The organism is Desemzia sp. FAM 23990 (assembly GCF_045528485.1).
Taxonomy (GTDB): Bacteria; Bacillota; Bacilli; order Lactobacillales; family Carnobacteriaceae; genus Desemzia.
Genome location: NZ_JBGQQW010000002.1, coordinates 1 through 115,343, shown reverse-complemented (window position 1 = coordinate 115,343; position 115,343 = coordinate 1). Strand labels below are relative to the sequence as shown.

The 115,343-nt window shown below is 37.9% G+C and carries 119 protein-coding genes, 3 pseudogenes and 4 other annotated features (1 of these 126 running past the window's edge); of the genes and pseudogenes, 89 read left to right on the top strand and 33 right to left on the bottom strand.

Annotated elements, in window-relative coordinates; all coding sequences use genetic code 11:
• Positions 1-286, top strand: a pseudogene (locus tag ACEN4I_RS01370) (NmrA family NAD(P)-binding protein) (it extends 580 nt beyond the left edge of the window).
• Positions 287-366: 80 nt separating this feature from the next.
• Here the strand turns inward: ACEN4I_RS01370 and ACEN4I_RS01365 are convergent.
• The 5 genes from ACEN4I_RS01365 to ACEN4I_RS01345 all read right to left on the bottom strand — a co-directional run bounded on the left by ACEN4I_RS01365 (position 367) and on the right by ACEN4I_RS01345 (position 3,730).
• Positions 367-636 carry a type II toxin-antitoxin system RelE family toxin gene (locus ACEN4I_RS01365; protein ID WP_407102452.1) on the bottom strand — a complete coding sequence of 90 codons (270 nt, stop codon included), beginning with the start codon at positions 634-636 and terminating at the stop codon, positions 367-369.
• Entirely contained in the window at positions 636-863 is a 228-nt protein-coding gene (gene relB, locus ACEN4I_RS01360; RefSeq protein ID WP_407096062.1) for a type II toxin-antitoxin system RelB family antitoxin, read from the bottom strand. Before relB ends, ACEN4I_RS01365 begins: the two co-directional genes overlap by 1 nt.
• A 74-nt stretch (positions 864-937) precedes the next feature.
• Positions 938-1,525 carry a hypothetical protein gene (locus ACEN4I_RS01355; RefSeq protein ID WP_407096061.1) on the bottom strand — a complete coding sequence of 196 codons (588 nt, stop codon included), beginning with the start codon at positions 1,523-1,525 and terminating at the stop codon, positions 938-940.
• Between the two features lie 123 nt (positions 1,526-1,648).
• A complete protein-coding gene (locus tag ACEN4I_RS01350; protein WP_407096060.1) occupies positions 1,649-2,731 on the bottom strand; it encodes an iron-containing alcohol dehydrogenase family protein in 1,083 nt (360 codons plus the stop codon).
• Between the two features lie 24 nt (positions 2,732-2,755).
• Positions 2,756-3,730: a bile acid:sodium symporter family protein gene (locus ACEN4I_RS01345; RefSeq protein WP_407102453.1), complete on the bottom strand. Its 975-nt coding sequence runs from the start codon at positions 3,728-3,730 to the stop codon at positions 2,756-2,758.
• A gap of 851 nt (positions 3,731-4,581) precedes the next feature.
• Here ACEN4I_RS01345 and ACEN4I_RS01340 point away from each other — a divergent pair.
• The 7 genes and pseudogenes from ACEN4I_RS01340 (at position 4,582) to ACEN4I_RS01310 (ending at position 8,759) form a co-directional block, all read left to right on the top strand.
• Positions 4,582-5,007, top strand: coding sequence for a hypothetical protein (locus tag ACEN4I_RS01340; RefSeq protein ID WP_407096058.1), 426 nt, complete (start codon positions 4,582-4,584; stop codon positions 5,005-5,007).
• A gap of 100 nt (positions 5,008-5,107) precedes the next feature.
• On the top strand, positions 5,108-5,257 hold the full coding sequence (locus ACEN4I_RS01335; RefSeq protein WP_407096057.1) for a hypothetical protein: 150 nt from the start codon (positions 5,108-5,110) through the stop codon (positions 5,255-5,257).
• Positions 5,258-5,281: 24 nt separating this feature from the next.
• Complete coding sequence (locus ACEN4I_RS01330; protein WP_407127497.1) at positions 5,282-5,758, top strand: hypothetical protein; 477 nt, start codon at positions 5,282-5,284, stop codon at positions 5,756-5,758.
• Between the two features lie 75 nt (positions 5,759-5,833).
• Complete coding sequence (locus ACEN4I_RS01325) at positions 5,834-5,986, top strand: hypothetical protein (protein ID WP_407096055.1); 153 nt, start codon at positions 5,834-5,836, stop codon at positions 5,984-5,986.
• Between the two features lie 275 nt (positions 5,987-6,261).
• Positions 6,262-7,460: pseudogene (locus ACEN4I_RS01320) on the top strand (amidohydrolase).
• 431 nt (positions 7,461-7,891) lie between these two features.
• Positions 7,892-8,335: a MarR family winged helix-turn-helix transcriptional regulator gene (locus ACEN4I_RS01315; RefSeq protein WP_407096054.1), complete on the top strand. Its 444-nt coding sequence runs from the start codon at positions 7,892-7,894 to the stop codon at positions 8,333-8,335.
• Complete coding sequence (locus tag ACEN4I_RS01310; RefSeq protein WP_407096053.1) at positions 8,328-8,759, top strand: organic hydroperoxide resistance protein; 432 nt, start codon at positions 8,328-8,330, stop codon at positions 8,757-8,759. The genes ACEN4I_RS01315 and ACEN4I_RS01310 overlap by 8 nt, the downstream gene beginning before the upstream one ends.
• Before the next feature lie 79 nt (positions 8,760-8,838).
• Here ACEN4I_RS01310 and ACEN4I_RS01305 read toward each other — a convergent pair whose 3' ends face one another.
• Entirely contained in the window at positions 8,839-9,750 is a 912-nt protein-coding gene (locus ACEN4I_RS01305; protein WP_407096052.1) for an AEC family transporter, read from the bottom strand.
• 493 nt (positions 9,751-10,243) lie between these two features.
• Here ACEN4I_RS01305 and ACEN4I_RS01300 point away from each other — a divergent pair, with 493 nt between their 5' ends.
• The 6 genes from ACEN4I_RS01300 (at position 10,244) to ACEN4I_RS01275 (ending at position 20,694) form a co-directional block, all read left to right on the top strand.
• On the top strand, positions 10,244-14,536 hold the full coding sequence (locus tag ACEN4I_RS01300; protein WP_407102455.1) for an Ig-like domain-containing protein: 4,293 nt from the start codon (positions 10,244-10,246) through the stop codon (positions 14,534-14,536).
• A 125-nt stretch (positions 14,537-14,661) separates the two neighbouring features.
• Positions 14,662-15,387 carry a class A sortase gene (locus tag ACEN4I_RS01295; protein ID WP_407096049.1) on the top strand — a complete coding sequence of 242 codons (726 nt, stop codon included), beginning with the start codon at positions 14,662-14,664 and terminating at the stop codon, positions 15,385-15,387.
• A 764-nt stretch (positions 15,388-16,151) separates the two neighbouring features.
• On the top strand, positions 16,152-16,598 hold the full coding sequence (locus ACEN4I_RS01290) for a MarR family winged helix-turn-helix transcriptional regulator (protein WP_407096048.1): 447 nt from the start codon (positions 16,152-16,154) through the stop codon (positions 16,596-16,598).
• Between the two features lie 19 nt (positions 16,599-16,617).
• Positions 16,618-18,384, top strand: coding sequence for an ABC transporter ATP-binding protein (locus ACEN4I_RS01285; protein WP_407096047.1), 1,767 nt, complete (start codon positions 16,618-16,620; stop codon positions 18,382-18,384).
• Positions 18,385-18,406: 22 nt separating this feature from the next.
• A complete protein-coding gene (locus ACEN4I_RS01280; RefSeq protein WP_407096089.1) occupies positions 18,407-20,158 on the top strand; it encodes an ABC transporter ATP-binding protein in 1,752 nt (583 codons plus the stop codon).
• A gap of 269 nt (positions 20,159-20,427) precedes the next feature.
• Entirely contained in the window at positions 20,428-20,694 is a 267-nt protein-coding gene (locus ACEN4I_RS01275) for a MurR/RpiR family transcriptional regulator (RefSeq protein WP_407102457.1), read from the top strand.
• A gap of 193 nt (positions 20,695-20,887) precedes the next feature.
• Here ACEN4I_RS01275 and ACEN4I_RS01270 read toward each other — a convergent pair whose 3' ends face one another.
• Positions 20,888-22,201: an IS1380 family transposase gene (locus ACEN4I_RS01270; RefSeq protein ID WP_407102458.1), complete on the bottom strand. Its 1,314-nt coding sequence runs from the start codon at positions 22,199-22,201 to the stop codon at positions 20,888-20,890.
• Between the two features lie 612 nt (positions 22,202-22,813).
• On the opposite strand from ACEN4I_RS01270, the gene ACEN4I_RS01265 reads away from it, so the two are divergent.
• A complete protein-coding gene (locus ACEN4I_RS01265) occupies positions 22,814-24,586 on the top strand; it encodes an oleate hydratase (protein WP_379902795.1) in 1,773 nt (590 codons plus the stop codon).
• Positions 24,587-25,323: 737 nt separating this feature from the next.
• Here the strand turns inward: ACEN4I_RS01265 and ACEN4I_RS01260 are convergent.
• Together ACEN4I_RS01260 and ACEN4I_RS01255 are read right to left on the bottom strand one after the other, a co-directional pair.
• A complete protein-coding gene (locus tag ACEN4I_RS01260) occupies positions 25,324-25,488 on the bottom strand; it encodes a transposase (protein ID WP_407102460.1) in 165 nt (54 codons plus the stop codon).
• A gap of 116 nt (positions 25,489-25,604) precedes the next feature.
• Positions 25,605-26,063 (bottom strand): annotated as a pseudogene (locus ACEN4I_RS01255) (transposase).
• 586 nt (positions 26,064-26,649) lie between these two features.
• Between ACEN4I_RS01255 and ACEN4I_RS01250 the strand changes: the two are divergent.
• From ACEN4I_RS01250 to ACEN4I_RS01240, 3 genes are all read left to right on the top strand, one after another.
• Entirely contained in the window at positions 26,650-27,060 is a 411-nt protein-coding gene (locus ACEN4I_RS01250) for an SIS domain-containing protein (protein ID WP_407127495.1), read from the top strand.
• A 133-nt stretch (positions 27,061-27,193) separates the two neighbouring features.
• Positions 27,194-28,510, top strand: coding sequence for a PTS sugar transporter subunit IIC (locus ACEN4I_RS01245; RefSeq protein ID WP_407102462.1), 1,317 nt, complete (start codon positions 27,194-27,196; stop codon positions 28,508-28,510).
• A 208-nt stretch (positions 28,511-28,718) separates the two neighbouring features.
• Complete coding sequence (locus ACEN4I_RS01240; protein WP_407102463.1) at positions 28,719-29,417, top strand: VIT1/CCC1 transporter family protein; 699 nt, start codon at positions 28,719-28,721, stop codon at positions 29,415-29,417.
• A gap of 65 nt (positions 29,418-29,482) precedes the next feature.
• Here ACEN4I_RS01240 and ACEN4I_RS01235 read toward each other — a convergent pair whose 3' ends face one another.
• The 3 genes from ACEN4I_RS01235 to ACEN4I_RS01225 are packed head-to-tail and all read right to left on the bottom strand — an operon-like array spanning position 29,483 to position 31,730.
• A complete protein-coding gene (locus tag ACEN4I_RS01235; RefSeq protein WP_407102464.1) occupies positions 29,483-30,328 on the bottom strand; it encodes a transporter substrate-binding domain-containing protein in 846 nt (281 codons plus the stop codon).
• Between the two features lie 36 nt (positions 30,329-30,364).
• On the bottom strand, positions 30,365-31,087 hold the full coding sequence (locus ACEN4I_RS01230; protein ID WP_407096042.1) for an amino acid ABC transporter ATP-binding protein: 723 nt from the start codon (positions 31,085-31,087) through the stop codon (positions 30,365-30,367).
• Positions 31,080-31,730, bottom strand: coding sequence for an amino acid ABC transporter permease (locus tag ACEN4I_RS01225; RefSeq protein WP_407096041.1), 651 nt, complete (start codon positions 31,728-31,730; stop codon positions 31,080-31,082). The genes ACEN4I_RS01230 and ACEN4I_RS01225 overlap by 8 nt, the downstream gene beginning before the upstream one ends.
• Before the next feature lie 63 nt (positions 31,731-31,793).
• Positions 31,794-32,020 (bottom strand) — a binding site (T-box leader).
• Between the two features lie 396 nt (positions 32,021-32,416).
• On the opposite strand from ACEN4I_RS01225, the gene ACEN4I_RS01220 reads away from it, so the two are divergent.
• The 3 genes from ACEN4I_RS01220 (at position 32,417) to ACEN4I_RS01210 (ending at position 35,516) form a co-directional block, all read left to right on the top strand.
• Positions 32,417-33,628, top strand: coding sequence for an argininosuccinate synthase (locus ACEN4I_RS01220; RefSeq protein ID WP_407096040.1), 1,212 nt, complete (start codon positions 32,417-32,419; stop codon positions 33,626-33,628).
• A complete protein-coding gene (gene argH / locus ACEN4I_RS01215) occupies positions 33,625-34,998 on the top strand; it encodes an argininosuccinate lyase (RefSeq protein WP_407102465.1) in 1,374 nt (457 codons plus the stop codon). The genes ACEN4I_RS01220 and argH overlap by 4 nt, the downstream gene beginning before the upstream one ends.
• A gap of 77 nt (positions 34,999-35,075) precedes the next feature.
• A complete protein-coding gene (locus ACEN4I_RS01210) occupies positions 35,076-35,516 on the top strand; it encodes a VOC family protein (RefSeq protein ID WP_407102466.1) in 441 nt (146 codons plus the stop codon).
• Between the two features lie 522 nt (positions 35,517-36,038).
• Here ACEN4I_RS01210 and ACEN4I_RS01205 read toward each other — a convergent pair.
• The 5 genes from ACEN4I_RS01205 to ACEN4I_RS01185 all read right to left on the bottom strand — a co-directional run bounded on the left by ACEN4I_RS01205 (position 36,039) and on the right by ACEN4I_RS01185 (position 39,453).
• Complete coding sequence (locus ACEN4I_RS01205; RefSeq protein ID WP_407102467.1) at positions 36,039-36,254, bottom strand: glycine zipper family protein; 216 nt, start codon at positions 36,252-36,254, stop codon at positions 36,039-36,041.
• 72 nt (positions 36,255-36,326) lie between these two features.
• Entirely contained in the window at positions 36,327-37,379 is a 1,053-nt protein-coding gene (locus ACEN4I_RS01200; RefSeq protein ID WP_407102468.1) for an SDR family oxidoreductase, read from the bottom strand.
• Between the two features lie 208 nt (positions 37,380-37,587).
• Positions 37,588-37,788: a cold-shock protein gene (locus ACEN4I_RS01195; RefSeq protein WP_407102469.1), complete on the bottom strand. Its 201-nt coding sequence runs from the start codon at positions 37,786-37,788 to the stop codon at positions 37,588-37,590.
• A gap of 251 nt (positions 37,789-38,039) precedes the next feature.
• A complete protein-coding gene (locus ACEN4I_RS01190) occupies positions 38,040-38,798 on the bottom strand; it encodes an ABC transporter permease (RefSeq protein ID WP_407102470.1) in 759 nt (252 codons plus the stop codon).
• On the bottom strand, positions 38,782-39,453 hold the full coding sequence (locus ACEN4I_RS01185) for an ATP-binding cassette domain-containing protein (protein WP_407096033.1): 672 nt from the start codon (positions 39,451-39,453) through the stop codon (positions 38,782-38,784). The genes ACEN4I_RS01190 and ACEN4I_RS01185 overlap by 17 nt, the downstream gene beginning before the upstream one ends.
• A gap of 187 nt (positions 39,454-39,640) precedes the next feature.
• Between ACEN4I_RS01185 and ACEN4I_RS01180 the strand changes: the two genes are divergently transcribed.
• From ACEN4I_RS01180 to ACEN4I_RS01170, 3 genes are all read left to right on the top strand, one after another.
• Entirely contained in the window at positions 39,641-40,732 is a 1,092-nt protein-coding gene (locus ACEN4I_RS01180) for a DUF871 domain-containing protein (protein ID WP_407096032.1), read from the top strand.
• 15 nt (positions 40,733-40,747) lie between these two features.
• Entirely contained in the window at positions 40,748-42,019 is a 1,272-nt protein-coding gene (celB, locus tag ACEN4I_RS01175) for a PTS cellobiose transporter subunit IIC (protein ID WP_407096031.1), read from the top strand.
• 248 nt (positions 42,020-42,267) lie between these two features.
• The gene (locus ACEN4I_RS01170; protein WP_407096030.1) at positions 42,268-42,771 is read left to right on the top strand and encodes a helix-turn-helix domain-containing protein; all 504 of its coding nucleotides are present in this window, start codon (positions 42,268-42,270) and stop codon (positions 42,769-42,771) included.
• 128 nt (positions 42,772-42,899) lie between these two features.
• Here the strand turns inward: ACEN4I_RS01170 and ACEN4I_RS01165 are convergent, their stop codons facing one another.
• The 3 genes from ACEN4I_RS01165 to ACEN4I_RS01155 all read right to left on the bottom strand — a co-directional run bounded on the left by ACEN4I_RS01165 (position 42,900) and on the right by ACEN4I_RS01155 (position 45,305).
• Positions 42,900-43,316, bottom strand: a complete 417-nt coding sequence (locus tag ACEN4I_RS01165) for a hypothetical protein (RefSeq protein ID WP_407096029.1) — start codon at positions 43,314-43,316, stop codon at positions 42,900-42,902.
• Between the two features lie 160 nt (positions 43,317-43,476).
• Positions 43,477-44,874, bottom strand: a complete 1,398-nt coding sequence (locus ACEN4I_RS01160; protein ID WP_407096028.1) for a dihydrolipoyl dehydrogenase family protein — start codon at positions 44,872-44,874, stop codon at positions 43,477-43,479.
• The gene (locus ACEN4I_RS01155; protein ID WP_407096027.1) at positions 44,871-45,305 is read right to left on the bottom strand and encodes an RrF2 family transcriptional regulator; all 435 of its coding nucleotides are present in this window, start codon (positions 45,303-45,305) and stop codon (positions 44,871-44,873) included. The genes ACEN4I_RS01160 and ACEN4I_RS01155 overlap by 4 nt, the downstream gene beginning before the upstream one ends.
• Positions 45,306-45,555: 250 nt before the next feature.
• Here ACEN4I_RS01155 and ACEN4I_RS01150 point away from each other — a divergent pair, with 250 nt between their 5' ends.
• On the top strand, positions 45,556-46,197 hold the full coding sequence (locus ACEN4I_RS01150) for an NADPH-dependent FMN reductase (RefSeq protein WP_407096026.1): 642 nt from the start codon (positions 45,556-45,558) through the stop codon (positions 46,195-46,197).
• Between the two features lie 254 nt (positions 46,198-46,451).
• On the opposite strand, the gene ACEN4I_RS01145 is transcribed toward ACEN4I_RS01150, so the two are convergent.
• Both ACEN4I_RS01145 and ACEN4I_RS01140 read right to left on the bottom strand, forming a co-directional pair.
• On the bottom strand, positions 46,452-46,949 hold the full coding sequence (locus ACEN4I_RS01145) for a lipopolysaccharide assembly protein LapA domain-containing protein (RefSeq protein WP_407096025.1): 498 nt from the start codon (positions 46,947-46,949) through the stop codon (positions 46,452-46,454).
• A 187-nt stretch (positions 46,950-47,136) separates the two neighbouring features.
• Positions 47,137-47,751 (bottom strand): acetate uptake transporter, encoded by a 615-nt coding sequence (locus ACEN4I_RS01140; protein WP_407096024.1) that lies wholly within the window; start codon positions 47,749-47,751, stop codon positions 47,137-47,139.
• Positions 47,752-47,961: 210 nt separating this feature from the next.
• On the opposite strand from ACEN4I_RS01140, the gene ACEN4I_RS01135 reads away from it, so the two are divergent.
• Positions 47,962-48,201, top strand: a complete 240-nt coding sequence (locus ACEN4I_RS01135) for a hypothetical protein (RefSeq protein WP_407102472.1) — start codon at positions 47,962-47,964, stop codon at positions 48,199-48,201.
• Positions 48,201-48,452, top strand: coding sequence for a hypothetical protein (locus ACEN4I_RS01130; protein ID WP_407102473.1), 252 nt, complete (start codon positions 48,201-48,203; stop codon positions 48,450-48,452). Before ACEN4I_RS01135 ends, ACEN4I_RS01130 begins: the two co-directional genes overlap by 1 nt.
• Here the strand turns inward: ACEN4I_RS01130 and ACEN4I_RS01125 are convergent.
• Complete coding sequence (locus tag ACEN4I_RS01125; RefSeq protein WP_407102474.1) at positions 48,420-49,496, bottom strand: glycerate kinase; 1,077 nt, start codon at positions 49,494-49,496, stop codon at positions 48,420-48,422. The two genes, ACEN4I_RS01130 and ACEN4I_RS01125, sit on opposite strands and share 33 nt — an antisense overlap.
• A 120-nt stretch (positions 49,497-49,616) precedes the next feature.
• On the opposite strand from ACEN4I_RS01125, the gene ACEN4I_RS01120 reads away from it, so the two are divergent.
• Positions 49,617-49,862 carry a hypothetical protein gene (locus ACEN4I_RS01120; protein ID WP_407102475.1) on the top strand — a complete coding sequence of 82 codons (246 nt, stop codon included), beginning with the start codon at positions 49,617-49,619 and terminating at the stop codon, positions 49,860-49,862.
• A gap of 306 nt (positions 49,863-50,168) precedes the next feature.
• On the opposite strand, the gene ACEN4I_RS01115 is transcribed toward ACEN4I_RS01120, so the two are convergent.
• Both ACEN4I_RS01115 and ACEN4I_RS01110 read right to left on the bottom strand, forming a co-directional pair.
• Positions 50,169-51,161 carry an asparaginase gene (locus ACEN4I_RS01115; RefSeq protein ID WP_407102476.1) on the bottom strand — a complete coding sequence of 331 codons (993 nt, stop codon included), beginning with the start codon at positions 51,159-51,161 and terminating at the stop codon, positions 50,169-50,171.
• Between the two features lie 75 nt (positions 51,162-51,236).
• Entirely contained in the window at positions 51,237-51,407 is a 171-nt protein-coding gene (locus tag ACEN4I_RS01110) for a hypothetical protein (RefSeq protein ID WP_407102477.1), read from the bottom strand.
• Between the two features lie 290 nt (positions 51,408-51,697).
• Here ACEN4I_RS01110 and ACEN4I_RS01105 point away from each other — a divergent pair, with 290 nt between their 5' ends.
• Positions 51,698-53,035 (top strand): uracil-xanthine permease family protein, encoded by a 1,338-nt coding sequence (locus ACEN4I_RS01105; protein WP_407102478.1) that lies wholly within the window; start codon positions 51,698-51,700, stop codon positions 53,033-53,035.
• Positions 53,036-53,210: 175 nt separating this feature from the next.
• Here the strand turns inward: ACEN4I_RS01105 and ACEN4I_RS01100 are convergent, their stop codons facing one another.
• A complete protein-coding gene (locus ACEN4I_RS01100; protein ID WP_407102479.1) occupies positions 53,211-53,999 on the bottom strand; it encodes a general stress protein in 789 nt (262 codons plus the stop codon).
• Positions 54,000-54,245: 246 nt separating this feature from the next.
• Here ACEN4I_RS01100 and ACEN4I_RS01095 point away from each other — a divergent pair, with 246 nt between their 5' ends.
• The 4 genes from ACEN4I_RS01095 (at position 54,246) to nusG (ending at position 56,861) form a co-directional block, all read left to right on the top strand.
• Positions 54,246-55,565, top strand: a complete 1,320-nt coding sequence (locus ACEN4I_RS01095) for an HlyC/CorC family transporter (RefSeq protein WP_407096017.1) — start codon at positions 54,246-54,248, stop codon at positions 55,563-55,565.
• A gap of 214 nt (positions 55,566-55,779) precedes the next feature.
• On the top strand, positions 55,780-55,932 hold the full coding sequence (gene rpmG, locus ACEN4I_RS01090; RefSeq protein ID WP_204212123.1) for a 50S ribosomal protein L33: 153 nt from the start codon (positions 55,780-55,782) through the stop codon (positions 55,930-55,932).
• A gap of 31 nt (positions 55,933-55,963) precedes the next feature.
• The gene (gene secE / locus ACEN4I_RS01085) at positions 55,964-56,143 is read left to right on the top strand and encodes a preprotein translocase subunit SecE (protein ID WP_407096016.1); all 180 of its coding nucleotides are present in this window, start codon (positions 55,964-55,966) and stop codon (positions 56,141-56,143) included.
• 169 nt (positions 56,144-56,312) lie between these two features.
• Positions 56,313-56,861, top strand: coding sequence for a transcription termination/antitermination protein NusG (gene nusG / locus ACEN4I_RS01080; protein ID WP_407096015.1), 549 nt, complete (start codon positions 56,313-56,315; stop codon positions 56,859-56,861).
• 681 nt (positions 56,862-57,542) lie between these two features.
• On the opposite strand, the gene ACEN4I_RS01075 is transcribed toward nusG, so the two are convergent.
• On the bottom strand, positions 57,543-58,337 hold the full coding sequence (locus tag ACEN4I_RS01075) for an NRDE family protein (RefSeq protein ID WP_407096014.1): 795 nt from the start codon (positions 58,335-58,337) through the stop codon (positions 57,543-57,545).
• Positions 58,338-58,483: 146 nt separating this feature from the next.
• Between ACEN4I_RS01075 and ACEN4I_RS01070 the strand changes: the two genes are divergently transcribed.
• From ACEN4I_RS01070 to ACEN4I_RS01025, 10 genes are all read left to right on the top strand, one after another.
• A complete protein-coding gene (locus ACEN4I_RS01070) occupies positions 58,484-59,035 on the top strand; it encodes a hypothetical protein (protein WP_407096013.1) in 552 nt (183 codons plus the stop codon).
• A 598-nt stretch (positions 59,036-59,633) separates the two neighbouring features.
• Positions 59,634-60,059, top strand: coding sequence for a 50S ribosomal protein L11 (gene rplK, locus ACEN4I_RS01065; protein ID WP_407096012.1), 426 nt, complete (start codon positions 59,634-59,636; stop codon positions 60,057-60,059).
• A gap of 98 nt (positions 60,060-60,157) precedes the next feature.
• Entirely contained in the window at positions 60,158-60,847 is a 690-nt protein-coding gene (gene rplA / locus ACEN4I_RS01060) for a 50S ribosomal protein L1 (protein WP_407096011.1), read from the top strand.
• Between the two features lie 57 nt (positions 60,848-60,904).
• Positions 60,905-61,033, top strand: a sequence feature (ribosomal protein L10 leader region).
• Between the two features lie 62 nt (positions 61,034-61,095).
• Positions 61,096-61,596: a 50S ribosomal protein L10 gene (rplJ, locus tag ACEN4I_RS01055; protein WP_407102816.1), complete on the top strand. Its 501-nt coding sequence runs from the start codon at positions 61,096-61,098 to the stop codon at positions 61,594-61,596.
• A gap of 78 nt (positions 61,597-61,674) precedes the next feature.
• Complete coding sequence (gene rplL, locus ACEN4I_RS01050) at positions 61,675-62,043, top strand: 50S ribosomal protein L7/L12 (RefSeq protein ID WP_407096009.1); 369 nt, start codon at positions 61,675-61,677, stop codon at positions 62,041-62,043.
• Between the two features lie 219 nt (positions 62,044-62,262).
• Positions 62,263-62,868, top strand: coding sequence for a class I SAM-dependent methyltransferase (locus tag ACEN4I_RS01045; protein WP_407102815.1), 606 nt, complete (start codon positions 62,263-62,265; stop codon positions 62,866-62,868).
• A 98-nt stretch (positions 62,869-62,966) separates the two neighbouring features.
• Positions 62,967-63,232: a binding site (T-box leader), on the top strand.
• A gap of 60 nt (positions 63,233-63,292) precedes the next feature.
• Positions 63,293-63,551: a binding site (T-box leader), on the top strand.
• A 148-nt stretch (positions 63,552-63,699) separates the two neighbouring features.
• The gene (locus ACEN4I_RS01040; RefSeq protein WP_407102814.1) at positions 63,700-64,515 is read left to right on the top strand and encodes a MetQ/NlpA family ABC transporter substrate-binding protein; all 816 of its coding nucleotides are present in this window, start codon (positions 63,700-63,702) and stop codon (positions 64,513-64,515) included.
• Positions 64,516-65,129: 614 nt separating this feature from the next.
• Positions 65,130-68,684 (top strand): DNA-directed RNA polymerase subunit beta, encoded by a 3,555-nt coding sequence (gene rpoB, locus ACEN4I_RS01035; RefSeq protein WP_407102813.1) that lies wholly within the window; start codon positions 65,130-65,132, stop codon positions 68,682-68,684.
• A gap of 118 nt (positions 68,685-68,802) precedes the next feature.
• Positions 68,803-72,426, top strand: a complete 3,624-nt coding sequence (gene rpoC / locus ACEN4I_RS01030) for a DNA-directed RNA polymerase subunit beta' (protein WP_407102812.1) — start codon at positions 68,803-68,805, stop codon at positions 72,424-72,426.
• A gap of 215 nt (positions 72,427-72,641) precedes the next feature.
• A complete protein-coding gene (locus ACEN4I_RS01025) occupies positions 72,642-74,108 on the top strand; it encodes an NAD-dependent succinate-semialdehyde dehydrogenase (protein WP_407102811.1) in 1,467 nt (488 codons plus the stop codon).
• A 134-nt stretch (positions 74,109-74,242) separates the two neighbouring features.
• Here the strand turns inward: ACEN4I_RS01025 and ACEN4I_RS01020 are convergent, their stop codons facing one another.
• Positions 74,243-75,004 carry a prepilin peptidase gene (locus ACEN4I_RS01020; RefSeq protein WP_407127493.1) on the bottom strand — a complete coding sequence of 254 codons (762 nt, stop codon included), beginning with the start codon at positions 75,002-75,004 and terminating at the stop codon, positions 74,243-74,245.
• 301 nt (positions 75,005-75,305) lie between these two features.
• On the opposite strand from ACEN4I_RS01020, the gene rpsL reads away from it, so the two are divergent.
• The 42 genes from rpsL (at position 75,306) to rpsI (ending at position 103,018) form a co-directional block, all read left to right on the top strand.
• Entirely contained in the window at positions 75,306-75,716 is a 411-nt protein-coding gene (rpsL, locus tag ACEN4I_RS01015; protein WP_407096002.1) for a 30S ribosomal protein S12, read from the top strand.
• Positions 75,717-75,757: 41 nt separating this feature from the next.
• Positions 75,758-76,228, top strand: coding sequence for a 30S ribosomal protein S7 (rpsG, locus tag ACEN4I_RS01010; RefSeq protein WP_407096001.1), 471 nt, complete (start codon positions 75,758-75,760; stop codon positions 76,226-76,228).
• Between the two features lie 90 nt (positions 76,229-76,318).
• Positions 76,319-78,409 carry an elongation factor G gene (gene fusA / locus ACEN4I_RS01005; RefSeq protein ID WP_407096000.1) on the top strand — a complete coding sequence of 697 codons (2,091 nt, stop codon included), beginning with the start codon at positions 76,319-76,321 and terminating at the stop codon, positions 78,407-78,409.
• Between the two features lie 171 nt (positions 78,410-78,580).
• Complete coding sequence (tuf, locus tag ACEN4I_RS01000; protein WP_407095999.1) at positions 78,581-79,768, top strand: elongation factor Tu; 1,188 nt, start codon at positions 78,581-78,583, stop codon at positions 79,766-79,768.
• Between the two features lie 687 nt (positions 79,769-80,455).
• Positions 80,456-81,478, top strand: coding sequence for a branched-chain amino acid aminotransferase (locus ACEN4I_RS00995; protein ID WP_407102810.1), 1,023 nt, complete (start codon positions 80,456-80,458; stop codon positions 81,476-81,478).
• A gap of 440 nt (positions 81,479-81,918) precedes the next feature.
• Positions 81,919-82,227: a 30S ribosomal protein S10 gene (rpsJ, locus tag ACEN4I_RS00990; protein ID WP_143084253.1), complete on the top strand. Its 309-nt coding sequence runs from the start codon at positions 81,919-81,921 to the stop codon at positions 82,225-82,227.
• Positions 82,228-82,257: 30 nt separating this feature from the next.
• On the top strand, positions 82,258-82,890 hold the full coding sequence (gene rplC, locus ACEN4I_RS00985; protein WP_407095997.1) for a 50S ribosomal protein L3: 633 nt from the start codon (positions 82,258-82,260) through the stop codon (positions 82,888-82,890).
• Between the two features lie 26 nt (positions 82,891-82,916).
• The gene (rplD, locus tag ACEN4I_RS00980; RefSeq protein ID WP_407095996.1) at positions 82,917-83,540 is read left to right on the top strand and encodes a 50S ribosomal protein L4; all 624 of its coding nucleotides are present in this window, start codon (positions 82,917-82,919) and stop codon (positions 83,538-83,540) included.
• The gene (rplW, locus tag ACEN4I_RS00975; protein WP_407095995.1) at positions 83,540-83,827 is read left to right on the top strand and encodes a 50S ribosomal protein L23; all 288 of its coding nucleotides are present in this window, start codon (positions 83,540-83,542) and stop codon (positions 83,825-83,827) included. The genes rplD and rplW overlap by 1 nt, the downstream gene beginning before the upstream one ends.
• 31 nt (positions 83,828-83,858) lie before the next feature.
• On the top strand, positions 83,859-84,692 hold the full coding sequence (gene rplB, locus ACEN4I_RS00970; protein WP_407095994.1) for a 50S ribosomal protein L2: 834 nt from the start codon (positions 83,859-83,861) through the stop codon (positions 84,690-84,692).
• A gap of 52 nt (positions 84,693-84,744) precedes the next feature.
• On the top strand, positions 84,745-85,023 hold the full coding sequence (gene rpsS, locus ACEN4I_RS00965; RefSeq protein ID WP_079650878.1) for a 30S ribosomal protein S19: 279 nt from the start codon (positions 84,745-84,747) through the stop codon (positions 85,021-85,023).
• A 21-nt stretch (positions 85,024-85,044) separates the two neighbouring features.
• Positions 85,045-85,401, top strand: a complete 357-nt coding sequence (gene rplV, locus ACEN4I_RS00960) for a 50S ribosomal protein L22 (protein WP_204212098.1) — start codon at positions 85,045-85,047, stop codon at positions 85,399-85,401.
• A gap of 3 nt (positions 85,402-85,404) precedes the next feature.
• Positions 85,405-86,061 carry a 30S ribosomal protein S3 gene (gene rpsC / locus ACEN4I_RS00955; protein WP_407095993.1) on the top strand — a complete coding sequence of 219 codons (657 nt, stop codon included), beginning with the start codon at positions 85,405-85,407 and terminating at the stop codon, positions 86,059-86,061.
• 1 nt (position 86,062) lies between these two features.
• Entirely contained in the window at positions 86,063-86,497 is a 435-nt protein-coding gene (rplP, locus tag ACEN4I_RS00950; RefSeq protein WP_204212096.1) for a 50S ribosomal protein L16, read from the top strand.
• Entirely contained in the window at positions 86,487-86,681 is a 195-nt protein-coding gene (rpmC, locus tag ACEN4I_RS00945; RefSeq protein WP_092480908.1) for a 50S ribosomal protein L29, read from the top strand. Before rplP ends, rpmC begins: the two co-directional genes overlap by 11 nt.
• 32 nt (positions 86,682-86,713) lie before the next feature.
• Positions 86,714-86,980, top strand: coding sequence for a 30S ribosomal protein S17 (gene rpsQ, locus ACEN4I_RS00940; RefSeq protein WP_407102809.1), 267 nt, complete (start codon positions 86,714-86,716; stop codon positions 86,978-86,980).
• A gap of 56 nt (positions 86,981-87,036) precedes the next feature.
• Positions 87,037-87,405 (top strand): 50S ribosomal protein L14, encoded by a 369-nt coding sequence (gene rplN / locus ACEN4I_RS00935; RefSeq protein ID WP_407095991.1) that lies wholly within the window; start codon positions 87,037-87,039, stop codon positions 87,403-87,405.
• 35 nt (positions 87,406-87,440) lie between these two features.
• Positions 87,441-87,749: a 50S ribosomal protein L24 gene (gene rplX, locus ACEN4I_RS00930; RefSeq protein WP_407095990.1), complete on the top strand. Its 309-nt coding sequence runs from the start codon at positions 87,441-87,443 to the stop codon at positions 87,747-87,749.
• A gap of 27 nt (positions 87,750-87,776) precedes the next feature.
• Positions 87,777-88,316, top strand: a complete 540-nt coding sequence (gene rplE / locus ACEN4I_RS00925; RefSeq protein WP_407095989.1) for a 50S ribosomal protein L5 — start codon at positions 87,777-87,779, stop codon at positions 88,314-88,316.
• Positions 88,317-88,333: 17 nt separating this feature from the next.
• Positions 88,334-88,519: a type Z 30S ribosomal protein S14 gene (locus ACEN4I_RS00920; protein ID WP_092480913.1), complete on the top strand. Its 186-nt coding sequence runs from the start codon at positions 88,334-88,336 to the stop codon at positions 88,517-88,519.
• Positions 88,520-88,551: 32 nt separating this feature from the next.
• The gene (gene rpsH, locus ACEN4I_RS00915) at positions 88,552-88,950 is read left to right on the top strand and encodes a 30S ribosomal protein S8 (RefSeq protein WP_407095988.1); all 399 of its coding nucleotides are present in this window, start codon (positions 88,552-88,554) and stop codon (positions 88,948-88,950) included.
• 31 nt (positions 88,951-88,981) lie between these two features.
• Positions 88,982-89,518 carry a 50S ribosomal protein L6 gene (gene rplF / locus ACEN4I_RS00910; protein WP_407102808.1) on the top strand — a complete coding sequence of 179 codons (537 nt, stop codon included), beginning with the start codon at positions 88,982-88,984 and terminating at the stop codon, positions 89,516-89,518.
• 51 nt (positions 89,519-89,569) lie between these two features.
• Positions 89,570-89,926 (top strand): 50S ribosomal protein L18, encoded by a 357-nt coding sequence (rplR, locus tag ACEN4I_RS00905; RefSeq protein WP_407095986.1) that lies wholly within the window; start codon positions 89,570-89,572, stop codon positions 89,924-89,926.
• A gap of 20 nt (positions 89,927-89,946) precedes the next feature.
• Complete coding sequence (gene rpsE / locus ACEN4I_RS00900; protein ID WP_407095985.1) at positions 89,947-90,447, top strand: 30S ribosomal protein S5; 501 nt, start codon at positions 89,947-89,949, stop codon at positions 90,445-90,447.
• A 17-nt stretch (positions 90,448-90,464) separates the two neighbouring features.
• On the top strand, positions 90,465-90,644 hold the full coding sequence (gene rpmD / locus ACEN4I_RS00895; RefSeq protein WP_092480918.1) for a 50S ribosomal protein L30: 180 nt from the start codon (positions 90,465-90,467) through the stop codon (positions 90,642-90,644).
• A gap of 42 nt (positions 90,645-90,686) precedes the next feature.
• Complete coding sequence (gene rplO, locus ACEN4I_RS00890; RefSeq protein ID WP_407095984.1) at positions 90,687-91,127, top strand: 50S ribosomal protein L15; 441 nt, start codon at positions 90,687-90,689, stop codon at positions 91,125-91,127.
• On the top strand, positions 91,127-92,419 hold the full coding sequence (gene secY, locus ACEN4I_RS00885; protein ID WP_407102807.1) for a preprotein translocase subunit SecY: 1,293 nt from the start codon (positions 91,127-91,129) through the stop codon (positions 92,417-92,419). The genes rplO and secY overlap by 1 nt, the downstream gene beginning before the upstream one ends.
• Before the next feature lie 58 nt (positions 92,420-92,477).
• On the top strand, positions 92,478-93,131 hold the full coding sequence (locus ACEN4I_RS00880) for an adenylate kinase (RefSeq protein WP_407095982.1): 654 nt from the start codon (positions 92,478-92,480) through the stop codon (positions 93,129-93,131).
• A 268-nt stretch (positions 93,132-93,399) separates the two neighbouring features.
• Positions 93,400-93,618: a translation initiation factor IF-1 gene (gene infA, locus ACEN4I_RS00875; protein WP_092480922.1), complete on the top strand. Its 219-nt coding sequence runs from the start codon at positions 93,400-93,402 to the stop codon at positions 93,616-93,618.
• Positions 93,619-93,652: 34 nt separating this feature from the next.
• A complete protein-coding gene (gene rpmJ, locus ACEN4I_RS00870) occupies positions 93,653-93,766 on the top strand; it encodes a 50S ribosomal protein L36 (RefSeq protein WP_034299928.1) in 114 nt (37 codons plus the stop codon).
• A 24-nt stretch (positions 93,767-93,790) separates the two neighbouring features.
• Positions 93,791-94,156, top strand: coding sequence for a 30S ribosomal protein S13 (rpsM, locus tag ACEN4I_RS00865; protein WP_407095981.1), 366 nt, complete (start codon positions 93,791-93,793; stop codon positions 94,154-94,156).
• A 25-nt stretch (positions 94,157-94,181) separates the two neighbouring features.
• Positions 94,182-94,568, top strand: coding sequence for a 30S ribosomal protein S11 (gene rpsK, locus ACEN4I_RS00860; protein ID WP_407095980.1), 387 nt, complete (start codon positions 94,182-94,184; stop codon positions 94,566-94,568).
• A gap of 76 nt (positions 94,569-94,644) precedes the next feature.
• On the top strand, positions 94,645-95,589 hold the full coding sequence (locus ACEN4I_RS00855; RefSeq protein WP_204212082.1) for a DNA-directed RNA polymerase subunit alpha: 945 nt from the start codon (positions 94,645-94,647) through the stop codon (positions 95,587-95,589).
• A 30-nt stretch (positions 95,590-95,619) separates the two neighbouring features.
• Positions 95,620-96,000 (top strand): 50S ribosomal protein L17, encoded by a 381-nt coding sequence (gene rplQ, locus ACEN4I_RS00850; RefSeq protein WP_407095979.1) that lies wholly within the window; start codon positions 95,620-95,622, stop codon positions 95,998-96,000.
• A gap of 477 nt (positions 96,001-96,477) precedes the next feature.
• Positions 96,478-97,317: an energy-coupling factor ABC transporter ATP-binding protein gene (locus ACEN4I_RS00845; RefSeq protein WP_407095978.1), complete on the top strand. Its 840-nt coding sequence runs from the start codon at positions 96,478-96,480 to the stop codon at positions 97,315-97,317.
• Positions 97,293-98,177 (top strand): energy-coupling factor ABC transporter ATP-binding protein, encoded by an 885-nt coding sequence (locus ACEN4I_RS00840; protein ID WP_407102817.1) that lies wholly within the window; start codon positions 97,293-97,295, stop codon positions 98,175-98,177. Before ACEN4I_RS00845 ends, ACEN4I_RS00840 begins: the two co-directional genes overlap by 25 nt.
• On the top strand, positions 98,174-98,971 hold the full coding sequence (locus ACEN4I_RS00835; protein WP_407102806.1) for an energy-coupling factor transporter transmembrane component T family protein: 798 nt from the start codon (positions 98,174-98,176) through the stop codon (positions 98,969-98,971). The genes ACEN4I_RS00840 and ACEN4I_RS00835 overlap by 4 nt, the downstream gene beginning before the upstream one ends.
• A gap of 376 nt (positions 98,972-99,347) precedes the next feature.
• The gene (gene truA / locus ACEN4I_RS00830; RefSeq protein WP_407102805.1) at positions 99,348-100,154 is read left to right on the top strand and encodes a tRNA pseudouridine(38-40) synthase TruA; all 807 of its coding nucleotides are present in this window, start codon (positions 99,348-99,350) and stop codon (positions 100,152-100,154) included.
• An 83-nt stretch (positions 100,155-100,237) separates the two neighbouring features.
• The gene (locus tag ACEN4I_RS00825) at positions 100,238-100,630 is read left to right on the top strand and encodes a hypothetical protein (protein WP_407102804.1); all 393 of its coding nucleotides are present in this window, start codon (positions 100,238-100,240) and stop codon (positions 100,628-100,630) included.
• A 247-nt stretch (positions 100,631-100,877) separates the two neighbouring features.
• Complete coding sequence (locus tag ACEN4I_RS00820; protein WP_407102803.1) at positions 100,878-101,984, top strand: FUSC family protein; 1,107 nt, start codon at positions 100,878-100,880, stop codon at positions 101,982-101,984.
• Positions 101,985-102,165: 181 nt separating this feature from the next.
• The gene (rplM, locus tag ACEN4I_RS00815) at positions 102,166-102,612 is read left to right on the top strand and encodes a 50S ribosomal protein L13 (RefSeq protein WP_407095971.1); all 447 of its coding nucleotides are present in this window, start codon (positions 102,166-102,168) and stop codon (positions 102,610-102,612) included.
• A gap of 13 nt (positions 102,613-102,625) precedes the next feature.
• Positions 102,626-103,018 carry a 30S ribosomal protein S9 gene (gene rpsI / locus ACEN4I_RS00810; protein ID WP_407102802.1) on the top strand — a complete coding sequence of 131 codons (393 nt, stop codon included), beginning with the start codon at positions 102,626-102,628 and terminating at the stop codon, positions 103,016-103,018.
• 68 nt (positions 103,019-103,086) lie between these two features.
• On the opposite strand, the gene ACEN4I_RS00805 is transcribed toward rpsI, so the two are convergent.
• The 5 genes from ACEN4I_RS00805 to ACEN4I_RS00785 all read right to left on the bottom strand — a co-directional run bounded on the left by ACEN4I_RS00805 (position 103,087) and on the right by ACEN4I_RS00785 (position 107,332).
• Complete coding sequence (locus ACEN4I_RS00805; protein ID WP_407102801.1) at positions 103,087-104,127, bottom strand: tyrosine-type recombinase/integrase; 1,041 nt, start codon at positions 104,125-104,127, stop codon at positions 103,087-103,089.
• Positions 104,128-104,221: 94 nt separating this feature from the next.
• Entirely contained in the window at positions 104,222-104,419 is a 198-nt protein-coding gene (locus ACEN4I_RS00800; RefSeq protein WP_407102800.1) for a DNA-binding protein, read from the bottom strand.
• 26 nt (positions 104,420-104,445) lie between these two features.
• Positions 104,446-105,552, bottom strand: a complete 1,107-nt coding sequence (locus ACEN4I_RS00795; RefSeq protein ID WP_407102799.1) for a replication initiation factor domain-containing protein — start codon at positions 105,550-105,552, stop codon at positions 104,446-104,448.
• Between the two features lie 96 nt (positions 105,553-105,648).
• Positions 105,649-106,962 carry an FtsK/SpoIIIE domain-containing protein gene (locus ACEN4I_RS00790; protein ID WP_407127491.1) on the bottom strand — a complete coding sequence of 438 codons (1,314 nt, stop codon included), beginning with the start codon at positions 106,960-106,962 and terminating at the stop codon, positions 105,649-105,651.
• Positions 106,946-107,332: a hypothetical protein gene (locus tag ACEN4I_RS00785; RefSeq protein WP_407102797.1), complete on the bottom strand. Its 387-nt coding sequence runs from the start codon at positions 107,330-107,332 to the stop codon at positions 106,946-106,948. Before ACEN4I_RS00785 ends, ACEN4I_RS00790 begins: the two co-directional genes overlap by 17 nt.
• 434 nt (positions 107,333-107,766) lie before the next feature.
• Between ACEN4I_RS00785 and ACEN4I_RS00780 the strand changes: the two genes are divergently transcribed.
• From ACEN4I_RS00780 to ACEN4I_RS00765, 4 genes are all read left to right on the top strand, one after another.
• Entirely contained in the window at positions 107,767-108,492 is a 726-nt protein-coding gene (locus ACEN4I_RS00780; protein WP_407102795.1) for a hypothetical protein, read from the top strand.
• Between the two features lie 273 nt (positions 108,493-108,765).
• Complete coding sequence (locus tag ACEN4I_RS00775) at positions 108,766-110,457, top strand: N-6 DNA methylase (RefSeq protein ID WP_407102794.1); 1,692 nt, start codon at positions 108,766-108,768, stop codon at positions 110,455-110,457.
• Complete coding sequence (locus ACEN4I_RS00770) at positions 110,450-111,655, top strand: restriction endonuclease subunit S (protein ID WP_407102793.1); 1,206 nt, start codon at positions 110,450-110,452, stop codon at positions 111,653-111,655. Before ACEN4I_RS00775 ends, ACEN4I_RS00770 begins: the two co-directional genes overlap by 8 nt.
• A gap of 12 nt (positions 111,656-111,667) precedes the next feature.
• Complete coding sequence (locus tag ACEN4I_RS00765) at positions 111,668-114,886, top strand: type I restriction endonuclease subunit R (protein ID WP_407102792.1); 3,219 nt, start codon at positions 111,668-111,670, stop codon at positions 114,884-114,886.
• Positions 114,887-115,343: the final 457 nt, after the last annotated feature.

Below are 115,343 nucleotides of genomic sequence, written 5' to 3'. Positions count from 1 at the left end.
ACGGGCAAGTTACTTGCTGACTCAATCGCGTAACTACGATATGGTGGCATTAAGTCAGGTGTTGAGTGAGGTGACGGGAGAAAAAATCGGTTATGAGCCAGTTTCCTTGAAAGAATTTGCGGAAATGTACAATGAAGATGGCATGGGAAGAGAGTTGGCTTCGATGTACAAAGCAGGCGGAATGGGCTTGTTGGATACCGTCACGGAAGACTTCAAATTCATTACCGGTCACGACCCGCAAGCAATGGAGTGGTTTATTCAAGAAGGCATTAAGAAGGAAAACTAAAACAGCCTCGTATTGAAGAAGTGATCTTTGGTGCGAGGCTGTTTATTACATTTTCTCAAAATTTTAAAGAATGCTTTGTGCTATTTATGGTAAATATTTTTGTGATGATCTACTTGAATAGCCGACACAATCATTTTGTCATCTTGGATGTCTAAAAGTACTCTATAGTTGCCAATTCGATAACGCCAATAACCAGAGCGATTGGCGGTCAGTCCTTTACCTAGCTTTCTCGGATCATCTATTCCATCGATGTGTTGATATAGCCAACTCGTGATGAGACAAGATTGAAACTGATCCATTTTTCTGAGTTGTTTTTGGACATTTTTTGTAAAAAGCAGTTTATACGGCATCAGAGTTCTCCAAATTCATCTAAAATCTCAGACATCGAAACTGTTTCTCTACCGGATTCTATCCATCTTTTGCGGGAAATTTCGGCAATCTGCTTGTCGTATTCATCTTCTAATAGTTCCATAGAATATTTTTTCATTAAATCAGATAAGGTTATTCCATAAAACTCTGCCATGTATTCCAACCATTCTTTTTCTTCATCTTTTACACGGATAGTGATCATTGCCATCGAAAACACCTCTTTTTTTTTACTGTATTACAAAGCAATACAGGAGTAAAGAGGACGGCCTTCAATATGTTCTATTAAGACCAGTAAGTGAATTTATAGTCCACTTGTGTCATAAAAGATAGATTCTCCCAATGTTTGAATTCTACTCCCACATGGTTATATCGCCAGCTCCCAACTTGGTCACAGTCGCTAAAAGAAGCATAATCGCCACCTGAAATAGTGTCACTATTGGATAGTAAGAGCGGAACTGGGCAAATCTGCCTTGTAGGAGTAGCAGGACAACAGTCGATGGTACAATAAATATTTTGATCATAATTAACAAATACATACTGCTGAATGAAGGTCTCCCACCTAGCAGGTAATTGTTTAGCAGAATCTTTAGTCAGTACTCTAAAACTGCCATCGCATTCATCTTTATAGTTGAGTATACTATCGTTATAGCGTTGATATCTATGATTGTATTTTTCAGGGAAATCGGTCGCATAATCCCCACTATTAAATACGCAATCCCCTTTCCACTCATTTGCTAGTAAATGGAGCAATTCATACAAATAACTTTTTCCCATAAAACAGTGTTCAAACATTTTTCCTCCTGCATCATATTGAAGCGGATCGAGCATCAATTTTTTGTCTGCATTTAATATCCAATAATCTTGTCCCATATTATCACCTCAAATTTTTGTCTTTCTCTATAACTGTACGCATTTTTTATCTGTTTTATTTTTCTGCACAAAAAAAGATGTCCATGAATTTTAACTCATGAACATCAAAAGCATCATTTAGTTTTAAACAGTCACCGTCTCAGAAAGTTCTTCCACAGCTCTCATCGCATTAAACACCATTTCTTTCGTGACATCTGGAACAGCCAAGTTAAAGGTTTCAGCATCTGAAGCCGCAAATTCGGCGATTCTTTCTGCTTTCTCCAATAAATAGTCTTCCACTCCGAAGTCAGCTAAACGGTGAGGGAAGTGGTTTTCTTTATAGAAAGGCAGTAATCTCAGAGCTTCTTCTGCATCTCCGGAAGCCCATAATTGCACCAGTACTCCATAAGCTACCTTGACCCCGTGTTCGTAAGCATGAGTTTCGGGAACCAAGGACATCCCGTTATGAACTGCATGAGCCCCCGCCATGCGGCCGTATTCTCCAGCAAATCCGCCGACTGTTCCGGCAATAGCTACAACAGCTTCGGCAACACGCTTAAACGCAGCGGTCACTTCACCGTGTTCCATGCTGGCTAAAGCTTCTTGACTGTCGGCAAGCAACAGTTCTTGTGTCACTTTAGCGGTTTTCAGCCCAACTTCCACCATTGCTGGCAGATCTCCTTCGACGTGACGAGTGATGCCTTCTGCTTCGTACCATTTTGCCAATGTATCTCCAATTCCGCCCATGAAGTATTTTTGAGGCGATTCGATCAGCAAATCTAGGTCCATCAAACAAAGCGTAGCGGCTTTCTCGTAATAGTCGACCACATTAAATGAGTGATCGGGATGATAAACAGCGGATAGCGGAGTGTAAGCTGCACAAGTTCCTAAGACTGTCGGAATGGTCATGTATTCGACCTGCAGCAGTTCAGCTGTGCCTTTTGCGGTATCCAATGCTCGGCCGCCGCCGATTCCGACTACACAATCCGTTCCTTGGATTAATTTGGACAGACGTTCCATATCTTCATGGGAAGCTGTGCCATCGTAGCGATATACCGGCAAATCCAGCGAACCAGGATAGTGCTTTTGAAAAGCTGCATAAGACAACTCTCCCGTAATCACAACGGGTTTTTGAAAAGCCGTCAGCTTCCCGTCTAAATACTTTAAAGCTCCTGATTCACTCAAAAATTGACCTGGTCCTGGACGAACAACTTGACTCAAACGCATGTAGCATTCCTTCTTTCTATTTTTTTAAGATTCCGCAACGACTGTTGCAACTGGTTCTTCAGTGTGTGTTTCTGCTTGATGTTTATGGCTCATAAATGAGGCAAATAAAGTCCCAAATAAGGTATGGACAATGGTTCCTGCTGCACCAGCTAAAGCGGCAGCAGGACTAAAGTGAGCTAAACCTAAACTCCCAGCAAGACCAGTATTTTGCAACCCAACTTCAACGGCGACCGCTCTCGTAGCAGGGCGATTGAATTTGAATAATTTTGAAACAGCATAACCAATAGCGTAGCCAGATAAATTGTGCAACCAAACAATCAAGAACATAATCATCCCGGTTCCTAATAAGGTTTCTGAATTGACCGAAACGGTTCCGCCTAAGACGACTAAAACAGCGGTAGCAGATAAGGAAGGTAAGGCGGTTTCTACTTTAGCGACGTGCTGGGCGAAGAAGTAGCTGAGCACCAATCCGGCAATGATAGGGACCAGAACGACTTGGATGATGGATAAAAACATAGTCCAAAAGCTGATTTCTAAATATGCTCCGCCATAGAAAGATAAGAACAAGGGGGTAAGTAAAGGAGCTAAGAGAGTAGATACAGAAGTAGCAGCTACAGACAACGGTACATCACCTTTTGCTAAATAAGTAATCACGTTAGAAGAGGTTCCCCCAGGCACACACCCCAATAAAATCAGCCCTAATGCCATTTCAGCCGGAAGCTGGAAAAATTTAGCCAATAAATAAGCGGACAGCGGCATAAAGGTGAATTGCAAAAAAGTAACCAGCAGCATCATCCATGGTTTTTTAAAAACTGCTGCGAAATCAGCTGGTTTCATTGTTAATCCCATGGTAAACATGACGATTTGCAAAAATAATGTCGTATAAGAACTGGCCCATAAAAAAGAGTGCGGTAAGAATAACGCTAGTGCGGCCACAGCAACAACGATTAAAGCCAAATATTTATTGTAAAGATGATTGAATGTGTTAAAGAACTTCATATGAATTCCTCCTAGGGTATGTTATCTGGTGGTTTTTTTCGATAAGTTAAAATATCAATGTCACTTTCCATAGTGCTCACTCCTTTCGAGAAAATAAAAAGGCCACCCATTCAATTAAAATGAATGGGTGGCCTAAGTCCCATTCAGCTAAGTAGCATGAAGAGGACTTAAACGACTGTAAAAAAACTCTCTTACAGTGTCTAAATCCTCTTCTTAATAATAATAGCTGCTTGGCTGAACATTGGTTTCATGGACGATGTTCCTCTCATAAGTTGGTGATGAAAGAATAACATTGAAAAATGAAAGAGTCAACACTTTAATCTCATTTATTTATCATTTATGTTTCGAGCGTAAAGGAAAAGTAGATAGTATTTAGTGAGATTCTATTAAAAAAAACCACTTTATTTAGAAATATTTCAATATAGACTACTTTTTTACTTCATATAATGAATAAAAGACGAGCAGCAAATATTTATCTAACCTACCAATCTTATTTTATGCCTCACAGGTAAGGTTAAATCCATTTACCTGACTTATCGATCTTATTTTAGACCTCACAAGTCAGATAAAGTCGATTTATCTGACTTGTGAGGTTTATTTTTCTTCTTGCAAGTCAGATTTATCTTTCAATAGTTTTATTATCAGGTATTTAAAGAACACAACTAAGTTGAAAAAAGTTCTTTGCCAACGGTATAAGATAAAGTATTTGATTTTTATTCATATCAATTGACAGTACAAAGAAAAAGACTACTATTTGAGATGTAAAGCAAGTAGAAAATTGTTCAATGCACTCTGATTTAAAGCCGAACTCTGTTAACGACACGTTGGTGAAAAGTAAGGAGGTCAAAGAATTGAAAGTTGTCAAATTGTTATTGTTTTTTACCCATATAGTTGTCGGGATTTTTGCTGTATTGGGTGGTTGGACAGCTGTTTCAATTCCGGAAAGTCCATTTGGCATCTCAACAGACCTGTTGGCTAACTCGCCATTTGATAATTTCTTTGTTCCAGGAATTTTATTATTGGTGGCAATTGGTTTGGGTCAACTATTCAGCGCAACTTTCTTTTTCTTTCGTTCGCGTTACCAAGGTTACATCAGCGGATTTTTTGGCGGTGTGCTGGTTATATGGTTGGTGGTACAAGTCATCATGTTACAAATTATAGAGCCTGTGCATCTCATTACTTTCGGGTTTGCCATCGTGCAATTGATTTTGTCAGCGGTGCTTGTGACTAAAAGAAGACTTTTATCTGCAAATAAGGGAAGGAAACTGGTAGAGTAGAGAGTAGAGGTGTAATAAACCATTTAGATAAAAAATCAGATGAAAAAAGAAAGTATCGGTCAACATAGAACGTAAACAAACCGAAGATTTTACAATTGTCATGGAGAACGTACACTATTCTTCTCCGCAACAGTTTTTTGAAACCAAAATTTTATTTGCAGTGAAAGGTACTGCAGAAGTATCTTATGAAGGAAATAAAGTAAGGATAACATCAGGAGATACGGTATTCGTCAATCGGAATAAACGTTAGGTCGTGACGGGCGATGAAGACTGTATGTTGATTACACTAAGTATTACAAGTCACTTTTTTGCGTTGTATTACAAAAAATATTTTCAAAGTGCATTCCAGTTTTTTTCTGACGAGCACAATAGCTGGAGAGACAGAACGAGTCGGCAACTATACCATGTCTTATCCGAAATGATTATTGAAATTTACCGTGATGAGGAAAACAGTGATTTAGTTTTGCAAAGCAATATATATCAGATCATGCTGATCATGACTCGTTTCTTCAGAAAAGGTATCGCCGAATGGAGCGGAACGGAAGCCGGTGATGAGAGAGTCACTCGTATCATTCAAAAGATTGAAGAACGCTACCGCGATTCGTTGACATTGTCGGATGTAGCAGAGGAAAAATTTCTCTCAATTTCTTATTTATCACGTTACTTTAAGCAAATGACAGAAAACGAAGATGCGTACCAAATCATTCTATTTAATGAGCGCCGCTTTAACCCGCAATATTCTACAGATTAATTATTTGTATAGTCCCGTAATAAAGAACTGCATTTTCACTTAACCGGTTTGCACAAAGGAAATTACCAAATTCGTATGTTCCGCTTTGATAATGAAAATGGCGGATTATATAGAAATTGGAGAAAACTGAGTAGTTATTATGGCATTGATAATGAGATTATTGATTACATTCTGCATTTGTCTCGTCCGGCAATTGAAATGGTAGACGAATACATCGAGGATGAGTGATCATTTTCAGCTTAACTATCTAGAAACGCCATTCATTTTGTAGAAATGCGGAAAGTTATTGAGTAAAAAGAAGGGATGTAAAAATTATGACCTTTATTTTTTACATTCAATCGCTTATCCCTAAGACAGAGGTAAAAAACTAATTCGAAAATGATAAGAAGAAGCATAGTAATAAATTGCAAAAGTCCTATAATGGGTACTGTTGAAGCGAACAAGTCCTTCACAGCAATAAAATGTAACTAACACATAAGTAAAAAAACAGGAGGTAATGAATTATGGCAGAACAATCCGTAAAAACAGAATTGATGCAACGCTTAGATGAGAAAAAAGACCGTATGTTCGGAATTCGTCGTTATTTACATGCTCATCCAGAACTATCTTTTAAAGAAGATAAGACGGCTAAATACATTCAAGATTTTTATCAAGGTAAAGATTGCGTCATTCGTACAAATGTCGGCGGGAATGGAATCGTTGTAACCATTGATAGTGGGAAACCTGGTAAAACGATCGGTATTCGTGCGGATTTTGATGCACTTCCAATTACTGAAGAGACAAACTTACCATTTGCTTCACAAAATCCTGGTGTGATGCATGCTTGCGGTCATGATGGACATACAGCTTACATGATGATCCTTGGAGAAACATTGATCGAAATGAAAGACAAACTAGAAGGTAAAGTCGTTATTCTTCACCAACACGCAGAAGAAGTGCCGCTAGGTGGAGCTGTCAGTATGATTGCAGATGGAGCATTGGATGGAGTGGATAATGTATTTGGTATCCATGTCATGTCTGAAATGGAAACAGGCAAAATTTTCTACCGACCTGGTAACGTTCAAACTGGATGTTCTTACTTTAAAATAACCATCAATGGAGTTGGAGGACATGGCTCTTCGCCTCATAAAACAAAAGACGCTATTATGTTGCAGCAAGCCACTTTGTAGTTGCTTTGCAAACCATAGTCAGTCGTGCATTGAGTCCATTTGATGTGGGTTCGATCACTATCGGAAACTTTGATGGCAAAGGTTCATCCAATGTTATCAAAGATAAAGTAATTCTTGAAGGCGACGTTCGTTCTATATCTGATGAAGCACAAGAGACTATTGAAAGAGAGATTCGTGCGAAGTTAAATGGAATCAGCACTATGTTCGGTGTAACATATGATCTAGATTACAAAAACGACTGCCCAGTTTTGTACAATGATCCTGAAACGACAGAATTTGGTATCAAGGTGTTGAATAACACAGATATTCCTGAACTAACAGGTGTAGAAATGTGTGAACCACAGCCACCTTCAGAAGATTTTGCTTACTATGCGAAAGAACGTCCAAGTATGTTCTTCTACGTTGGAGCAACTCCTGAAAATGGAAAAGCATATCCTCACCACAATCCAAAATTTGATATTGATGAAAAATCACTCATGATCTCAGCAAAAGCAATGGGATCTATTGTAGTCGATTATTTGATAGGGAAGTAACATGTATGATGGAACAAGAGTTTAAAGGTGATAATAAATTAATCGCAGGTATTGTAAGGGGCATTTTGACTTTTTGGTTGTTCACACAAACGATGTTAAATATTTGACCAGACGTTCAAAATGATTTAGCCATTTCAGCTGGTGTATTGATTATTTCAGTTAGTATAACACCATTGTTCTCAGGTATGTTTATGGTTGGAGCAAGAAATCTTGCTGATCGTATCGGTCGTGTAAAAATGACCAATATAAAATGAGCTGAAATAACGCTAGCGAATTTTCATTTACCAACGTCAAATAATTTACAGCCGCCATAGTGCAATACATTGAGCTACTTTAAACGTCCTTTTACAAATAGATAAGAAAAAACTTGTTTTTATAAAATAAGTTGTGTACAATATAATTGTGCACAACCGAATTAGGAGGAAAAGAACATGGAAGGAAATCATTTTTTATTGGAAGAGCAGCTTTGTTTTTCAACTTATGCTTTATCAAAACAGTTTACCAAGTTTTATCGTCCGGTTTTAGATCCTTATTTTCTTACATATCCTCAATATGTAGCCTTACTTGCGCTTTGGGAAGAATCAAACCAAAGTGTGCAGGATTTAGGAAAACGCTTGGGGTTGGATAGCGGAACTTTAACACCGATGTTAAAAAGAATGGAAACCGGGGGCTATATTACTCGAAATCGTAATCCGGAAGACGAAAGAAAAGTAATGGTCGTCTTAACAGACAAAGCGTATGAGATAAAGGATGAGTTAACGAAAAAGGTTTCTGACTGTTTAGATCTTCTGCATTTGGAAGAAAAAGAGTACTTTGATTTATTGGAACGCATCAATGCTTTGACTAAAACATTAGGAGGAATAAATAATGACTGAATCAAAAGTAATGTACCAAGCAAAGGCAATCAACACAGGTGGACGTGAAGGAGAAAGTCACTTACCAGATGGATCTTTCTCAGTTAAAGTGTCTACACCGAAAAAAATGGGTGGACCAGGCCAAGGCAGCAATCCAGAACAATTATTTGCTTTAGGATACAGCGCATGTTTCCATTCCGCATTAGAAGTTAAAATGAAAGAAGCAAACGTTGAAGCTAAATCGGAAGTAGCCACAGAGGTTACGTTAAACAGCGACCCAACAGATAATGGTTTTAAATTGTCTGTTGTCATGGAAGTGGCGATTGAAGGAAAGAGTCTTGAAGAAACAAAAGAGTTAGCTGAAAAAGCTCATGCATTTTGTCCTTACTCAAAAGCCGTTCAAAATAATATTGAAGTAGAAGTAAAAGCAGTAGAATTTAAATAAAAATAAAAATAAATATGCAACAGGCACCCAGCAGTTAAACAAACTGTCGGGTGCCTGTTTTTATGTGCTGTAAGTTAATTTACAATATCAAAGCCAAAGCTCCTGTCATAAGAATCAACGAAATCAAGATACTACTGGAAGATAAAAAACCAGAAAGAGAGGGTTTATTACCGTAAACGACCATGTTGATGGTGGAAACAGTCCCGATTGGTGCTAGTGCCAATAAAACTAAAGATAACCGAACAATGTCTGGTAACGGCAACACAAAGTAAAAGACTAACGCTAGTAAAATCCCTAAAGTATAGCGGGTAAACAGCAATTGAATCACTTTTCTCAAATCTATCCGAGGAATATTAAAATCCAAATAGAGCCCAATCATAAACATCGACAAGAAAGCATTTCCGCTGGCAAAAAGATCAATAACTGAGAGGACATTTTCAGGAATGGTGAAGTTGATCAGTGCTAATAGAATCATAATGATATAAGTCGAAAAAGAAGGAGAGCGGAAAAGACGGAAAATAACTTCTTTAGGACCTCTTTTTCCGCGATGTTGCCCCAACATTTTATCTGCCAACAAGGGAGTCCCGCCAAACAGCATTAAAGCATTCCCAGAATCAAAACTGCCGATAAACGGAATAGCTTCGGGAAAGAACCCTTGTACAAAAGGGATCGTGAAATTTCCGATATTATAACCAGCCTGACTAAACATCATCAAGGCCTGATCTGCTGTTTGTCTTTTTCGCCAAATCAATCCTCCAATAGTAACCAGCCCTATATTTGTTAATAACCCTAAAGCAATCATCATTATCAAGGTGCTGGTTATTTGCACCCCGTTAAAACCTAATATAATAGTGGCTGGCAATGTTAAATTTAAAATAATTTTAGAAATTGTGTGCCCATCTTTTTCTTCTAACAATCCTTTTGTTTTAAAAAGATAAGCAACTAAAATCACACTTAAGAAACTGATTGCTTGCGTAAGTACAGCACCCACTAATATTTCAACTCCTTTTTCCAGTAATAAAAACCTTTTAGAGTCATCTTACAGGAAGAAAAAGAAAATTCCTATTAGAACTTTTTGTACAATAGTTATTAAGTACAATGTTGTCTTTTATTGGAAATCAATCGTTAGTGAAAAATAAAAAATGCACTTACTATTTGTTACTTTAACTGTTTGTTTTTTCTGGTCCAAAAAATGTATGTAAAAATATTGAAAACATTGAACTGAATGAGCTCTCTGAAAAAATTAACTATTTTTATAATATTCGTTATGTTTATTGTGATTTTTTTATTTTAAAAGACTATTTCTCCTTTATGCTTTTTCCTGTGAGCATTTTTGTTTTGGAAAAAACACTTGTGTTACTTTTTATTTAGAAAGCGGTTTTTTTTATATTCAATTTTCTTGAATGATTACCGCCTAAGTTTGCAGGTTGTTGTTTGGGGCAAAAACTGGTCGCTATAGGTGAAAAAATAGAAGGAATAAGAATATGAGAAGAAAGTCGTACGATTACAGAAAGAAAATGGACAATAATAGAAAGATACATAGACAAAAAATTAAAAGAATGGTTGCATCTTCAGCAGTAGCGTCTGCGCTAGTTTTCCAGCCATTCGTTCCTGTTATTCAAAATGGACAGTTGATAGGATTTGCAGAAGATACAGCTTCAGCTGCGACTTTGGCGGAAGTTGGGTTGTTAAGAGATGTGGCTGTTAGTGGGAGTCTAGGAAATCTAGAAGGAACTGGTCCTTATAATTTGAATTTATCGTTAACAGGAACTGGATTAGCAGATGTTGAGTTAGTTAATCCACAAACAGTAGCGGTGTTTCACGCACCAGAATTAGCAGGAGATTTAATAGAAAACAATCCAACCGCACAAGTTAACGTAGAACTATTGCCTATTAATGCTTCTTCTATTCCAGGACTAGGAAATGCTTTAGACGGGATAACTGGCAACTTAAATTCAGTTGTTGGTGATTTAGTATCTGCAGTAGATGTCATATTAAGTAATCCCCTTACTTCGCCTCTAATAGATGTTCAAGGACTAGATGAACTTGAGGGAGCTTTAGCTGCATTAAATAATTTAGATAGTACGGTTTTTAATATTCTTGAGTACAATGCCACTGCTCCTGCTGTTGTGAATACGGAGGATGGAATTGTTACTGTCGATTTTTCTGAAGGTCTAGGAAATCATTTAAATTCAGCGGTTAATGATGTTGTAGAACCCTTACTGCAAGATGTAGCAGATGCTATTGAGAATTTAGACATTGAGTTGTTGAGTGGAACAATAAGCGTTCCGTTAGCTCCAGTTCAAGCTTTGTTACAGCCAGTGTTAGATCTAGTTAATAATATAGCAGATGGTACAACAAACTTAACTAGTGGCTTAGTTTCTGCACAAGTTATAGGTAGAACTACTGTCTCAGTAGATGTTGCAGTAGAACGAGATACTGATGCTACTGGCTTAGTTTCTATTTCCGGTTCAGCGATTAACGCGGGTACTAATGTGATTGATGCTGAGTTATTAAGCGATCTAGATGGTGTAACCCAAGTTGCATTTCCAGCAGATACGACCGCACCCGAAGTGCCAATTGTAAACGAAGTAACCAGTGAAGCAACAGAAGTCACCGGGACAGCAGAACCAGGTTCGACAGTTACAGTGAATTTGCCAGGCGGTGTAACAACGATAGGCACTACAAATGAGGAAGGCGCATTTTCTGCCCCAATTCCAGAAGGCGTGGATTTAGTTGGTGGGGAAACATTGACTGTTATAGCAACAGACGAAGCGGGAAATCCGTCAGATCCAGCAACTGTTAACGTAGTAGATACAACTGCACCAGAAACACCAACTATTGACCGAGTGACCACAGATTCGACAGTAATTACAGGAACAGCAGAACCTAATTCGAATATCACAGTGACTTTACCAAACGGTCAGAAGATAGTGGGAACGACGAATGCAGACGGTGTGTACTCTGCATCCATTCCAGCAGCTATAGATTTAATGGGTAATGAAACGATAACTGTTGTAGCGGCAGATGCAGCAGGTAATGAATCTGGTCCAGCAACCACCGTAGTAGTAGACCTATTAGATGAAACACCACCAGCAGCTCCGGACGTGAATGAAGTAACCAGTGAAGATACCGAAATCACAGGAACAGCAGAACCGAATTCAACGGTTACAGTTGAATTTCCAACTGGGGAAACAGCTGAAGGAGTGACAAACGCAGGAGGAGCATTTACCGTAGCTATACCAGAAGAGGTAGATTTGGTAGGTGGCGAAGAACTTCTATTAGTAGCGACTGACGTTGCAGATAATGATTCCGACCCAACGGCAGTTACAGTCACAGATGCCACAGCACCCGCAGCACCAATAATTGATCCAGTAGGTGATGATGTGACAGAAATTACTGGAGAAACCGAACCAGGATCAGCTGTCACTGTTACCTTGCCTGATGGTGAAGAAGTTACAGAAACAACTGATGAGGATGGTAACTTTGTAGTAACACTGCCAGAAGGTACAGAACTAGAAGTAGGCGATATTCTGACAGTGATTGCGACAGATGAAGCTGGGAATGCTTCCGATGCTGCGGAAGTAACGGTAGAAGATTTATCTCTTCCAGTTATTTCAGAAATTGAAGATTTAAGTGCCTTAGAAAAACAACCTATCACAGATATTGTAGTGGAAGTTAACGAAGAGAGTGAAGTTACAACAGCTGGCTTGCCATCAGGCTTGAGTTATGATGAAGCGAGTGGGTTAATCACAGGCACATCAGTCATTGAAGAGTGGGGTACAGAAGAAGAGGAACGTCCATTTACAGTTACCGTTACAGCAATCGATCCAGCAGATAATGCAGGCACTGAGGAGTTTGTCTTAACCATTCAACGTGATACCGATGGAGACGGGATTCCTGATATAGAAGATACAGACGATGACAATGATGGTGTAAGTGACGGCGACGAAGAAGATGCAGGAACAGAACCAAAAGATGAAACAGATTTCCCGGAAGATATTGATCCAGATACCACAGCACCAATTGTTACAGCAATTGATGATATTACAGTTATAGAAGGGCTGGATATTGAAGACATTGGGGTAGAAACGGATGATGAAACTAGTGTAGTCACAGTAGATGGCTTACCAGCAGGTTTAGACTTTGATGCAGAAACGGATAGAATTTTTGGAGCTCCTGTAATTGAAGATTGGGAAGCAGATGAAGAAGAACGGACAGTCGATGTTAGTGTTGCCGCTATGGATCATTCTGGAAACGAGTCAGAAGCTGAAGAGTTTGCCATTACGATCCAACGCGACACAGATCGCGATGGGATTCCAGACAGTGAAGATGAAGATGATGATGGAGACGGATTTACTGATGAGGAAGAAATCGAAAATGGAACAGATCCAAAAGATGAAACAGACTTCCCAGATGTTATTGCACCAGATGCACCAGTTATTGAAGGTATAACTAGTGAAGATACTGAAGTAGCAGGATCGGCAGAACCAAATTCAGAAGTCATTGTTACTTTACCAAATGGAGATACAGTGACTGGTATAACAGATGAGAATGGTAATTTTGTAGTAGTATTGCCTGAAGACCTAGATTTAACGGGCGGAGAAGTATTAGAAGTAGTGGTAGTGGTAGTTGATGAAGCTGGCAACACTTCTGAGGTAACACCAATTACAGTCAGTGACATGACTGCTCCAATTATTGTAGAAGTCGAAGATCAAACAGTTGTGGAAGGTTTACCAATTGAAGACATCGAAGTCGTCGTAGAAAATCCAGGCGAAGAAGAAACACCATCTGTAGTCTCAGAATTACAGGCCTTCAGTTTGATTCAACCATTTGCAGCACCTATACAATCAGTAGGAGTTGTTGACTTGCCAGATGGAGTTTCATTTGACCCAGAAACTATGGTGATTAGTGGTACTCCGGTTGTGAGTGACTGGGCAGCTGATGAGGAAGAGCGTGACTTTGTGGCAACAGTTGTTGCTAGAGATGCAGCGGGGAATGAAGCTGCAGATACGTTTACGATCACTGTCCAACGCGATACGGATGGAGATGGAGATCCGGATGTGACGGATCCAGATGACGACAATGATGGAGCAACAGATGAAGAAGAAATCGAAGCAGGAACAGATCCAAAAGATGAGACAGATGTTCCAGAAGATGTAGATATGGTAGCTCCAGTAATTTCAATTATTGAAGATCTGACAGCTATAGAAAATCAACCTATTGAAGATATTTTGGTAGAAGTTAATGAACCAAGTGCAGTAGTCGTAGATGGTTTGCCTTCAGGAGTTTCATTTGATGAAGAAACAGGGCTTATCAGTGGGGCTCCCGCGATTGGAGATTGGGCTGCAGGAGAAGAAGAGCGTGGATTTGAAGTAACAGTCACAGCAACGGATGCAGCAGGTAATGAATCGTCTGAAACGTTCGCATTTGTGGTGCAACGCGATACAGATGAAGATGGTGATCCAGATGTAACGGATCCAGACGATGACAATGATGGAGCAATCGATGAGGAAGAAGAGCAAGCCGGAACGGATCCGAGAGATGATAATGATACTTCAGATAATACAAATGGTGGTATCAATGATCCATCTGATGGCAATAATCAAGGTGGAGACAACGGTTCTTTCAGTGGAGATGGTCAAGACCAAGCTACACTTCCACAAACAGGGGAATCTCAAAACATCTTCACTATGATCAGCGGATTTGTAATGGCCTCTCTTGGTGCAGTAATGCTAGCATTGAAAAAGAAAAAAGGGTTGAACAAAAAGAAATAAAGTCAGTAGATAGTATGATAACTTAATGCAAATACAATCAGGAGGCAAAACTCAGGAATTAAACCACCTTGTTTTGTCTCCAAATTGTTATTTTATGGCAGAAGTGAAAGTAAGTGAGCGTGAATATGAAAAAGAGGACAGAGAAGAAAAAAAATAAGAAGCAGTGGCTCAATGGAGTATGGATTATTTTACTAATTGTCGGACTATTGTTGATATTTAGCGGCCCTATTAAGAATTGGATGATCTCTAATGGTTCGCAATCATTAACGGTTGACTCGATCGATGCTAGTACTATAGAAGAAAATTATCAAAAAGATGCAGATTTTGAGTTTGATGAGGTCCAAATGCTGGATTTAGAAACAGCAGCTCTAGCCCAATTCAATAGCGACCAAATCAATGTCCTTGGCGGGATTAGTATACCTAGTGTAGGACTCAATTTGCCTATTGGAAAAGGAACTTCTTCCTACACCTTAGCTTTGACAGCGGGGACGATGAAAGAGGAGCAAGTCATGGGTGAAGGAAACTATGCTTTAGCAGGACACTATATGGAGCGTTCTGATCTACTGTTTAAGCCGTTATATAGAGTGGAGTTAGGAGACGCGGTATATTTGACCGATCTTAGTTTCATCTATGAATACGAAGTAGCAGAACAACGTATGATTGAAGCGACTGAAGTCAGTGTGTTGAATGATGTTTCAGGTGAAACAACGCTCACATTGATTACGTGTGATGAAGATGGTGTAGCTCGATTATTAACGGTAGCTGATTTTGTTCAAAAAGTTCCCGTGGAAGAGGCTTCTGCTGAAATGATAGCGGCTTTTGATTTAGACTTGAGCATTCGTTCTCGCTAATAGGGAAAAAATCCTACTAACTGAAATATACTAATACAAAAAGCTTCTCGAAAATGTACACTCCCGAAACTATGAATGATTTGATTCAATAGTGGGAGTGTATTTTTTTCTATTTATTTGGCAACCCTGCTGTCATCTAAGCCTCCACTCATACTTACTAAAGTCTGTGTAATCTGTTGCCTTACTTATGGAACTCAAAATCAGTACGACAAGTCAGGTAACTCTTCGTTACCTGACTTGTGGAGGTGAAAATTTAGAGTATAAGTCAGGTTTCTCTCTTTTACCTGACTTATGAGCACCAGAATATTTCCGACAAGTCAGGTAAAGACCCTGCATCTTGTATCTTGCTGTTGCTCTGAATTTCAGATCTGCGCTAATCTTAGATGTTGACAATAAGAAAAGGCAAAAGCAACAGTTTACCAATAAAAAAGAATGTTACGCTTTCGCTCCTTTAAGAAAGCGTAATATTCTTTTTTATTTAGGCTGGTAAAAATCATTTGTTGTTCTAGTGTCATTTTTGCGCATATAGTCTAGCCCATGATAGTAAAAAAGATTTTCTTGTATTTAAAGGAATGGAAGGGGAATCATTGATTTGTTGGGTTATTTATATGAAAAAAGACTTGCATCAGGAAATAAAAAGGTGCATAATATTTGTTAGTGACCTAACAGTTCGGAACCTAACAGTTCGGAACCTAACTAGATAAAATGAACTATTTTTGATGATTAAAGGGAATATAAATGAATTTAGTGGAGGGGGAAGGAAAGTGAGAGAATTTCAAAATTTCGTTAGTTTCTCACTGCAAGCTACCAGTCATCAAGTCAAATGGCTAATGGCTGCGAGGATGTCAACTATTTTAGATGATAACAGTAATATGATGCAATCTAGGATTGTTGGTTATATATACAATAACAAGGAAGAAGACATTTTCCAAAAAGATATAGAAGAGTTGCTGAAAATTCGACGTTCTACTGCGACAGGTATCTTGAATACGTTAGAAAAAAAGGGACTGATTCATCGGGTTCCTGTTAACTATGATGCTCGTCTAAAAAAATTGGTGATCACTCCAGCTGGAATTATATTTTCAGAAAAAGCTGTAAAATGTATTCATGATGTTGAAAGCCAAGTACGTTCTGGTTTAACTGAAGAAGAAATAGAAGCTTTTTTTAATACATTGAATAAAATAAAAAAAAATATCGAGGATATTGAATAAGAAGTAAGGGAGTTTATATATGATACAGTTGTTAAAATACTTAAAAGCTAAAGATTGGGGAATCGTCTTTATGATTTTCCTGTTTATTGTTGGTCAAGTCTTTTTGGATTTGAAATTACCAGATTATATGTCTGAAATCACTGTTATGGTTCAAACACCAGGTAGTGAAACCAGCGATATTATCCAAACAGGTGGCTACATGATGTTATGTGCCCTAGGAAGTTTGATCGCTGCTATTATTGTGAGCTTTTTTGCCACTAGACTAGCTGCTTCTTTTGCAAAAAATTTAAGAGAAAGATTGTTTGATCAAGTAGAAGGTTTTTCAATGGAAGAAATTAATGGATTTTCAACTTCCAGCTTAATTACTCGTTCAACAAACGATATCACCCAAGTTCAAATGTTTATTGCAATGGGAATGCAAATTCTGTTCAAAGCTCCTATTATGGCTATTTGGGCACTCACTAAGATTTCCAATAAAAACTGGCAATGGACAGCTGCAACAGGAATTACAGTAGTGGCTTTGCTAGCTGTTATTGGAGTTGTAATTGCGTTGGCTCTTCCACGCTTCAAACGTATCCAAACATTAACGGATAATTTGACAGCAGTAACGCGTGAAAACTTGACGGGTATTCGTGTTGTCCGTGCCTATAATGCTGAAGACCATGAAGAAAGTAAATTTGAGACAGCGAATACGGCCTTGAATAAAAATTACTTATTTACGACTCGTACAATGGCTTTAATGGCACCAAGTATGACAGCTGCAATGAATGGATTAAGTTTGGCAATTTATTGGATTGGTGCGTATTTGATTAATGATACGCTGGATATGATGGCGCGCATCACAATTTTTAGTGATATGGTCGTCTTTTCATCTTATGCGATTCAAGTAGTCATGTCATTTGTGATGTTGACTTTTATTTTTATTCTTTTACCAAGAGCGCAAGTTTCTGCTAACCGGATCAATGAAGTATTGACTACCGCTTCATCAATCAATGATGGAACAGTTACAGAAGGAAAAGCGCATTTAGAAGGTGAAGTTGAATTCCGCGGGGTAAGTTTTAAATACCCTGATGCTTCTGAATATGTAATTAAAGATATCAACTTTGTAGCGCATAAAGGAGATACAGTTGCCTTTATTGGATCAACAGGTAGCGGAAAGAGTACGATTTTGAATCTTATACCTCGTTTTTATGATTCAACAGAAGGAGAAATTTTGGTGGATGGCGTAAACGTTAAAGAGTATACGCAAGAAGCTTTACGCAATAAAATCGGATATGTTCCGCAAAAATCTGTCTTGTTCAGCGGCACAATTACATCGAATGTGGCATTTGGAGACAATGGTAAAGGTTCTATCTCAAAAGAGGCTGTTAAGCATGCAATCAATGTAGCCAAAGGGACTGATTTTGTTGAAAAAACAACCGATACGTATGAAGGTCATGTGGCTCAAGGCGGAAACAACTTCTCAGGTGGTCAAAAACAACGTTTGGCCATTGCTAGAGCGATTGCTCGTGATCCAGAGATTTTTATTTTCGATGATTCATTCTCTGCTTTGGACTACAAAACAGACCGCGAATTGCGTTCTCAATTGAAAGAAGAAGCAGGACATGTAACGAACTTGATGGTTGGTCAACGAATCGGAACCATTAAAGATGCTGACACGATCATTGTATTAGATGAAGGTCGCGTTGTTGGAAAAGGAACACATCAAGAATTGCTGGCTACATGCGAAGTCTACCGCGAAATCGCTTATTCTCAGCTATCAGAGGAGGAACTTGCAAATGAGTAAACATGCTGGCAAAGTATCAGGTATGAAACCTAAAAACACAAAACAAACGTACAAAAAACTCCTTGCTTATATCCGTGCGTATTTACCCGTAGTGGTATTTGCGCTAGTATTGGCTATGGGGGCAGCGATCATTTCATTAGTTGGTCCGCACAAGATCAGTGAAATTACAGACTTGATCACAGCTGGACTAGCCGGCGAATTGGATATTGCTGCCATCGAAAAAATCGGATTTCTATTAGTAACGCTGTATGTAATTAGTTTTGTCATCAATTATGTTCAAGGGTTTATTATGGCCACGATCACACAACGGGTATCTAAAAAGCTCAGAACAGATATTTCTGAAAAAATCAATCGTCTGCCGTTAAGCTATTTTGACGGACACAGCATTGGTGATGTCTTGAGTCGTGTGACGAATGACGTCGATATGATCAGCCAAACGATGAACCAAAGTATCAGTTCATTGGTAACAGCTTCAACAATGTTTGTTGGTTCATTGGTTATGATGCTCATCACAAATGTACCAATGGCATTAGCTGCTGTTGTTTCAACTTTGATTGGGTTCGGTTTAATGATTTTGATCGTTAGACATTCTCAACAATTTTTTGGAGCTCAACAAAAAGCTCTAGGTGCCGTTAATGGTCATGTAGAAGAAATTTATTCTGGACACAATGTCGTTAAAGCTTACAATGCTGAACGCGGAGCTAAAGAAACATTTGATCAAATCAACGACGACTTGTATCAAAGTGCTTGGAAATCTCAATTCTTTTCAGGTATCATGATGCCCTTGATGAACTTTATCGGGAACTTCGGTTATGTAGTAGTGAGTATCTTAGGAGCAAGTTTGGCATTGAATGGTCACATTACTTTTGGTGTCATCGTAGCCTTTATGATGTACATTCGTTTATTTACGCAACCTCTATCTCAATTTGCACAAGCGGCTACTAGTCTTCAATCAACAGCTGCAGCTAGTGAACGTGTTTTTGATTTTCTAGGTGAAGATGAATTAGGAGAAGAAACCAACCGTACAGCTCAATTGACAAATGTTCGTGGAGATGTTGAATTTGACCATGTTCACTTTGGTTATACATCGGATAAAACCATCATCAATGACTTCTCAGTAGACATCAAAGCTGGACAAAAAGTGGCTATTGTTGGACCGACCGGAGCTGGGAAAACAACAGTTGTCAACTTATTGATGCGTTTCTACGAAGTGAATAGCGGAGCCATTAAAATAGATGGTATCCCTACTACGCAGATGACCCGCGAAATGGTTCATGATCAATTCTGTATGGTTCTGCAAGATACATGGATCTTTGAAGGAACAGTACGCGACAATATCGTTTATAACGTAAAAGGGGTAACCGATGAACAAGTGGAAGCTGCTTGTAAAGCAGTAGGAATTGATCACTTTATCCATACTCTTCCACATGGTTACGATACTGTATTGGATGATCAAACCAGCTTATCTGCTGGTCAAAAACAATTGATCACGATCGCTCGTGCTATGGTCAAAGATGCTCCGTTATTGATCTTAGATGAAGCAACCAGCTCAGTGGATACACGTACAGAAGTACTGATCCAACAAGCTATGGATAAATTGATGATCGGCCGTACGTCATTTGTTATCGCACACCGTTTGTCTACGATCAGAAACTCTGACGTTATTTTAGTGATGGACAATGGAGATATCATTGAAAAAGGAAACCATGAAGAATTATTGGCAAATGGCGGATTCTACGCTAACTTGTACAATAGTCAGTTTGAAGAAGCTTAAGACAGTTCGGCAGTCGCTGAATAAATAAAATATCATTTGAACAGCACTCCCTGAGTTATTTGCAGAGAGTGCTGTTTTTTTGTATAGCAAAATGAGTTAACATAATATTGTTCGTAGACTTTTTTTTCAAGAGTATCGAAGTTAGTACTGATTCTTTTAAAATGTACTACTGTGGTTTATCGTACCCATAAAATAACCATTCCTTTATCGATTTAGTAATGTTACTCTTTAATTAGTGTTAAAAAGCTTAATTATTCAGGGGGGATAATATGTTTCGAATGGATAAAATCAATGAATTATCAGAAACAGATATGATAATTTATAAATTTATTCTGCAAAATTTGGATAAAGTTCAATTTATGCGGGTAATAGACCTGGCAGAAGCTACGCATGTTTCCAATGCTTCAATCACTAGATTTATTCGAAAAATGGGATATGATTCTTTCGCTGAATTTAGAGTTAAGATGAAAGAGGAAGTTAAACAAAATGAACAAGAAGAGTTAAATAATTTAACAAACAGCATTTATCCTGAATAATTCATACTTCTAAAATTTATCTGTAAAAGTTATTTTTTTCATCTGTCCATCCCAATTAACTTACTTTTTTATTCATTAAAGGATGGAAAAAGTTAAAATAGGTAAAACGATGAGCTGAATGATAGGGTATTACTTAATTTTGGCCGCACGAACTCCCTGAAAGAAATGAATTTTTTAAAATTCATTTGGATGGTCACCAACAGAGTTGTTGTATTTTTTCTAACAACTGATAGAAACTATCTTGAAAGACATGAGTCGTGCTCAGTTTTAATAGCAATCTACGGCTACTTCGTACCAATTTTCCTGCTACTTTAAATAAATGCAAGCGGAGAATATCAATTTGAAGTGTCGCTTCTTTTGCCGATAAACAAAGTGTTCGCATAAAGTTAACGATATTGTAAGCCAATAGGCTTATCATCATACGAGCATGATTTTCCAGAAAAGTTGAGCTATCGGTTTTATCAAAATAGAATCCATTCTTTGCTTCTTTAATAAAGTTCTCCATCGTACCGCGATTTTGATAGGTATAAAATATGTTTTCAGCGGATAAATTTTCTGAACAATTGGTGATCACATATTCATGACGAAAAATCAGCTCTCCTGCTTCTCTAGTTGATTTGATGCAAACCCGACGTTCTTGTGACCAACTTTTTGCTCGATAAGACGTAGAATAGTAGTGAACTTCTTTTTCTTCCCAATGATGATCATCGCCAATTAAAATGAATGATTCTGCTAACTTTGCTAGTTGAGCATTGGCTTTCAGACGAATCACATAAAAGCTTTCGTTCAATTCACAAGTTTCATATACTTCTAGTGTCGCAAAGCCGCTGTCTCCACGCACAAGAATCGTTGTGCAAGGAAGTTGCTGGCTGTAATGATTGAGTAAAGGCCTTAGAAAATCCCTTACACCGTTTGATGTATAAACATTTCCAGAACGAAGTTCTGCCTTTAAAAAGTCGCCCGTTAGCCCATCAAAAGCAACTAAGGGGTGGTAACCGTTTGTTTGATAGTGGGCATTATAGTTCGTTCCTTCTTGATTTCCAAAAGTATCCGAATGAGTAGAATCCAAATCAATGATTATCTCTGTTGTGTTTCGCTTCAATCGTACTTTATCAATCAAAGCTTGATTCAAATCTTGGAATTGACGGATCGTTTTTTCATCTATTCGGTCCCAGAAACGTGAAAGAGAAGGTTGTGAAGCAGCTGTTTCTTTATTTAAAATAAGTTGGAAGATGGGATCTTCCTTCAATAATTTAGCTGATGAATCTGCAGCGTAGCCAGAGATCAGTTGGAAAAGAAGTTGTTCTAGTAAGGAGATATTGTCGTGTCTCCAGTAAGTCCGGTCATCTTTGATTTGAAGAAGGCTTTTGGCCAATTCTAAAAATCCAAGTGAGTCCATAAATTCTTTTACTAAAATCAATCCGGCATCTGTTGAAAGATTACCACCAGTGTTGGAAACTGTTAGTTTAGGATTGAAATTTATCCGTTTTTCCTGTAATGTAGCCATTGAGAGAACCCCTTTCATGGTTTAGTTTAGTCACTTTAACCATAACAGATTGGGGTTCTTTTTGTACACCCAAAGGGTGTTGTAAAATATGTGAAATAATGGCTTCACTGTAAGGTTTTAGATAGCTTTCAGAAAAACTATGAATTATTTAGGTATTAGTCGTATTTTTCTTTAAAAAAGACCTTGAATGAGTAAAATTAGGGATGCACGATTCTATTTAATTTCATATATGTAACCCCACTTTACAACTTTTTAAGTAATAGAAGACACAAAAGTACAAACAACTATGACTTTTTTGTCTACTAGATTCGAGGAAAAAAACAACAAAAACGGGAGTTGTTTGTTAGGAACCCATTATACCAAAAGGGATTCACAATCCATAGCTTGAGAAACTATTGTTCACCATAATTTACCAGGATTCCCCAGCCTATTATTGTATTTGTCGTTACTTATTATTAATTATACCAAAGATATTTCTTTTTTATAAAAGCATTCAAATGAGTATGATTGTTTTTTTTAGTTGTTTTCTGTCCCAGGATCAGCGTATTGTTTGACGTAAAACCACAATAGGAATAAACTTATGATGTTTAAAAATATAGGAGGGAATAGACAATGAGACATACAAACGGGAATTATGAAGCATTTGCAAAAAGTCGTAAGCCAGATGGTATCGAAGAAAAAAGCGCTTATATCGTCGGTGCTGGGTTGGCAGGTTTAGCAGCGGCTGTTTTCTTGATTCGAGATGGTCATATGGAAGGTAAACGTGTTCACATTTTTGAGGAACTATCCCTTTCAGGTGGTTCATTAGATGGAACCTTTATTCCACATGATGGTTTTGTTACTCGCGGAGGACGTGAAATGGAAAATCATTTTGAGTGTTTGTGGGATCTTTTTCGTTCTGTTCCCTCACTTGAAGTGAAAGATGCATCCGTTTTAGATGAATTTTATTGGCTAGATCATGATGATCCCAACTCTTCTAACTGTCGAATTATCCATAATCGCGGAGAACGGGCAGATGATGATGGCCAATTTACGTTATCAAAAAAAGCACAAAAAGAGTTAGTTGAATTATTCATGACTTCTGAAAATCAATTGATTGGCAAAAAAATTGAAGATGTCTTTGGCGATGAATTTTTTGAATCAAATTTCTGGTTATATTGGTGTACAATGTTCGCTTTTGAAAAATGGCATTCTGCAATCGAGATGAGGCGCTACGTAATGCGCTTTATTCATCATATTAAAGGATTACCTGATTTTTCTGCATTAAAGTTCACTCGTTATAATCAATATGAGTCATTAGTTAAACCTTTAATCACGTTCTTAAAAGATCAAGACGTCGACTTCCAATATGAAACGAAAATTAATAATATTCAGGTTGATATTGATCACGAAACCAAAGTTGCGCGCACTATTTTGTTAACAAAGGAAGAAAAAACACAAGAAATTTCCTTATCTGAAAACGATCTTGTTTTTGTTACAAATGGATCAATCACAGAAAGTTCCACTCAAGGAGACCATAATACACCTGCACCAATAACTCATGAATTAGGTGGAAGCTGGAATCTTTGGAAAAACTTAGCTAAACAATCTTCAGAATTTGGACATCCAGAAGTATTCTATGAAAATCTTCCAGCTGAAAGTTGGTATATTTCAGCAACAGTAACTTGGGAAAACTTCGATATTGAACCCTATATTTCACGATTAACGAAGAGAAAATTGCGGACAGGAAAAGTCGTTACCGGTGGCATAATCACTATTAAGGATTCAAACTGGTTAATGAGCTTTGCAATACACCGTCAACCACATTTTAAAGGACAAAATGATCAACAAACAATAATGTGGGTCTATGGCTTGTTATCAAATAAACCAGGAAATTATATAAAAAAACCAATCGAACAATGTTCCGGTCAAGAAATTGTTCAAGAATTAATGTATCATCTTGGTGTACCAGAAGAAGATATTCAAGTGTTATCTGAAACTTCTTGTACAGTAATTCCAGTTTATATGCCCTATATTACTTCATACTTTATGTTAAGAGCACCAGGAGATCGTCCTTTAGTAATCCCAAACGGATCAAAAAACTTGGCATTCATTGGAAACTTTGCAGAAACAGAACGTGATACAGTATTTACTACTGAATATTCTGTCAGAACAGCTATGGAGGCTGTTTATCAATTATTAAATATTGAACGTGGTGTTCCTGAAGTTTTTGATTCTGCATATGATATTCGTACACTTGCCAATGCTGTATATTATTTAACAGATAAGAAGAAACTTACGAAAACGGAGCTTCCGTTTGTAGAGCGGAAATTGATAGAAACTTTTGTTAAGAAGACCAAAAATACGTATATTGAAGATGTTTTGAAAGAATCAGATCTTCTTTAGCATTGAAACCATACAAATAAATAAAATTTAACAACATTGAAAAGTAGGTAGATATAGAGACATGGCTGGGGAATATTGTCCCAGCCATGTCTCTATATTGCTCAAAAAAACATAAAGGTAACAATAAAATGAAACATTATCCATTGCAAGGAATTAAAGCTAGAAAAATAATCGACAATTCAATAAATTATTGGAAATTTTTTCAATTAGCTAATTAAATTTAACTTCAATAATTTTACCAAATGCTTTAGTGATATCATTCATGGTTATAAAAGTAACAAGCATATTTCTTTTTTTAATCCGTGCAATTGTAGACTGGGACTTTTAACTTTTTCAGCTAATTGCCTTTGGGTCAATCCTTAGGTTTCTCTCAATTTTATTAAAGCTACCTCAACTTATAATCGTTCACTTTCAAGTAAAAAGGCTTCGTCAAGAATTTTGTCTTTTTTACGCCGAGAATCGACTACTTTTTTGGTTTGTTGGTTTAGAATTTTCTTTCACTAAGAAACGACAAGAAGTTTTTCCTGTTTTTGGGAATATGAATCCCTTGGTGTGTATAGAACTTTAAACATTTAAACTAAGTTCTGATTCTACCAGCTGAGTTGTTTGATTTTGTCTAATAGATAATAGAACAAATCTTGATAGATGTGAGAAGAACTTATCTTCAAGAACGATATTCATACACTGCTAACCAATTTACCAGCTACCTTGAATAACCGAAGACGTAGAGTATCTACCTAGAAGGCAGCTTTTTCCGCCGGCAAGCAGATTTGTTTCATAAAGTTAATCGGGGTGTAAGTTAAGAGGCTTACCATCATATGGGCATTATTTTCTAGAAAGCTGGAACTGTTCGTTTTGTCGAAATAAAACCCATTTTCGGCGTCCTTGATATAATTTTCCATGGTTCCACGCTATGGTACAACTTGAACAGCATTTTAGCCGATAAGTTCTCTGATAAGTTCGTGACTAGGTATTCATAACGAAACACCAATTCACCAGCTTTACGAGTGGATTTGATTCAGACACGTCGTGCTTTTGACCAATTTTTAGCTCGATAAGTAATGGGATAATATTGGCTCTCCTGCTCTTCCCAAGAATGATGATCACCGATTAAAATGAAAGACTCAGCTAATTTGGCCAGTTTTGCATTCGCTTTAATATGAACTACATAATAACTTTGGTACGATTCACATGTATCATAAACTTCCTGTGTAGCGAATCCACTATCGACTCGCACAATAATATCCGTGCAAGGAAGGTTACGGCCGTAATGTTTCAGCATCGGATCCAAGAAGTTTCTTTACTCCATTTGAGGTATAAACATTCACAGAACGAGGTTCTGTTTTTTAAAAATCTCCTGTTAAGCCATCACAATTGACTAAGTGTGATAACCATTTGTGCTATAGTAAGCGTTATAGTGGGTAGCTTCTTGGTTCCCAAATATATCGGAATGCGTGGAGTCTAAATCAATAATCAATTCCGTCGAATTTCGTTCAAACCTTTCCAAAATAGAGAAAGAGAAGCTTGATATGGGGTTCAATCTTTATTAAATAACAAACGAAAAACAGGATCTTTTAGTGAATTGGCAGAATAACCATCAATCAACTGGAAGAAGAGTTGTTCCAACAAGGAAATATTATTATTAAACCAGTAACTTCGGTTATTTTTTAACGTCAGAAACTGATTAACTAAATTCGAAAAAACAATCAAATCTATAAATTATTTTACTATTATCAAATTAGAATCCGTAGAAAGATTTACACCAGTATTATCTATCACTATTTTTGAATTTAATTTTACGTGTGTTTCCTGTAATGTAGCCATTTAGAGAACCCTTTTATTGGTTTAGTTCAGTCGCTTTAACCATAACAAAATGAGGTTCTTTTTGTACACCCAAAGGGTGTTGAAAATTGCATAAAACAATAGCTTCACTGTGCAGGTTTAGACTAATTTCAGAATAACTATGAATTATTCTGATTTATAATTTTCTGGATAATATTGATAATCATGATTTCCAGCAAAAAGTTGATTATATCGTTGAATTGATATTGGAAGGTCGAACGTTGGTCTTCTTAGGAACGGGTTCTTCAGGGATCAATGCTGATTACGGCGCTCGAATATTGTCTAATGTAGGCGTTCCTGCATTTAGTATTAAGGATCCATATTATCCATTTGATTCCTTAATGGGGATTCAATCTGATTTAATTTTTGTTGTCTTATCCGTAACAGGGGAAATGCCTGTAGTGAACGAACTAGTGACTAAACTGCGAAGAAAAGAACAAAATTTTGTCCTGAGCATTACGGGTTCAGCTTCCAGTACTTTAGCAAAATTGTCTAATATGAATTTGACTTATAATTTTGAAAAAGAAGTTATAGGAGATCATTATGTGATGACTTCTTCAGTACCAGTGGTTTATTTAATTGAAATCATTGCAAGGCAAACTTATAAACTGAAGAAAGAAAGAAAATTATAATGATTCGTTTTTTTTCATGTGTGAAAAAAATTTCTTTCTATTGAAAATCAACACAACATCAAAGATACCGCTTTCATTAAAGAGAGAATCCTTTTATAATAAAAGAAATTAAATATAGAAAGGGTTTTCACATATGGAAAAATTCTTTGAAGGTTTACAGAATAAGTTAGGTCCAATAGCGTTAAAGTTAAATGAGAACAAATACTTAGCAGCAATACGTGATGGCTTTATGGGAGCTATGTCTCTCTTGATTTTAGGATCGTTGTTTTTATTATTTGCCAATTTGCCTATTCCAGGATATGCGGATATGATGGCAAACCTGTTTGGAAACAATTGGGCAACATTTTTCAATGTGCCGTATGATGTAACAATGAACATTATGACATTATTCGTTATTATTGGGCTATCTCGTTCATTAGCTAAAAGTAATGGAATAGATGATTTAGGAGCTGTTCTTTGGGCTCTGATTGGTTTTTTGATTTTAACACCCATTTCGTCATTTGAAGTCAATGAAGCAACTTCTGCATTTCTTCCAATGGCTAACTTTAGTGCAAGTGGACTTTTCTTAGGGATGCTGGCAGCGATATTAGCGGTTGAAATCATGGCTTTCGTCTTGCGCAGAGGGTGGAAAATCACTTTGCCTGAATCAGTTCCCAGCAATGTAGCACGTTCATTTGATGCATTGATTCCTGGGTTGTTCATTATCTTGATTTTTATGCTGATCCGTATGGGCTTTGGTTCAACCGGTTATGAAACAGCTCAAACCTTCATCTTCCAAATCATTCAAACGCCGTTAACTACGATAGGTACAAGCTTGCCGGCAACTGTTCTAGTTATTATCCTTGAAACAATCTTATTTTCTTTTGGTCTTCATGGGCCTAACATCGTAGGTGGAGTTATGCAGCCGATTTGGTTATCTACAATGGCTGAAAATCTAGCAGCTTTCCAAGCTAATTTAGATTTACCGAATATTGTAACTTATCAATTTTATAGCAATTTTATTAAAATGGGTGGTGCTGGAGCTACTGTTGGGCTTGCTCTGTTATGTTTGTTTGCAGCTAAGTCGCAACAATTTAAAACTTTAGGAAAATTAGCGATTGGCCCGTCTATCTTTAATATCAATGAACCATTAATATTTGGATTGCCAATTGTATTAAACCCAGTATTTATCATTCCATTCATTATAACGCCCGTAATTCTTACGATCTTATCTTATATCGTTATGACAACAGGACTGGTGCCTCCGACAAATGGAGTTAATGTACCATGGACAACGCCACCGATTTTTTCAGGATTTCTTGTTTCAGGTTGGCGCGGAGCTTTATGGCAAGTAGTTGAAATTGGTATTTCAACTGCTATCTATTTCCCATTCTTCCGCATGGAGGATCAAAAAGCTTATGCTTTAGAAAAAGGACAATCTGTAGAAGAAGCTTACACAGATTCTATTTAAAAACTTGTTAGAAGCGGATGATATAGAATAATATAAACTGACCCCATAAATAGCAGATAAAGTTGCTGTTAATAGGGTCAGTTTTTTGTATATTATAGATATAATAAAAAAACTTATCAAAAGGAATGTCGATATACAACATGGAAAACTTTTAAAACAAAGTATTCTAATACTGTGATCGACTGAATAGAATTAGGAGGAGTAAAAAATGACATTATATAGAAGAAAAGTGCGAAATAAGTCCAAAAAGTCTGGCAATCAAGGTTCGTATGTAAAAAGTATGGTCTATGGCGGGTTAGACGGTATCATTACTACGTTTGCGGTTGTAGCGGGTGTTGTCGGAGGAGCGTTGGATTTGCGAGTGATTATTATTCTTGGTTTTTCAAATTTGCTAGCAGATGGTTTCTCAATGGCAACGGGAGATTTCCTATCCAGCAAGTCAGAAAAAGAGTACGAAGAACATCGTAACCAAATAAAGCAGCAAAAAAATGCTGAACAGTCTCTTGCTGAACACTATCAAAATATCGGTTTAACTCAAGTAGATGCAGCGACTGTGAGTACCATCATGAACCAATACGATGATTCTGTTAAAGAAAAATTGTTTTGTACAGAAGTTGAGGAAGAAGAAGGCAGTCCGATAAAAAATGCTTTAGTAACCTTTACTTCATTTTTTACTTTTGGGTTAGTACCGTTGTTAGCTTATGTTTTTAGCCAATTTATTCCAGGCGTGATCAGTTATTCCTTTTTGCTGGCTTCAGGATTGACGGGTTTGACATTATTTATTTTAGGAGCATTAAAATCTCGGGTAACGCACTCCAATTGGATTAAATCAGGTTTAGAGATGCTGATTATCGGCGGTTTTGCTGCTCTATTCGCTTACTTAGTAGGCTTTTTATTGGGACAATAAATGAAATACAAAAAAGGTATGGTGTCTCTTTTCTGAGAGGCCATACCTTTTTAAATAAAGATCGATTAGTTAGCGTTGTTATCTTCCATCAGTTGCGTATTTTTTTCGATCAGTTCATCAACAGTACCGTCTGCCTGCATTCCTTTTAAAATATCATTTACTGTAGTAAGTAAATCGTCGCTGCCTTTTTGAACCGCTATTGCGGCTTGGTTTGGTTCGCTGCCCAAATCAATTTCGGCTACAGCCAAATCTTCGTTTGATTTAGCGTATTGATTTGCAACAGTTTCTACCATTAAGATACCGTCTACTTTACCAGTAGTTAAAGAAAGAATGGCTGCCCCCCATTTCCCAACGGATTGCAAATAAGAATCTGGGTAGCTTTCTTTTAAGAAATCTTCTTGGATAGTAGCTTTTTGTGTTGCCCATTTCATGTCTTTCAGTGATTCTGGGGAATTGAATTTATCTTGATCTTCTTTTTTGATTAAAACGACATCTTGTGTAGTGACATATACATCTGTAAAATCAACATTTTCAGCTCTTTCAGGAGTAGGATTCATACCAGCAATAACTAAATCGGCTTTCCCTGTAGAAACGGCAGGAATTAAACCGTTAAAGTCCATATCATTGATGACCAGCTCCACCTCCAGTTCATCTGCAATTTTTTGAGCAATATCGATATCAAATCCAACTATTGTATCCTTGCCGTCTTTTACTAAATGCCATTCATAAGGAGGGTAGTCTGCAGAAGTGACCACAACTAATTCACCTTTTTCCTGTATATCAGCAACGGTAGTAGGAGCTGTAGCAGCAGTATCTCCCGTGCCTGTCTCAGCCGCTTCACTATCGCCGCAAGCTGTTAATGCCAAAATACTCATAATCCCTAATAAAGCTTTTACCCAATTCTTTTTCATTTTTTCTTCCCCCTGTTGTCTGTTAAGACTTATTTTTTACAATATTTTTGATAAGAAAGCTTTTGTGCGTTCTTGTTTTGGATCATCAAATAGTTCATCAGGTGTTCCTTGTTCAATGATTTTTCCTTCATCCATAAAAATGACTCGATCTCCAACTTCACGAGCGAAATTCATTTCATGAGTGACAATAACCATCGTCATCCCGCTATTGGCCAAATTTTTCATGACTTGTAAGACTTCACCGACCATTTCTGGGTCTAAAGCCGAAGTAGGTTCATCAAATAACATCATATCTGGTTGCATCGCTAAAGATCTGGCGATAGCAATCCGCTGTTTTTGTCCACCAGAGAGCGAGCTTGGGTAAGCAGCTGCTTTATCTGATAATCCCATACTGTTAAGCAGGTCTTCTGCAATTTGTGTAGCCTCTTGTATGTTCTTTCTCTGGATTTGAGTCGGACCAATCGTAATATTCTCCATGATAGTCAAATGGGGAAACAAGTTGAAATTTTGAAAGACCATCCCTAATTTAGTACGGATAGCATCAATGTTGACTCCTTTCTGATTGATTGTTTGGTTTTCGAAAATGATTTGTCCAGAAGTCGGTTCTTCCAACATATTCAAACAACGTAAGAAAGTGCTTTTCCCAGAACCGGATGGACCGATCACAACAACTACTTCACCATCATGGATTTCTTCAGTAATGCCTTTCAAAACTTCTTTATTGTCATAGGATTTTATGAGTTCAATTGTTTTAATCACTTAGTTGTAACCTCTTTTCATATGTATTAACTATCTTGGAAGCGCCAGTTGTCATAAAGAAATAAAACACAGCCACGATCACATAAGGAAGAAAAGGTGAGAAGGTAGCACCGGCTACCACTTGAGCGTTGTACATTAAGTCGTTCATTCCAACTACGGAAATGATAGAAGACTCTTTAATCAATGTCACAAATTCGTTTCCTAATGTAGGCAAAATGTTTTTTAAGGCTTGCGGGTAAATAATTTTCTGCATAGCTGTTTTGTAGCTCATTCCAATAGATCGTGCAGCTTCCATTTGTCCTTTATCAACTGCTTGTATTCCGGCACGGATGATTTCAGCAATGTAGGCAGCTGAGTTGAGTGCTATAGTAATCACGCCTGACATAAAATCAGGAAGATCAATATTGATCACATACAATCCATAATAGATAATGAACAGTTGCACCAGCATGGGTGTTCCTCTTACCAGTTGGATGTAGGCCGATGCAGGTTTATTCAAAAATGGGTTGTTGGACATTTTTACAATAGCCAACAATGAACCCAGCACCACACCGATGATAATCGAAAAGAAAGATAAAGCTAGGGTATAACCAGCTCCTTTAAAATAAAGGGGCAAATAAGTGAGTAAAGATTCGACAGTCATGAGTACAGAACTCCTTTTCAACTTTATTTTTAGATACAAAAAAACCCGTCTCTTGCGTATAACGCAAGAGACGGGTTAAGTAATTTAATCCGCGGTACCACTCTAGTTGACGTGCGCGCAGGCACATCCACCTCATTATAATAACGCCTGAAATGCGGAAGAAGCTACTTTAAGTTCACCTCTTCATCGGATAAAGTGCGCTTCAACAAGGAGCTTTCTGACGGGCTTACACTCTGTCCCGACTCGCTGGGAGAAAAATTCAAGTCTACTCTCTCTATCATAGATTTTAGGATATTCAGTTACAAACGATTTTGCTCACTATTTTCTAATGTTGTTGAATAGTTTTAAACGACTCGTCTATACATTTAAAATATTTTTTATACAAATAAAAAATGAGTGATATATAATTTTTAGCTGATGTATCTTGTTCGTTTTAAATGTTAAAGCTTATATTACACCTTTATTTTAGAAATGCAACTCTTTTATTGCAAAAACTAATTTAAATAAAATATTCTATAAAATTAATAAAAATTCAATTTAATTTATAAATGACAAAAGGCGATATTTCAGCATTTTCATAATACAGAGAGGCGTTTTCTAATTTTTGAAGAAAAATTATTACTTGATTTTAATCTTTCGGCATATTAAGATGCGTAACAAGTTTAAAAAATCAAAGGAGTGTTGATATGAAAAAAGGGAAAGTCGTTCTTGCTTATTCAGGAGGCTTAGATACATCAGTTGCAATTAAATGGTTAGTGGATAAAGGTTATGATGTGGTGGCTTGTTGTCTGGATGTAGGTGAAGGAAAAGATTTAGCATTCATAAAAGAAAAGGCCCTTAAAATGGGAGCAGCGGCTTCTTACACGATTGACGCTAAAGAAGAATTTGCAAAAGATTTTGCTCTGGTTGCTTTACAAGCCCATACGCTTTATGAAGGCAAATACCCTTTGATTTCGGCTTTATCGCGTCCGTTAATTGCTAAAAAGCTGGTAGAAGTTGCCTTGCAAGAAGATGCGATCGCTGTTGCTCACGGATGTACGGGAAAAGGGAATGACCAAGTGCGTTTTGAAGTGGCTATCAACTCTTTAGCGCCAGAATTAACGGTTCTTTCTCCGGTTCGTGACTGGAAATGGTCGCGTGAAGAAGAAATTGACTACGCTGTTCAACACAATATTCCGGTTCCAATCGATTTGGATAATCCGTTCTCTATTGACCAAAATCTCTGGGGAAGAAGTAATGAGTGTGGTATTTTAGAAGACCCGTGGGCTACACCGCCAGAAGCAGCTTATGAATTGACGACTAGTTTAGACTATACACCGGATACGGCAGATACGATTGAGATTGAGTTTGAAGCCGGAGTGCCAGCAGCGATTGATGGAGTCCCTTATTCATTAGCAGAACTCATTGAAAAAATAAACAAAGTTGCCGGAAAACACGGCATCGGGCGCATCGACCATATCGAAAACAGACTGGTAGGAATCAAATCTCGTGAAGTCTACGAAGCACCTGGTGCATTGACGTTGATGACAGCTCATAAAGAATTGGAAGATTTAAACTTTGTAAAAGATATTGCTCATTTTAAACCACTGATTGAACAAAAATTGGCTGAGATGTTGTACAACGGTTTGTGGTATAACCCGTTAACAGAAAGTTTGATAGCCTTTTTGAAATCGACACAACAATACGTAAACGGAACAGTGCGTGTCAGATTGTTCAAAGGCCACGCAATCGTTGAAGGAAGAAAATCGCCTAATTCGTTGTACAACGAAAAGCTGGCTACTTATACAGCTGAAGACGCCTTTGACCAAGAAGCAGCCGTTGGATTTATCAAGTTGTGGGGCTTGCCAACGAAAACCCATGCTGAAGTCAATCACCCGGTGTTGGTGAAAAAGGTATGAAAAAGTTATGGGGAGGCCGTTTTGAAGGCGAAAATGTAAAATGGATCGATGAATTTGGCGCTTCAATTGAGGTGGACCAAATTCTAGCGGAAGAAGATATCCGGGGAAGTTTAGCCCATGTAAACATGCTGGCTAAAACAGGGATTTTAACGGCTGATGAGGCTAAAGAGATTACTCGTGGTTTAGAGAGCCTGCTGACAAAATACCGAGACCACGAATTGGTGTTTTCAGTTGAGAATGAGGATATCCATTTAAATATCGAAATGCTTTTGCATAAAGAAATTGGACCAGTAGCAGGAAAACTGCACACGGCACGCAGTCGTAATGACCAAGTAGCGACGGATATGCATCTGTATTTGAAAAAAGAAGTGAACGAAATCATTGATTCACTGGTTCATTTGCAGTCGGTAGTTGTAACGAAAGCGGACCAACATGTAGAAACGATTTTACCCGGCTATACCCACTTGCAGCACGCACAACCGATTTCTTTTGCATATCATTTATTGGCGTATTTCAACATGTTCAAACGAGATCATGAGCGCTACGAAGAAAGCATGTCTCGCATCGACTTGTCTCCTCTAGGCGCAGCGGCTTTAGCGGGCACAACCTTTCCAATAGACCGGCACTATGCTGCAGAACAATTAGGGTTTTCGGATATTTATACAAATAGTCTTGATGCTGTCAGTGACCGCGATTTTATTGTAGAATTCCTTTCAAACAGCAGTTTATTAATGATGCACTTGTCGCGTTTTTGTGAAGAAATCATTCTATGGACGAGTCATGAATACCAATTCGTCGTTTTATCGGATACTTATTCAACCGGCAGCTCGATTATGCCGCAAAAGAAAAATCCGGATATGGCTGAATTGATTCGGGGGAAAACTGGGCGTGTATATGGGAACCTGTTTTCTTTGCTGACAACGATGAAAAGCTTGCCGCTAGCTTACAATAAAGATTTACAAGAGGATAAAGAAGGCATGTTTGACACTGTCCAGACGGTGAAAGAGTGTTTGCGCGTTTTTGCTGGGTTGTTGGAAACGATGGAAGTCAGCGAAACTAACATGCTGGAAGCCACGACGAAAGATTTCTCTAACGCAACCGAATTAGCGGATTATTTGAGCACAAAAGGGATTCCGTTTCGCGAAGCACACGAAATCGTCGGCAAATTGGTCCTGGACTGCTTGAAAAAAGGCATTTATTTGCAAGATGTTTCGTTGACAGATTACCAAGCCATTGCACCTGAAATCATGGAAGATGTCTATCCGCTATTGGATTCCCGGGCTGCAGTAGCGAGACGCAATTCAGTTGGCGGAACTGGATTTGAACAAATTCACTATCAGATTGAACAAGCTAAAAAAGAATTGATTTAGATATGAATTATTTGCTTAACCAACATCTTAGCTCTAAACTGGAAGCGAAAGTTATCAAAAGGAGAGAAGGTAAGGATATGTTAAAAGATTCATACCCCTATTTTATTTTCAATGGAAATGCGGATGAAGCGATTCGTTTTTATGCAGCTATTTTTGAAGCCAAAGTGTTGGACAGCACTAAGTTTAAAGAGATGCCGATCAATCCAGATGAACCTCCTATCCCTGATGCCGCAAAAGAATTGATTATGAATGCGACGATTCAGTTGCCCAATGAGTCTTATATCATGTTTTCGGATAATTTTCCGGGAACCCCGTATACTGTAGGCACTAATGTGTCATTGACTTTAATTTATGAGGACCCTGAAGAAACACGAGCCGTTTTCGACAAATTAAAAGTGGATGGCAAGATTGAGATGGAGTTGCAAGAAACTTTTTGGAGTCCGTTGTATGGGAATCTATTTGATAAATTTGGTATTCAATGGCAAGTATCGACTCTTGATGCAGAAGACGTTAATTAAATAAAAGTAAATTAACTTAAAAAAGCTAGGACAGCTCAGTACTGTGCTCTAGCTTTTTTAACGTTTTATCACTTTTCTTTCAAACAGAGAGATGGTACTGAAAAGGTTTTCAAGTACCGTAAAGAGCTTTCGAACAGAGAGATACGGTACTAAGAAGGTTTTCAAATACCATATAGTGCTTTTGAACAGAGAGATATGGTACTAAGAAGGTTTTCAAGTACCATAAAGTGCTTTTGAACAGAGAGATATGGTACTAAGAAGGTTTTCAAGTACCATAAAGCGATTTCAAATAGGGAGATATGGTACTAAGAAGGTTTTCAAGTACCATAAAGAGCTTTCAAACAGAGAGATATGGTACTAAGAAGGTTTTCAAGTACCATAAAGTGCTTTCCAATAGAGAGGTATGGTACTTTCTAAAAACAAGACCACTCCTTATTGCCGCAGAAGTAGGGCGAAAGGGGTGGTCTTATATTGCTGTTGCTAGATGGAAATTGGGTTGGAACTAGAAAATCGATGATTGCATTACTCGTCTTGATTTTTAGATTCATCTCCAGATTCACTATGTTTATCTGATTTGGAGCCCATTGCCGCTCCAAACGCAGCACCAAGAGCGATTCCTATAGCTATCCCTACAGCTAAATTATCAAACAGTATTCCAAATACTACTCCAAAAGAAACGCCAAGAGACATACCTATTCCCGTAGAATTAGATGAAGATTGATTAGGCTTTTTCTCCATTTTGAATACTCCTTTGTGTAGGCTTTTCATCAATTGGGAGACAAAAAACGTTATTTGATTAGTTGTGAAATGCTACTTTTTGCATTTGAATAATTTTAACCCTAATACCGCAACAATAGTAATGGCCATAGTCGTTAATACAGGATGTTTTTGAGCTTTTACGTAATAACTTCTTTTACGAATCCAGCCTTTATTGGTTCCTCGTTCATGGAGTCCATAACCCGCTTTGTACAAGCTACTTTCTTCTTTTGGCTTAGAAGGACGGTCTCTATACTGAGATGGATACATAACTTCTTCCACAAACCGATCAGTAAAACGAGGGAAAAGATCGTTTAATACAGCAGTGAGTTTAGACATCCCGCCAACATATAGATCTCTTTTAGGTTTTTGAGCTGCAAATAAAATCGCTTCGGCCACAGATTCTGGTGGATAAACTATCCCTAAATGAGAAGGTTGATTCGATATATAACTATGGGCATGTTCTGTATAAGGCGTGTCGGTTTTATGCGGATGAATCAAAGTAACCGAAATCGGCAATTGTTCTTTTTCAAACTCCATTCGGATACTGTCGGTCCAGCCATGCACAGCAAATTTAGAAGTTGCATAAATAGACTGCATCACGGAAGATTTATCTCCAAATACGGAGCCCACATTGATGATAGCACTTGGTTTTCTAGTATCTTTAAAATGTTTAGCAGCTGCTCTTGTTCCGTAAACCACTCCCCAAAAGTTTACTTCGAACATGCGTTTCATATCTGAAATACTAAGATCCGTACCATGACCATAAATGGCTACTCCTGCATTATTCACCCAAGTATCGAAGTGGCCAAACTCTTCAATGGCTCTCTCAGCAATTCGGTTAACCTCTTCTTCTTTTGCAACGTCAGCAGTGACATAGATAGCGGTTTGCCCTTTGGCGTTCAGCTCAGCCACTAGTTTTTTTAAAGCGTCTTCATTTCGTGCTGCAACGACTACTTTTGCTCCTTTAGCAGCGGCCATTCTTGCCGTTACCAACCCAATTCCGCTTGATGCTCCGGTGATGACAATAACTTGATCTGCTACTTTTTTCAAATTCAATTTTAGATTATTTGAAGGCATTTTGCTTTCCATTTTGTCTGATGACATCATTATTCCTCCTCATTTAAGTCCACGATCAATCAGTGACAACAAACGAATTTCTTCCAAATAGCAATGAAGTACCTGAAGAATTCTATCCTTATCTCTTATCATAATGAAGCGGGTAACGAGAATGCAAAAATAATGTTTTAGACAACGAAAAACCTCCAAAAATCAGCTAGCCGATTTTTGGAGGTTAGGTTTAGTTTTTTTAGAATTAACCTTTAACGATGTTTACTGCTTGAAGACCACGGTTACCTTCTTCAATATCAAAAGAAACTGCTTCGCCTTCTTCTAATGTTTTGAAACCGTCAGTTTGGATTGCTGAGAAGTGTGCGAATAAATCTTCTTCGCCTTCACGTTCGATGAAACCAAAACCTTTATCTGCATTAAACCATTTAACTGTACCTTTATTCATAACTAAATTCCTCCAATTATATGTGCTCATGGCACGTTTTATTTGCAATATTTCATTAAAAAAACAAAGAGGGAATTTAGACATAAAATGAATAAAACTACCAATTAATTTGTTTAAATAAGCTACTACATTTATTACTATATCTTTTTATTTCACATAAGTAAAGCTTTAATCACTAATTGTTCTTCTTCAAGGTGAACAAAGAAGACACAAATCGTGAAGAGGATACTCAACAGTACTTGCCATGCTGCTTACGCCAAAAATTGCTGTCTGTCGTTGAAAAAACTGCGATAAGCTAAAAAGGATGCAATATAAGAAGATAAGCTGGTTGTAGCAACAATCATAAAGGTGACCATGATTTGATACATAATAGCGGTTGTCGGTACAGTTCCAGCAAATATCAGACCGGACATCATTCCGGGAAGAGTGACGATTCCAATAGTTTTAGCTGAATCCAAGGAAGGTTGCATCCCTGATTTGATTGTCTCACGTAAAATAGAACGAGAAGCTTGGTTTGGTGTTGCCCCTAAGGATAACATTTCCAATATTTGTTGACGCTGGTCTCGAAACAACGTATTTAAATTCCGATAGCACAATCCGATAGTCGTCATGGCTGTTCCGCAAATCATACCCGCGATAGGGACAATTTGAGAAGGGATAAATTCTATAGAACCAGATAATACTAATACCACCAGAGTCAAAATAATCGTTGAGAAAATGGCGATCATAGAAATTTTGAATGAATTGGGGATATGGTTGCTGCGCTTATGAGCGTTCCAAGAGGCATTAAACGCAATAACCAAAACCAGCGCGACAGTGACAATAGGGTTGTCAAAGCCGAACAAGTACGTTAAAGCGTAACCTACAGCCACCAATTGAATGACTGCACGCGTAATGCTATACAAAATTTCTTTAGCCGTTCCCAACTTTTCTTTATAAGAAATAAAGACGCCCACTAATACCAGCGCAAAACTCAATGCAATCGTACCTGGACTAATTTGCAGATTCATTTACACGTCCTCCTTTATCAACCATTTTCCCTGCTACAATATGTATGTGTTTATCCGCAAGAGCAGCTTCTGCTTCGTTGTGGCTGATCATTAAAATCGTCATCTCGGTTTTTTGGCGCATATCATGGAGCCATTTCCAGATGATTTGTCGATTTTCATCATCTAACGCACTAGTGACTTCATCTAGCAACAAAATTTTAGGTTGGAAGAGAACGTTGCGGATTAGAGCAATCCGTTGTTTTTCTCCACCAGATAAACTAGTGATGGGTTTGTTCAAATAGTCTTCAGGTAATCCAACGGTTTTTAAATAGTCCACAGCCTTAGCTTCATCAAACTCCACTTGACGAATGACGTAGGGAAAAGCCAAGTTCTCTTTGACCGTTTCTCCAAATAAAACCGGAGATTGGAAACAATAAGAAACTTCTTTACGGTATTCTGTGGGCTCATAGGATTCAATAGGATGGCCATTGTAAAGAATTTCTCCACTGGTTTTAGACAAGACAGTAGCAATAATCTTTAAAAGCGTGCTTTTTCCACTTCCAGAGGGCCCAGTAATCGATAGAAAGTCGCCTTCTTCTATAGTGAACTGGATGTCTTCGAGTATTTTTTTATCTGTTGCTTGAAAAGACAGGTTTTTGATTTCCAATAAGGACATATTTTTTTAATCTCCTTTACAATATTGTATGTAGTTTATCGTAACACTATTTGGTGAAAAGAGGGAGGTTTTCACCTAAAAAAGTATTGGGATTTGTGTGGATGATAAATTGACACTCCTATTTTTAAAAGGTAGACTTATTTCGTGAGTTTAAATCGCTTACAATTACATTTCAGGAGGAATGGCAATGAAGAAAATGGGCGTCTCAATCTATCCAGCAAAAAGTACATATGAAAAGGACAAAGAGTATTTAGATTTAGTACATCAATACGGATTTAAGCGTATTTTTACCAGTTTGCTTGAAATAACTGGAGATACAGAAGAAGTGGTCAATAAATTTAAGAAAATCATTGAGTATGGAAATTCATTGGGAATGGAAACGGTTGTCGATATCAATCCTGGATTATTTGAACAATTAAATGTCAGCTATGATGATCTAACGTTTTTTAGCGATTTAGGAGCTACGGCTGTGCGATTGGATTTAGGTTTTACTGGGGCTGAAGAAGCGCGAATGACCAAAAATCCTTTTAATCTTCAAATTGAAGTGAACATGAGCAGCGGAACAAAATACATTGACAATATCATGAGCTACAAGCCAAATAAAGAAAACCTGACAGCCTCACACAACTTTTACCCACAGAAGTATTCAGGATTGTCTCAAGCTCATTTTGAAAAAACGACTGCACAATATACGGTTTACCGCTTGAATACAGCGGCTTTTGTGACTTCACAAGTAGGAGAATTAGGTCCTTGGCCAGTACAGACAGGGCTCTGCAGCTTAGAACAACACCGTTCCTTATCTATCCGTACACAAGTCAATCACTATCGTTTGATGGATACGATCGATGATTTACTGATTGGAAACGGGTATGCTTCCCCAGAAGAATTAAAAGCCATGTCTGAAGCTTTTATGAATTCGCATGCGGAATTGGAAATTGCGTTTGAACCCGATGTGACGGATTTAGAAAAGAAAGTGATTCTAGATGAAGTGCACCAATATAGAGGAGACCGTTCTGAATACATGATTCGTTCTTCTATGACACGTGTAAAATACAAAGCTGAAGATTTCCCAGTCCATGCTACTGCGGAAACGAAAAAAGGCGACGTATTGATTTGCAACAACAACTTTGGGCAATACAAAGGGGAGACGCAAATCGCGCTGAAATCGATGGAAGACGATGAAACACGAAATATCGTTGCCAAATTAACTCCGGAATCCATTTTCTTGCTGGATTATTTAGAACCTTGGTCAAGTTTCAAATTTATTGAAGCTCAATAAAAAGGGGGAATTCACATGTTGGAAAAAATCGAGGCGATTGCGGGCAGAATAGCTGCGCAACGGCATTTGAAATCGTTGCGTGATGGGATTGTTTTAGGGATGCCGCTTATCATTATCGGGTCCATTTTCTTAGTATTAGGAAATTTGCCATTTGAAGGCTATCCCGAGATGTTGGCTGAAGCAGGTATTTCGGATTGGATCAACAAAATTGTGAATGGGTCATTTGGCTTGATGGCTTTAGTGGCCGTATTTGGAATTGCGAACAGTTTAGCGAGGTACTACGATGTTGATGGCGTTTCAGCAGGGATTATAGCGTTATCTGCTTTTGTCATTGTGTCGCCTGATTTAGCGACAGATGTGGGTACAGGAGTGAATTATACTTATCTAGGCAGTACTGGTTTGTTTGTAGCCATTGTGGTTGGGTTAACAGCTGCAGAAATTTTCCGTTTCTTTGTCCAAAAAAATTGGACCATCAAAATGCCGGAAGGAGTTCCGCCTGCAGTGGCTAAATCATTTGCAGCGATTCTTCCCGGACTAATGGTCATTCTCTTTTGGGGTGCGATTTACATTCTGCTCGACCTCAATGGTGGAAATATCCATGATGTGTTGACGCTTATTTTAGGAAAACCTCTAGGGGCTATCGGGAGTTCGTTGTGGGGAACTTTAGTTATGGTTGCCATCAACTCGTTATTTTGGTTTGTGGGCATTCATGGAGCGAATACAACCAACCCGCTGATTCAACCGATTTGGTTGCAAAATACAGATGCGAACCGTTTGGCCTTTCAAGCAGGGGAAGAGTTGCCGAACATTATCACGAATGAATTCATGATGAATTTTGTGTGGATGGGCGGCGGGGGAGCAACGATAGGATTGGCTATTTGTTTATTTGCTTTCACGAAAAGCAAACAAAATAAAGCCATGGGTAAATTATCGATCGCACCAGGAATCTTTAACATCAACGAACCCATTTTATTTGGATTTCCGGTGGTGTTGAACTTTAAATTATTGGTACCTTTCATTTTAGCGCCGGTAGCTACAGCATTGATTACTTATTTTGCGATGGCAACAGGTCTAGTAGCTAAGACGGTTGGAATAGCAGTGCCGTGGACAATGCCGCCAATCATCAGCGGTTATTTAGCTACAGGTGGGGCGATTAGTGGAGCTGTGCTTCAAATCATTACGTTAGCCGTCACAGTTGCGATTTATTATCCGTTCGTGCGTTCCATGGATAAGGCTCAGTTGAAACAAGAAAGTGAGACGGAGACTGCGGATGCTTTAATCGATTAAGAAAGACAGTAAAAAACCGAATGAGCTATTGGAGTAACTAAGGTAAATATCCGCTCAAAAATAACTACAGCTTCCACGACCTGTTTTTATCTAGGCCTTGGAAGCTGTAGTTTTATTTATTCGCTCACTGTTTTATAAACACTGATTTCATCGGTTTAGTAACATCTTTCTATGGCTTTTTTGGTGTTTAGTAACTATATTGGGTAGAGAAGGAATGAATCTGATAATAAAATGTAGGAGTGGGATAAATGCAAATCAGCCAAACACTAAAAGCAAAAAGAAAAGAACAATTATTAACTCAGGCACAAGTTGCTGAAAAAATATTTGTTTCTCAAAAATCCGTTTCTAATTGGGAAACAGGGAAAACTTATCCTGATATTGATAGCTTGATTCGTTTGGCTAAATTGTATGATTTATCCCTAGACAATTTATTATTGGAGGGATCAGATATTGTGGAAGACATCAAAGAAAAAGCTGAACTCAAATCGCTTGAGAAAATTAGTAAAGTTGCTGGATTAACGAGTGCTTGTGTGTTAGTTATTTTAGTTAGTCAAAAGTGGTTGGGAGATTTACCACTTATAGTACTTCTTTTATTGGCCTTGATTGCCACATTTAATATGATTACCATTTTTTATTTTCAAGCGAAAATCAATCAATTGAAAGACAAGTCGTTTACTTTTAAGGACGGCCTCATTTTGTTGGCAACAGCCATTGTTAGTATAGTGCTGTACATGTTATTTGTGGTGAGATAGTCCAGACAGCTTTTTTTGTTACGCCATATTTTCTACCCACAATAAAAAAAGAAGTCGGAAACAATAAACAGTTTCTCTGACTTCTTTTTTAGTACTTTTAGTTACTTCAGGGATTAGTTGAATTGTGCTTATTCTGTACCCGATTTTTCTGCATCGGTCATCATTGCTTCAGGTTTGTCTTGCCATTCCAAAAATTCCATTCGATGGCCAAAGAATGCATACGTATAGAAGCGGCGAGCACCAGGAAGGTTATAATCTTCTTCAAAAGAAACGTTGTATTCTTTCAGACGGTCCATCAATCCAGCAATATTATTTATCTCAAATGCAGGATGGCCTCTTTTTTCTGCGCGGAAGTCTTCGTCTAATCCGACATGCAGAATGTGTTTACCAATATCAAACCATAAACTTTCGAAATGGCTGAGTGTTTCAGGTTTTTCCATTTCCTTGCACCCCAAAATTTCTGTGAAAAATCTTCTAGTCTCTGTCTCTGAACCTAATGGTGCAGTAATTTGGATGTGATCCAAACCTTTAAATGAAAAAGTCATCTGTTAATCTCCTTTGTATCTCAATTTATATCTTTAACTTTACCATACTGCAATGTTTTTGGAAGTTCATTAGAAAATTCGTAGACTGCCCTTAATTTCAATCCAAAATAAAAAAGCCGCCATCCTCTTTTCTGCTAAAAGAGGATGGCGGCTTTTCGTATTAATCCTCGATCATGCCCAATAAATCATTCAACGCCTCGGTCATAATCGGGTGCGTATAAATGGTATCTCTTAACGTCGTGTAAGGGATTTTTTCATTAATCGCCAATGCCAACAAATTGATCATTTCATGCGATTCGGCACTGAATAAAGTAGCGCCAATGATGGATTTAGTTTCAGAATCAACCAATACCTTCATAAAGCCGGCTGTTTCCCGAAGTACTTGAGCTTTCGGTACATTAGCAGTTGGCATTTTCGCTACTTCATAAGCTAATCCAGCTTTTTTAGCCGCTTTTTCGTTCATGCCTACAGAAGCTAATGGTGGATCGATGAAAGTTGCGTTTGGAAATACAGGACGAGAATCTAATGAATATTCTGCAGCTTCGCCAAGTAGTTGCGGCAACACAATACGGTAATCATCCAATGAAATATAAGTAAACTGAGGACCACCTTTTACATCTCCAACTGCCCAAATGTGCTCGATAGTTGTTTGTAAATTGGCGTTTACTTTGACTTCACCTTTTTCTCCTAGAGCAACGCCAGCTTTTTCAGTTCCCAAATGCTCCGTATTTGGTTTTCTGCCCGTTGCCAATAAAACAGCGTCAAATTTGGCTTCATTTTCTCCCTCATTTTGACTATAAGCAACGGTTACGCCGGATGCTGTTTCTTTTATTTGAGAAGTAGCCGCTTCAAATTCAAATTGAATTCCAGTTTCTTTCATGCGTTCCAAAACAGATTGTGCTACGTCTTCATCTTCGCGGCCAAGGAAAGTGTCCTTAGCTTCAAAAATCGTGACGGCTGAACCGAAACCATTAAAGTAAGAAGCGTATTCCAATCCGATGTAGCCTGAACCGATAATCGCTAAGCGCTGAGGCAGTTGTTCCAAATCTAAAATACTTTCGCTGGTATACACACGACTGTTTCCTGAAATGCCATCTATATCAGGTATGTTGGCAACTGAACCCGTATTGATAATGATGTTTTCAGCGGTTACTTGAACGATTTCTTCTCCTGTATCCACGGATAAAGTGTGTTCATCTTTAAAAGCAGCAAATCCATCCAAGACCGTCACGTTATCCAAGTCCGCAATTTTGTGGTAGTTTTTTTGATTTAATTTGCTGACCATATCGTCCTTATAATGAAGCGCTTTTTGGTAGTATTGATTATTGAGTTCTGGTGTTCGCTCAATACCAAATTCCGTTAATTGACTGATGGTTTTAGCACTATTTGTCAGTGATTTAGTAGGTAAACAGCCTACATTGATGCATGTTCCACCATACATTTTTGGAGACTTCTCAATGACAATCGCTGTTTTTCCTTTTTTAGCTAAGGCACCTGCTAATGTTTTCCCTGCTTTTCCAAAGCCAATAATCGCGACATCTGTTTGATAGTTGTTCATTTTGCAATCTTCCTCTCCGTATTTAAATGCTGTAATTTTGCTTCCATTTGTTTCAAAGTAATGTGACTTAACTGGGCTACAGCTGCTTGGTTCAGTTCCACATATATTTCTTCCATCACATCAGACATTCCTGAAGACACTAAACAACTTGCTTCTGAATCTCCAGATTGCCAATTCTGCTGGATAAGAGGGACATTGATAGCTTGATAGACATCTTTTAAAGTAATGTTTTCTAAGCTTCCTTTTAGAAAATAACCTCCGCTGACTACTCGTTTAGTATCCACTAAATTGGCTTGTTTGCATTTTGCCATCACGCGACGCACGCGTACAGGGTTGGTACAGACATTTTCTGCTAACTGATCACTGGTTAGGCTTTCTTGCTTATGGCCTAAAAAAACTAAGCTATGAACAGCAATCACAAATTCACTCAATTGAATTCACCGCATTTCGATTTAATTTGTAACTTTTTAAGTTACTTATACAATAAAGCAGAAAGTGAAAAAGATAAAGAAATAGGATTTATATCAGCCCAATGGATAGTTTGAAAATAAATATCTCGAAATAGTAAATTTCTACTTGCATTTATTATTATGTCGTGTAATAATGTAAGTAAGTAGACAAAAAGTAAGTAAAGGGTTGGTGGGTTTCCCACAATTCGTTACACAAATGGGAGGAAACACATTGGCGCAAGAAAGCTTTTTAACTCGAGTGAAAAATTCTTTATTCGGGAACCAAAATCAAACAGAAATTAAGGAGACAAAAATTATGAAAATCGGTATTATTTCAGGTAGTGTACGTGAAGGAAACAACGCAGCAGCAGTATCACAATGGATTTTAGATTTTGCTAAAAACAGAAACGACGAAGGTGTAGAATATGAATTAGTTTCTTTAGCGGATTATGATTTACCGTTATTGGGAGCAAAACTTTCTGAAGATCGTGCAGAAACTGCAGGTGCTGCAATCAAAGCTTGGTCTGAAAAAATGGCTTCATTCGATGGATATGTATTCATCACTCCAGAATACAACCACGCATTAGGCGGCGCAATGAAAAATGCTTTAGACTACTTAAACCCAGAAGTAAACAACAAAGCAGCAGCATTAGTTGGATACGGTAGTTTAGGTGGAGCTCGTGCTCACGAAAATATCCGTGTAATCTTAGCTGAACAACGCGTAGCAACTGTACGCACCACAACGAATTTCTCATTGATCACTGACTTTGAAAACATGAGTGTCTTCAAACCAGCAGCTCACAACGAAGTAAACGCTGCAGGTATGTTCGATGACTTATTGTTATGGACAAAAGCTTTTAATACAATTAGATAATAACAAGAGAGCGGAGTAGAGCGTTTAGCTTACTGGCTATAAGAAGGATTCGACCAGTTAGGTGCTTTTCCTAACAGGTCGAATTCGGCTTATAGACATGTAAGCTGCTCTGCGCAGCTCGTCTAAAGTGCGAGCGCAAACCTATGTAAAGATGCCCAGGCGTTTAGTCACTTGGTAACGAAAGCCGAGCTGTCATCAGATTGATTTCTGATGACAGCTCGGCTTTTTCTTATTTTTAATTTTACTCGGTATTTTCAGCGTGTCGATTTTTTCTTCTTAGAAGGATCCACTTGATATTCTTCTACACGAACAACATCAACATTATCCGGTTCAACTTTTTGAGCGTTAGCTGAATTGCCTTGGCTTACTGTTTGAGAAGGAGGCTTTTCTGTATTCGATTGATTTCTTTCTAAAGTAGTTAACCGTTCATTCAATTTTTGTATTTCTGCTTCTTTTATTTGAATTTCTAGTTGAGCTTCTGATTCTTTTCTAACTCTATCAACAGCTTCATCTTTTGAAGTCTCAGCGTGTTCCAGTTCTTCTTTTTTATTTTTCAGCATTTGACGGTTGCGTGCGCCTTTAGAAGCTGCGAACAATCCAGCTATTGCCATTCCAATGAGAACTAATCCCGCTACCAGCAGCCAGAAAGGTATTTGGAAAGAGATAAAGTAAAGGTCTAGCGGAACCATTCCCATATTCAAAAAAGCAACAACCCCGACTAAAATGAGCAATATAATGGCTAGTACAATCATTATTCTTCCACCTCTGCATCTTCCTACAATCAACAGTTGGCTGAAAGGAAAAGCATTGCTTTACACGTTAAGTATAAGACTTTGAGACGAAATAGGAAAATAAAAGCTCTGCTAATGAAAGGACTTGTAAAAACTCATTTAATACAGAAAAAAAGCCTCTACACCGTTTAGATGTAGAGACTTTTGATTATTCACTTACAGGAATTGCTTGTGAAACTTGAACTTCACCAATTGGAAGAACAGTTTTACCATATACTTCATTGATTACTTGTGCCATTGCAGCGTAGATAGCTGAGAAACCGCAAAGGATACCTTCGTATCCAGCAATCGTTAAAATCAAAGTAGAACCTGTGAAGTTTCCGATAGCTAGCAAGAAGAAAAGTAGCGTCAATGTCCCAAAAACGACTTGTAGAGCTTTGTTGATGCGCAATGTAGCAATGAACATAAACAAAGTGAAAACTCCCCACATGAATAAGTAAGCTGCCATAGACAATGAATCAGCTGCTTGACCGTATCCCATCATTGGAAGAATGTTCAAGGCCGCCAATGATAACCAGAAGAAACCATAAGATGTAAACGCTGTAGTTCCAAATGTATTGTTTTTCTTAAATTCCATGATTCCTGCAATAACTTGTGCTAATCCACCGTAAAAAATTCCCATTGCAAAAATCATAGCGTTCATTTCGAAGAATCCAGCATTGTGGATATTCAATAAGATCGTTGTCATACCAAAGCCCATTAAACCTAGTGGTGCAGGGTTGGCAGTAATTTCTTTAAATGATCCCAATTTTTCTTTTTCCAAAATCATATTCTCCTATGTACCTATATTTTTAAACACAACAGGTTGAATTATAGCTGGCTTCAGGGAGGGAAGTCAATAGCATAATTTATACCGCGTTAAAAATAGTGAGATACAATCAGAATGAATTGATTTATAATGAAGCAAGGAATCATTTTTACTGAAATAAATTAAGTTTGAACTACAAAACACAAACGAAGGAGAGGTTAAATAGTGAGAAAAAAACCTATCTCTTTTTACCTAGGTTGTATTGGTATTGTCACATTAGGTGCAAATAAATTCTATTTCCCAAATCAATTTTTATACTCGGATGAACTATCCTTTTTAACTAGTAATTTTTCTGGTTTATTAGTTTTTACGTTCTTCATGTTAGCAACATTTGAGATTTTTACATTCGATTTTAGAAAAAAAGACAACGAAATTCAGTCAAACAATGAAGAGGAGAGTACATAATGAAAAAAATGAAGCAATTATTAGTTCTAACTGTTTTAGGCGGCATATTAGCTGGTTGTGGAAACAAAGAAATTTTCGACACGACATACACTTTTGACTACGCTATAGTTTCTTTACCCAATGGAGACATCATAGAAGGAGAAATCAAAAGCTGGACCGATTACGAAGGAGAACAGCTGCAAATTACGTTTGAAAACGGGGATACTTATCTAGTGTCTTCACTGAATGCAGTATTGAAAACCAAAAAATAGAGGATAGCACCGCTCCGAAACAATAACCTGCATCTGATTCAACTCAATGAGTTTAAAAGCCCGTTTAACAGACCTGGATAATAATTCAGGTCCTTTTTTAATGGATTCTTCTAGCGACATAGGGCTTTCCGCAATAGGGATAACTGCAAGTATGTTTTCTTCTAGCAAATCAACCAACTGATCGGCAACAGTTCCGGCAAATACAATAGTAGGAACCTGATATTCTTTTGCCAATCGACTGAGGCCGATCGGAACTTTTCCCTGCAGAGACTGACTATCAAATTGTCCTTCTCCCGTAATCACGATATCTGCCCACTTCATTTTTTCGCGCAAGTTTCCTTTATTTGCTAATAGCTGAAAACCGCTGCTAAAAGAAGTGTTGAAAAAAGCATACAGCGCAAATCCGATTCCTCCAGCTGCTCCTGCACCAGGTAAGTTTTTACAATTTGTTTGAGTTGTTTCGCTAACGATTTGCTGATAATGAACCATGTCTTGCTCGTATTGCTTGAGTTCTTGTTCAGGTATCCCTTTTTGAGGTCCGAATATATAAACTGCGCCATTTGGCCCCAACAAAGGATTCTCCACATCACAAGCGACAGTGATATTTACATTCTTCAAACGAGTATCGAGCCTATCAGTTGAAATCTTATGGATTTTCTCAAGTTCAATCGGCAATATAGGCAGCACATTGTTTTCAGCATCAAAAAAATCTACTCCTAATGCTTGAAGCATGCCAACTCCACCGTCAACTGTCGCGCTCCCGCCCAGACCGACAATCATTTCTGTTGCCCCTAAGTTGAGTGCCGACAGCATTTGCTCGCCGACGCCATAGGAAGTGTGATTTCTAGGTCCATCCTCAGTATCGACTTTTATAATTCCGGCCCCTTCTAACACTTCTAAAAAGGCCTCAACAGTTCTTTCGCCGCCATCCGCAACGGAAAATGTCTCCACAATATGTTGCGGCAAGGTCTGTTGAACAATAGTGTTGGCTTCTTTACTGGTAAATGATCCTTTAAACGAATCGATTGCAGTTAAAATTTTCATGGTAAGCAACTCCTATTAGTAATTAGTGGACTTAGAACTACAAACGTCAGTTGGTACATAGGGTTTAAAAGAGTGCCCCAAAGTTGTGTAAAGCATTAGCTTGAACAGTTGATTTACGAAATGAATTTTTTCGTAAAGACGACTAAAAGTTATCATGAAATAAAGACTCTTGTTATCGAAAAAGTTCTGCAAACAACGGGATCTCTAGTGTCACAATTCGTGGCATTAGAAATTTTTGCTTTGACAAGATATGAAACTAAATTAAATCCTGAGACAAGCGATTCATTAAGCAATTTAGAGTCCAATCAAAATTATTTAGTCGAAATCAAAGAGAATGAAAGAGATTACTTTTTGAATTTCAATTAAGTAAGCTATTTAAAAACTTCTCAGCCTATTCGCATAATTTTTCTCATCTTCTTTTTGCTGGAACCAAGCAGGATAGCTTTTAACTACCATATCGGTTGAAATTTATTCTCGATAAGGTATATAAGAAGCTCTTAACTACCATATCGTTTGAATTTTATTCTTGATAAGGCACATAACAAGCTCTTAACAACCATATAGAGTTTATTTGGTTAATGATATGGTAGTTAGAATGCTTCTGATCGTCACGTGGACTTAATTAGAAACGGAATAATCAAGAGTCAGTCCTTACAGCTCTGTTTCACTTTTTTAGTAAAGAATGTCCTTAGCAATAGTCGTATAGAATAACTCCTTGATTTTTTCTGGACTGGATTCCCTGCCCAAAGCCCACATGAGTTTGCAGACGACAGCTTCTGTGGTCATGTCGTAAGCTTCTAGCACACTGACTTTGTTTTTTAATTTGTGCCCTACTTTGTAGACTTCCATGTCACTGCCTTCGTTTGGGACTTGAGTTGTCATGACGATTACTTTGCCAAGTTTAGTCCACTTTTTGATGACGTCATAAAAGCCGTATTCCGGCAATGAAGGGATTCCTCCAACACCATAACTTTCAATAATGATGGCATCTTTTTTAGACAACATAAAGTCGAGCACTTCAGCTTCAGCTCCTGGGGTCAATTTGTACAAACCGACCTTGGAATTGATGAAAGGGTAGAAAGTTGGCTTTTCCATTTTTGGTTGTTCAATGAACTGGATCAAATGGCTATCTTGGATAATCGCAATATAAGGGTAGTTGATACTAGAAAAAGCATTGAAGCTTTTAGAATGCGTCTTTCGCGCACGGGTTCCTAAAATGACTTTTCCATTGAAGACGATTTGTACACCGCTTGCCTTGTCAGAAGAAGCGTACAAAAAACTATCGTAGAGGTTCGTTTTAGAATCACTGATTTCCATATTGATTGGTTTTTGAGAACCGGTAATCACGATTGGTTTTGGAGAATGTTGGATCATGTAAGATAAAGCAGCGGCTGTATAAGCCATGGTATCCGTACCATGAGTAATGACAAAGCCATCATACTGGTCATAATGTTCTCGAATGGTTTCCGTCAAAAGTGTCCAGATGTCAGGAGATATATTGGTGCTGTCGATATTGCAGACTTCCAGCGTATCGATCTCACAAAGCTCAGAAATGCTGGGTATGTAATGCAGAATATCCGCTGAAGACATTTGTGGATCTAACCCATCTGGTGTTGCTGCAGAAGCAATTGTTCCGCCTGTGCCAATCATTAAAATCCGTTTCATAATCATGCTCCTTACATCTGTTTTATTGTCGTGAAATTAAGAACTCCTATATAGTCTTGATAAATAAAAATGGCTTTATTTTGGCCAACCTAGATAAATAGCGAACCCGATTAAGGTAATACCTGTTAACGAGCTAAGTTTGCTTAAATAACTTTTCGAAGGGCCTGTCTTTCCTTTAGGAATAAATCCATTAATCAACAATCCTACTCCTAAAATAAATGATATCATCATGATCCAAAATCCCATATAACTCCTCCTCATAACATAAATATCATGTGTGCAAATGTCCTCATTCAATTGTATTGTACCTTTTTTAGGAAGAAACCAATAGATAAGATAATTTAAAAAAAGAATAAAGTTTCTAGTTGTAATCCACACCCAATACTGCTACAATCATTTACAGCAAAGTCCTTTTAATTTGATCCTGTGAGATCGAGAAGGGTAACAAATCGAATATATTTGATACCAGAGGTCCTTTTGCGAATAAAAAATTCACATAGGGGCATTTTTTTATGCCCAGGAGAGGAAGTATTGGTATGGCTGTAGAGCAAAAAAAATTATTGTTGGACATTGAGGAAAAACCACCAGTAGCTAAAGGTTTGTTATTGAGTTTTCAACACGTTTTTGCCATGTTTGGAGCAACTATTTTAGTACCATTGATTCTAGGAATGCCAGTTTCCGTAGCTTTATTAGCAAGTGGAGTTGGAACATTGATTTATCAAATCGCTACAAAATCAAAAGTACCCGTATATCTTGGTTCTTCATTTGCATATATTACAGCAATGGCTGTGGCTATTCAGCAAATGGGCGGGGATATCAGTGCAGCTCAAACAGGAGTTGTTTTAGTCGGGTTATTGTATGTTTTAATAGCAGGATTTGTGAAATTACTAGGAACAAAATGGATCGATAAATTGTTGCCGCCGATCGTAATTGGGCCAATGATCATGGTGATTGGTTTAGGGTTAGCCGGCTCTGCAGTCACGAATGCAGGATTTGTAAAAGGAGGCGACTTGCGTCACATCGTTGTAGCTATCAGTACCTTCTTGATCACAGCGTTTGTCAATACAAAAGGAAAAGGATTCTTCAAGATCATTCCCTTCTTGATTGGAATCGTAGGCGGATATCTAGTCGCCCTAGCGTTGGGGTTAGTAGATTTCACGGCAGTCACTGAAGCCAGTTGGTTTGAAGTGCCGGGTTTGCGTTTGCCATTTGCAACGCCTTGGTTCGAGCATTACGAATTTTACTTTGGTCCGGAAACACTAGCGATCTTGCCAGTCGCATTAGTAACCGTTTCTGAACACATTGGAGATCATACTGTTTTAGGGAAAATCACCAATCGTCAATATTTAAAGAATCCTGGTTTATCTCGTACATTGATCGGTGATGGAGTAGCAACAGCTGTGTCAGCTTTGATCGGAGGCCCTGCGAATACGACTTATGGTGAGAACACCGGGGTTATTGGAATGACCAGAATCGCCTCAGTGTCCGTTATTCGTAATGCTGCTTTTATCGCGATCGGATTGAGTTTCTTTGGGAAATTTACAGCTTTGATTTCTACTATTCCAAATGCAGTTCTTGGAGGAATGTCTATCTTGCTTTACGGAGTCATCGCAAGCAATGGATTGAAAGTCTTAATTGAAGAACAAGTGGACTTTGGGAAAATCCGTAATTTGATCATTGCCAGCAGTATGTTGGTATTAGGTCTTGGAGGAGCGGTCTTGGAGATTGGCTCTATCATTACTTTCTCAGGAACAGCCTTAAGTGCGATTGCAGGAATTCTTTTAAACTTGATTCTGCCTCAAGAAACAGAATATATGCCAGATGAGCAAATCGAACCTGCAGCAGAGAAGAACGCTGTTAGTGCAAATGAATAAAAACAAGCAACACAAACTTAAACAGGGACGGAGAATTTGTTTCTCCATCCCTGTTTTTAATTTCTAAAATGAGTTTTCTGGAGGAGTATTTTTTACGTTCCCTATTAGATCAATTAGAGGAATAAAGGGAACGCAAATTGATTGCCAGTGCTCCAATGGCTTCGGTGCCGTAGTTTTAGTTGTCTGAACGTGAAGGGTCATCGGAATAGGGTGGTACAACAGTATCATGTGTTCCCGGTCTGTTTCCTCTAATCAAATCATCTGAATCTACAAGTCCAGTGCGTTCATCTGATGCAGGAGAGCCTAAGGAACCTTCAGGCATAGAAGTATCTACAGTCTCATCCGGCAGCATATTTTCATCTGTATCGGCAAGAAGGTTCGTGTCTATAGAAGTATCTACTTCATCTTCATAAGAGTAATCTGATTCGCCTCCCAGTACAGCATCCTCTGAAATAGAAGGAGTCCGGGCATTTCCGGGATTAGAATTTGGTACATAATGACTATTGCGGCGTTTTTCATCCATATCGTCTTCGTTATCTAAAACAGGAGGGATACTGGACGGTTCTTCGTCAGTAGGATCAGCTACTACATGTTCTTCACTAGTGACAGGAGGCGTGCTGTTGCTGAAATCAGTTGCACCTGCCTCACTTGAAAAATCATCTACCAATAAGACAAGTTTTCCATTATCAATGTCATCTTGATAAGGTTCTAATATGTCTTCGTCTGCTTCATAACCAGAGTCATCACTTGAGAAGACATCTTTGATTTTCTCCCACATAGATTCATCCGTGTCTGCATGTTCAGTGTTGATTTGTGCATCTGCAGCTCCTGAGAATCGGTCGTAAGCCTCTTTATTCGATATTAAGGTAAGCAATGTTCTATCGTAGCCTTGATGAATTAATTCCTCAATAGCTTGATTCGCTTCTTCAGTTGTTGCATAACTTCCTTTAACAAATTTTCCCATATTTCGTTCCTCCTTAGTGATATTTACTGTACCTTTAGTGTAAAGAGATTTGAAATAAACAGCAAAACATATGCGTTGGAAATTTTTTTCTAGAAGAAGTTTAGACATCCAGTTCCAGCAAATTAAACCCTGTATAGCCATAGAGTGTTCACGAGGCAGCTCAAAAAATAAACTAAAACTTGTAGGGGATAAAAAGACATGCTATCATAGGAAATAAAATGAATTTTTAGGGGGAATAACTGTTACATGGACAGTGATAGTATAAGGTACATTATCTTTTTAGGACTGCTCATAGCAGCATCTGGATTCTTTTCTGCTTCTGAGACAGCTTACACATCGTTAAATCGTATCCGTTTGAAAAATATGGCAGATGAGGGAAACAAGAAAGCTTCTTTAGCGTTGTCTCTAGCAGACAACTACGATATGCTTCTGTCTACTATTTTAGTAGGAAACAATATCGTAAATATTTTAGCTTCATCTTTAGCCACCATTTTATTTGTAAAGTATTTTCCGGTAGCCGGCGTAACCATTTCAACAATTGTTATGACGGTATTGGTATTGATTTTTGGGGAGATTTCTCCAAAAAGTATTGCCAAAGAAAGACCTGAAGTTTTTGCAGTAAACGTTGCACCATTTTTAAGAATTCTTATGGTATTGCTGACACCAGTTAATTTTTTCTTTAAATCATGGAAAAAATTACTGAACAAGATGTTTACTTTTGAAGCTGATGACAGCATCAGCGAAAAAGAATTGTTATTTTTGGTGGATGAAGCTCAAAATAGCGGTGGGATTGAAAATCACGAACATCAATTGATCCGATCAGCGATTACGTTTAATGAGTTGGAAGTGCAAGATATTCTAACGCCTCGTGTAGATGTTGTGGGAACAGATGTTAATAGCAGCTTGGAAGAAATGGAAGAATTGTTTCTTACAGAAGGTTATTCAAGAATAGTACTTTATGATGACTCAATTGATAAAGTCGTAGGTGTTTTGCACCAAAAAGATTTTTATGCTTTCAGCAAGAACTTGGACAATCCTCAAGCAAATAAAAATATTCAATCCATTATAAAAGATGTCATTTGGACGCCAGGGAATATGAAAATTTCTAAGTTGTTGAAACAATTGCAATTGGAAAAAGCTCATTTGGCGATTGTCAGTGATGAGTATGGTGGAACGATTGGTATAGTGACATTAGAAGATATTCTAGAGGAACTCGTTGGAGAAATCTGGGATGAGCATGATGAAGTGACAGAAGAAGTGGTGAAGATAGACGATACTACTTATCGCATTGCGGCTTCTGCCAATTTAGATAAAATGTTGACTTCGTTTGGTATTGAAGAAGAGTTCGTCTCCAATACAGTGAGCGGTTTTATTATAGAACAATTGGGTAAATTGCCGGATGAGGGAGAAGCTTTCATCTACCACAATCTTAAAATAACCGTTACTAAAGTGAGGTTTAGACGGATTTTAGAGACCCTTGTTGAAGTGATTCCTGCAACTGCTGAAACAGAAGATGCATTTTCTCTTAATGAGATGAACCAATCATTTGATACCGTTAAAGGTTAGAAATGACGCCCTATGAGCTTCGATAGCGGATTTGGCTGCTATGCTTATAGGGCATTTTAAATCAAACTAACAGGTCTCTAGGAATCAGTTTACTACCTTCTTGCAGGTTGAAAACAGCTACCTTCTTGCAGGTTGAAAACAGCTTGACAGCAAAGGGAAGTAATGGTAAATTGTGACCGATACCTTAGTTTTTAAGAAAGAATAGGTGAAAAAATTGAGTGCGAAAAAAACAGCTTTAGCATGCACTGTTTGCGGCTCGCGTAACTATACAGCCCGCGCAGGTGAAACAGCAAGATCTGAACGGTTAGAAATCAAAAAATTCTGTAAATATTGCAATAAACATACTATGCATCGTGAAACTAAATAATAGAGTCTACACATAGTCTGGAGGGAATGTAGTGGGAAAAGTAAAAAACTTTTTTGGCGGTGTTCGTCAAGAAGTGCGCCAAGTGACTTGGCCAACAGGAAAAGAACTGAGAAAATATACGGTTACTGTCTTTGGAGTAGTCATCCTGTTTGCAATTTTCTTCTTTGTAGTTGATTTTGCAATCACATCTTTACTAGATTTGTTCATCTAAAAAACAATATTGTTGCCATATGACTAGCACAAATGCTTGACTAATGGTATACTGAGTGCAATAAATCATCACGCAGAACCTTCCTTATATGATGGAGAAGGTTTTTTTGTGTGTTTAAATTAAACGATGCGAGTATAATGAATTATAACCTATACAAGGAGTGTTAATAATGGAAGAATTGGAACTTGAAAAACAATGGTATGTGCTGCATACGTATTCTGGCTATGAAAACAAAGTCAAACAGAACATTGAATCTCGTGCAAACAGCATGAACATGGAAGAACACATTTACAGAGTGGTAGTACCTGAAGAAGAGGAACACGAAGTAAAAAATGGGAAAGAAAAGATCAAAATGAAAAAAGTCTTTCCTGGGTATGTATTGGTAGAAATGATCATGTCAGATGACTCTTGGTATGTTGTACGTAACACTCCAGGTGTAACTGGTTTTGTTGGTTCACACGGTGCGGGAAGCAAGCCAGCTCCATTATTGCCGGAAGAAGTAAAATCTATTTTACGCAGCTTGGGCATGAATACACGTCATCAAGAAATTGACTTTGAAGTTGGTGAAACAGTTACGATTGTTGAAGGAGCCTTCAATGGTATGACTGGTAAGGTAACAGCAATTGATGAAGAAAGAGCAAAATTAAAAGTGAACGTTGAGATGTTCGGACGTGAAACAAGTACAGAATTAGAATTCGATCAAGTAGACAAACTATAGAGAGTGGAATAAGGCGTTTGGCTTTCCGGAAATAAGCCCGCCACCAACAGTTAGGTGTTGTTCCTAACTGTTGGTGCCGGACTTATTGGCGTGTAAGCTGCCTTACGCAACTCGTTTTAGATAGAGAGTGGAATAAGGCGCTTAACTTTCTGCAGCTTGTTTAAAAGGAATGAAGGAACTGGGGAAAAAGTCACTTTTTAATAATAATTTGGATCTTCATCTTCTAGCGTTGGTAAAGAAATTTTCTCCGGTCTACGGGGTTGCTTATGAAAGCCATGGGAACGCCTTGAGCCGAAAAACGCGTCTCAAGGCTTGCAAGCGTCAAGCTAAGCGTAACGGCTAAAGCCTAACGCTCAGTAATTGCCATGATTGTTGCTGCTTCAGCAGCTTGCAATCATGGTACACTTGGGCGGACGTCCACAGTGTTTCCTTTTTTTGCATCCTTTTTCATGGCTATAAGCAACCCCATATTCCTCCAAAAATTTCTAGGAATGATTTTTTTAAAGGTTTAGGATTTATTTTTTTCCTTACCAACGTCAAATGTTTTAGAACCAATAATTTATAAATCTGAGTAATTAAAAACACCGTCAAGTCAAGGATCCTTCTTCCTAGATTTGACGGTGTTTTCTAATTCAGCTAGTTATTCCCCAGCTCCTCTTTTTTATCTTCTGAGAAAAAATCTTAGGTATCAGAACTCAAAGAAAAGCTGTAAAGATTTTCTTCTATTTGTCTTTCTTCGTTGAAACGACGTTCTACAAAAGTAACGTGGTTTTCTTGGTCAACTAAGATAACGGTAGTGCCGATAGTCCCGTATTCTTTCGTGCGAATAAAAATGGCAGAAGCAGCTTCTTCGAATTCAATAGGAAGACCGGTTTTCGGCAATGCTTCTTTTGGAGCGGTCTGTTCGTCTGAAAACAAAGCGAATAATTGATCGGTGAGTTGTTCTTTCGAGCCGCTTAGTTGCTTTATTCTACTGGTAACTGTGGCAACTTTAGGCCAGGGAGTATCTAGAGTAGCATTGCTTAAACCATGTGTGCCAGGCGTTAACTCATTTAGCTGATTTTCACTATTATTATAATGAAGAAATTGACCTTCAAGAATGTTGCCGAAGATTAAATTATAGCCGTCATACTGATGTCTAGTATTGATTAAATCATCCGCATATTCAGCGGCTGTTTGATCACCGGTTAAAAAGTTTTTGACTAAAGTGCCTCTGGAAGTCAAAAAAGCTTGCGGATCTTCAGACGTCTGTCTAGTAGAAACTTTTCGACAATTTGTGAGGGCTGCGAATTTACCCTGTTTGGTCAACCCCAGCCAAGTGCCTTTTTGGAGTTCGTCTTGACCAGCTAATAACTCGGGATGGTCTTTCCAGAAGTGAGCAGATTTTGTAGGTCTGCGATAAGCTTCATCGCGGTTAGCAGCAAACACAAATTTATAAGCGCCGTTTTGATGGAATTTTAAGCCGATATTGCACATAATATCCTCCTCGGTTTCAGTGGTTGGTCCTTTCAGTATACAGTAATGAGATAAAATAGGGGTATAAAGTGTATTGGCTTAAAATCGATGTCGTAAACAAGTTTTGTGCTATACTAAATGAAATTAAGTTCAAGAGGTGAAGGTAAATGAGAGAAATTATATTGATTCTTTCAGAAATGATGAATCGAATCCACGATGTCCTTATGTATGGAATAGGGATCGACATGTCAGATAAAGAATTGCATTTTTGGGTGATCGGTTTTATTGGATTAATAACATTTTTAGCAGTGTTCGTCTTAGCAAAAATTATTCAAAAATTGAAATTCAGTACAACGATCCTTTCGTTTATCTTTACTTTTGTAGTGATGACAGTATTTGTATTTGCTATCGAAATCCAGCAAGCTGTTACCAATAGCGGGAATATGGAATTTGCAGATGCTATTGCCGGGCTTTGGGGATTTGTTGTGTTCTTTGCCGTGTATGCGGTAATTGCAGGGATCTTTTATAACGCTTTTCGATTAGTTAGAAAGAAGAAGCGAAAGGCTAAACCAATTAAAAACAGTAACTATACTGGGAAACAAAAAAAGGTATCGGATCCAGACATTGTGGAAGAATGGAGCGAGGCTTCATCAGAACCAGCTCAGACGGTCAAATACAGAACTGAAGCCAGAAAACAACGAGAACAATCACGCGAATAGCGTTTTGTCTGTTTAATGAATGGCTCGAAAGTCAAAAAAAGAATGGTTAAAATGAAAAGCTGCATTAAAACAATAACTATTTCTTGATCCGATACCGCTGCGCTGATTGCTTTTGCAGAGATGCCCCAAAACAAAGGTATTTTTAAGCCATTTAAAAAGCTTTTCCTAAATGCTAACGATAAATCGGTCTTGAAATACTTATTTCTCCACGTCATACGCATGAAAAAATTTAAATAAAAAATAAGATTCCGATTCCGTTTGAAACTTGAAAGTTTGGAGACTACAGGCTCCAGACGGTCCCATGGCTTTCCACAAGCAAACCCGTCCATTCCGGAGGGAATTTCACCCCATAGAGCCGCCCCTACTTATTAAGAGAGCGTTTTAAAAAGAAGACCTTAATTTTTGGGAGAAAGTACTTTTCATGCGTATGATGGGTTATTTCTCTAAATCATATGATGGGTTATTTCTCTAAATCTTATTGACAAGATTTGGAAAGTGTAATATAATTCCATGGTACGTTTAGACGTATGTTTAAAGTGGGAGGGGAAATATTAACCCCATTCAACCACACCCGGACTAAATCAAGGAGGAATGTCTCGTGGCTAAAAAAGTTGTTAATGTCGTAAAATTACAAATTCCTGCAGGTAAAGCAAGTCCTGCTCCACCCGTAGGTCCAGCTTTAGGTCAAGCACAAGTGAATATCATGGGATTCTGTAAAGAATTCAATGCACGCACAGCTGACCAAGCAGGTATGATCATCCCTGTTGTAATCTCTGTATATGAAGACCGTTCATTTACATTTGTTACAAAAACTCCACCAGCTGCTATTTTATTGAAAAAAGCTGCAGGTGTTGAATCAGGTTCTGGTGAACCAAATACTAAAAAAGTTGCAACTGTTTCTCGCGCGCAAGTTAGAGAAATCGCTGAAACTAAACAAGAAGACTTAAACGCTGCATCTGTTGAAGCTGCAATGCGTATGGTCGAAGGTACTGCACGAAGCATGGGATTTGTTGTAGAAGACTAATCTGATTAAAGCTTCTCAGTATCTCTTCGTGAAGCTTGCTTTACGGAGAATAAGTGGGAGGTTTAACCGTTATAACCACAATCAAGGAGGAAAAAAACATGGCTAAAAAGAGTAAAAAATTCTTAGCTGCTTTGGAAAAAGTAGATACTTTAAAAGCATATTCAGTTGAAGAAGCTGTAGCTTTAGTAAAAGAAATTGATTACGCTAATTTCGATGCAACTGTAGAAGTTGCTTACCGTCTTGGAGTTGACCCTAAGAAAGCTGACCAACAAATTCGTGGAGCAGTTGTTCTTCCAAACGGAACAGGTAAAACACAAAGAGTATTAGTTTTTGCTAAAGGCCCTAAAGCTGCTGAAGCAGAAGCTGCAGGAGCAGATTACGTAGGTGATTCTGATCTTGTTCAAAAAATCAATGGTGGATGGATGGACTTCGACGTTGTTGTAGCAACTCCAGACATGATGGGTGAAGTTGGACGTCTTGGACGTGTCTTAGGACCTAAAGGTTTAATGCCTAACCCTAAAACAGGAACTGTTACAATGGATGTAACTAAAGCTATCAACGAAATCAAAGCTGGTAAAGTAACTTACCGCGTGGACAAACAAAGTAATTTGCATGCTCCAATCGGTAAAGTATCTTTCGATGCTGATAAATTGATCGAAAACTTTAGAACTATCCAAGATACAGTGTTGAAAGCTAAGCCTTCAACTGCTAAAGGTGTTTACATTAAAAACATCACTATTACATCAACATTTGGCCCAGGGGTTAAAGTTAACCCTCAAGCATTCTAAAAAAATCATAAAGTTCTTGACCTAGATGATTAGAATTGGTAAAATCATCTAGGTTAAGAATAAATTGAATTATTACCGAAGACAGTAGGTGGCATTTGCCTTAATTTCCTACCGAGGATGATATGTCGTGAATATACACTACACAATCTCTATGTCTACGGTGACATGGGATTTTTTGTTTGTCTAGGATTTTTTTTAAAAAGTCAAAATAAAAAATTCCCGCCAATTGATCAGGAGGTGAAATGTTAATGAGTGAAGCAGCAATCGCTAAAAAACAAGAATTAGTAGATTTAGCTACAACAAAATTCAAAGATGCTGCCGCAGTAGTCGTAGTTGATTACCGTGGATTAACAGTTGAACAAGTTACTGAATTACGTAAACAATTACGTGAAGCAGGAGTTGAAATGCGCGTTATTAAAAACTCTATCTTATCTCGTGCGGCTAGTACAGCTGGACTTGAAGGAATGGATGACGTATTTAAAGGCCCTACAGCCGTTGCTTTCAGTAACGAAGATGTTGTTGCACCAGCCAAAATTATTGCTAATTTTGCTAAAGAAGCAGAAGCTTTAGAAATTAAAGGTGGCGTTATCAGTGGTAAAGTTTCTTCAGTAGAAGAAATCAACACACTTGCAACACTACCAGACCACGATGGTCTACTTTCTATGTTGCTATCTGTACTTCAAGCACCAATCCGCAATACTGCACTTGCAGTCAAAGCTGTTGCAGAACAAAAAGAAGAAGTTGCTTAATTAAAAGCACTATTCTTTCAATCAACAAACAAGCAAGTTAATAAAAAAACTAAAACATTATAAACGGAGGAACTAACAATGGCATTAAACATTGAACAAATTGTTGCTGACTTAAAAGAATCAACAATCTTAGAATTAAACGACTTAGTAAAAGCAATTGAAGAAGAATTTGGCGTAACTGCTGCTGCTCCTGTAGCTGCTGCTGGTGGAGCTGGAGAAGCTGCTGCTGCAGAACAAACTGAATTTACAGTTGAATTAACAGATGCTGGATCTGCTAAAATCAAAGTTATCAAAGCAGTTCGTGAAGCTACTGGCTTAGGCTTGAAAGAAGCTAAAGCATTAGTTGACGAAGCTCCTAAAGCAATCAAAGAAAACATCTCTAAAGAAGATGCTGAAGCATTGAAAGAAGCTATTGAAGCTGCTGGTGGTTCTGTAGAAGTTAAATAATCATTTTTTAAATGATCATTTAGTTCTATAACGAGCGAAAAGGTGTGAATCGGAAACGATTCACACCTTTTTTCTTTGTGTACATTGGCTGGTTTAGGCTGCCTAATGTAGAGAAGCGGCTTTAACGGATTGTCTAAAGCCCTCAAGCCGGATATAATAGGTTAAAATAGAGGTATCTATTTGTAAGAAGGAAGATACGAGTAAAGGAGATCAAGAAATATGTCTGATCATTATTATACTAGCAATCCAAATGCTAAAAGCAATATTGATTCATGGAAGTTTACTTTGCGCGGACACGAATTTACTTTTTTAACAGATTCAGGTGTGTTTTCTAAAGCGACGGTTGATTACGGCTCGCGTGTATTAATTGAAACAGTTGATTTCAGCCAATTACCTGAAGGTGACTTATTAGATCTTGGCTGCGGCTATGGTCCGATGGGATTATCCTTTGCTAAGGAAGAGAACGAACGTAAGGTAGAGATGGTAGATGTCAACGAACGAGCGATTGGGCTGGCTCAGCAAAATGCTCTTAAAAACAAAGTGACGAATGTGGATATACACCAGTCCAATATTTACGGAAATGTAAAAGGTACTGAGTTTGCCGGGATTTTCAGCAATCCGCCAATTCGAGCTGGAAAACAAGTGGTTCATGAAATTCTGACGGGAGCTTATGATTACCTTAAGACAGGTGGAGCTTTAGTGATCGTGATTCAAAAGAAACAAGGTGCTCCAAGTGCGAAAGAAAAAATGAACGAGACTTTTGGCAATGCAGAAGTCATTGCAAAAGATAAAGGATATTGGATTATCCAAAGTGTGAAAGAATAGATCATGCTATTCTTTCTTTTTTTGGTTATTTTGATTGACTTCTGTGGAAGTAATTTGTAAACTAAATGATAAGTTAATTAGAAATTAGAAATAGATAATAAAACGCTGTGAAAAGAAGAGTATATTCAGAGGAAACCTTAAAGAGAGCCTTGTTTGGTGAAAATAGGCAGGAGCGAATGAATAGAAGATGGTCTTGGAGCGGGATGGACGAGTAAGGCAATTAGTAAATGAGTCCATAACGGATGCACCCGTTACAGTGCCTCAGTACAATATTCTAGATTTTTGTACTGATTGAGACAAACACAGTGATGTGCTTGTAAAACAAGGTGGTAACACGAAATTGATATTTGCTTTCGTCCTTGAAAAGAAGTTCTGTAAAGAGCTTTCTTTTTGAGGGCGATTTTTTTATTCTAAATTAAATACACTAAATGCGATGAAGAGAAAAGTATGTTTGCTGTACAACAATGACAGAGAGCCTGAGAGCTGAGAACGGGTTTGTTGGTGCAAATGGAAAATGGCCTCTGAGCAAGGATACCGAATGCTTTTAAGTGTACGGCTGTCATGGGTGCGCCCGTTAAAGCGTCAGAGTATCGAGATGAATTCTTTGTACTTGTTGAGGAATTGTTTGAAAAAGCAATTTGAAAAAAGGTGGTAACACGAACTAATAAACGTTCGTCCTTTTGGTTGAACTGAGTTCAGTCAAAAGGGCGGCGTTTTTTTATTTTTTGAAGGAGGGATCATAATCTTAAGGTGTGCTCGAAATTATTTTAAATACGTATATTTTTATAAAGCAGCTGGGTGAACCCAGAATTAAACCAAAGAGGTGGAAACATGAAAAAATTCAAATCATTCATACTTACTATATTATCTATTGCAACATTAATTGTTCTTACTGCGTGTGGTGCGGCATCTGGAGAAAGTCAAACGGTCAAATTAGGGGTAGTCGGAGAAATCAATGAACCTTGGGAATACGTTAAAGAACAGTTGGCAGCAGAAGGAATCGAGATCGAATTGGTGAAATTTTCCGATTATAGTACGCCGAACCGAGCTTTAGCGGATGGGGAAATCGATATGAACTCCTTCCAAACAAAAATCTTTATGGAAGCTTTTAATGAAGATACAGGAAATAATCTGACTTCTATTGGGGATACTGTTATTGCGCCATTAGGAATCTATTCTCAAAAAATAACAGATATCAGCGAGATCAAAGAGGGCGACAGTATTGCCATTCCAAATGATGCGTCAAATGAAGGGCGGGCGTTGCTGTTGTTGCAGACAGCTGGTTTGATTGAGGTCGATCCTTCTAAAGGGCAAGTTCCTGTTGTAGAAGATGTGACGTCTAATCCGCTGAATCTACAATTTGAAGTGATAGATTCAGCTCAAACAGCACGTGCTCTGGAGGATGTAACAGCTTCTGTCATCAATAGCGGGATGGCAGTCGATGCTGGATTTATTCCAACTGAGGATGCGATTTTCTTAGAACCAGTAACGGAAGATTCAGATCCTTACTACAATGCTATCGTTGTGCGTGAAGAAGATAAAGATAATGAGTTGTATCAAAAAATCGTGGATGTCTATCAAACAGATGGAACTAAAGAAGTTATTGAAGAAAGTTCAAAAGGCTCCTCCATCCCAGTGTGGGAATAACGGATAGAGTGAAAAAGACTGACTGAGGATTTTTTTGAGGCTGTTGAAAAGATGTAGTTTTATTTCAAAGGTGATCTGATTAGAAAATGAAGGCGAGGAAATGGTGAATATACCAGTCCTCGCTTTTTTTACGTTACCTATTGCATTAATTATTCGGATAAAGGGAACGCAAAATTAAATTGCGTTCCCTTTAAGATGATATTATCTTAGAAAAGGAACGCAAACTGGATTTGCGTTCCTTTTAGAGCTTAAATTTTGACAAAAGGTCACGTAAATTGACTTTCGCTACTTCAGCAGCCGCGTAGTTTTTTTCGGCAGTCTTTTTTTTGATGAATAAGAAAGAAAAAAACTTCCTTTATAGTATTGACTATTGCTTTAAAGGAGTGTAAAATAAATAGATGCAAATACTATCTAAAAAATAAGCTTTTGGTTTGAAATATTGTCCAAATCAAAGGGTTATGTATGTAAAACAAAAGAAAATGTGCTTTTTCTGAAAAAGTTACGGATCTTTTGGTTTTTTTTTGCCTAAAAACAGGTTGTGATTTCTATTCTTAATAATTGTAATCTAAACGTAATAAAAGGCGGCATACTAGATATGAATAATCATTTGAGGGGTGAACAGGTTGGCAGGCCACTTAGTAAATTACGGTAAACACCGTACACGTAGAAGTTATGCACGTATCAATGAAGTTTTAGAACTGCCGAATCTGATTGAGATTCAATCAGACTCATATCAATGGTTCTTAGATGAAGGATTGCGTGAAATGTTTAGAGATATTTCACCAATTGAAGACTTCGCAGGAAACTTATCATTAGAGTTCCTTGACTATACATTACAGGAACCAAAATACACGGTATCAGAAGCTCGTGCTCATGACGCAAATTATTCCGCACCTATATACGCAAAATTACGTTTGATCAACAAAGAAACTGGAGAAGTGAAAGACCAAGAAGTCTTCTTCGGTGATTTCCCGTTAATGACTGAAATGGGAACGTTCATTATCAATGGAGCTGAACGTGTTATCGTTTCTCAATTGGTTCGTTCACCAGGTGTTTATTTCAATCTGAAAATCGATAAAAACGGCCGTGAAAGCTTCGGAACTACTTTGATTCCTAACCGTGGAGCTTGGTTGGAATTTGAAACAGATGCTAAAAACATCTCTTATGTGCGTATTGACCGTACACGTAAAATTCCATTGAGTGTTCTTGTTCGTGCATTAGGATTCGGCTCGGATGATCAAATTCTAGAAATCTTTGGTGAAAATACTTCACTAGGATTAACTTTGGAAAAAGACATTCATAAAAACGCTAGCGACTCTCGTACTGAAGAAGCCTTAAAAGATGTTTATGAACGACTACGTCCAGGTGAACCAAAGACAGCAGACAGTTCAAGAAGCTTGTTAACAGCTCGTTTCTTTGATCCAAAACGTTATGACTTGGCAGCTGTAGGTCGTTACAAAGTAAATAAAAAATTAAGCTTGAAAACGCGTTTGTTCAATCAAACAGTAGCTGAAACGTTGATCGATTCTGAAACAGGAGAAATTATCGTTGAGGCTGGTACATTATTAGACCGCGACCAAATGGATAAATTAAATGACTACTTGGACAACGGCTTAAATAGTGTAACTTTCTATCCAAATGAAGATGGTGTAGTTCCAGAACCCATCAAATTGCAAATTGTAAAAGTTTACTCTAAAGAAAACCCTGAACGCATTGTAAATGTTATTGGAAACGGAAATGTTTCTGAAGACCACAAACACGTTACACCGGCTGATATTTTATCTGCTATGAGTTACTTCTTTAACTTGCAAGAAAGCATCGGAAACGTAGACGATATTGACCACTTAGGTAATCGTCGTATTCGTTCAGTAGGTGAATTATTGCAAAATCAATTCCGTATTGGTTTGTCTCGTATGGAACGTGTGGTTCGTGAACGTATGTCTATTCAAGATATGTCTACTGTTACACCACAACAATTGATCAATATTCGTCCAGTTGTAGCATCAATCAAAGAATTCTTTGGTTCTTCTCAATTGTCTCAATTCATGGATCAAACTAACCCATTAGGGGAATTGACTCACAAACGTCGTCTATCAGCATTAGGACCCGGTGGTTTAACAAGAGACCGTGCCGGATATGAAGTTCGTGACGTTCACTATTCTCACTATGGCCGTATGTGTCCGATTGAAACGCCTGAAGGTCCTAATATCGGTTTGATCAATAGTTTATCCAGTTTTGCGAAAGTAAATAAATTTGGATTTATTGAGACTCCTTACCGTCGTGTTGACCGTGAAACAGGTAAAGTAACTGGAAAGATCGACTACCTGACAGCTGATGAAGAAGATAACTATGTCATTGCTCAAGCAAATGCTATTTTGAATGAAGATGGTACATTTGCAAATGATGTTGTATTAGCTCGTTATAAAGATGAAAACTTGGAGATGGATGTAGCTCGTGTAGACTACATGGACGTTTCTCCTAAACAAGTAGTTGCCGTTGCGACAGCATGTATTCCTTTCTTGGAAAACGATGACTCGAACCGTGCCTTAATGGGTGCGAACATGCAACGTCAAGCTGTACCGTTGATCAAACCAGACGCTCCTCTTGTAGGGACTGGTATGGAACACGTAACAGCTAAAGACTCTGGAGCTGCTTTGATTTGTAAAAATGACGGTATTGTAGAATACGTCGATGCTGATGAAGTTCGCGTTCGTCGCGACAATGGCGCATTAGACAAATATACAGTTATCAAGTTCCAACGTTCTAACTCAGGTACTTCTTATAACCAAAACCCTATCGTTGCTAAAGGCGACCGCGTAGACAAAGGCGAGATCCTAGCTGACGGTCCTTCAATGGATCAAGGAGAAATGGCTCTTGGACAAAACCCGGTTATTGCTTTTATGACTTATGATGGGTACAACTTTGAGGATGCTATCATTATGAGTGAACGTTTAGTAAAAGACGACGTTTATACTTCTATTCATATTGAAGAATATGAATCAGAAGCTCGTGATACAAAACTTGGACCTGAAGAAATCACTCGTGAAATTCCAAACGTCGGTGATGACGCACTGAAAAACTTGAACGAAATGGGTATTATCCGTATTGGTGCTGAAGTAAAAGATGGTGATTTATTAGTAGGTAAAGTAACTCCTAAAGGGGTAACGGAATTATCTGCTGAAGAACGCTTATTGCACGCAATCTTTGGAGAAAAAGCTCGTGAAGTTAGAGATACATCCTTGCGTGTACCTCACGGAGGCGGCGGTATTGTTCATGATGTGAAAATCTTTACTCGTGAAGCTGGGGACGAATTATCTCCAGGTGTCAATATGCTGGTTCGTGTGTACATCGTTCAAAAACGTAAAATCAACGTTGGAGATAAGATGGCGGGTCGTCACGGTAATAAAGGGGTAGTTTCCTTAATCTTACCTGAAGAAGATATGCCATTCTTACCAGATGGTACACCAATCGATATTATGTTGAATCCACTAGGGGTTCCTTCTCGTATGAATATTGGGCAAGTATTTGAAACTCACATGGGTATGGCTGCTCGTCGTTTAGGTATTCGTATCGCAACGCCAGTATTTGATGGTGTTCGTGAAGAAGACTTATGGGCTACTGTTAAAGAAGCAGGAATGGCTTCAGATGCTAAAACCGTATTGTATGACGGACGAACTGGTGAACCTTTTGACAACCGTGTAACCGTTGGGGTTATGTACATGATCAAATTGGCTCACATGGTCGATGACAAATTACACGCTCGTTCAACTGGACCATACTCACTTGTTACACAACAACCATTGGGTGGTAAAGCTCAATTTGGTGGACAACGTTTTGGTGAGATGGAAGTTTGGGCTCTTGAAGCATATGGAGCTGCTTATACTTTACAAGAAATCTTAACGTACAAATCAGATGATGTTGTTGGACGTGTGAAAACTTATGAAGCTATTGTTAAAGGAGAACCAATTCCTACACCAGGTGTTCCTGAATCTTTCCGTGTATTAGTCAAAGAGTTGCAATCTCTTGGATTAGACATGAAAGTATTGGATGCACAAGATGAAGAAATTGAATTACGCGATATGGATGATGACGATGATATCGGAACTGTCGATGCGCTTAGCAAATACGCTGAAGAGCAAGAAAAAGCTAGACAACAAGATTCTGAATAAGAGGTAGTTAGAGTTGATTCCAAAGTAATTGGAATCAGCTCTGCACCTTATTCAATAAAAAGAACGAAACAATTCGAGCAAGTTAGGGCAGCTCAAAAAATAAAGGGAGGTAGGCCCCTTGATAGACGTTAATAATTTTGAAAGCATGCAAATCGGTTTGGCTTCTTCTGATAAAATCCGCAGTTGGTCTTATGGAGAAGTTAAAAAACCTGAAACTATCAACTATCGTACGCTAAAACCTGAACGTGATGGTTTATTCTGTGAACGCATTTTTGGCCCATCAAAAGACTGGGAATGTGCTTGTGGGAAGTACAAACGTATTCGTTATAAAGGAATCGTTTGTGATCGTTGCGGCGTTGAAGTTACTCGTTCAAAAGTACGTCGCGAACGTATGGGTCACATTGAATTAGCAGCACCAGTAACACACATTTGGTACTTTAAAGGTATTCCGAGCCGTATGGGTCTTGTATTGGATATGAGTCCTCGTGCGTTAGAAGAAATCATTTATTTTGCTTCTTATGTAGTTATTGAACCAGGTAACACAACGCTTGAAAAGAAACAATTGTTAACAGAAAGAGAATATCGTGAAAAACGTGCGCAATACGGAAATGAATTCAAAGCCGGTATGGGTGCTGAAGCGATTAAACAATTGTTGGACGATGTAGAATTAGGTAAAGAAGTTGAAGAGTTAAAAGAAGAGTTAACTACTGCAACTGGTCAAAAACGAACTCGTGCGATCCGCCGTTTAGATATTTTGGAAGCATTCCATTTATCTGGCAACCACCCAACTTGGATGGTAATGGACGTAGTTCCGGTTATCCCGCCAGAAATCCGCCCAATGGTTCAATTAGAAGGCGGACGTTTTGCAACAAGTGACTTGAATGACTTATACCGTCGCGTAATCAACCGTAACAACCGTTTGAAACGTTTATTGGACTTGAATGCACCAAACATCATTGTTCAAAATGAAAAACGTATGTTGCAAGAAGCAGTAGATGCATTGATCGATAATGGTCGTCGCGGCCGTCCAGTTACTGGACCAGGTAACCGTCCATTAAAATCTCTTTCTCACATGTTGAAAGGGAAACAAGGTCGTTTCCGTCAAAACTTGCTGGGTAAACGTGTTGACTACTCTGGCCGTTCCGTTATCGTAGTAGGACCGACATTGAAAATGTACCAATGTGGTTTACCGAAAGAAATGGCTGTTGAACTATTCAAGCCGTTTGTAATGAGAGAATTAGTTGAACGTGGTATTGCGAATAACATCAAAAATGCGAAAAGAAAAATCGAACGTTTAGACGAAGATATCTGGGACGTTTTAGAAGAAGTTATTCGTGAACACCCAGTTCTATTGAACCGCGCACCAACATTGCACAGATTAGGTATCCAAGCTTTTGAGCCTATCTTAGTAGAAGGAAAAGCGATTCGTCTGCACCCATTAGTGTGTGAAGCTTACAATGCCGATTTTGATGGTGACCAAATGGCGGTCCACGTACCGTTAAGCGACGCTGCTCAAGCTGAAGCACGTATTTTGATGTTAGGTGCACAAAATATCTTGAACCCTAAAGATGGTAAACCAGTTGTTACACCATCTCAAGATATGGTTTTAGGTAACTACTACCTGACAATGGAAGAAGCTGGACGTGAAGGCGAAGGAATGGTATTCAGCAGTATTGAAGAAGCTGAATTAGCTTACCAACAAGGATACGTTCATTTGCACTCTAGAGTAGGGATCCAAGTTTCAGATATCCGAAACAAACCATTTACTGAATGGCAAAAGGATAAAGTCTTGATCACTACTGTTGGGAAATTGATTTTCAACCAAATCATGCCTACAGAATTCCCTTACTTGAATGAACCGACACAAGTCAACTTGGAAGTTAAAACTCCAGACAGCTACTTTGTTGAATATGGAACAAACATTCCAGAACACATTGCTAAACAAAGTTTAGTAAAACCATTCAAAAAGAAAAACTTAGGAAATATCATTGCAGAAGTCTTCAAACGTTTCAAAGTTGCTGAAACTTCAAAAATGTTGGACAGAATGAAAAACTTAGGTTACAAACATTCTACAAAATCTGGTATCACAGTAGGGATCGCAGATATTGCTGTCTTGAAAGAAAAAGAACAGATCTTGGAAGATGCGCATAAACAAGTTGAAAAAGTTACAAAACAATTCCGTCGTGGTTTGATTACAGATGAAGAACGTTATTCAAATGTTATCGACATTTGGAATGCTGCTAAAGACACGATTCAAGAAAAACTGATGGAAGTATTGGATGACAGAAACTCTATCTTTATGATGAGTGACTCTGGTGCCCGTGGTAACATCTCAAACTTTACTCAGTTAGCTGGTATGCGTGGATTGATGGCTGCTCCGAACGGACAAATCATGGAATTGCCGATCACTTCGAACTTCCGTGAAGGTCTAAGTGTTATGGAAATGTTTATCTCTACCCATGGGGCTCGTAAAGGTATGACCGATACAGCCTTGAAGACAGCCGATTCAGGTTACTTGACTCGTCGTTTGGTTGACGTAGCACAAGATGTTATTATCCGTGAAACAGATTGTCATACAGACCGTGGTTTAGTAGTTCATCCTATCAAGAACGGTAATGAAATTATCGAAACTCTTGAAGAACGTCTATTAGGTCGTTATACGAACAAATCGGTTATCCATCCAGAAACTGGCGAAGTTATCATGGAGAAAAACCAATTGATTACAGAACCATTGTCTAAAACGATTATTGACGCAGGTATTAAAGAAGTTACTATCCGCTCTGCATTTACATGTAATACTCCTCATGGTGTATGTAAATACTGTTATGGACGTAACTTGGCTACTGGTAGCGAAGTTGAAGTTGGGGAAGCAGTTGGAACAATTGCCGCTCAATCAATCGGAGAACCAGGTACTCAATTAACCATGCGTACGTTCCATACAGGTGGGGTTGCCGGAGACGATATTACTCAAGGTCTTCCTCGTATCCAAGAAATTTTTGAAGCTCGTCATCCGAAAGGTCGCGCAACGATCACTGAAGTTACTGGTGAAGTTGTTTCGATTGAAGATAAACAAGCCGAACGTATTAAAGAAGTTACCATCAAAGGTGCTACAGATACACGTAGCTACACTGTTCCTTACACTTCTCGTATGCTAGTAGAAGAAGGGGACTTGATTCACCGTGGAGAAGCATTGATTCAAGGTTCTATTGATCCTAAAGAATTGATCGATATCAGCGATGTATTAACCGTTGAAAACTATATGTTGGGTGAAGTTCAAAAAGTATACCGTATGCAAGGGGTAGAAATCGGAGACAAACATATTGAGGTAATGGTTCGTCAAATGTTGCGTAAAGTACGTATCCTTGACCCAGGTAATACAGATTTATTACCAGGTTCTAAGATCGACATCCATGAATTTACTCAAAAGAACAAAGAAGTTCTTATGTCTGGTGGATTACCTGCTACAAGTCGCCCAGTATTGCTTGGAATCACTAAAGCATCACTTGAAACGAATAGTTTCTTGTCTGCTGCTTCCTTCCAAGAAACTACTCGTGTCTTGACGGATGCTGCTATCCGCGGTAAACGTGATAACTTACTAGGATTGAAAGAAAATGTTATCATCGGTAAAATCATTCCAGCTGGTACAGGAATGCGCAAATACCGTAAAATGGATCCAAAAGGAATTGGCGTCGTAAGCGAAAATGTTTACAGCATCAATGACCAAATGGAGAGCGAAGAGTAAGGCGTTCAGCTCATCGAATATAAACCAACAACCGACAGATGGATATTTTTTCTATCCGTCGGTTGTTGTTTTTTTGCGCATTTTTTAGGTGATTAGGAATTTAGAGATAGCGTCCATCGGGTTGAAGCAGGCAGCCAAAATGTGTATCAGTTTAGACCGTTTAGCATTTATGTTATTTTGAATATAGAATGAAATCTAATAGGAGGCGAATCTATTTGACAACAAGACAATCATTACCAGAAATTCAAACCAATCTGTTTATTGACGGACAGTGGGTAGAAGGCTCAATGGATAAAAAAGCTGTTATCAACCCTGCGACAGGAGAAGAATTAGTACGTGTTTCGCAAGGTGGAAAAGAAGAAACGAAGCAAGCTGTCGAAGCAGCTAAAAAGGCTTTTCCGATTTGGTCCGGTATGGAACTGAAGGAACGAGTAGCTATTTTACACAAGGTTGCTGATTTAATTGAAGAAAATGCAGAACGCTTGGCTTTAATAATGACGTTAGAACAAGGGAAACCGTTAAAAGAAGCAAAAGGTGAAATCAAAACAGATGTTGAAAATATGCATTGGAATGCGGAAGAAGCAAGACGTGTGTATGGAGAAACTATCCCAGCACCAAATAATCACAAGTTTGAAGTGAAAAAACAACCAGTAGGAGTAATAGGCGCCATTACTCCTTGGAATTTCCCATCCAATATGATTGTGCGTAAAATATCTCCAGCAATTTCAGCGGGGTGTACTGTTGTACTGAAACCAGCAGGGAATACGCCTTTATCCGCTATTGCTATTTTTGAACTATTTGAAAAAGCCGGTTTACCGAAGGGTGTTGCCAACTTAGTAATGGGTTCAGCGAGTGAGATCGGTGAAGCATTTGCTGAAAGCAGTGATGTACGCAAATTAACGTTTACGGGTTCAACCAAAGTAGGGCAATTGTTGTATAAGCAATCAGGACAAACGCTGAAGAAGATTTCGTTGGAACTGGGTGGACATGCGCCTTTTATCGTCTTTAAAGATGCGCCTATTCAACAAACCATTGATGCCCTCGTAGCAATGAAGTTTAGAAATAACGGTCAAGCTTGTACGGCGCCTAATCGTATTTTCGTAGAAGAGCCTATCAAAAAAGAATTTACCGAAAAACTCGTTAAAGCAGTAGAAAAAGTAACAGTGGGTAACGGACAAGATGATGTAATGGTAGGTCCGCTGATCAATGAAGAAGCACGGGAAACTATTGATGGCCAAATCGCAGATGCTAAAGATAAAGGCGCTGAGGTTTTAATCGGTGGCGGAAGACTGGTTGAAGGGGAATATAAAGATGGATTTTTCTATCAACCAACTGTTATAGATAGAATAACGACTGACATGGATATCTTTTATGAAGAAACATTTGGACCAGTCATTCCAGTGATTTCATTTGATAATGAAGATAAAGTGATTGCATTAGCAAATGATTCTCATTTTGGTTTAGCTTCATATGTGTTTACGAAGGATTTACGCTTAGCGGAAAAAGTGAGTACTGAGTTGGAATATGGTTTAGTAGGCATAAATAATACAGGTGTCTCTCAATCAGAAGCGCCATTTGGCGGGGTAAAATATTCTGGTTTAGGTCGTGAAAACGGGAAATATGGAATTGAAGAATTTCAAGAAGTGAAATTTGTACACACCACTTACTTTACAGAAAACTAAATACCAATGTTTTTTAAGCTGTAGACAGTCGTGTGTCTCAACTGATTGCTCCTTAAATAATAGAAAGAGTACGGCTTTATCACAAACAGAACAGTGGTAAAGCCGTACTCTTTCTATTATACCGTTTCGCATCGTTAAAAAAGGAAATACGAATTTAAATAGGTAAAAAACAAAGGGCTGATGAGGCAACTTATATATGCTCCCAGAAAAATAAAGGGAGCAAAAGGGATTGGGTGGTTTCGGTTGTGCTTTTTAATGAAACGCATTGGTAAATAGAAAGTACATGCTATACTGCAAGCCAACAATAATGCTAGCGCGGTGGTTTGATAGCCTAAAAGAAATCCAAGAATTCCGTAGTACTTTACATCTCCACCACCAATGCCGTATGGAAAGATAAGGAAAAATAAGTAGAAAACAGAAAAAAAGCCTATGCCGCATATTAAATAAGAAAAAAAGATATCTGGACGGGCAAATAATTGATACAAAAAAACGAATATAAAAAACAGCAACATGATTTTGTCTGGGAGGATTTGGGTGGTTAAATCAGAAATGGAAAAAACTATTCCAAAAGAAAGCACTAAAAACAAATTGGTGAACGTTGGCCAATTAGGCTGCGCCCAAAGAAAACCAATCACCAGCAAACAAGCCGTAGTGAGTTCCGCTAAAGGGTAGAGTAAAGCTATTGGATGGTTGCAGTGACGGCACTTTCCTTTTTGAAACAAAATCGAAAAGAGTGGAACGAGTTCTTTTGAAGATAAGATATGGTGACAATAGGGACAACGGGATCTCGAACAGACAAAAGGTTGGTTAATAGGGGTCCTAAGACCGACAACTGTTAAAAAAGACCCCCAAATAAGACCGTAAATCATTAAGGGAAGAATAGTTAACAAGGGCATGAGCAATCTACCTTTCCAATTTCATTAGTTTCTATACTATACGCAAGAAAAAGTAAGTTCTGTTGAAAAGAAAAAAACAAAAAAAACGATTTTTTATTGACAGATTTTTTTTTACATGGTATTATTCATAAGGTGCTTTTGTACGCAGATTCCTGTAAATCAGTCGTTCTGACTGTTGCAAAGGCGTATAACCTCCATACCCAGAAGTTGCATGCTATGCAGCAATATTTTTTTAAAAATAAAAGAAACACCTGGATGTGTGGGATTAGATATTTAATAACCGGAAGGGAGGAAACAAAAAATGCCAACAATTAACCAATTGGTTCGTAAATCTCGTAAATCAAAAATCGAAAAATCTGAGTCTCCTGCTTTAAACAAAGGGTACAATAGTAAACAGAAAAAACAAACTATTGTAAATTCTCCACAAAAACGTGGTGTATGTACTCGTGTAGGTACTATGACTCCTAAAAAACCTAACTCTGCTTTACGTAAATATGCTCGTGTTCGTTTGTCTAACTTGATCGAAGTTACAGCATATATCCCGGGTGAAGGTCACAACTTACAAGAACATAGTGTTGTTCTTCTTCGTGGAGGCCGTGTGAAAGATTTACCAGGGGTACGTTACCACATCGTTCGTGGTGCTTTAGATACAGCAGGTGTTACTGATCGTAAACAAAGCCGTTCTAAATACGGTACTAAAAAGCCTAAATAAAAATTCTGATAAATATAAAATAGTCGAAAGGAGGAATTTAAATGCCTCGTAAAGGTCCTGTCGCAAAACGTGACGTGTTACCAGATCCAATTTACAATTCAAAATTAGTTACTCGTTTAATCAACCGTTTGATGGTTGATGGAAAACGTGGTAAAGCAGCAACTATTCTTTATAACGCATTTGATTCAATCAAAGAACAAACTGGAAATGATCCAATGGAAGTCTTTGAAGAAGCAATGAAAAATATCATGCCAGTTCTTGAAGTTAAAGCTCGCCGTGTTGGGGGTTCTAACTACCAAGTGCCAATCGAAGTTCGTCCAGAACGTCGTTCAGCGCTTGCTCTACGTTGGTTAGTAAGCTACTCTCGTTTACGCGGAGAAGATACTATGGATCTTCGTTTAGCTCGTGAAATCATGGATGCTGCTAACAACACTGGTTCAGCAGTTAAAAAACGTGAAGATACACATAAAATGGCAGAAGCGAATAAAGCATTCGCTCATTACCGTTGGTAAGATTCTGCTTTCTATATTCCAACGCCGGGATTTAGCAGCGTTGGAATATAATAGTTTTTAAAATTTACAAAAAAGAGGTGTATATTCAAGATGGCAAAAAGAGAATTTTCTTTAGAAAAAACTCGTAATATCGGAATCATGGCTCATATCGATGCTGGTAAAACAACAACGACTGAACGTATCCTTTATTACACTGGACGTATCCACAAAATTGGTGAAACTCATGAGGGAGCTTCACAAATGGACTGGATGGAACAGGAACAAGAACGTGGTATCACTATCACTTCTGCCGCAACAACAGCAGCTTGGGAGGGTCACCGTGTTAATATCATTGATACACCTGGACACGTGGACTTCACTGTTGAAGTTGAACGTTCATTACGTGTATTAGATGGTGCTGTTGCATTGCTAGATGCTCAATCAGGTGTTGAACCTCAAACTGAAACAGTTTGGCGTCAAGCAACAACTTACGGTGTTCCACGTATTGTATTTGTAAACAAAATGGATAAAACTGGAGCAGACTTCTTATATTCTGTAGGTACAATCCATGATCGTTTACAAGCCAATGCACATCCTATTCAATTGCCAATCGGAGCTGAAGATAACTTTACTGGTATTATCGATTTAGTAGAAATGAAAGCCTTCAATTATGCAAATGATTTAGGAACTGAAATTGAAGAAATCGAAATTCCTGAAGATAAAAAAGATGAAGCTGACGAATGGCGTACAAAATTGTTAGAAGCACTTGCTGAAACAGATGAAGAATTCATGATGAAATATCTTGAAGGTGAAGAATTCTCTGTAGAAGAAATCAAATCAGCTATCCGTAAAGCAACAGTTAAAGTAGAATTCTACCCTGTTCTTTGTGGAACGGCCTTTAAAAATAAAGGGGTTCAATTATTATTGAACGCTGTTATTGATTACCTTCCATCACCACTTGATGTTCCTCCAATCGAAGGACACTCAGTAGATGATCCAGATACAGTAATTGAACACCATGCTGATGACAACGAACCATTTGCTGCTCTTGCATTTAAAGTAGCAACTGACCCTTATGTTGGTCGTTTGACATTCTTCCGTGTTTACTCTGGTACTTTACAATCAGGTTCATACGTTATGAACGCTACAAAAGGTAAACGTGAACGTGTAGGTCGTATCTTACAAATGCACGCGAACTCACGTAGCGAGATTCCTGAAGTATTTTCTGGAGATATCGCTGCTGCAGTTGGGTTGAAAGACACAACTACAGGAGATACTTTATCAGATGAAAAAGAACAAGTTATTTTAGAGTCTATGGACTTCCCAGAACCAGTTATCCAAGTTGCTATTGAACCAAAATCAAAAGCAGACCAAGATAAAATGGGTGTCGCTCTTCAAAAATTAGCTGAAGAAGATCCAACATTCCGTGCTGAAACTGACCACGAAACTGGCGAAACTATTATCGCCGGTATGGGTGAGTTGCACTTAGACATCATCGTTGACCGTATGAGACGTGAATTTAACGTTGAAGCAACTGTAGGAGCTCCTCAAGTTTCTTACCGTGAAACATTTACTAAAGCTACTGAAGCTGAAGGTAAGTTTGTACGTCAATCAGGTGGTAAAGGTCAATACGGACATGTTTGGGTTGAATTCTCACCTAATGAAGAAGGTGGCGGATTTGAATTTGAAGATGCTATCGTTGGGGGATCTGTTCCACGTGAATACATTCCTGCAGTTAAAGCTGGTTTAGAGTCTTCTCTAGAAGGCGGAGTTCTTGCTGGATATCCATTGGTGGATGTTAAAGCGAAACTTTACGATGGATCTTATCATGATGTTGACTCGAATGAAACGGCCTTTAAAGTTGCTGCTTCACTAGCATTGAAAAATGCTGCGAAAAAAGCCGGCCCTGTTATCTTAGAGCCAATGATGGAAGTTGATGTTACAATTCCAGAAGATTACCTAGGTGATGTAATGGGACACATCAGTGCTCGTCGTGGACGCATCGAAGGAAGCGAAGTACGTGGAAACACTACTATCGTTAAAGGAATCGTTCCTCTTTCTGAAATGTTCGGATACGCTACAGCATTGCGTTCATCAACACAAGGTCGCGGTACTTTTACAATGCAATTTGATCATTATGAAGCTGTACCAAAATCTATCTCTGAAGAAATCATCAAGAAAAATGGTGTTTCAGCTGACTAATCATTGATTTCAGCCGAAAACTGTTAAGTATTGCTTTTCTTTCAAAAAATCGTTATAATTTTTACTAAAGAATTGGGTTAGTCTGTTGTTGGTCTAAGTGTCACCACTGGGCCAATATAGACGACTTGATTCAAAAAATAGCAACTCAATTATGAGGAGGAAATTAACAAAATGGCAAAAGAAAAATTCGAACGTACAAAACCACATGCTAATATTGGTACAATTGGACACGTTGACCACGGTAAAACAACTTTAACTGCTGCAATTACTACAGTTTTAGCTAAAAAAGGTTTTGCAAGTACTGCAACTGACTACGCTTCAATCGATGGAGCTCCAGAAGAACGCGAACGTGGAATCACAATCAACACTTCTCACGTTGAATATGAAACTGCAGCTCGTCACTATGCTCACGTTGACTGCCCAGGTCACGCGGACTACGTTAAAAACATGATCACTGGTGCTGCTCAAATGGATGGAGCTATCTTAGTAGTTTCTGCTGCTGATGGCCCAATGCCACAAACTCGCGAACACATCCTATTGTCTCGCCAAGTTGGTGTTCCATACATCGTTGTTTTCTTAAACAAAGTTGATATGGTTGATGACGAAGAATTATTAGAATTAGTTGAAATGGAAGTTCGTGACTTATTATCAGAATACGAATTCCCAGGTGATGACACTCCAGTTATCGCTGGTTCAGCTCTTAAAGCTCTTGAAGGCGTAGCTGAATACGAAGATAAAATCATGGAATTGATGGATGCTGTTGACTCTTACATTCCAAACCCAGAACGCGACACTGACAAACCATTCATGATGCCAGTTGAGGACGTATTCTCAATCACTGGACGTGGTACTGTTGCTACAGGCCGTGTTGAAGCTGGACAAGTTAAAGTCGGAGACGAAGTTGAAATCATCGGTTTACACGATACAGTTAAATCAACTGTTACTGGTGTTGAAATGTTCCGTAAATTATTGGATTACGCTGAAGCTGGAGATAACATCGGTGCTTTATTACGTGGGGTTTCTCGTGAAGACATCCAACGTGGTCAAGTATTAGCTAAACCAGGTTCAATTACTCCACACACAAAATTTACAGGCGAAGTTTATATCTTATCTAAAGAAGAAGGTGGACGTCACACTCCATTCTTCGGTAACTACCGCCCACAATTTTACTTCCGTACAACTGACGTAACTGGTGTTATCGAGTTGCCAGAAGGTACTGAAATGGTTATGCCTGGAGATAACGTTACAATCAACGTTGAATTAATCGCTCCTATCGCTTTAGACCAAGGTACTAAATTCACTATCCGTGAAGGTGGACGTACTGTTGGAGCTGGCGTTGTTGCTTCAATCGAAGCTTAATCAACCTAGTTTAAACTTTAATTAAAACCTTTAAAGAAGCTTTCCTTTCATTAGGAAGGCTTCTTTTTTGCTTCTACCACTATTATGGCTCTTCATCTTCTAACGTTGGTAAAGAAATTTCCTCCGGCCTATGGGGTTGCTTATGGAAAGCCATGGGAACGCCTTGGTGCTGAAAACTACATCTCAAGGCTTGCAAGCGTTGCTGAAGCCGTTGGAGCGATAGCGACGTACGGATATAGTATGCGTAGCGTAGCGGAGAACAAACTTAGCGTAACGGCTAAAGCCTAACGCTAAGTAATTGCCATGATTGTTGCTGCTTCAGCAGCTTACAAGCATGGTACACTTGGGCGTACGCCCACAGTGTTTCCTTTTTTTGCGTCCTTTCCATGGCTATAAGCAACCCCATATTCCTCCAGAAATTTCTAGAACTGAGTTTCTAATAGAGTTAGAATTAAAAAGAAGTGTATTTTCTACTCACCAACGTTAAATATTGTAGAACAACTATTATAGGAGAACGCGTCAGTTCTAAAAGTTGTTTGATGAATTAAAAATTACTCGTTTGCAAAAGTGAGAGTAAAAGAAGTTTCTTTTCAAAAGAGAAACTTCTTTATTTGTTTATATGAAAAAATAGCCATTTCTTTCATTCTTGTGATACACTAAATAACAAATTCAAGTGGGGTGAGAATTATGGGAAAAGAAGTATCGATCGATTGGAACAATTTAGGGTTTAATTATATTAAAACGGACTTGCGCTACTTGTCCTATTGGAAAGATGGCAGTTGGGACGAAGGAACGCTTACCGAAGACAATCAAGTACATATTAGTGAGGGCTCGACAGCACTCCATTATGGGCAAGCTTGTTTTGAAGGATTAAAAGCTTACCGAACAAAAGATGGGGATATTAATTTGTTCAGACCAGATCAAAATGCAGAACGTATGCAACGAAGCTGTCGCCGTTTGTTAATGCCTGAAGTTTCAACAGAGATTTTTATAGATGCTGTAAAACAGGTGGTGAAGGCAAACGAGCATTTCTTGCCGCCGTATGGCACAGGAGGAACCTTGTATCTTCGCCCTTATATCATTGGTGTGGGAGACAATATAGGAGTGAAGCCGGCTGCAGAGTATATTTTTTCTGTTTTTTGTATGCCGGTTGGTCCGTATTTCAAAGGCGGGCTTACACCGACAAACTTTTTAGTTTCTCAATACGATAGAGCCGCAGGACGAGGTACAGGCGCAGCGAAAGTCGGCGGAAATTATGCCGGAAGTCTGCTTCCTGGAGCAGAAGCCCATAAACGAGCATTTAGTGATGCGATTTATTTAGATCCTATTACGCATACAAAAATAGAAGAAGTTGGGGCCGCTAATTTCTTTGGTATTACAAAAGACGATAAATTCATCACACCTGAATCTCCGTCTATTTTACCTAGTATTACAAAATATTCCTTGCTTTATCTAGCTGAGAAACGTTTAGGATTAGAAGTTGTCCAAGGCGATGTCTACATTGATCAGTTGGATCAGTTCAAAGAAGCAGGAGCTTGTGGTACAGCAGCTGTGATTTCTCCGATCGGCGGAATTCAAAATGGGGATGACTTCCATGTTTTCTATAGTGAAACAGAAGTTGGACCGGTAACGGAAAAATTGTATGACGAACTGATCGGGATTCAATTTGGCGATGTAGCAGCTCCTGAAAATTGGATAGTGAAAGTCTGAGAGAAGCAGAAACAAAACAGTGGATAAAAAAATTTAAAAAAGAAGTTTTACTAGACAAATAATTTGAACTAAGCTACTATCTTAATCATTGCAGATGATAAGAAGTAGCTTTTTTCATCATTTAGAAGACTGATAATGGACAAGATCAATCTCGCAAATGGTAAAACCGTTAATAGTGGATGAAATGTGAAGAAAAAAGCCGACTTATTTTTAAAAAAGTTGAAAAAACCGCGAAAAACACTTGATTTGATAATGTATATTGGTTATACTATTTAAGGTGCTGATTTAAAAGAGAGAAGCACAGACCCCGATTTCATTTGGAATCGATGGCTAAGAAACGGGAGGTTGCGATACACCCGGCCGCTTTGCCACGGCGAGTGTGTCGGAAATTTTCGTGGAGCAATGTCTACTTTATAAGAATAGGCGAAGGAGGGAAAATTATGGCAAAACAAAAAATCCGTATCCGTTTGAAAGCATACGAACACCGTATCTTGGATCAATCAGCGGACAAAATTGTAGAAACAGCAAAGAGAACTGGTGCTAGCGTGTCTGGTCCAATTCCATTACCAACTGAGAGAAGTGTGTACACTGTGATTCGTGCGACTCACAAATACAAAGACTCTCGTGAACAATTTGAAATGCGCACTCACAAACGTGTGATTGATATTGTTAACCCAACACCAAAAACTGTTGATGCTTTAACAAAATTAGATCTACCATCAGGCGTAGATATCGAAATTAAATTATAATCAAACTAAAAAAATAATGGAGGTGTACTCATGACCAAAGGAATCTTAGGAAAAAAAGTAGGAATGACACAAGTCTTTACTGAAGCTGGGGAATTAATTCCTGTAACAGTAATCGAAGCTACTCCAAACGTTGTTTTACAACTTAAAACAATGGAAAACGATGGCTACGAAGCAGTTCAACTTGGTTACCAAGACAAACGTGAAGTATTGTCTAACAAACCTGCTAAAGGTCATGTAGCAAAAGCAAATGCTACTCCTAAGCGCTTCATTCGTGAATTTGACGGTGTTGAGCTAGGGGAATACGAAGTAGGAAAAGAAATTAAAGTTGATATGTTCGCAGCTGGAGACATCGTTGATGTCACGGGGACAACTAAAGGTAAAGGTTTCCAAGGTGTTATCAAACGCCATGGCCAATCTCGTGGACCAATGTCTCACGGATCTCGTTACCACCGTCGTCCTGGTTCAATGGGTCCCGTTGATCCTAATCGCGTATTCAAACGTAAATTATTGCCAGGTCGTATGGGCGGAAACCGCGTAACAATTCAAAATCTTGAAATCGTACGTGTTGACGTTGAAAGAAACGTTATCTTAATTAAAGGTAATGTACCTGGAGCTAAAAAATCCTTAATCCAAATTAGAACTGCTCTTAAAGCAGTTAAATAAAGATCGAAGAAAGGAGGAGCAAAGGAATGGCAAAATTAGTCTTATTTAAACAAGACGGTTCTCAAAATGGCGAAGTTACTTTAAACGATGCTGTTTTCGGAATTGAACCAAATGAAAATGTTGTTTTTGATGCAATCATCATGCAACGTGCTTCATTAAGACAAGGAACACACAAAGTAAAAAACCGTAGTGCAGTAAGAGGCGGTGGCCGTAAACCATGGAGACAAAAAGGTACTGGACGTGCTCGTCAAGGATCTATCCGTTCACCACAATGGCGTGGCGGTGGTGTAGTCTTTGGACCGACACCTCGTTCATACAGCTACAAACTTCCTAAAAAAGTTCGTCGTTTAGCAATCAGATCTGTTCTTTCTTCTAAAGTAGCTGAAGGAAACATGATCGTTGTAGATGCATTGAACTTTGATGCACCAAAAACGAAAGAATTTGCACAAGTGTTAAACAATTTAAACGTTGATACAAAAGTGTTAGTTGTTGTAGAAAACGGAAATGATTTCACAACATTATCAGCTCGTAACCTTCCAGGAGTAACAGTAGTAGCTCCAGATAACGTTACAGTTTTAGATGTTGTATCTCATAACAAATTGATCTTAACGCAAACTGCTCTAACTCAAGTAGAGGAGGCTCTTCAATAATGGAAGCACGCGAAGTTATCTTGCGCCCTATGATTACTGAAAAAGCTATGCTTGCTGAAGACAGCAAAAAATATACTTTTGAAGTAGACGTTCGCGCAAACAAAACTCATATCAAACAAGCAATTGAAGAAATCTTTGGCGTTAAAGTTAAAAACGTGAATGTTATGAACGTACGTGGAAAATTAAAACGTATGGGAAGATATTCTGGTTACACTAAAAAACGTCGTAAAGCAGTTGTTACATTAACAGCTGATTCAAAAGAAATCGAATTTTTCGAAGCTGAATAATTCAAAATATCACTTATAGGAGGGAAAACACGTGGCGATTAAAAAGTACAAACCTACCACTAACGGCCGTCGTAATATGACTGGTTCTGATTTCGCTGAAATCACTTCAACAACGCCTGAAAAGACTTTGTTAGAACCAAACAAAAGAAAAGCTGGCCGTAACAACAATGGTAAAATTACAGTACGTCACCAAGGTGGCGGGCACAAACGTAGTTACCGTATTATCGACTTCAAACGTAACAAAGACGATGTTGTCGGTATCGTAAAAACTGTTGAATATGATCCAAACCGTTCAGCAAACATTGCACTAATCCATTATGTAGATGGAATCAAAACTTACATTCTTGCACCAAAAGGAATTGAAATTGGTCAACATATTCTTTCAGGAGAAAATGCTGATATTAAAGTGGGTAATACTTTACCCCTATCAAACATTCCAGTTGGTACTGTTGTTCACAACATCGAATTGAAACCTGGTAAAGGTGGACAATTGGTTCGTTCAGCAGGAACAAGCGCACAAGTTTTAGGTAAAGAAGGAAAATACGTGTTAGTTCGTTTAGGATCAGGCGAAGTTCGTCAAATCTTAGCTACTTGCCGTGCTACAATCGGTGAAGTTGGTAATGAACAACATGAATTGATCAACATTGGTAAAGCTGGACGTTCACGTTGGATGGGTAAACGCCCAACTGTTCGTGGTTCTGTAATGAACCCTAACGATCACCCACACGGTGGTGGTGAAGGTAAAGCTCCAATCGGACATGCTGGTCCATTAACTCCATGGGGTAAACCTGCTCTTGGATTGAAAACACGTAACTCTAAAGCAAGATCTAACAAACGAATCGTACGTCGTCGTAAAACAAAATAAACCAGGCAAGTTGGATAACCAATTTGCTGCATAACTGGAAGGAGGTTCAACTATGGGTCGTAGTATTAAAAAGGGACCTTTTGTCGATGAACACTTAATGAAAAAAGTACAAGCAATGGACGCTAGCGAAAAGAAATCAGTTATTAAAACTTGGTCTCGTCGTTCTACAATTTTTCCAAACTTTGTAGGTCACACAATTGCTGTATATGATGGACGGAAGCATGTCCCAGTTTTTGTACAAGAAGACATGGTCGGACACAAATTAGGTGAATTTGCGCCAACAAGAACTTACCGCGGACACACTGCGGATGACAAAAAAACGAATCGTTAATTATTGAGGGGAGGATTACTCATGTCAGAACAAATTACAGCAGCTAAATCAACTGCAAAAACTGTTCGCATTACCGCTCGTAAGGTTCGTTTAGTTGTCGATCTTATTAGAGGTAAAAGTGTTGGTGAAGCAATTTCAATTTTGAAATTCACTCCTAGAGGAGCATCACCAGTAGTAGAGAAAGTTTTAAAATCTGCTATCGCTAATGCTGAACACAATTATGATTTAGATATTGAAAACTTGGTAGTAAGCGAAGCTTATGTTAACGAAGGACCAACGATGAAACGTTTCCGTCCTCGTGCAAAAGGATCAGCTTCACCAATCATGAAACGCACAAGCCACATTACAATCGTGGTATCAGAGAAAAAGGAGGGCTAATCTGTGGGTCAAAAAATTAATCCAAAAGGTATGCGTGTAGGAATTATTCGCGGCTGGGATTCTAAATGGTATGCAGAAAAAGAATTCGGCGACTACCTACATGAAGATATTGCAATTCGTGAATACATCTTTAAAAATCTTAGTGACGCTTCAATCTCATTAGTAGAAATTGAACGTGCTGCTAATCGTGTAAACATCTCTATTCACACTGCTAAACCAGGAATGGTTATTGGTAAAGGTGGATCTGAAGTAGATGCATTACGCAAAAAATTAAACGACTTAACAGGTAAACGAGTTCACATCAACATCGTTGAAATCAAAAGACCTGATTTAGACGCTAAATTAGTCGGTGAAGGAATTGCACGTCAACTTGAAAATCGTGTAGCTTTCCGCCGTGCTCAAAAACAAGCTATCCAACGCACAATGCGTGCTGGAGCTAAAGGAATCAAAACTCAAGTTTCTGGTCGTTTGAACGGTGCAGATATGGCTCGTACTGAGATCCATTCTGAAGGAACTGTTCCATTGCACACATTACGTGCAGATATCGATTACGCTTGGGAAGAAGCAGATACTACTTATGGTAAACTAGGTGTTAAAGTTTGGATTTACCGTGGAGAAGTTCTTCCTGCTAAAAAGAATGCAGAGAAAGGAGGGAAATAACATGTTAGTACCTAAACGTGTAAAATTCCGTCGTGAATTTAGAGGTAAAATGCGCGGTGAAGCTAAAGGTGGTAAAGAGATCGCTTATGGAGAATTCGGCTTACAAGCTGTAGAATCTCACTGGATCACTAACCGTCAAATTGAAGCTGCTCGTATTGCTATGACTCGTTACATGAAACGTGGTGGGAAAGTATGGATCAAAATTTTCCCTCATAAATCATACACATCAAAAGCAATCGGAGTTCGTATGGGATCTGGTAAAGGTGCTCCTGAAGGATGGGTTTCACCAGTTAAACGTGGAAAAATCATGTTTGAAGTTGGCGGCGTATCTGAAGAAGTAGCTCGTGAAGCATTACGTTTAGCATCACACAAATTACCGATCAAAACGAAATTTGTAAAACGTGAAGAAATTGGTGGTGAATCTAATGAAGGCTAATGAACTTAAAGAATTATCCACTTCAGAAATGATTGAAAAAGAAAAAGAATTTAAAGAAGAATTATTCAATCTAAGATTCCAATTGGCTACTGGCCAGTTAGAGAATACTTCAAGATTGAGCGAAGTTCGCAAATCTATCGCACGCATTAAAACAGCGTTGCGCCAAGCTGAATTACAAAAATAGTTGATCGAAACGAAAAAGGAGGTCGCTAACAAATGACTGAAGAACGTAATCAACGTAAAGTGTACCAAGGACACGTTGTTTCTGACAAAATGGACAAAACTATCGTTGTTCAAATTGATACTCAAAAACGCCACCCAGTATACGGCAAACGTATGAAATATTCTAAAAAATACAAAGCACATGATGAAAACAACAGTGCAAAATTAGGCGATATCGTTAAAATTATGGAAACTCGTCCATTATCAGCTACTAAACATTTCCGTTTAGTTGAAATCGTGGAAGAATCTATCATTATCTAAGCATAAAAACCTGATTTTAAAAATGAAGTTTCTAATTCCGAAAGGAGGATACGAAAGTGATCCAAGCAGAAAGTCGTTTGAAAGTAGCTGACAACTCTGGTGCACGTGAAGTACTTGCAATAAAAGTACTAGGTGGTTCAGGCCGTAAGACTGCTAACATTGGTGATGTTATTGTTTGTACTGTAAAACATGCAACACCAGGTGGCGTTGTCAAAAAAGGTGAAGTTGTTAAAGCTGTAATTGTACGTACCAAAACAGGAGCTCGTCGTGCAGACGGTTCTTATATTAAATTTGATGAAAATGCATGTGTCATTATCCGTGACGATAAGAGCCCAAGAGGAACTCGTATCTTTGGACCTGTTGCACGTGAATTACGTGACAACAGTTTCATGAAAATCGTTTCATTGGCTCCAGAAGTTCTTTAATACCCAACCATCCACGAAGGAGGTGCGAGATAAATATGTTTATTAAAACAGGAGATAAAGTTAAAGTTATCACTGGTAAAGATAAAGGCAAAGAAGGCGTAGTTAAAGCTGTATTTCCTAAGAAAAATCGCGTTACCGTTGAAGGTGTTAACATTATGAAAAAACACCAAAAACCATCAACATTTGAACCAAATGGCGGCATTCTAGAAATCGAAGCCCCAGTTGATGCTTCAAATGTTATGTTGATCGACGCTTCAACTGGCGAACCAACTCGCGTTGGCTACAAAGTTGAAGATGGTAAAAAAGTACGTGTATCTAAAAAAACCGGTGAAGTTTTAAACTAATAGATTAAGGAAGGAGGGACAAACTTCATGAACCGCCTTAAAGAAAAATATACTAAAGAAGTTACTCCAGCTATGATGGAGAAATTCAACTACTCATCAATCATGCAAACACCAAAAGTTGATAAAATCGTTATTAACATGGGTGTGGGTGATGCAGTATCAAACACTAAAAACTTAGACAAAGCAGTTAATGAATTGACAGTTATCGCTGGTCAAAAACCAGTAATTACAAAAGCTAAAAAATCAATCGCTGGCTTCCGTTTACGTGAAGGCATGCCTATTGGTACTAAAGTAACATTACGTGGAGACAGAATGTACGATTTCTTAGACAAATTGGTTTCTGTTTCACTTCCTCGTGTACGCGACTTCCGCGGCGTAAGCAATAAAGCTTTCGACGGACGTGGAAACTACACGTTAGGAATTAAAGAACAACTTATCTTCCCTGAAGTTGAATATGACATGGTTGATAAAGTTCGCGGAATGGACATCGTTATTGTAACTACTGCTAACACTGACGAAGAATCTCGTGAATTGTTAACGCAACTTGGAATGCCATTCCAAAAATAATATAGGAGGCGAAGATAGTGGCTAAAAAATCAATGATTGCTAAAAGTAAACGCCCTGCTAAATTCTCAACTCAAGAATACACTCGTTGTGAACGTTGTGGTCGTCCACATTCAGTTTACCGCAAATTCAAACTTTGCCGTATTTGCTTACGCGAACTAGCCTATAAAGGTGAAATTCCAGGTATGAAAAAAGCAAGCTGGTAAAACGAAACTCGCAAAAAGGAGGCTAAAAAATCATGGTCATGACTGATCCAATCGCAGATTTTCTAACACGTGTTCGTAACGCTAACTCAGCAAAACACGAATCATTAGAAGTACCTGCTTCAAAAGTTAAAAAAGAGATTGCTAACATTTTAAAACGTGAAGGTTTTGTAAAAAATGTTGAATTTGTTGAAGATGACAAACAAGGCGTTATCCGTGTTTTCTTAAAATATGGACAAGACAACGAACGTGTTATCACTGGATTGAAACGTATCTCTAAACCAGGTTTGCGTGTTTACGCTAAAGCTGGCGATGTACCTAAAGTTCTTAACGGACTAGGTATCGCGATCGTATCAACTTCAGAAGGTGTCGTTACAGACAAAGAAGCAAGAACAAAAAATATCGGTGGCGAAATACTCGCTTACGTTTGGTAATAAACAAGAAGAAATAAGGAGGTGCCCTGCTATGAGCCGTATTGGAAATAAAGTTATTACTATTCCTGCTGGAGTAGAAGTTACTCAAAACGGAAATGATGTTACTGTTAAAGGACCTAAAGGTGAATTGAACCTTGCAATCAGTCCTGTCATTACGATGACTGTTTCAGATAATGAAATTACTTTCACTCGTCCTGACGACAGCAAACCTAGCCGTACGATCCACGGTACTACACGCGCCCTTGTTAACAACATGGTCGTTGGAGTTACTGAAGGATTCGAAAAAACTTTAGATTTGATCGGGGTTGGATACCGTGCTCAATTACAAGGAACTAAACTTGTATTGAACGTTGGTCTTTCACATCCAGTTGAATTTGAAGCTAGAGAAGGTATTACTGTTGAAGTTCCTTCAAACACTAAGATTATTGTTAAAGGAATCAACAAAGAACATGTTGGAGAATTAGCAGCCAACATTCGTGGAGTACGTCCTCCTGAGCCTTATAAAGGTAAAGGTATTCGTTACACTGACGAATTCGTACGTCGTAAAGAAGGTAAAACAGGTAAATAATACTTACCTGGCTGCCTGATTGCTAGTAAATAAAATAAAGAGGTGACAATTGTGATTTCAAAACCAGACAAAAATAAACTACGTCTAAAAAGACATGGACGAGTACGCGCTAAAATTTCTGGTACTGCTGAGTGCCCACGTTTGAACGTTTTCCGCTCAAACAAGAATATCTACGCTCAAGTGATTGATGACGTAGCGGGTGTCACGCTCGCAAGTGCATCTACATTAGATAAAGAAGTTTCAGGCGAAACAAGAACAGAACAAGCTACAGCTGTTGGAGCATTAGTTGCTCAACGTGCTGCTGAAAAAGGTATTAAAGAAGTAGTCTTTGACCGTGGTGGATACCTATACCATGGCCGTGTACAAGCTTTAGCTGAAGCTGCTCGCGAAAATGGACTAGACTTTTAGGAAAAGGAGGAAAACCACACATGGTATACATCGATCCAAACACATTGGAATTAGAAGATCGTGTTGTTACAATCAACCGTGTAACTAAAGTAGTAAAAGGTGGACGTAACTTGCGTTTTGCTGCATTAGTTGTTGTCGGAGACAAAAATGGACACGTTGGCTTTGGTACAGGTAAAGCTAAAGAAGTACCTGAAGCTATTCGTAAAGCGATTGAAAGTGCTAAGAAAAATCTTATTGAAGTACCGAGAGATGGTTCAACTGTACCTCATGAAGTTATTGGACGTTACAGCGGTGGAAATGTTTTAATCAAACCTGCTATTGAAGGTTCTGGGGTTTCTGCTGGTGGTCCGGTTCGTGCCGTATTGGAACTAGCTGGTGTCGCTGACGTAACAAGTAAATCATTAGGTTCAAGCACTCCAATCAACATGGTTCGTGCGACAATCGACGGATTAACTCAATTAAAACGCGTTGAAGAAGTTGCAAGACTTCGCGGTAAAACTGTAGAAGAAATTATCGGATAAAAGGAGGACTATAAGAAATGGCTAATTTAGAAATTACTTTAAAACGTAGCGTTATCGGACGTCCTCAAAATCAACGTGATACAGTTAAAGCTTTAGGTCTTAAAAAGACTAACAGTACTGTAGTTAAACCTGCTAATGAAGCAATCAAAGGTATGGTTAACACAATTTCACATTTAGTGGACGTTAAAGAAGTTTAATGTAAACTTTGTAAGATTCAAATTGAAGGAGGTGCCCAAACAATGAAACTTCATGAATTAAAACCTGCAGAAGGTTCTCGTAAAGTTCGTAACCGTGTAGGACGCGGAACTTCTTCTGGTAACGGTAAAACATCAGGTCGTGGACAAAAAGGTCAAAAATCACGTTCAGGTGGTGGCGTACGTTTAGGATTCGAAGGTGGACAAACACCTTTATTCCGTACTTTACCAAAACGTGGTTTCACGAACATCAACCGCAAGGAATACGCTGTTGTAAATCTTGAAACTTTAAACCGTTTTGAAGATGGAACAGAAGTAACCCCTGCATTACTAGTTGAAACAGGAGTCATCAAAGACGAAAAATCTGGAATTAAAGTGCTAGGTAACGGATCAATTGAACGTAAATTGACTGTTAAAGCAAATAAATTCTCCCAAGCAGCTAAAGAAGCAATTGAAGCTGCTGGCGGTTCAGTTGAGGTGATTTAATGTTAAAGGTCCTAAAAGATGCATTTAAAGATAAGGACATCAGAGGAAGAATACTCTTCACTCTAGGAATCTTGATTCTCTTTCGTTTAGGAACCCATATTACGGTTCCTGGCGTTAATGCAAATGCATTGGGAGATTTATCTTCGTCTGGACTATTTAGCTTATTGAATACCTTTGGTGGTGGAGCACTTAGCAGCTATTCTATATTTGCGCTTGGTGTTTCTCCGTATATCACCGCTTCGATCGTTGTCCAATTAATGCAAATGGATATTATTCCAAAATTTGCAGAATGGGCTGATCAAGGTGAGGTTGGACGACGTAAATTGAATCAAGTGACTCGTTACTTGACGATCGGTTTAGCGTTTGTTCAAGCCGTGGGGATATCTTATGGGTTCAATGCCCTAACAAACTTGGGACTGGTTAATAATCCAACCGTTGCAACATATCTTTCCATTGCACTTATTCTTACTGCAGGAACAATGATGGTTTTATGGTTAGCTGAGCTCATAACTGTTAATGGTTTTGGGAACGGCACTTCAATGATCATCTTCTCAGGTATCATTGCCCGTGTTCCTTCAGACCTTTACAATTTTTACAATACTCAAATCAGAAATGCTGGAGACGAAATGACCAAAGCTATTCTGTTCTCAATTGCTATTGCTATCGGGTTCATCTTGATTGTGATCTTAGTTGTGTATATGGAAAATGCTAGACGCAAAATTCCTGTTCAGTATTCGAAACGTGTTTCGTCAAATGATCAAAGTGCTCACATTCCATTAAAAGTAAATTCAGCTGGAGTTATTCCGGTTATTTTTGCGAGTTCCTTTATTATGACTCCTCAAACCATTTTAGGTTTCTTTAGTCAAAATTCAGCGAATGAAACATGGTATCAAGTGCTTAATCAAGTTTTCAATTTGGAAGAACCAATAGGAGCTGTATTGTACACGTTATTGATCGTTGTCTTTACGTTCTTCTATGCTTTCATCCAAGTGAATCCGGAAAAAGTTTCTGAGAACTTGCAAAAACAGGGTGGTTATATCGCAAGTGTACGCCCCGGACAACCTACTCAAGATTATTTATCGAAAGTTCTTGCCCGTCTAAGTACATTAGGAGCACTATATTTAGGTATTATTTCTTTAATACCGATTCTTGCTTCTAATTTGTGGAATTTACCTTCATCCGTTGCTCTTGGAGGAACAAGCTTACTGATTGTTGTCGGTGTAGCTTTAGACTCAATGAGACAGCTGGAAGGACAAACTGTTAAAAGAAGTTATCGAGGCTTTATCCAATAAGAAGACTGTGTTGAGGAATTTCCTCAGCACTGATTCTTACATTTAAGGAGGAAAAATGATGAATCTCATTTTAATGGGGCTTCCTGGTGCAGGAAAAGGAACGCAAGCAGAACAAATTGTAGATGCTTATCAAATACCTCATATTTCAACGGGAGATATGTTCCGGGCTGCAGTTGAAAAACAAACCGAATTAGGAATCAAAGCAAAATCCTTTATGGATTCTGGTAACTTAGTTCCTGATGAAGTGACTAATGGAATTGTCAAAGAACGTTTGGCTGAATCCGATACGGACAACGGATTTCTTTTAGATGGTTTCCCTCGAACTTTGAATCAAGCGGAAGCGTTGGAAGAAATTACAAAAGGCTTAAATAAACCAATCGATGCTGTTTTTTACATTGAAGTGAACAAAGACATTTTAATGCAAAGACTTACTGGTCGTTTTATATGCAGCAATTGTGGAGCTACTTACCACAAACTGAATAAACCGACAAAAGTTGAAGGTACGTGTGATCGTTGCGGAGGACATGAGTTCTATCAAAGAGAAGACGACAAACCTGAAACAGTCGAGAATCGTATAAACGTAAACGTTGAATTAACAGAACCTCTTTTAAACTTCTATAAAGAGCGCGATGTTTTGTATACCGTAAACGGTGAAGATGATGTTAAAGATGTATTTAACTCAATCAAAGAAGTTATTGATAAAACCAAATAATCTCTTCATATAAAACAAAAAAACCATCTTGCTTTTTTCGTTCTTTAAAAAAGAAGAATCTTCACAATTGTTCACAGAAATTGATTTGTTCGTTTTTCAAAACCTTGTAGAAGAAAAGGGATTATGCTATAATATTAAAGGTATTGACTTTAAAATGCTTTTTTGTTGTGTTATAATCTATAAGTTAAGATGAAAACAGGTGAGGGCTTGTAATGCGCTCACTGTTTATCGCGTAATAGAAGCGAAAAAATTAAGGGAGGTACTAGGCGTGGCGAAAGACGATGTCATAGAAATTGAAGGTACAGTCGTTGAAACTTTGCCAAATGCAAGTTTTAAAGTTGAACTTGAAAATGGCCATATAGTATTGGCGCATGTTTCCGGAAAAATTCGCATGAATTACATTCGAATTTTACCAGGGGATAAAGTTACAGTTGAGTTATCTCCATATGATTTATCACGTGGACGTATAACTTACCGCTTTAAATAATTGCACTCCGTCACTAAAATAGGAGGGTTAGTTCATGAAAGTAAGACCATCAGTTAAAAAAATGTGTGATAAATGTAAAGTTATCCGTCGTAATGGTCGGGTAATGGTTATTTGTGAAAATCCAAAACATAAACAACGTCAAGGATAATAAAAATTAGGAGGTGTAATTGTAATGGCTCGTATTGCAGGTGTAGATATTCCACGTGACAAACGTGTAGTAATTTCTCTAACTTATATATATGGAATCGGTAAAAATACAGCTAGCGAGGTTTTAAAAGCAGCTGATGTATCAGAAGATATTCGTGTTCGTGATCTTAGCAATGATCAATTAGACGCTATCCGTGTGGAAGTGGATAAATTGAAAGTTGAAGGAGATTTACGTCGTGAAGTAAGCCAAAATATCAAACGTTTGATTGATATTGGTTCATACCGAGGCATGCGTCACCGTCGTGGATTACCAGTTCGTGGACAAAACACGAAAAATAATGCACGTACTCGTAAAGGCCCAGCTAAGGCAATTGCAGGTAAGAAAAAATAATTTAATTGTTAGGAGGTAAACCTTAATGGCAAGAAAAGTTCAACGCAAACGTCGTGTGAAAAAAAATATCGAGAGCGGAGTAGCTCATATCCGTTCTACATTTAACAACACTATTGTAATGATTACTGATACTCATGGTAACGCAATTTCATGGTCATCAGCTGGATCACTAGGTTTCCGCGGATCAAAAAAATCAACTCCATTTGCAGCTCAATTAGCAGCTGAAGCAGCAGCTAAAGTAAGTATGGAAAATGGAATGAAAACAGTCGAAGTTGCAGTTAAAGGTCCTGGTTCAGGTCGTGAAGCAGCAATTCGTTCTTTGCAAGCAACAGGTTTAGAAGTTACAGCAATTCGTGACGTAACTCCAATTCCTCATAATGGATGCCGCCCTCCAAAACGCCGTCGTGTTTAATTGAGAGCTGCTTCATTTTTTGTAGGTTTGCACTCGATAACATGAACTTAACGTTTTGAAAGGGGTAAATAGCAGAATGATCGAAATTGAAAAGCCAAGAATTGAAACGATTGAGATCAGCGATGATGCCAAGTTTGGTAAATTCGTTGTAGAGCCACTTGAACGTGGATATGGAACAACGTTGGGTAATTCCCTACGTCGTATTTTATTGTCTTCTCTTCCGGGAGCAGCTGTAACAAATATTCAAATTGACAGTGTTTTACATGAATTTTCTACTATTGACGGTGTTGTTGAGGATGTTACAGCAATCATCTTAAATATTAAAAAGTTGGCACTCAAATTATACTCTGAAGAGGACAAGACAATTGAAATCGATGTGAAAGGCCCTGCAGTGGTTACAGCAGCAGACATCATTTTTGATAGTGATGTTGAAATCTTGAACCCTGACTTGTATATCTGTACTGTAGCTGAAGGCGGACACTTCCATGTTCGTATGACAGCTAGAAAAGGTAGAGGTTACGCAAGAGCTGAACACAATAAAAAAGACGATATGCCTATCGGTGTATTGCCAGTCGATTCAATCTACACCCCAGTTAGTCGTGTGAACTATCAAGTTGAAAACACTCGAGTGGGTCAAAAAGACGCTTTTGACAAGTTAACACTTGATGTATGGACAGACGGTTCAATTAGCCCTGAAGAGGCAGTTAGTTTAGCCGCTCGAATTCTAACCGAACACTTGAATATCTTCGTAAATCTAACAGATGAAACACGTAAAGTGGAAATCATGGTGGAAAAAGAAGAGACTCAAAAAGAGAAAAAACTTGAAATGACAATAGAAGAACTTGATTTGTCTGTACGTTCATACAACTGTTTGAAACGTGCTGGAATCAACACTGTACAAGAGTTGACTGACAAATCAGAAGCTGAAATGATTAAGGTACGTAATCTTGGACGTAAATCACTTGAAGAAGTTAAATTCAAACTGAATGAACTTGAATTGGGATTACGCCACGAAGACTAGTAGTACTGTATCAAGGGAGGATAATATACAATGGGTTACCGTAAATTAGGACGTACAAGCTCTCAACGTAAAGCTATGTTGCGTGATTTAACTTCTGATCTAATCATTAACGAACGTATTGTGACTACTGAAGCTCGCGCTAAAGAAGTTCGCAAAACAACAGAAAAAATGATTACTTTAGGTAAAAAAGGCGATTTAGCTGCTCGTCGTCGTGCTGCTGCATTCGTTCGTAACGAAGTTGCAACAGTTAAAGAAGAAGAAGATGCAATCATCGTTGAATCAGCTTTACAAAAATTATTCGGGGACATTGCACCACGTTATGCTGAACGTCAAGGTGGATACACTCGTATTTTGAAAACTGAAAACCGTCGCGGTGATGGTGCACCAATGGTCGTTATTGAATTAGTATAATTCATTCAACCAGCACTTCATATTTCAGCCAGTTGTTGCAACAATTCTGTTGAGACAACTGGTTGAATAATAAGGAAACAAAATGACGTTCACTTTTTTAGATGTATGATCGGAGTGTTATGATGATGAATAGATAGCAATATCTTTCGAGTCTAGCTCTAAACTTCTCTTAGAGAATCTGTTCTCTAAGAGAGGTACATTCATCAATTAAAGTGATTTTTTTTATTTTAAAGCAGCTGAAAACTGGAATCACTCCTTTTTTCAGTTACTTTAAAGTAAAAAGAAGCAAGTACAGGTACACTAAATTTTCTGAAAAACAAGATGGTCTGTATAGTAGAATAGTGTATAATAATTACGTAATGGACCATGACAGGTGTCAAGACTGATGACGAGTGAAAGGTCTGAGCAACATTATCTGCCTAACAACGTGGTCAGTGATGACGTTGTAATCCTAATAGAAGACTTGGGGAGTTAGCCATGAATAAAATCATTACACTAAATAATTTAATATACCAATACAATGAAACGGATCTGCGACCTGCTCTGAACGGAGTATCTTTAGAAATCGAAGAAGGCGAATGGATCGCGATCATTGGACCAAATGGATCAGGAAAATCTACGCTGGCAAAAACGATCAATGGCTTGATTGCTCCAGACAGTGGAGAAGTTTTTGTGGATCAATTAGCGTTATCAGAAGAAAATATTTGGGGAATCCGTGAAAAAGTGGGCATGGTTTTTCAAAATCCGGACAATCAATTTGTAGGATCAACAGTGCAAGATGATGTGGCCTTTGGTTTAGAAAATCAAGCTGTTCCAAGAGACGAAATGCTGCAAAGAGTCGAATCGGCTCTAGGGCAAGTTAAGATGCTGGACTTTAAAGAGCGAGAACCGGCGCGTCTATCTGGAGGACAAAAGCAGCGCGTAGCTATTGCAGGTGTGGTGGCAATAGCGCCTAAAATTATTATTTTAGATGAAGCTACAAGTATGCTGGACCCTCAAGGACGTCAAGAAGTGATTGAAACTGTACAACAGATCAAAGAAAAAGAAAATTTGACCGTTATCTCCATCACGCATGATATTGACGAAGCAGCCAATGCGAACCGTATCTTAGTGATGCAAGAAGGAAAATTAGTGAGAGAAGGCACTCCGCAAGAAATCTTTTCTAACGGAGACCAGTTGATCGATATGGGATTGGATTTGCCATTTCCGGAGAAATTGAAAGTGGCTTTGGAAGAAAGAGGCTTAAAAGTTCCCGAAACATACTTAACAGAAGAAGGGATGGTGGAATGGTTATGGACATTACTTTCGAAAAAGTAGGGTACACATACCAAAAAGGCACACCATTCGAAAGCCGAGCGTTATATGATATTGATTTTGCTATTAAAGATGGCAGTTATACCGCTCTCGTTGGACATACTGGAAGCGGAAAATCCACGATATTGCGTCATTTGAACGCATTGAACAAACCGACTGAAGGTAAAGTCGTTATTGGAGACCGTGAAATCATCTCAACGACCAATAATAAAAACCTAAAAAGCATTCGTAAAAAAGTCGGAATCGTCTTTCAATTTCCTGAATCGCAATTGTTTGAAGAAACGATTGCCAAAGATATTGCTTTTGGACCCAAAAACTTTGGTGCTACTGAAGAAGAAGGTATCGAAATTGCTAAGCGTATGCTGCCGTTAGTGGGATTGGACGATACTTACATGGAACGTTCACCATTCGACTTGTCGGGCGGACAAATGCGCCGTGTAGCGATAGCTGGTGTGTTGGCGATGGAACCGGAAGTGTTGGTATTGGACGAGCCGACTGCTGGATTAGATCCAAAAGGGCGCAAAGAAATGATGGACATGTTCTATCGACTGTATCAAGAACAAGGTATGACTATTGTCTTAGTGACTCACCAAATGGAAGATGTAGCCAATTACGCCAATCACGTCATCATTTTAGAACAAGGTACCGTTGTGAAAGAAGGTCCTCCTCGTGAGATCTTTCAAAATGAAGCATGGTTGGAAAGCAAACAATTGGATGTTCCGGCAACTGTGTCTTTTGCAAGTCGTTTAGAAGAGCGTCTAGGGCTGAGATTAGGCGAAATACCGTTGACTACAGATGAACTGGCAGATCAATTAGTATCCCAGTTAGCCGTCGATTCATTCGAAGGCGGTGATGCTGAATGATGGAGAAATTGATTTTTGGACGTTACATTCCCGGAAATTCCTGGATACACCGATTGGATCCTAGAGCGAAACTGATCAGCACGATCCTGTTTATTTTCGTGATCTTTTTGGCCAACAATTGGCAAACGTATTTGCTCTTATTCATTTTTGTATTGACCGCTGTCTTATTATCGGAAATCAAATTCAGCTTCTTTATCAATGGGATCAAACCCATGATTTGGCTGATACTGTTTACCGTGATTTTACAGGTGTTCTTCACTGGAGGGGGAGAAGTTTACTTCCAGTGGTGGATTTTGATGCTGACTTCTCAAGGATTGCTGAACGGGGTCTTTATTTTCTGTCGTTTCGTGTTGATCATCTTCATGTCGACACTGTTAACACTGACTACAATGCCACTGTCCTTAACAGACGCTTTAGAGTACCTGATGCGTCCGCTGACCGCTTTGAAGGTTCCAGTGTATGAGATTGCTTTGATGCTCTCTATAGCGCTTCGTTTCGTCCCTACGTTGATGGATGAAACGGAGAAAATCATGAATGCCCAACGAGCTAGAGGGGTAGATTTCGGGGAAGGAAATGTCTTCCAGCAAATGAAATCCATCGTTCCGCTCCTGATTCCTTTATTCGTAAGTTCGTTCAATCGCGCTGAGGATTTAGCAACTGCTATGGAAGCCAGAGGATACAGCGGCGGCGAAGGTCGTACGAAATTCCGTAAGTTGGACTGGAGTGCTTCAGATACTCTAGTGATGCTCACTTTTGCAGTGTTGACCGCTGCTTTAGTCTTTTTAAGAAATTAATAAGTAGTGACCGCAACAAAAAACGCCCGACTCATGAGACGCTTCCAACGCTGTTTGTTGTATGAGGCGTCTTTTTTAATGAGTAAAGCGTCTTTAGTCTTTAGTGCAGAGAGACAGCACAGACAAATCTTGCTCTGCTTAAAGAGCTTGACGTTTTTACGTTACTAAATAAGCCTTAAAATCTGGAAAAAGGAACGCAAAAATAGTTTGTGTTCCTTTTTAAATAAAAACGCCTAGAAAAAGGCACATAAATACTTGTTGCGTGACCTTTATAAGCTAAAACATCTAAAAAGGGCACGCAAATCAAATCAGTCAATATATAGCGTACTTTTTATATAGAAAAAAGAGTCACTAAAAAATATCAAGGAGGCAGCATATGGAAAGCTATCGTTACAAAGTATTATTGCAATATGATGGAAGCCAATTTGTAGGATTCCAAATACAACCAAATGGTCGTACAGTCCAAGGGGACATTGAGAAGGCTTTGAACATCATGACTAAAGGACAAACGATCAGGCTACGCAGCGCTGGACGTACCGATTCGGGTGTCCATGCTAAAGGACAAGTGATTCATTTTGATTACCCGTTTTATTTGCCGCCTAAAAATATGCTGCGAGCCTTAAACAGTCTAACCACAGATGAACTGACTTTTTATTCTGCGGAAATTGTGGACACTGACTTTCATGCTCAATACTCGACAGCAGGGAAGAAGTATCAATACCGTGTGGATATCAATCAAGTCATGAGTCCATTTAAACGCTTATATGCCTTACATCACCCTTATCGTATTGATATGGAAGCTTTAGAGGTTGCTCTAAACGACCTTGTCGGAGAGCATGATTTTACGAGTTTTTGTGCCAGCAATAGTGGCAAAGAAGATAAAGTGCGTACCGTTTATGAAGCGAAAGTCGAAAAAGATGAGCTGAATGGCGAATTGATTTTTACCTTTAGAGGCAATGGATTCTTGTACAACATGGTGCGAATCTTTATCGGCACGTTGTTACAAATTGCTAACGGGTTGCGCCCTGCTGATGATATCAAGCGTCTTCTAGAAGTCAAAGACCGCAATCAAGCTGGTCCTACTGCTGCTGCTCATGGGTTGTACATGATGGAGACTTTTTATGACAAGCAGGAAGCGACTAAAGGAACGATCTTTGAGGCTGTAGAGGAAGAAGTTAAATAGTCGAAAACGAAGCGTTATTTTGCTAAAATAGGCTCAATGGACGGAAATCAAGTCCATTATAACGGATTAAAGGAGTTCTTAAGATGAAATGGATCGCACTGATTTTAACGGCATTTCTATTTGCCGGATGCAGTACGCAGGAAGAAACTGGTTCAACGGACAGTACAGCCTCTCAAGTAGCGTCAAGTTCTCCAGCAGCGGAAGAAGACTTGGCACCAGTACCTGAAGAGGAACTGGATTCTGCAGACTCTATCCAATCACCAGACTATCCTGAACTTACTGTCATTCAAGAAGAGATTGATCTGGAGACTGTAGAAAGTTATTTGATGACGGATAATCCAGGAACCAGAGTCATGATTTTTGTGGAAGACGGCGAACAAGCGTATAAAAGTATCTACATTAAATCGGATAATCGGTTGAAGTTAGTGAATCTCAAATCCGATGAATTGATGATAGATGAAGAATGGATGGAGTAAAATACTCTAATGTGGAGCAGTGCAATCGTTCTTCATCCTCCAGCATCGGTAAAGAAAGATATTTTTACTCATCAACATCAAATGGTTAATTAAATGGTCTGTGCCGCTGATTGGCTGGTAAGTATCCGGTAAATAACTGGATTCATACCAGTCAGCTTTTTTTGATTCGCTCATAAAAGGAAGTACTGAGACCTTGTCAGTACCTCATAAAAGACGTAGACTGTTTAGAAAGGAAGTGAGTGCGTATATGCGCTACATCAAAGAAGAATTATTAACGTTTCGCCGACCGGAAAAAGACGATTGGGCGCAGATTATTGCTCCTATGGCAGGAATGGCATTCTGTTTGCTGTTCGGCTACTTTATTGGGAAAGTTTCCTTAGGGGGATTGATGACTCTAGGGTTATTTGTCTTTTTTTACTATGAACAGATGCCATTGCGTCTGCTATTAAAGAAGCTGGTTTTAGTTGGTCTTTTGCTGCTGTTTGTGATGTTTGTCTCCTTACTGTGTTGGCATTTCCAATGGACTGCTCCTATGGTTATAGGTAGCTTAGCTTTTCTTTGCCGTCTCTTTTTTCGGCTTTATGGGATGCAAAAACCAGGGGCCCTTTTTGTCATCTTATTATCAGCTGTTGGGGTAGGAATCGAATCCAATTTTCAATCCATGGTAGGAATTATGGGAGCCATGTCACTAGGCGTTACCTTAGGGATTATCCTAGCTGTCGTCGTGCACTTCACAGAAAGGAATAGTTCAGACTACCAAATAGACAAATCGAATCTTAAAGAAAGAATTAACCGAGATCCAGGTGCCTTGATGGATGCCCTGTTCTACGCCGGCACGCTCTTTTTTGCTGTTTATTTAAGTATGGGAATCGGACTGGATAAACCTTCTTGGATGATTTTCTCCTGTGCAGGAATTTTACAGGTGAAAAACATACGAGCTATGATGAACCGCAACATCCAGCGGATTTCTGGAACCGTTCTAGGCTTGATCGTTGCCAGTATGATTACTGCTTTCCCAATGTCTCAACTCATGCAAATTTTCATTGTGGTTGCTCTTTATGGGACGCTGCAATATTGTATGCGTGTTAACTATGCTTTAGGAATATTTGTTTCCACCCCTATGGCTATCCTGCTGACGACTATGATCTCTAATAAACTGACAGTCACTTCAGCTATCTCCAACCGACTGATCGGCATTGTATTCGGCTGTATTTTAGGTGTCACAGCTGCTTGGATAATGGTGACCACGCTAAAATTTTATAACCGAAAATGGGATGGGATTTGGATCTTGAAAAATCAGAAGAAAATGACGGTCAATAAGAAATCAACGTGGTTATGGATAGAAGAAAAATGAGGAAGAACCACACGGGTAGGTTGTTCAAAAAAAAGACTTAAAGATTCGCTTTTTTCTCTTTCAAATGATTGACATTTGACTTGAAAAAAGTTAAGATATTATATGGTATTGTTTGCCCCATGATGAGCCCCGGAAACTTATTATGCATTCAAACAAACAGAAGAATATGGAGGAAATTAACGTGCGTACAACTTATATGGCTAAACCAAGCGAAGTAGAACGTAACTGGTATGTAATCGATGCTACTGATATCCCATTAGGTCGCTTATCTACTGTCGTTGCATCTATCTTACGTGGAAAAAATAAACCAACTTACACTCCTCATGTTGATACAGGGGACTTTGTAATTGTAATCAATGCAGATCAAGTAAAATTAACAGGTAAAAAAGCAACTGACAAAATTTACTCTCGTAACATCGATGGTAACCCAGGTGGATTGAAACAAATCTCTGCTGGTGCATTACGTGCTAAAGACTCTCGTAAATTAGTTGAATTGTCTGTAAAAGGTATGCTTCCTAAAAACACTTTGGGACGTAAACAAGGCATGAAATTACACGTTTACGGCGGCTCAGAACACAGCCACCAAGCACAACAACCAAAAACTTTAGACATTACAGACTTAATTTAAGGAGGGAATTTCATTGGCACAAGTACAATATACTGCAACAGGACGTCGTAAAAACTCAACTGCACGTGTACGCCTAGTACCAGGTACAGGTAACATCACGTTCAATAAAAAAGATATCGCTGAATATCTTCCATACGAAAGCTTACACGTTATTGTAAAACAACCTTTAGAAGTAACTGAAACTACAGGTAACTACGATATCATCATCAACGTTAATGGTGGTGGATACGCTGGACAAGCTGGAGCAGCTCGTCACGGTATCGCTCGCGCATTGTTAGAAGTAGATCCTTCTTTCCGCGCACCATTAAAATCAGCTGGTCTATTAACACGTGACCCTCGTATGAAAGAACGTAAAAAACCAGGTCTTAAGAAAGCTCGTAAAGCTTCTCAATTCTCAAAACGTTAATCAATTCCTTATTGTATCAACGTTTACAAAGGTTTTTTGGTTCAAGTTGGTTCAAATCAGCTTAAACCTCATAAAGAACTTAACAGATTTAAAGCATCGGCATCTTGCTGGTGCTTTTTTTCTGGCATTAATTCCAGATAATAATTCTGTGTGGTTTGAATATTTATGTGTCCTAATCGTTTGGAGACATATACAAGATCAATGTTCTGTGCAAAGAGAAACGATGCGTGTGTATCCCTAAGACCATGAAAGGTAGTTTTCTCAATACCGAGCACTTCTAAAAGCTCTGCTAACTGTTCAGACTGTTTAAAACCACCGAATCCGAATACATAACCGTTTTCTTTTACAGGTATTTTCCGAATCAGCTCATACACATCTTTATTTATCGAAACATCACGTTTAGCGTTTGGCGATTTTAGTGAGGTATCATCAGATGTTGGACTAATTGATTGTCTAACCTTTATACCGTGTTCGTAAAGGTGTTCTGGGCGAATCCCTAGCAATTCTCCGCGTCTCAGACCCGTTTCAAGAGCTAGTAGTACAAGTATGTTAAACTCGTCTTCTGGATGCCCTAGAGTATATTTGCGGAGCTTCTTAAAGTCTGTAATAGACAAAGCTTTGTTTCGCTTTGGCGGGTTTACTCCGCGTGTTTTTAACAAGCCGGCAAAGTCGTTCGTAATATAGCCACGTGCGTAGGCATCTCGTATTGCTGTTCTAATTTTCAAAAGAACTTCATGTGTAGTTTTTCGGGAGTGTGTTTCTGCATATTCGTCAATTTTGCTTTGAACCACAATGTCATTTAGATCTTTCAACTGTATATCTTTAAACAGGTTTCTGATTACCCCAAGTGCACGAGTATAGTTTTGGAATGTCGTTTCTTTAACATCTTTAATCTTTACCACATAGATCCAGTTCTCGAAGAAGTCAGCAAAAGTAGTGTTTCTGTGAGCAAGCTCCTTGCCTCCACCTTTTGCCAATTCCATTTCTAAACTCCAGAGTTGAGCTTCTTTCTTAGTCGGAAACGTCTTAGAGATTTTACTGTGCTTACCCTGCTTATATAGGGAAACTTGCGCCCTGTAGGATTTCCCTCTTTTTACGATACTAGCCATGCTATCAATTCCTTTCTCGCGAATAGTTGATAGATGCTAGTTGAATACAATTGTATTGTATTCTGAATCTAGCATAATATCAACTAGAGGTGAATTATACAGACTGGTTTTCGATGAAGTTAATCAGAGATTTAATTGTGTAGCGTTCTTGTCTGCCAATCATGAATCGGCTAAGTGTGTCATGTTGCCTGATGTATTTATCGAATGATTTTGGGTCAAGACCTAGAAAGCGTGAAGCTTGTTCTCTAGTTAGCAAATATGGGTAGTCTTGCGCAATTGAATCTGCTCTCATAAAGACAACATCTCCTTTTATTAAATTTACTTAAACGGACAGCCTTGCATCTGGTACAGAGCAGTGTATTTGTTTAGCCATGCTATCGCATCATCATTTGGTTCGTAGTTTTCGAATTCGTCATAAAGAAAATTCAAACATTTCTTTAATCCTTCATCCCCCCAAATACGCCAAATTTTAAATAAGTAGGGGAACAAACCAGATCCATTTAAGATGTGTTTCTGTGATTGTTCTAACAAATTCGTGCGCGGAGAAGGCGAGCTAAACATAAACGATCTTTGATTTAACAAATCAAGCATTTTTCTTGTATAGGTCGTTAACTTCTGTGATTTGCCATAGTAGAACTGGTAACGATCGGTTAAGGCTGAAACTAATAGGTCTTTCAGCTCGGTATCATTGTTAATATCTTGTATTCTATCCGATAAGTCATGTGCGTAATGCCCTCTATATACAGCTTCAAAGCGTACCCAGTCGTCATAATGAATTGCTTCATCGTATCGCACACCCATAGTTTCAATCTGCTCTCTTTTTTTATCATAGACCCTTAATAAAGCTTTTATGTTTTTAGCTTTTGAGCCTAGATAAAAAGTAGAGGTAATATTGTCTTTAGTTATTGCAGACAACACTGAATTATTATTTCTGCCGGCAGCGGTTTTAATAATCTGGTTTTTCTTTGAGAGCTGATTATAGATTGTATTTACATTTAACTTTTCATTTATAAAATCAATTGCAATGTCAATTCTTGATAGACGAGAAGTGTATAATGGGCTTTTGTTTACGTTTTTGATGAACTGATGCAACTGCATAGCAGTGGTATATATTGATTCGTAGCTCTTTCTATATTGCATCCAAGCGTGTGCTGAAAACTTTATGCAAATGCCCATCTGTATAAAATCAGGATGATAAGCAATTGCCAAGTAATATGGAGCGTTGTCACATACAAAACCGATTGAGTAACCTTGTGGTAATGAATCTGGTGTCTCTTTTAGGTTACCTAACACGGATTCTAATTTAGACAAGTTGACAAACTCATTAATAATATTGATTGCCATGCCTTCCCAACCTTCTATTTGACTAGGCCGTCTAGTTGGTTGTAAAACTAGGGTAAATTCATCGACTTGAACATCCAGCAAAATTTTTCACTCCTTTTAAGCCATAAAACGTTGAGTTGTCAGTTCTAATTGTGATTTTCTTCTTTTGCGGAGCGGGGGTTATTACATAACCCCCGCTCACGATCTTAAGTGAGTCACAGCTTCTAATATGTCAAAATCTAAATAGCTAAAGTGACAAATTCTTGCTGTGTCAGCTATGACTGGGCAAGTTAATACACCTTGTCCAAGAACAAAATCTTTCTCTGGTATATCCACTCCAGCACCAAATGCCGTTACATAAGTCTGCTTTTCAGCATTTCCAAGAACAAACTTCACTGGAAGGTTCTCACGTAAATTAGTAGGCAATAATGATGCATCTGATTTTTGCATTACAATCCACAAGAAAAATCCTAACTGACGACCTTGTAAAATCACTTGTGATAGTAATTTCGTTAATTCATCACGCTTTTTCTTCTCCATAGTTTGGATAATAGATTGAAAGCTTGCAAATTCATCAAATATAAAAATATGAGGTTCATATTGAAAGTCAGTGTAATCTGCCTCCAGCTTTGTATTTAGCATTTCTTTAACTTCAAATTTTCTACTTTCCATTTTTTCAACAAAAGACTGTAGTAACTTGATTATTTCATCGATATCAGTAGCGGTATTCTCCTCTGATATCTTGTCTCCGAGAACAGCCAGACTTGAGTTTTTAGGATCAGCGAAATACAAATTATATTGAACCTTTTTAGTTATCATTTGAAGGATAAGGGAGTAAAGTGCATAGGTTTTTCCAGATCCTGTTTGACCAACAAGTAAAGTTCCGTGTAAGGGTATTGCAATTGATTTATCAATTTGCAATGTGTAGTCATCCAGTTGGGATGTCTGTACACGTAAATCATTAAAATCTTTAAATTCATATTGTTGAACGGTTTTACTATCGTAAACTTCAAATACATGATAATTCTCATCATTTGATAGGTAAGCTCTATCAACTACAAAATCACCTAGTGCAAATGAAATATTTACTTCACCTATATCTTTTTTGATATTAATATTTTGAACAAGTAATTTAGCTTTGGAATAATCATTGTTGAAACTTACTTTTACTTTTGGTAAATCTGCCACTTCATTATTGAAGTAAAACCTTTTGTTGTAATAACTGGAATCGAGAAAGGCTCTTCTTAACCTTAGAATTGTAAAGTAATGATGAGTAGCGAATTTTATACCTTTGTGTATTCTGTTACGAATTAACCAAAAAATGGTTTGAATTAATAGTAAGATGATTATAATACCGACGATTAAATTGTAAATATTTTTATTGACTCCCAGATCTAACTGGGAGTCAATGTAGTGAATCATCATGGTTTCTACAGCACTCAGAAAGTACATGCTATAAAGGAATTTTCCATTTTGTTTTCTGACTGTCGACAATTTACTGTTTTTTAACATTGATTTTCTCAACATCTTTGAATCGAAGTATTAAATCAAACCCAATAACAAATGACTTTTCTGGCATGAAGTCTAGCAAGCGGAGATAATCCCCTTTTTGAATATCGATACGTTCTTTGTTGTTTAGGACGGTAACATCAAATGTATTTAAGATGTTATTATCCCGTTTAAATCCGGTCTTTTTATCTACACCATAATCCGTGTCATCTTTGGTAATTTGTAGCGTTAAAGTGACGCCTTTTTCGTTTGGATCTTTTTTACTTACATACGGTCGTTGTGAAACTAGCCTGAACATATTTCCTGTGTTGTTTAGAAATTCCGCTGCCTTGAATTTTGTTTCGGTGAAAACCCATGCATTTGCAATCGGCATTGTGCATAACCTCTTTCTTTAAAATGTTTTGGTAAGTTATTTTGTTAATGCTTTCTTAAGAACTTTTATAACAGGTTCAATTTCTGAAGTCTGTTCAATATCAATTCGTAAAGTTCCTAAATTTACAATCATAAGTTCTTTGTTAAACTTCAATATCTCGATACCTTTTCGTAGCATTACTTCATCAAATGAATGAGTTTTGATGAGGTCGCCAAATTTTGAGATATCAACTTGTGACCAGTTTTGAATATTTAAGTTTGGATGACATGTTTGGTAACGCGAGACAATCACCTCCTTGTGCAATTCAATTTAGAAAGTATCGATCAATTTACCTTCTGACTTAATTATAAAATGGCTGATTTTTTAGGCGAAATGAAATTAAATGGTATAATCGTTGATATAATAAGGTTATTTATTTTGAGAGGTGAATATAAATGCATGTATTTAAAAAGATAGAAATAAGTACAAAGGATTTTGAGGAATTTAAGAATCAATGGTTTTCAATGGAAGAAGCTATTGAAGAACTGGCTATTAATGGAGAAACATTATCTAAATCGTCTTTTAATAGAATTGCTAATCAGGTTCACTGTAACAAAGAAATCTTTGAACTTGGTAAGCCAGAAATTAAAAATACAAAGTTGGAAGGGAAAGGTCGACCAAGAAAAGAATATAATCGTGCATTTGTCGAAGCAATTCGGTCACTCGCAATAAGTGATACATTTAGAAAAATTGAAGAAGCACCAGTGGACTTTTTTATAAGTGATAATTGGAAAAAAGACATTGAAGAAGAATTCAAAGAAGCCTTGAAAAATTATATAGATAAAAAAGAAGTCTATGGAGCAGTAGAGGTGTTGACAAGAATTGTTGGTGAAAACATCGTACAAAAATATAATGCTTTAATAGGACAAAATAAGCTTTTAATACATCAAAATAGAAAATTAGAGGATACGAAAGAATATTATATTGCTGTTCACCGAGGGGTTGAAGAGAATGCAAATGTAGTAAATGATATTACAAATTTTATAAAGCGTGATATATCAGAGTCATCAAACTTATTGAGTAGAAAAGAATCTGCTCACATGGAAACAACTTTAAGTGTTAATCGTAAGTTAGGTGAAATACTAAAAGCATTAGAGGATTTAAAAAACAATAGCAAGTAAGTATCTAATGAGGCTGGTAGAACTGATAATTATTAATATGTTTACCGAACTCACGAAAACATTGAAAAGCTATAATGCTGTATCGAGTTTATGGACTAGAAGTAATTCCTTTTTTTCTCCAAGACGCTACACGTATTAGCTACCGAATGAAAATGAAGAACTATTTTATGATAGAATATAAATATAGGTAGAAAGTACGGAGATAAAAGATCTGAACGATAAACAGTTCTAAAATAAATGAGATATTAGAATAAAATATTGGAGGAATTTATATTGAATCAAGATAGATTAACTGACTTAAAGAAAAGCTTATGGGGAGTAGCAGATGAATTACGTGCAAATTCAGGGTTAAAAGCATCTGCATATTCAATTCCTGTATTGGGCTTAATATTTTTAAAGTTCGCAGATGCAAAATACACACAATATGAAGATGAAATTATGGAAGAGTATGAAGCATTAAAAGGTGGAAGACGTGAAAAGAAAGTTGAAGAAATTGCGATAGAAAAATGCGGTTTTTATTTACCTAAACAATCACGGTACTCCTATTTACTTAATTTAAGCGAAGAAGAAAATATTGCGAATAAAATAAAAGAAGCAATGGAAGGTATAGAACAGTATTCACCAGAATTTGTTGGGGTCCTACCAAAAGATAACTATCATAATTTAAGTGCTGATGATAATAATAGAATTTTAAATAGATTATTGAGAAACTTTAACGATATTCCAACCGATTCACAAAATGATATTTTTGGTGAAGTGTATGAATACTTTTTAGGTAACTTTGCATTAGCTGAAGGTCAAGGTGGGGGAGAGTTCTATACACCGAGAACGCTCGTTCGTTATATGGTTGAAGTTTTACAACCAATGGAAGGCAAGATACTAGACCCTGCTTGCGGTTCTGGAGGTATGTTTGTACAAACAGCTCATTATGCCCAAGAACATAAAATGAAGAATGGTGGAGCACCTTTAAACTTAAGAGCCTACGGAGTAGAAAGAACGGGTGAAACGGTTAAACTAGCAAAAATGAACTTGTTTTTAAATAATATCCGTGGAGAAATAACAGAGGCAAATTCATATTATGCTGATCCATATGATTCATTTGGAAATTTTGACTATGTGCTAGCAAACCCACCGTTTAATGTTGATAACGTGGAATTAGATATAGTAAAAGATCAGAAAAGATTTAATGCATATGGCGTGCCCCAAACTAAGGATAAAAAACCGAAAGTACCAAATGCGAACTATCTATGGATCAATCAATTTGCCACTGCATTAAACGAAACAGGGAAAGCAGCACTTGTTATGGCGAATTCAGCTTCAGATGCAGGAAATAGTGAAAAAGAAATTCGTAAGTCACTAATAGAAGACGGAATTGTTTCTCAAATGGTTACACTTCCATCTAATATGTTCAGTACAGTGACTTTACCAGCAACATTATGGTTCTTCGATAAACAGAAGAAAAAGAAAGATGAAATATTATTTATTGATGCACGAAATATATTTACTCAAATTGATCGTGCATTAAGGAATTTTTCTGATGAACAAATTAAAAATTTAGCTATTATTAATCGCTTATATGAAGAAGATGCAGAGAGTTTTTATAAACTTATTAAAGAATATGAAACTAGTAGGGATAATGCGATATCTGAACAAGGTAAAAAATACTATCAAAAACAAATTGATTGGTTACTGGAACGTTTTCCTGATGGAAAATATCAAGATGTAGTCGGTTTGTGTAAAGTAGCTAAACTTGATGGTGACGATGGAATTATCGATCAAGACTATTCATTAAACCCTGGAAGATATGTGGGGGTTGTCATTGAAGATGATGGCATGACGGCAGGTCAATTTAAAGAAAAACTATCAGGTTTAAATGATGGGTTTAAACAATTAAACGAAGAAGCGAAAGAATTAGAATCACAAATACAAAAGAATTTAGATAGTCTGGTGATTGAGTATGAGTGAGTGGAGAGAGGTTAGATTTAGTGATGTCATTGATTTAAATCCCAGGGTTAAATTGGAAGGGGGAATAATTTATCCATTTATCGGTATTGCCGATATTAATGAAAGTAATTTTTATGTTAATGAGATACAAACAAAAAAATTTACAGGGCAAAGTGGAAGCAAATTTCATTCGGGTGATACTTTATTTTCAAGGATCACACCTTGTTTAGAGAATAGAAAGATTGCACAATCAATTCTAAAGTCAAAAGACAAGGGGTTTGGTTCAACCGAATTATTAGTATTTAGAGCGACAGAAGGCAAAACAGAACCTAATTATGTTAACTATCTAGCTCAAACCGATATTATTGTTTTACCTGCCATTAATAGTATGAGTGGCGCAAGTGGTAGACAAAGAGCAGATAGTAATTATATAAAGAAATTAAAGATTAGTGTACCTGATTTTGATACACAAAAAAAAATAGCAAACGTTCTTTCCACATATGATAAACTAATCGAAAATAACAACCGTAGAATTGAAGCTTTAGAACAAATAGCGGAAGAGATTTATAAGGAATGGTTTGTGCGAATGAGGTTTCCGGGGTCTGAAAATTCAAAGTTTGAAAAAGGGATACCAGAAAGATGGGAAGTAAAAAGAGTGAAAAATCTAGGAGAAGTTGTTACTGGAAAAACTCCATCTACCAAAGTGGCGGAATATTATGGTGAAGAAGTGATGTTTATTAAAACACCTGATATGCATGGAAATATATTTACATCGCAGACAGAATCTTACTTAAGTGAAGATGGAAGTAATAGTCAAGCTAATAAATTGTTGCCGCAAGACTCAATAATGGTAAGTTGTATTGGAACAGGTGGAGTAGTTTCAATAAACATGTTTCCGGCCCATACAAATCAACAAATTAACTCCATAATACTTGAGGATACAAAGATAAGGGAATGGGCTTTTTTTACTCTGAAATCTATGAAGCAAACTATTGAATTGTTTGGAGCAACAGGTGCCACCATGACTAATTTAAGTAAAGGTAAATTTGAAGGGTTGAAATTATTATACCCAAGTGATGAATTATTAAATAAATTTAATAATATAACAAAACCGATGTTTGAAGAACTAAAGAGTATTATATTAACTAATGAAAATCTAAAAAAACAACGTGATCTACTTTTACCACGTTTAATGAACGGTACAATTGAGGTGAAATAGAGGAGGGGTAATATGAGGAAGGTAATTACTGAAGATATGATTGAGCAAGCATGTATTCAGGTATTATCGAAAAATGAATATTATAGTTTTATTAATGCAAACATCAATGCGAATAAAGTGTTCTCTTCATTAAATGTATTAGAAAGTGAAAATGATGGAACAGGGCGTTCTAATATACAGGAAGCAATACTCCCAAAGGTGTTTTTTGAGAGTTTGCAAAATTTGAATCCACATATACCAACACGTTTATTGAAAGAGATTGTACAAGACTTCAGACGCCCCTTTTCGGATAAAGAACTTGAGGTCGTTAACTACGAGAGGTATAGACAATTAAAAAACGGCATTCATGTAGAGTTCGAGAAAGATGGTAAGAAGAAATATGAAACAGTTCGTATCATTGACTTTAACACTGCATCTAATAATACGTTTACAATTGTTTCTCAAATGTGGATTAAAGGAGAAATGCAACATCGTAGACCAGATTTACTTTTATTTGTGAATGGATTGCCTATTGTTTTTATTGAGCTGAAAAATTCAGATATTAACTTAAAAACCGCATATGATAAAAATTTACAAGACTATATTCGTGATATCCCTCAATTATTTTATTTTAATCAATTATGTGTTTTATCAAATGCTTCTGAAACAAGAATTGGGAGCTTTACAGCGAACTATAGTCACTTTTTTGAATGGTTACGCTCAACAGAGGATGAAGAAGTAAATCGTCAGCAAATACGTACGCAAGGAACAAGTATTCAATATTTGTTAGATAATCTTTTAAAACACGAAATGTTACTAGACTATGTTGAAAACTTTATACTTTTTGAAAACAAACGCACAAAAATATTAGCTAAAAATCATCAGTTCCTTGGTGTTAATAATGGAATTGAATCATTTGAAAATCGTGAGAAGTTGAACGGTAAATTAGGTGTGTTTTGGCATACGCAAGGTAGCGGAAAATCTTATTCAATGGCGATGTTTATCAATAAGATTAACAGAAAAATGACAGGTAACTTTACATTTTTAATGGTTACTGATCGACAAGATCTAGATGATCAGCTGTATAAAAACTTTTTAAGAACAGAAACGGTGACAGAAGAAGAATCAGCTAATCCTAAAAATGGTGCAGCGTTAAGAAAAGATTTACAAACGAACAAACCATTTTTATTTACACTCATCCAAAAATTTCGATATGACAAAGGAAAGAAGTATCCAGTCTTATCAGAACGTGATGATATTGTAGTTATTGTAGATGAAGCACATCGTACGCAGTATAAATCATTAGCAGAAAACATGAGAACAGCTTTACCTAATGCACAGTATATTGCTTTTACAGGAACTCCTTTGTTAGGTTCAAAACGTCTTACCAATCAATGGTTCGGAGATTATGTTAGTGAATACAATTTTTCTCGATCGATTGAAGATGGGTCAACTGTACCATTGTATTACTCAAGAAGGGTTCCAGAAGTCTGGTTAACCAATGACTTTTTGGAAGATGATTATTTAGAAATAATTGAAGATGAAAACCTGACAGCTGAAGAGGAAGAAAAGTTATCTAACTATTATTCAAAAACGAATGAAGTATTAAAACGAGATGACCGTTTAAATATTGTTGCAAAAGATATTGTTGAACATTTCCCTAACAGAGGATATTTAGGGAAAGCGATGGTTATATCTGTAGACAAGTTCACTACTGTACGAATGTATGACAAAGTTAAATATTATTGGAATGAAAAATTGAAAGAGTTGTATCAAAAACGTTCCAATGCTCCTTCAAAAGAAGAGCAAGATCGACTTAATCGGCAAATTAAATATATGCAACGAGTAGAAATGGCGGTAGTTGTTAGTGAAGATGGCGATGAGGATGAAAGATTTAAAAATGAAGGGCTAGACTTTAAACAACATCGTGAACGGATGAATCTCATTGATGAAAATGGACATGACATTGAAGATAACTTTAAAGATCCGAATAATCCCCTGTCATTAGTGTTTGTTTGTGCGATGTGGTTAACAGGATTTGATGCACCAAGTACCTCGACTATTTACCTAGATAAGCCGATGAAAAGTCATACGTTAATGCAAACCATTGCACGGATTAATAGAGTGTTCCCAGGAAAGAACTCAGGATTAATTGTTGACTATTTAAATTTATTTAAACATATGAAGCAAGCTCTCGGTGACTATGCAAATCCTGATAGTGATGACAACATGCCAGTCAAAAATATTGATGAGCAAATAAAGCTATTAGAAAGTGTAATTCATGAAACGAAAGAGTTTTGTGAGCAACTAAAAATAAATTTAGATTCAATTCTTGATAGAAATGAAACGTTTGATCAAATTGAGCTCTTTCAACAATACACAAATATCTTACTTGATAAAGATGAAAATCTTGAAGAATTTAAGATCTATGTAAATTTATGTCGGAATATATTTGAAGCTTGTAAACCTGAGATATTTGAATTTGATTGGAAAAACAAATATTTATCAATCATATTTTATATGGGCGATATGATTAAAGCATCGGTACGGGAAGAAAATATTGAAAGTGCCAAAATAGCACTTAGTAGGACATTAGATTTAAGCGTCCAATCCAGCTATGTTAAAGAAGATGTTGGGGAATATAAATATGAAGTTACAGCAATGAAAACACTAAAATTATCAGAAATAAATACAGATGATATTCGAAAAACGATTAATGAATCTCCATATAAAAATATAGAAATTCAAGAATTAAGACTATTCATTGAAGATAAATTAGAGAAACTATTAGAAGATAACAAAACCCGTACTAATTTTGTGGAGCGATATAAGGAGTTAATCAATCGTTATAATTCCGGTAACTCGACAAATGAAGACTATTACGAAGATCTGGTAGATTTTGTAGATAATTTAAAACAAGAAGATGAACGTCATATCAAAGAAGGTTTGACAGAAGAAGAACTAGAGATATATGACTTGCTAAAAAAGGCTAAGTTAACGAAAAAAGAAGAGGAAAAAGTAAAATTATCTGCAAAGAAGTTATATGAATCTATAAAAAATGAACAAAGTAAAACAAATGTTATTGACTGGTATAAAGACGAACAACCAAGACAAGCAGTAAAATTTGAAATAGAAAAGCTGCTTGATGAAACACTGCCAGATAGTTACGACAAAAAAGTATTTAATTTGAAAACAGAAATCATTATGACTCATTTGATGGAAGAAGCAATGATGGAAAGTGCTGTTTCTTAGTGAGTGATTGTAATGAAACAAAGTTTAAAGAGAGTGTAACCCTAGGATTTAGTATTGTATTCAACTAGCATCTGTTTTGGGTTCAAATTGGTTCAGGTGCTATCAGTTTCAGTCAATTTTAATCAATCTGTATCCACTTATAAAACAGTAAGGTATTGATACAGATGGATTGAGCTTGATTGAGTATATACAAGATTCACCACGATAGTTCTCAAAACGTTAATTCGTTATTATATCAACGTTTCAAGACACTTTCCTTTATGGAAGGTGTCTTTTTGTTCGCCCAGCATGGGCGAACTCTAACGGGTGCAAGTCCCGAATGCGACCTGGCAGTGGTAAGCATATAGCTGACGGCAAGGGTGTCCACCGTGAGGTGGAATCTGAAGGAAGCCCAAGGCAAAACTCTGGTCTGACGAACAGAAACCATATAAGAGGTGAGTCGAGTGGATAAGGCTGC

What these genes read in the sequence shown, in the direction of transcription:
- rpsQ (WP_407102809.1), top strand. Translation starts at nt 86,714, where the DNA reads ATGACTGAAGAACGTAATCAACGTAAAGTGTACCAAGGACACGTTGTT.
- ACEN4I_RS01075 (WP_407096014.1), bottom strand. Translation starts at nt 58,337, where the DNA reads ATGTGCAATATCGGCTTAAAATTCCATCAAAACGGCGCTTATAAATTT.
- rpsJ (WP_143084253.1), top strand. Translation starts at nt 81,919, where the DNA reads ATGGCAAAACAAAAAATCCGTATCCGTTTGAAAGCATACGAACACCGT.
- ACEN4I_RS01045 (WP_407102815.1), top strand. Translation starts at nt 62,263, where the DNA reads ATGTCTGATCATTATTATACTAGCAATCCAAATGCTAAAAGCAATATT.
- ACEN4I_RS01240 (WP_407102463.1), top strand. Translation starts at nt 28,719, where the DNA reads ATGACATTATATAGAAGAAAAGTGCGAAATAAGTCCAAAAAGTCTGGC.
- ACEN4I_RS01235 (WP_407102464.1), bottom strand. Translation starts at nt 30,328, where the DNA reads ATGAAAAAGAATTGGGTAAAAGCTTTATTAGGGATTATGAGTATTTTG.
- ACEN4I_RS00855 (WP_204212082.1), top strand. Translation starts at nt 94,645, where the DNA reads ATGATCGAAATTGAAAAGCCAAGAATTGAAACGATTGAGATCAGCGAT.
- rplA (WP_407096011.1), top strand. Translation starts at nt 60,158, where the DNA reads ATGGCTAAAAAGAGTAAAAAATTCTTAGCTGCTTTGGAAAAAGTAGAT.
- rplX (WP_407095990.1), top strand. Translation starts at nt 87,441, where the DNA reads ATGTTTATTAAAACAGGAGATAAAGTTAAAGTTATCACTGGTAAAGAT.
- ACEN4I_RS01260 (WP_407102460.1), bottom strand. Translation starts at nt 25,488, where the DNA reads ATGGAAAATTATATCAAGGACGCCGAAAATGGGTTTTATTTCGACAAA.
- ACEN4I_RS01110 (WP_407102477.1), bottom strand. Translation starts at nt 51,407, where the DNA reads ATGGGATTTTGGATCATGATGATATCATTTATTTTAGGAGTAGGATTG.
- ACEN4I_RS01115 (WP_407102476.1), bottom strand. Translation starts at nt 51,161, where the DNA reads ATGAAACGGATTTTAATGATTGGCACAGGCGGAACAATTGCTTCTGCA.
- rpsS (WP_079650878.1), top strand. Translation starts at nt 84,745, where the DNA reads ATGGGTCGTAGTATTAAAAAGGGACCTTTTGTCGATGAACACTTAATG.
- ACEN4I_RS00800 (WP_407102800.1), bottom strand. Translation starts at nt 104,419, where the DNA reads ATGAGAGCAGATTCAATTGCGCAAGACTACCCATATTTGCTAACTAGA.
- rpsE (WP_407095985.1), top strand. Translation starts at nt 89,947, where the DNA reads ATGGTATACATCGATCCAAACACATTGGAATTAGAAGATCGTGTTGTT.
- ACEN4I_RS01120 (WP_407102475.1), top strand. Translation starts at nt 49,617, where the DNA reads ATGAATTTTTTCGTAAAGACGACTAAAAGTTATCATGAAATAAAGACT.
- ACEN4I_RS00835 (WP_407102806.1), top strand. Translation starts at nt 98,174, where the DNA reads ATGATGGAGAAATTGATTTTTGGACGTTACATTCCCGGAAATTCCTGG.
- tuf (WP_407095999.1), top strand. Translation starts at nt 78,581, where the DNA reads ATGGCAAAAGAAAAATTCGAACGTACAAAACCACATGCTAATATTGGT.
- ACEN4I_RS01345 (WP_407102453.1), bottom strand. Translation starts at nt 3,730, where the DNA reads ATGAAGTTCTTTAACACATTCAATCATCTTTACAATAAATATTTGGCT.
- ACEN4I_RS01220 (WP_407096040.1), top strand. Translation starts at nt 32,417, where the DNA reads ATGAAAAAAGGGAAAGTCGTTCTTGCTTATTCAGGAGGCTTAGATACA.
- ACEN4I_RS01355 (WP_407096061.1), bottom strand. Translation starts at nt 1,525, where the DNA reads ATGGGACAAGATTATTGGATATTAAATGCAGACAAAAAATTGATGCTC.
- rplV (WP_204212098.1), top strand. Translation starts at nt 85,045, where the DNA reads ATGTCAGAACAAATTACAGCAGCTAAATCAACTGCAAAAACTGTTCGC.
- ACEN4I_RS01195 (WP_407102469.1), bottom strand. Translation starts at nt 37,788, where the DNA reads ATGAATAAAGGTACAGTTAAATGGTTTAATGCAGATAAAGGTTTTGGT.
- rpsG (WP_407096001.1), top strand. Translation starts at nt 75,758, where the DNA reads ATGCCTCGTAAAGGTCCTGTCGCAAAACGTGACGTGTTACCAGATCCA.
- ACEN4I_RS01100 (WP_407102479.1), bottom strand. Translation starts at nt 53,999, where the DNA reads ATGGGAAAATTTGTTAAAGGAAGTTATGCAACAACTGAAGAAGCGAAT.
- rpmD (WP_092480918.1), top strand. Translation starts at nt 90,465, where the DNA reads ATGGCTAATTTAGAAATTACTTTAAAACGTAGCGTTATCGGACGTCCT.
- ACEN4I_RS00780 (WP_407102795.1), top strand. Translation starts at nt 107,767, where the DNA reads ATGCATGTATTTAAAAAGATAGAAATAAGTACAAAGGATTTTGAGGAA.
- ACEN4I_RS01200 (WP_407102468.1), bottom strand. Translation starts at nt 37,379, where the DNA reads ATGTCATCAGACAAAATGGAAAGCAAAATGCCTTCAAATAATCTAAAA.
- ACEN4I_RS01310 (WP_407096053.1), top strand. Translation starts at nt 8,328, where the DNA reads ATGACTGAATCAAAAGTAATGTACCAAGCAAAGGCAATCAACACAGGT.
- ACEN4I_RS01095 (WP_407096017.1), top strand. Translation starts at nt 54,246, where the DNA reads ATGGACAGTGATAGTATAAGGTACATTATCTTTTTAGGACTGCTCATA.
- rplC (WP_407095997.1), top strand. Translation starts at nt 82,258, where the DNA reads ATGACCAAAGGAATCTTAGGAAAAAAAGTAGGAATGACACAAGTCTTT.
- ACEN4I_RS01315 (WP_407096054.1), top strand. Translation starts at nt 7,892, where the DNA reads ATGGAAGGAAATCATTTTTTATTGGAAGAGCAGCTTTGTTTTTCAACT.
- argH (WP_407102465.1), top strand. Translation starts at nt 33,625, where the DNA reads ATGAAAAAGTTATGGGGAGGCCGTTTTGAAGGCGAAAATGTAAAATGG.
- ACEN4I_RS01335 (WP_407096057.1), top strand. Translation starts at nt 5,108, where the DNA reads ATGGAGAACGTACACTATTCTTCTCCGCAACAGTTTTTTGAAACCAAA.
- ACEN4I_RS00820 (WP_407102803.1), top strand. Translation starts at nt 100,878, where the DNA reads ATGCGCTACATCAAAGAAGAATTATTAACGTTTCGCCGACCGGAAAAA.
- ACEN4I_RS00785 (WP_407102797.1), bottom strand. Translation starts at nt 107,332, where the DNA reads ATGCCGATTGCAAATGCATGGGTTTTCACCGAAACAAAATTCAAGGCA.
- ACEN4I_RS01170 (WP_407096030.1), top strand. Translation starts at nt 42,268, where the DNA reads ATGCAAATCAGCCAAACACTAAAAGCAAAAAGAAAAGAACAATTATTA.
- rplO (WP_407095984.1), top strand. Translation starts at nt 90,687, where the DNA reads ATGAAACTTCATGAATTAAAACCTGCAGAAGGTTCTCGTAAAGTTCGT.
- ACEN4I_RS01180 (WP_407096032.1), top strand. Translation starts at nt 39,641, where the DNA reads ATGAAGAAAATGGGCGTCTCAATCTATCCAGCAAAAAGTACATATGAA.
- ACEN4I_RS00770 (WP_407102793.1), top strand. Translation starts at nt 110,450, where the DNA reads ATGAGTGAGTGGAGAGAGGTTAGATTTAGTGATGTCATTGATTTAAAT.
- ACEN4I_RS00995 (WP_407102810.1), top strand. Translation starts at nt 80,456, where the DNA reads ATGGGAAAAGAAGTATCGATCGATTGGAACAATTTAGGGTTTAATTAT.
- rplE (WP_407095989.1), top strand. Translation starts at nt 87,777, where the DNA reads ATGAACCGCCTTAAAGAAAAATATACTAAAGAAGTTACTCCAGCTATG.
- celB (WP_407096031.1), top strand. Translation starts at nt 40,748, where the DNA reads ATGTTGGAAAAAATCGAGGCGATTGCGGGCAGAATAGCTGCGCAACGG.
- ACEN4I_RS01160 (WP_407096028.1), bottom strand. Translation starts at nt 44,874, where the DNA reads ATGAACAACTATCAAACAGATGTCGCGATTATTGGCTTTGGAAAAGCA.
- fusA (WP_407096000.1), top strand. Translation starts at nt 76,319, where the DNA reads ATGGCAAAAAGAGAATTTTCTTTAGAAAAAACTCGTAATATCGGAATC.
- rpmJ (WP_034299928.1), top strand. Translation starts at nt 93,653, where the DNA reads ATGAAAGTAAGACCATCAGTTAAAAAAATGTGTGATAAATGTAAAGTT.
- ACEN4I_RS00765 (WP_407102792.1), top strand. Translation starts at nt 111,668, where the DNA reads ATGAGGAAGGTAATTACTGAAGATATGATTGAGCAAGCATGTATTCAG.
- ACEN4I_RS01205 (WP_407102467.1), bottom strand. Translation starts at nt 36,254, where the DNA reads ATGGAGAAAAAGCCTAATCAATCTTCATCTAATTCTACGGGAATAGGT.
- ACEN4I_RS01280 (WP_407096089.1), top strand. Translation starts at nt 18,407, where the DNA reads ATGAAACCTAAAAACACAAAACAAACGTACAAAAAACTCCTTGCTTAT.
- rplQ (WP_407095979.1), top strand. Translation starts at nt 95,620, where the DNA reads ATGGGTTACCGTAAATTAGGACGTACAAGCTCTCAACGTAAAGCTATG.
- rplP (WP_204212096.1), top strand. Translation starts at nt 86,063, where the DNA reads ATGTTAGTACCTAAACGTGTAAAATTCCGTCGTGAATTTAGAGGTAAA.
- ACEN4I_RS01245 (WP_407102462.1), top strand. Translation starts at nt 27,194, where the DNA reads ATGGAAAAATTCTTTGAAGGTTTACAGAATAAGTTAGGTCCAATAGCG.
- ACEN4I_RS01325 (WP_407096055.1), top strand. Translation starts at nt 5,834, where the DNA reads ATGTTCCGCTTTGATAATGAAAATGGCGGATTATATAGAAATTGGAGA.
- ACEN4I_RS01070 (WP_407096013.1), top strand. Translation starts at nt 58,484, where the DNA reads ATGAGAGAAATTATATTGATTCTTTCAGAAATGATGAATCGAATCCAC.
- nusG (WP_407096015.1), top strand. Translation starts at nt 56,313, where the DNA reads ATGGAAGAATTGGAACTTGAAAAACAATGGTATGTGCTGCATACGTAT.
- ACEN4I_RS00790 (WP_407127491.1), bottom strand. Translation starts at nt 106,962, where the DNA reads ATGTTAAAAAACAGTAAATTGTCGACAGTCAGAAAACAAAATGGAAAA.
- rpsL (WP_407096002.1), top strand. Translation starts at nt 75,306, where the DNA reads ATGCCAACAATTAACCAATTGGTTCGTAAATCTCGTAAATCAAAAATC.
- rplL (WP_407096009.1), top strand. Translation starts at nt 61,675, where the DNA reads ATGGCATTAAACATTGAACAAATTGTTGCTGACTTAAAAGAATCAACA.
- rplW (WP_407095995.1), top strand. Translation starts at nt 83,540, where the DNA reads ATGGAAGCACGCGAAGTTATCTTGCGCCCTATGATTACTGAAAAAGCT.
- rplD (WP_407095996.1), top strand. Translation starts at nt 82,917, where the DNA reads ATGGCAAAATTAGTCTTATTTAAACAAGACGGTTCTCAAAATGGCGAA.
- rpsK (WP_407095980.1), top strand. Translation starts at nt 94,182, where the DNA reads ATGGCAAGAAAAGTTCAACGCAAACGTCGTGTGAAAAAAAATATCGAG.
- ACEN4I_RS00880 (WP_407095982.1), top strand. Translation starts at nt 92,478, where the DNA reads ATGAATCTCATTTTAATGGGGCTTCCTGGTGCAGGAAAAGGAACGCAA.
- ACEN4I_RS01125 (WP_407102474.1), bottom strand. Translation starts at nt 49,496, where the DNA reads ATGAAAATTTTAACTGCAATCGATTCGTTTAAAGGATCATTTACCAGT.
- ACEN4I_RS01040 (WP_407102814.1), top strand. Translation starts at nt 63,700, where the DNA reads ATGAAAAAATTCAAATCATTCATACTTACTATATTATCTATTGCAACA.
- ACEN4I_RS01210 (WP_407102466.1), top strand. Translation starts at nt 35,076, where the DNA reads ATGTTAAAAGATTCATACCCCTATTTTATTTTCAATGGAAATGCGGAT.
- rpsM (WP_407095981.1), top strand. Translation starts at nt 93,791, where the DNA reads ATGGCTCGTATTGCAGGTGTAGATATTCCACGTGACAAACGTGTAGTA.
- ACEN4I_RS01130 (WP_407102473.1), top strand. Translation starts at nt 48,201, where the DNA reads ATGAAAAAAATGAAGCAATTATTAGTTCTAACTGTTTTAGGCGGCATA.
- ACEN4I_RS01285 (WP_407096047.1), top strand. Translation starts at nt 16,618, where the DNA reads ATGATACAGTTGTTAAAATACTTAAAAGCTAAAGATTGGGGAATCGTC.
- ACEN4I_RS01145 (WP_407096025.1), bottom strand. Translation starts at nt 46,949, where the DNA reads ATGATTGTACTAGCCATTATATTGCTCATTTTAGTCGGGGTTGTTGCT.
- rplJ (WP_407102816.1), top strand. Translation starts at nt 61,096, where the DNA reads ATGAGTGAAGCAGCAATCGCTAAAAAACAAGAATTAGTAGATTTAGCT.
- truA (WP_407102805.1), top strand. Translation starts at nt 99,348, where the DNA reads ATGGAAAGCTATCGTTACAAAGTATTATTGCAATATGATGGAAGCCAA.
- ACEN4I_RS01275 (WP_407102457.1), top strand. Translation starts at nt 20,428, where the DNA reads ATGTTTCGAATGGATAAAATCAATGAATTATCAGAAACAGATATGATA.
- ACEN4I_RS01020 (WP_407127493.1), bottom strand. Translation starts at nt 75,004, where the DNA reads ATGCCCTTGTTAACTATTCTTCCCTTAATGATTTACGGTCTTATTTGG.
- ACEN4I_RS01350 (WP_407096060.1), bottom strand. Translation starts at nt 2,731, where the DNA reads ATGCGTTTGAGTCAAGTTGTTCGTCCAGGACCAGGTCAATTTTTGAGT.
- ACEN4I_RS01330 (WP_407127497.1), top strand. Translation starts at nt 5,282, where the DNA reads ATGTTGATTACACTAAGTATTACAAGTCACTTTTTTGCGTTGTATTAC.
- rplF (WP_407102808.1), top strand. Translation starts at nt 88,982, where the DNA reads ATGAGCCGTATTGGAAATAAAGTTATTACTATTCCTGCTGGAGTAGAA.
- rpsH (WP_407095988.1), top strand. Translation starts at nt 88,552, where the DNA reads ATGGTCATGACTGATCCAATCGCAGATTTTCTAACACGTGTTCGTAAC.
- ACEN4I_RS01295 (WP_407096049.1), top strand. Translation starts at nt 14,662, where the DNA reads ATGAAAAAGAGGACAGAGAAGAAAAAAAATAAGAAGCAGTGGCTCAAT.
- ACEN4I_RS01270 (WP_407102458.1), bottom strand. Translation starts at nt 22,201, where the DNA reads ATGGCTACATTACAGGAAAAACGGATAAATTTCAATCCTAAACTAACA.
- ACEN4I_RS01300 (WP_407102455.1), top strand. Translation starts at nt 10,244, where the DNA reads ATGAGAAGAAAGTCGTACGATTACAGAAAGAAAATGGACAATAATAGA.
- ACEN4I_RS01190 (WP_407102470.1), bottom strand. Translation starts at nt 38,798, where the DNA reads ATGAATCTGCAAATTAGTCCAGGTACGATTGCATTGAGTTTTGCGCTG.
- rpmC (WP_092480908.1), top strand. Translation starts at nt 86,487, where the DNA reads ATGAAGGCTAATGAACTTAAAGAATTATCCACTTCAGAAATGATTGAA.
- ACEN4I_RS01105 (WP_407102478.1), top strand. Translation starts at nt 51,698, where the DNA reads ATGGCTGTAGAGCAAAAAAAATTATTGTTGGACATTGAGGAAAAACCA.
- ACEN4I_RS00825 (WP_407102804.1), top strand. Translation starts at nt 100,238, where the DNA reads ATGAAATGGATCGCACTGATTTTAACGGCATTTCTATTTGCCGGATGC.
- relB (WP_407096062.1), bottom strand. Translation starts at nt 863, where the DNA reads ATGGCAATGATCACTATCCGTGTAAAAGATGAAGAAAAAGAATGGTTG.
- ACEN4I_RS01225 (WP_407096041.1), bottom strand. Translation starts at nt 31,730, where the DNA reads ATGACTGTCGAATCTTTACTCACTTATTTGCCCCTTTATTTTAAAGGA.
- ACEN4I_RS01185 (WP_407096033.1), bottom strand. Translation starts at nt 39,453, where the DNA reads ATGTCCTTATTGGAAATCAAAAACCTGTCTTTTCAAGCAACAGATAAA.
- ACEN4I_RS01365 (WP_407102452.1), bottom strand. Translation starts at nt 636, where the DNA reads ATGCCGTATAAACTGCTTTTTACAAAAAATGTCCAAAAACAACTCAGA.
- ACEN4I_RS00840 (WP_407102817.1), top strand. Translation starts at nt 97,293, where the DNA reads ATGGACATTACTTTCGAAAAAGTAGGGTACACATACCAAAAAGGCACA.
- secY (WP_407102807.1), top strand. Translation starts at nt 91,127, where the DNA reads ATGTTAAAGGTCCTAAAAGATGCATTTAAAGATAAGGACATCAGAGGA.
- ACEN4I_RS01165 (WP_407096029.1), bottom strand. Translation starts at nt 43,316, where the DNA reads ATGACTTTTTCATTTAAAGGTTTGGATCACATCCAAATTACTGCACCA.
- ACEN4I_RS00845 (WP_407095978.1), top strand. Translation starts at nt 96,478, where the DNA reads ATGAATAAAATCATTACACTAAATAATTTAATATACCAATACAATGAA.
- ACEN4I_RS01265 (WP_379902795.1), top strand. Translation starts at nt 22,814, where the DNA reads ATGAGACATACAAACGGGAATTATGAAGCATTTGCAAAAAGTCGTAAG.
- ACEN4I_RS00805 (WP_407102801.1), bottom strand. Translation starts at nt 104,127, where the DNA reads ATGGCTAGTATCGTAAAAAGAGGGAAATCCTACAGGGCGCAAGTTTCC.